Raw genomic sequence first — 111,399 nt, 5'->3', positions numbered from 1 at the left:
TTCGGCCAGGGCTACAAGTATCCGCACAGCTTCGCCGGAGGCTGGGCGCCGCAGCGCTACCTGCCCGACGGCGTGGCGGGCGGCTTCTACACCCCGCGCGACAACGGCGAGGAGCCGCGCCTGACGGCGTGGTGGAAGAGCCTGCCGCGCCCGGACGCGGAGGACGTGGACGACGCGGAGAACGGGGAGGACGGGGGAAACGCACCCGGCACGCCCGCGCCGGACGCACAGGGTACCACCGGTCGGGAAAAATAGGGTGGAACGGACCCCGAAGACCTCGGGCCCCGGAAGGTTCAGGACGGCTCGGAAGGTTTCGCGCCGTACTGCCTGCGCCATTCGTCCAGGAACAACACGGCGGTTTCCACCTCGGTCAGTTCGCCCTGGCGCCGACGCACGGCCCAGACCAGATCGTCGAAGCCCGTGTCGGCCGCAAGGCCCAGGCGGTCCAGCAGGTCGGCCACCTGGGCCCGCAGGGGCTCGGGCAGGCCGTCCAGGGCCCGGGCGCTTTTGCGCGGGGCGGGCCAGCCCGGGCGGCGCTGGGCGATGAAGGCCAACAGCGCGCTCATGCGATGGGCGTAGGTGTGCCCGGCCAGCACCCGCGCCCGGCTCCGGCGGGCGTATTCCAGCCGCTCCTCAGGGTGGGCCAGGAAATGGCCGATGCGCTCCTCCAGCTCCTCCATGGTCTCGAAGGTCGCCAGTTCGTCGGACCAGAACAGGTCGTCCATGAGCCCGCGCCGGTCCACAAGCTGGAAGGCGCCGCAGGCGGCCAGCTCGAAAGTGCGCGGGTTCACGAAATCGCCCCGGGGCACCGGGTCGCCGCCCTGGACGCTGGAATGCAGGTTCAGGTTGACCAGGGTGGCGTTGAATATCTTCACGCACTCCTCGGGGCTCACGCGGCGGCCGCGCATCTGCACCCGCCGGGCCAGGGCGGCGTCGCCGTCCCACTCCGTGCCCCATATCTTGAAGTCGTGGTGCAGCAGGCGCCGGAAGGCCGTGCGCCGGTTGGGGTAGCCCGCGCCCATGAAGCCGACCTCGGCGCCCCAGGTGCGGCGCTCGCCGGGGGTCAGGTCCAGCGGCCGGTGGAACTGCGGGTCCGCCGCCAGGGGCAGGTAGAAGGCATTGGGCTGCCCGGCGGCCGCCAGTTCTCCCAGGAAGGGGTCCTCCTGGATCACGGCGAAGAAGTCGTAGAGCGGCGCGTAAGCCCGCCAGTAGGTGAAGACACGCCAGTCCTCCACGAACCACATGGCCGTAAGCACGCCGTCGCGGCGCAGCCGCCGCAGGGCCTGGGCCCCCAGGGGCGCCTGGGCCAAAGCCAGCACGAGGTCGGGCTCGAAAGTCTCGACCTTGGCCAGGATGGCCTGGGACACCACCCCCAGAAAGGCGTTTTCCAGGTGTGTCAGCCGCTCGGAAGTCACGCGCAGCCCCTTGAGGGCCGTGAACGCGCCGTGAAAATCCGGAGCCTCGAAAGTCTCCACCATGTGGCCCATGCCCGCCAGGGCCCGCCCGCAGAAGCGGGCCACGGGCAGCGAGCCGCCATACAGCGGCGGTACGAGCAGGACCCGCAACGGCCCCTGCGGCGCGCCGGGGGGCGCCGTCCCTTCCATTTCGCTTCTCGAAGTCATGCCTGAACCTTCTCCTGGAAATCCAGGAACTCCATGGTTGTATGCGGCTTGGCGGCGCCCGGGAGCATCCAGTCTCCCTCGGGCAGGAATTCCCGGGCCAGGTCCGGGTCCACGCTGCCGGGCATGGGGCGGCCCAGCACGGCGGCCATGAGCGTGCGGAACTGGCGGCGGCGTTCGGCCTCGGGGTCCTGGCCCAGCACGGGGCGGAAGGTCAGGCCCAGGGCGTCGAAGGCCGAAACGTAGCCCGTGAGCCCCTCGGGAGGCTCGAAGGCCGGGTTGCCCGCCAGATGGCGCAGCAGGTCGCGCCCCGCGAAGGCCCCGGCGCAGCGCGTGCCGATGGGGCACGGCTCGGTCTCCAGGCAGGGGGCGCAGTCCATGTCCGTCTGCCAGACGCGGTGGCCCAGGCCGTAGGGTCCCGTTTCAAAGCACCACGCCGAGGACAGGAAGAAGCCCTGCACCGGCACGCCCAGATGCGCGGCCAAGTGCATGGTGCCCGTGTCGGGGGTCAGCAGGGCGTCCAGCCCGGTCAGGGCGTCCACAAGCCCGCGCCAGTCCGTGGCGCCCACGGCGTTCTCAGTGATGCCGCGCAGGGCGCGCGGCATCAGGGCCAGCAGTTCCCTGGCCGCTCCGCGCTCGGCCCCCGAGCCCAGCAGCACCACCCGCGAGGCCCCCGTGCCCTGAACCACCGCCCCGGCCAGAAGGGCCAGGGTGCGCGGCGGCAGGGAGCGGCGGGCGTTGCGCCCGGCCAGCACCAGCCCGACCCCGCGCCCTCCGCGCCGGGCCACGGGGTTCACCGCGCCGGGGGGCAGCGGTTCGTCGGCCAGTTCGGCCCAATAGTCCACGAGGTTCAGCCCGGCGAAACGGCGTTGGCGCGTCCAGCGCAGGGCCATGCGCGCCCAGAGGCCGGACAGGCGCTGGCCGTTCTCCATGCGGTGCCCGCGCACGATGGCCGGGTCGAACAGGGTCGACAGGGCGAAATTCAGCCCGGAATAATTGAGATTGTAGACCTCATGAAAGGCGGCTTCGCGCAGGGCGGCGAACACGGGCAGGTTCTCCGCCAGGGCCGCCCCGGGGTCGGCCTGCCCCTGGGCATGGGCCGCCAGGGCGTGGACGGTCGCCCCCGGAAAGAGCAGCTCCGCCAGGGCCGCCAGGGAGCGGTCCACCGCCAGGTGCACCTCGGCGCCCGGGCGCGCGGCCAGGGTCGCCACCAGACGCTTGGTCTGTACCAGATCGCCGAAGCGGGCGAGTTGGACGACCAGGTGGCGGCGGCCGGAAACCGGGGGCTGGTCCGAGAGGGATTCCTGCATGGCCTGCGGGGGGGTCGAGGGTTGGCGGACGGACCCCGGAAAGGTAGCCCAAAGCGCCCCGCGAAGCAACGCCGCAAACGACGATTGCCAGGGCGCCCGGGGGCCTTATATCCTTTTGCGTGCGCGCGGGGCTTCTGGTAGGAAAGCGCGATGCGCCACTATCCCGTTTTCCTGGATCCGGCCCGGCTGCGCGCCCTGGTGGTGGGCGCCGGGGCCGTGGGCCTGCGCAAGATCGGCACCCTGCTCGACTGCGGGGCCGCCCACGTGCTGGCCCTGGACACGGCGCCGCCCTCGCCGGAGCTGACGGCCCTGCTGGGCCGCCCGGGCCTGGATTTCGCCCGACGGCCCTTCGCCCCCGACGACCTGGACGACCGCACCCTGGCCTTCGCCTGCACGGGCGACCCCGGGGTCAACGCCCGGGTGGCCGAGGCGGCCCGGAAGCGCGGCGTGGCCGTCAACGTCGCCGACGCCCCGGAGCTGGGCACCTTCATCGTGCCCGCCACGGTGGACAGCGGCGCGCTGACCGTGGCCTTCTCCACCGGGGGAGCCAGCCCGGCCCTGGCCCGGCGCGTGGGCGCCGAGATGCGCGCGCATTTCGGCCCGCAGTACGGGTTGTTTTTGACCCTCATGGAGCGTATGAGGCCCCAGGTGCTGGCCCTGGGCCTGGGCACCCCGGCCAACACCGAACTGTTCCGCGCCCTGGTGGGCTGCGGGCTGCTGGAGGCCTTGGGCCGCGCCGACCGCGAGGCGGCCGGCGCCCTGCTCGCCGGGCTGCTGCCCGGCCCCCTGGTCCCCAAGATCGGAGAACTGCTCGATGGATTATGCTAACCTGCTCGAAATAGCCGTCGTGGCGCTGTATTTCGTCGGGGCCCTGCTCTTCCCCGCCGGAATGCTCGGCCAGCGGCCCGTGCTCAAGCGCGTGGGCTCCCTGTGCGCCGCCGGGGGGCTGGCCCTGCACACCCTGGAAATCGCCCTGCTTTTCGCCGCCGGGGGCCACGCCGCCTTCCTCCAGGGCGGGCTGTACTACAGCCTCATGGCCTGGCTGCTGCTGGTGGTCTATTTCGGCATCTGGTGGCGCAAGCGGCTGGAATTCCTGGCCCTGGCCGCCTCGCCGCTGGCCCTGGTGCTGTACCTTTCGTCCATCACCATCCCGGCGGGCAAGGCCGTGACCATGCCCGAGCACTTCGCCGGGCTGTTCTTCACCCTGCACATCGGCGCGCTGTTGTGCAGCCTGACGCTGCTGGCCATGGCCTTCGCCGCCGGGGCGCTGTTCCTGCACATGGAGCGCAAGATCAAGACCAAGGAGAAGCTGACCGGCTTCCGCAAGGACCTGCCCAGCCTGAACACCCTGGACCTGGCCAATAAATGGGCCGTGATCTGGGGCTTTCCGCTCTATTCCCTGGGCCTGCTGTCGGGCTTCATCTGGGGCCGCTACACCTGGGGCCGCCTCATCACCTGGGACCCCAAGGAAATCACGTCCCTGTGCATCTGGGTGCTCTACGCCTACCTGTTCCACCAGCGCCTGACCCTGGGCTGGCGCGGGCGCAAGGCCGCGACCCTGGGCATGCTCGTCTTCGCCCTGTCCATGCTTTCCCTGGTCATGGTGAACTTCCTGGTGCCTTCGCACCATAACTTCCAATAATCCCCGCGCCATGCAGCAAAAAATCATTCTCGTCGGCCTGAATCACCGCACCGCGGGTGTGGAAATCCGCGAAGCCTACGCCCTGGCCGAATGCGACCCCTGCCGCCTGGGGCTGGTCCAGCCCGAGGGGCCCGTCAGCGAGGCCATGGCCCTGTCCACGTGCAACCGTGTGGAAATCCTGGCCGTGGCCGATGCCTCGGTGCCGCCCGAGGCCGTTTTGTCCTTCTGGGCGGAAACCTGCGGCGGCAGCGTGGGCGTCCTCGGGCCCCACGTCTACGTGCACCAGGGCCTGGACGCCGTGCGCCACCTGTTCACCGTGGCCGCCAGCCTGGATTCCATGGTCATGGGCGAGCCGCAGATCCTGGGCCAGATCAAGGACGCCTACCGCGCCAGCGTGGACCACGGCTCGGCCAAGGTCATCCTGAACCGCCTGCTGCACAAGGCGTTCTCCGTGGCCAAGCGCGTGCGCACCGAAACGGCCATCGCCTCCAGCGCCGTGTCCATCAGCTACGCCGCCGTGGAGTTGGCCAAGAAAATCTTCGGCGACATGGGCGCCAACCGGGCCATGCTCGTGGGCGCGGGCGAAATGGCCGAACTGGCCGCCGCGCACTTGGTCAACGCGGGCATCCGCGAGATCCTGGTGGCCAACCGGACCTTCTCGCGGGCCAAGGAGCTGGCCGAACGCTTCAAGGGCCGCGCCGTGCCCTTCGAGGAGCTGACCTCCCTGCTGCCCGAGGTGGACATCGTCATCTCCTCCACCGGCGCCACCGAGGCCGTGATCCGCGCGCGCGACGTGAAGCCCGTGCTGCGCGCGCGGCGCAACCGGCCCATGTTCTTCATCGACATCGCCGTGCCGCGCGACATCGACCCCGACGTGAACGCCCTGGACAACGTGTACCTCTACGACATCGACGACCTGAAGGAAGTGGTGGAGGAAAACCTCGCCGCCCGCCGCGACGAGGCCGTCAAGGCCGGGGCCATCGTGGAGGAGGAGGTCGGGGCGTTCTCGCGCTGGCTGGAATCCCTGGAACTGCAACCGACCATCGTGGACCTGCTCTCGCGCGGCGAGGCCCTGGCCGAACGCGAACTGGCCAAGACCCTGAAGCGCCTGGGCCCCGACGTGCCCCCCGAAACCGAGGAGGCCCTGCGGACCCTGGTCCACTCCGTGGCGCGCAAGCTCTACCACGAGCCCATCGCCTACCTGAAGCGGCGCACCCAGGAGGAAGGCCGCGCCCAGCGGATCATCAACACCACGCGGCACATGTTCAACCTCGACGACGACAGCGTGCCGCCCGAGGCCCACGCGGGGCGAAGGGGCGCCGTGCTGCCCCTGCGCCCGGCGCGCCGCGTCCACGGCGCCGACACCGACGACGCCGCCAACACCGACGACGAGTCCTGACGAGGCCGCCATGCGCAGCTACCATATCGACGACCTGCAACCCGAGGACGTGGCCCGCCTGGGCCGGGCCCTGGACGCCCGGGGCATGAAGAGCGCCATGGAGGCCATGTACTGGCTGGACCTGCCCGCGGCCCTGCTCTCCGCCGAGCAGCGCGAACACGCCGCCGACTGCGGGCCGCACAGCGTGGGCGTGGAGCTCGGCGAGGACTGGGTCCACGCGGAACTGCTGGTGCGCGCGCGCAACCGCCTGCGCTGCTCGTGCGTCTGCTATGCCGACGCCGCCCAGCGGGCCTGGGTCATGGACGAACTGGACCGCACCCTGCGCGAACTGGACATTCCCGTCTAGCAGGCTGGCCCGAAACGGCGACCCGCCGCGTCGGCGGGGAAATCCAGGGCACGCGGCGCACCCGGCATGGGAAACGGTCTGGATTGTTTCGCGTCTTGCCGCGCACCGGGTTCAAGCCGCTTGCGAACGTTGCTTTTTTCAGCGGCCCCTCGGGGCGTCGGGACGCGGGTGGGCCTCCGGCGCCCACGCCCGCCGCGCCACCGGGCCGCGCCCGCACCGCCGGGCGGGCGAAGGCATGCAGTGCCGGGCACCCGGAGCGGAAGCCCCACACAGCGCGGCGCGCCACCCGCCGGAGCGCCCGAACCGACTCCGGACCCAGGCCACAGGAGGCCCCGTTGCCCGTCCCCCCGCCCCTCGCAAGCACCGCGCAAGGCGCCCCCCGGCTTCAGGACCTGCCCCCCCGGGCGGCCCATTTCTGCCTGGGCGTGGAGCGTTTCGTGCGCGGAGAGCTGGGGCTGGACCTGGGCGGGCGCACGGTGCTGGTCGCCTTTTCCGGCGGGCTGGACTCCACGGCCCTGCTGGCGGCCCTGGCCGTGCTGGCGCCGCGCCTGGGCTGCGCCGTGGCCGCCGCGCACCTGGACCACGGCCTGCGGCCCGCATCCGCCGCCGAGGCCGCAGCCGCCGCGCGCGCCTGCGCCCGGCTGGGCCTGCCCTGCGAGGTCGGCCGCCGCGACGTGGGCGCCCTGGCCGCCGCCCGGGGCCTGGGCCTGGAGGAGGCCGCCCGCGAGACGCGCTACGCCTTCCTGGCCGAGGCCATGGCCCGCCGGGAGGCCACCGTGCTGGCCGTGGGCCATGTGCTGGAAGATCTGGCCGAAGACGTGCTCATGCGCCTTGTGCGCGGCGCGGGCTGGCCGCAGCTCGGCGGCATGCGCGCCTGGGACGCGGAACGCCGCCTGCTGCGGCCCCTGCTGCTGACCCCGCGCGCCCGGGCCCGGGCCCTGGTCGCGGCTCTGGGCCTGCCCTGGACCGAAGACCCCTCCAACGCCGACCCGCACTTTTTGCGCAACCGCGTGCGCCACGGCGTGCTGCCCCAATTGCTGGAAGAGAACCCGAACTTCCTGCGCCAGGTGGCCACCCAATGGCGCCTGGCGCGCCTGGACGCCGAGCAGTTCGCCGCCGAAACGGCCGCCCTGCTGGCCCGGGCCGAGGCCGTGCCCGGGGCGCCCGGCGCACTGCTGCTGCCCGGGGCGCTGCTGGCGCCCCTGGCCCCGGCCCAGCGCCTGCGGCTGTTCAAGGCCGCCCTGGAGGCCCTGGGCCCCGGGCAACCCCTGGCCGAAGGGCTCTTCCGCCTGGAGCGCGCCTGGGCCTCGGGCCGGGGCGGAGGCGTCGTGCAGTTCCCCGGGCCCAAGGCGGCGCGCATCCAGAGCGGGCGGACCGCCCCGACCCCAGGCCCCCGGGGGGTGGTCTTCGCCCGCGAAGCCGCCGCGCGGGCCCCGGCGCGCCCCGGCGCCCCCAAGGCCGACGCCGCGTCCCGGAAATGAAACGCCGCCCGCCCCCGGAACGGAGCACGAGGGCGCGGGACGACACCGCCACCCGGGACAGGCCGGCTCCCGACGGCGCGGGGCTCCTGCGCCGGATCGCCATCGCCCCCGCCCCGTGCGCCAAGCACTCCGCGTCCCTCGCCCGAGGGAGCACGGGCTCCCGCCAGGGGGCGCCTCGGGCCGCTGATCGCCTGCCCTGCCCAAGTCGATTTGTGCTTTTTTTCACTATCAAAACACCGCCACAAAGTCTTGTGCTATCCGAAAACCGAGCCGTTCGGCAGGCCCGAACCCAAGCCGCGGCTCCCGGCGGCGCTCTCCGGAGCGCCCCGGTCCGGGGCCGCTCACTGAAAAATGCCTGCGGTACGGTATTTTTCGGGCGCCCTGCCGGGCCGGTGGCCCCCGGATGCCGTCTCCCCCGGCGCCGGGCGGGCCCTGGCCCGGCTCCGGCCCGGGGCCCGGGCTGCCCCCGCTGGGCCTCCTCCCGGCGCCTTCGGGTCCGCTGAGGCATTGACAGCCGCGCCCGAGGGGTATAGGCATTGTGAAATTTTTTGCAAATCCCTAAGGAGGCAGACGTGAATATCCTGATCTTCGGCCCCAACGGCTCCGGCAAAGGCACCCAGGGCACCCTCGCCAAGGACAAGTACGGCCTGGACCACATCGAGTCCGGCGCCATCTTCCGCAAGCACATCGGCGGCGGCACCGAGCTTGGCATGAAGGCCAAGGAGTACATCAACCGCGGCGAACTGGTGCCCGACGACATCACCATCCCCATGGTGCTGGACGTGCTCCAGAGCTCCAAGAACGGCTGGCTGCTGGACGGCTTCCCGCGTTCCCTGGTGCAGGCCGAAAAGCTGTGGGAAGCCCTGCAGAAGGACGGCGTGGCCCTGAACTACGTCATCGAGATCAAGCTGCCCCGCGAGATCGCCAAGGCGCGCATCATGGGCCGCCGCCTGTGCGAGAACAACCCCAACCACCCCAACAACGTCGGCATCCCGGCCATCTGCCCCGACGGCGACAAGTGCCGCGTGTGCGGCGGCGCCCTCTCCGCCCGCCAGGACGACCAGGACGAGTCCGCCATCGACCAGCGCCACAACATCTACTACGACGACAAGACCGGCACCATGGCCGCCGTGAACTTCTACAAGAACAAGAAGAACGGCGGGTACAAGTTCATCGAGCTGGACGGCGAAAAGGGCATCACCGAGATCAAGGAATACCTCATGAGCCAGTTGGCCTAGCGCCCGGCTCCGCACGCTCCCCGAACACAAACGGCCCCCGGATCGCTCCGGGGGCCGTTTTTCTTGGTGTCGTCCACGAGCCGCCGCTCCGGCGCGAATCCTCGCGCCGCCGTCGTGCAAGCCGCACCGCGCCGGGGTGAAACCATTGCGCCGTGGGCTTTTCATCCGCGCCCGCAAGGGGTAAGGCATGGGCCCATGAGCACCAAGCACCTGCGCATCGGCCAGATCGGCTACCTGAACGTCCTGCCCCTGTTCCACCACCTGAAGCGCATCTTCCCGCCCTCGGACGGGCTGGTGTACATCCCCGGGCACCCTTCGGAGATGAACGCCCTGCTCGCGCGCGGCGAACTGGACTGCGCCCCGGCCTCGTCCTTCGAGTACCTTTCCGGCGCCGGGCGCTACCGCCTGTTGCCCGAGTTGTCCATCAGCGCGCCCCAGGGCCCGGTGAAAAGCGTGCTGCTCGTCAGCCCCGTGGCCCTGGAGGAACTGCCCGCATGGCTGGCGGCCAACGGCCCCAAGGTCGGCCTCACGGGCGCCTCGGCCAGCTCCGTGGCCCTACTCAAGGTGCTCTGGACGCTGTGCTGGAACCTGCCCGAAGCGCGCTGGGCGCCCATGGCCCCGGGCAGCGGCCTTGCCGGGCGCCGCCCGTTCCTGGAAATCGGCAACTTGGCCCTGAAGATCCACGTCGACCGCCCGGCGGGCTGGCACGTCATCGACCTGGCCGAGCACTGGCGGCGCTGGACGGGCCTGCCCTTCGTCTTCGCGGTCTGGATCGTGCGCCGGGGGCTCTCCCCGGCGCAGCAGGCCCTGCTGGGCGAAGTCCACACCGCGCTGCTGCACTGCAAGACCACCTGCGTGCAGGCCATCGCCGAAATCGCGCGCTGGGAGGAATTCAAGCCCTGGATCAGCCCGGCGGGCATCGAGGACTACCTCGCCACCATGGGCTACGACCTCGGCCCCGAGGAGCAGGCCTCCCTGACCCTGTTCGGCACGCACTGCACCACCCTGGGCCTCATCGACGGCATGCCCGCCCTGACCTGGGCGCTGTAGAACAAAACGGCCCCCCGGCGCCGGGGCGGGCCGGGGGCAGGGAAACCGTCCGGGCAGGTCGCGGGCCAGACACAGGATGCCCCAGGCCCCAGGCTCCAGAGGGCCCCGGCCGCCCGGGCGGGCCCGCCCCGGGCCCTACGGCGTGAACTTCCCGGCCATCTCCTCCTGCACGACGACCACGACCTCGTCGCCCGCTTCCAGGCGCACGTCGGCCCGGGGCAGGTAGTCGAAGTTTTCGGCGGCGGCGGGCCTGTGGGCGATGACCAGCATCTGGTAGCGGTTGGTCAGGTTCAGCTCGCGCAGGGTCTTGGCCCGCCACTGGTCGACCACCAGCTTCTGGACCAGGATGCCCTGGCCGTAATGCAGGTATTCGATGAGCCCCGGGCTGGTGATGCGCATGGCCAGTTGCTGCGAGCCGAACAGCTCGGGAAAAAACACCTCGTCGGCGCCGACCTTGCGCAGCACCTTCTCGTGGTCCAGGCTCATGGCCTTGACCCACACCTGACGCGCCTCCAGCTCCTTGAGGTGCATGGTGATGAGGATCGAGGCCTCCATGGCCTCGCCGACGCTGACCACGACGTGGTCGAACTCCTTGAAGCCGAGCTGCTCAAGCACGCCCTTGTCCCGCCCGTCGCCCTGGTAGACCTGGGTCAGGTGGTCCTGCGCGCGGCGCACGTTGTCCTGGCTCACGTCCAGGCCGACCACGTCGTGGCCAAGCTCCATGAGCCGCCGCCCCACGAAGAACCCGAACTTGCCCAGGCCGACGACGCCGATCTCCAGCTTGCGCTTCATGCTCCGCAACTCCTTGGCGGCCCGTCAGCCGATGGGCAGCCGCTTCTCGGGCCAGGTGAACTTCTCTTGGCGGCGCATGTCGTGCAGCACGCCGACGAAAACGATGGGCCCCAACCGGCCCACGAACATGAGCAGCGTGACCACCAGCCGCCCCCAGGGCGTCAGTTCCCCGGTGACCCCGGCGGAAAGGCCCACGGTGCCGAAGGCGCTCACGCACTCGAACAAAAGCTCCAGGAACATGCCGCGCGTCTCGGCGTGGGGGTGCGGGCCCAGTTCGGTGACGCACAGGGCCAGGGTGCCCAGGCCGACGATGGTGATGCCGTAAAGGATGAGCGTCAGGGCGTCGTTGAGCGAGCCCTCGTCCAGGGCGAAGCGCCGGACCACGGCCTGCCTGCGGCCCATGATCCGCGCCAGGGAAAAGCTCAGCAGCGCGCGGAAGGTCGTGGTCTTGACCCCGCCCGCGCAGGAGCCCGGCGACCCGCCGATGAACATCAGCGCGATCATGACCAGCAGCGAAATGTTCGTCAGCGCGCCGATGTCCATGGTGTTGAACCCGGCGGTGCGGCAGGTCACGGACTGGAACAGCGCCGACCACAGGCCCGTGGTCAGGGGCACCCCGTCGTGGCCCAGGGCGAACTCGGCCAGGAACACCACCGCCGCCCCGCCCAGTGCCAGCCACAGGCTGGTGGACAGCACCACCCGCGCATGCCACGAAAGGCGCGCCCCGGGGTCCACCCGCCCGCTGCGCAGCCGCCGCCACACCGCCCGGGGCCAGCCGCCAAGCTCGATGAGCACCGCGAACCCCAGCCCGCCCAGCACGATGAGCCCCATGACCACGAGGTTCACCCCCGCGTGGGCCCGCCACTGCATGAGGCTGTCGGCATGCAGCCCGAAGCCCGCGTTGCAGAAGGCCGACACGGCGTGGAACACCGCCGACCACGGCGAGAAGCCCCCCGGAGCCAGGGCCCAGAGCAGCGCCGCGCCCAGGCCCTCGATGGCCAGCGCCCCGAAGACCACCCGGCGCAAAAAGGCGCCCAGGTGGAAGCCCGGGTCCAAAAGCAGGGTCTGGCGCACGGCCGTGCGGTCGGACAGGGAAATGCGCTTGCGCCACAGCAGGAAGACGAGGCTCGTGTAGGTCATGACGCCCAGCCCGCCGACCTGGAAAAGGCCCAGCAGCACGCCCTGGCCCACGGGGGAGAAGAAGGTGCCCGTGTCCACCACCACAAGCCCGGTGACGCAGGTGGCCGAGGTCGCGGTGAACAGCGCGTCCACCCAGGGCAGGTCCTGCCCCGTGCGGCACACGTCCAGGCGCAGCAGCACCGTGCCCGCCAGGATGATCAGGGCGAAGCCCAGGATGAGCAGCGCGTTGGGGGAAAGCCGATGGTGCGACGCCATGGTCCGAAGCTATATCCTTCCGCCGGGGGGCTGTAAACACGGCGCGCGCCGGGCCGGAGCCGGGCCGGGGCGCCGCCGGGCCGCCCTCACTTGCGCCAGAACTCGGGCACGAAGAGGATGAGCACGGTGTAGATTTCCAGCCGCCCCAGGAGCATGCACAGCACCAGCACCCACTTGGCCGCGCCGGGCAGCCAGGCGTAGTTGTCCGTGGGGCCCACGCCGCCCAGGCCCGGGCCGATGTTGCCGATGCAGGCCGCCACGGCCGAGAAGCTGGTCAGCACGTCCACGCCCATGGCCGCCACCAGCAGCGAGGCCGCCAGGAACAGGGCCAGGAACAGCAGGAAGAACGCCGCCACGGAGTTCAGCACGCCCTGGTCCACCGGGCGGCCGCCGAGCTTGATGCGCGACACGGCCCGGGGGTGGATCAGGCGGTAGAGCTCGTCGTAGGCGTGCTTGAGCAGCAGCATGACGCGCATGCATTTGACGCCGCCGCTGGTGGAGCCCGCCGAGCCGCCCACGAACATGAGCAGCAGCAGCAGGCACTGGGGCAGGGGCCGCCACAACTCATAATCCGCCGTGGCGAAACCCGTGGTCGAAACGATGCTCGACACCTGGAAGGCGCTGTAACGCAGGGCCTGGGCGAAGCTGTCGTAGCTTGTGCCCCAGATGTCCCAGGCGGACCACAGGGTGGCCACGGCGAACACGGCCAGGAAGAAACGCAGCTCCGGGTCGCGCAGGGCCACCAGCGGCCTGCCGCGCAGGGCGTGGTAATGCAGGGTGAAATTGAGCCCCGCCAGGAGCATGAACACGGTGATGACCACATCGATGTACACGCTGTCGTAGGCGGCCACCGAGGCGTTGCGCGTGGAGAAGCCGCCGGTGGCCATGGTCCCGAAGGTGTGGCACAGCGACTCGAACAGGTCCATGCCCCCGGCCCACAGGAGCAGCGCCAGCACCACCGTGAAAAGCAGGTAGACCTTCCACAGCAGCATGGCCGTGTCCTTGATGCGCGGCTTGAGCTTGTCGGGCACGGGGCCGGGCACCTCGGCGCGGTAGAGCTGCATGCCGCCCACGCCCAGGAACGGCAGAATGGCCAGGGAAAGCACGATGATGCCCATGCCGCCGAGCCAGTGCGTCAGGGAGCGCCAGAAGAGCAGGCCCCGGGGCACGACCTCGATGTTGGTCAGCACCGAGGCGCCCGTGGTGGTGAAGCCGCTCATGGACTCGAACAGGCAGTCGGTGAACGAGCCCCCGAAGGTGCCCGCGAACCAGAACGGCAGCGCCCCGGCAAAGGCCGCCGCCACCCAGCCCACGGCCACGATGGCCATGCCCTCGCGGTGGGTCATGGGCGCGGCCCTGGAGTCGCGGAAAAGCACCAGCAGCCCCAGGCCCACGGCCAGGGTCAGGCCCATGGACAGGCCCAGGGGCCCGGTGCCCGTGTCGGCGTCGTAGAGCGACCAGCCCAGGGCCAGGGCCATGGACAGGCCCACGCACAGCAGAATGGCCCCCACCAGGGACAGCGTGTAGCGCCAGCGCATCCTAGAAGAACTCCAGCTTCACCGTCAGGCTCTTCTCCACGCGCGGGATGTTGCGCCGCGTGGAGAGGATCAGGATGCGGTCGTCGGGCATGATGACCGAATCGCCCGTGGGGAACAGCACCTCGTCGCCGCGCTGGATGGACAGGATCAGCGCGCCCCGGGGCAGGTTCAGGTCGCGGATGGCCTTGCCCACGATGTCCGAGTGGGCCAGGGCCACGGCCTCCAGGGCTTCGGCCTCGTCGCCCTTGATGGTCGTGGCCGAGAGCACCTTGCCCTTGCGCATGTATTGCAGGATGGAGTTGACCGCCGCCAGCCGGGGGCTGACGATCTGCTCGATGCCCACGGCGCGCACGAGATTGAAGTAGGCGAATTTGTTGATGCGCGTGACGGCCTTGCCCGCGCCCAGGCGGCGGCAGAGCAGCGCGGTCAGGATGTTGGTCTCCTCGTCGCCGGTGAGCGAGATGGCCATGTCCATGTCCTGGATGTTCTCTTCGGCCAACAGGTCCTGGTCGCGCCCGTCGCCCAGCAGCACGAGGGTCTTGCGCAGCTCCTGGGCTAGCTCCTGGCAGCGGTCGGGGTCGATGTCCACCAGCTTGACGTGCAGGCGGTCTTCAAGGCTGCGGGCCAGGCGCAGGCCGATGTCCCCGCCGCCGATGATCATCACGTTGCGCACCTGGCGCATGGGGCAGCCCAGGCGCTGCATGACCAGCCGGGTGTGCTCCGCGAAGCAGACGAAGTAGACCAGATCGCCGTTTTCGATCACGTCGCCGCCCGAGGGGATGATGAGCTGGTCGTCGCGCACGATGGCGGCGATGATCACGTCGGCGACGCCGAGCACGGAGCGGATGTCCACCATGCCGACGCCCACGGCGGGGCCGCCCGCCACGCGGTAACCCACGAACTTGATGCGCCCCCCGGCGAAATCGCTGATCTCCTCGGCGCCGGGGATGTCGATGAGCCGCTCGATGGTGCGGACCACCTCCACGTCGGGATTGATGGCCTTGGCGATGCCGAGCATTTCCAGGGCCCGGCCCTCCTGGAAGTGCAGGTACTCGTCCTTGCGGATGCGCGCCAGGGTGACGGCGCCCGGGGCCAGGGCGGCGGCGAAGGTGCAGGCCACGATGTTGATCTCGTCGGAGTCGGTGACGGCGAGCATGATGTCCGCATCGCGGATGCCCGCGTCCTCGAGCACGGCCGGGTTCGAGCCCGAGCCCTCGATGGTCTGCACGTCCACGCCCTCGCTGATGCGCTTGAGGGCGCGGGGGCTGTTGTCCACCACCACCACTTCCTTGGCCTCGGAGGCCAGACGCTTGGCGATGTGGAAGCCCACCTCCCCGGCTCCGATGATGATGATCTTCACGCTGTGCCTGCCTGTTGCGGTTGCCCCGCGCGGCGCGCGGGCAGCCCCTGTCTACCGGAAGCGGGAGGGGAAATCCAGTTGCGAGACCCCGCAAGACGCGGGCTCCGGAAACGGCGTTCAGCCGAACAGGGAACCCTGCTGCTGGGCCGGGGCCTTGCGAGCGGCCTTGCCCGGAGGCTGGCGCATCTGCTCCGGAACTGCGGGCAACTCGTCGGCCAACACCAGCGGCCCGGCCAGAATCTCCTCCAAAAGCTTTTCCTGGTGCGGATATTCGGCGACGGTGGCCTCAAGAACCCAGAGCAGGTTGAGCAACTGCGAGGTGAATCCGGCGGTCCAGCGCTGGGGGCGGATGTCGTCCAGCGGGGAGCTTTTTTTCCCGGCGCCCTCGCGCATGCGGTACTTCAACCAGGAGCGCACCACCTGCAAGCCCGAAACCTCGAACCCGAACACCTCCGGCGCCACGGGGGCGAATTCTCCCTGTCCCACGTGCAGGGTCCGGGTGGCTTCGACGTACTCGAACCGCTCCGGATACCCCTCGGACGTGCCGGGCACGGCCCGCAGACAGCGGGCGCTCCCCGGGGGAACGACCCCGGGGCGCTCGGCGGGCGGAACCATGCGCTCGCCATAGCTGTGCAGCCAGATGAGCCGCCGCCCGATGGCCACCGCGCGCCGGAACAGCTCCGGGTCGTGTGTCAGGGGCACGCGCAGTTCCCTTGTGCCCAGCTCGGCATGGAAACGCCGTGTGAACCCGGCGTGCGCCAGCACGCCATAGACGTAGGCGGCAAAATCCTCGGCCAGCACGTTCTGGCCCTGCGCCGCCGCCAGCAACTCCAGAAGCCCGGGCAGCAGGTTCGGTTGCGTTGCCGCCGCGTCGCGATAAAGAGGAAAAATATCTTTGGCACCAAATGATCCCCGAAAATAGTGCAAATCAGGGACAGCAGCACTCACTGTCAAAGCTGGGCCAGCAGATAATGGCTGGGTGAAGAGGGAGGCGAAGAAGAGTTGTTTGTCGCCACAAGAACTCCTCAATTCTGGACGAGGCCGGTCGCATAGGCGCTCATCAAAGAAACACTGCATAACATCAAAAGAACGGAAAGCGCATTTTTTGGTTTCAGGAATGAAATTCTGATCACTTTTTAAATCGTTATAAAACAATGATATAGATCTTGCAGATGTTGATCTAAATGCTTTTTCTTTATTTTCAGAAGAAATAAGATTTTTCCACCGCGCCTCAAGAGTCTCCTTATCCGGCGCAATAGGCCAGGTGCGCTTGAATTGGACACCTGAATGCTGCCAGGGCAACAGATCCGTCAACAGCGGAGACTCGAAGTACGCCCCCGTGCCCTGGGGCCGGAATTTGTCCTGCCAGCCTGTGGGGCATGGCTCCCATTGCCGGGAATCCAGGCTCTGAATCCCCGCCAGGGCGTGCAGCTTCGCTTCCCTGTCGCCCCGAATGCGCGCATAGTGCACGGCCCCTGGGGCGTCCGGAGCCTTGGGGCCGGTGCGTAGAGCGAGGGTAATGGCCACGGGGGTCTGAATGTTGAAGACGTTCTCCTCCTTGCGCGACCCACGCCCCTCGCCGCCCAGGTCCAGAATCCAGATGTCGTGGCACTGGCGGCGCAGTTCTTCGCGCATGCCGCAAAACGCCGGGCCGTCCAGGAACGAGGAGGCCGTGATGAAGGCGACCACGCCGGGGGCGTCCGGAGCGCCCTGTTCGAACACCTTCCACAGCGCCCAGCGCCAGAAATAAACGTACAGATTGTACAGGTTTTTGAGCTGGCCGCCCTGCCCCGCCGCCTTGACCGGCGCGGAAAAGGCCGCCAGCAGGGCCTGCTCCGGATGCAACTGGCCGTTCTCGTCTTCATCGCCCCAGCGAACCCAGCCGCCAGTGGCCTTACGGTTGGCCGCGTCTCCTGCCTCGTGGCGGTCGTAGGGCGGATTGCCGAGGCAAACCAGCACCGGAGTCGATTTCTTTATCTCCAGGGCCCGACGGTGCTGCTCGGAAAGTTCCCTGGTCAACAGTGAAGGAAATTCCTGCACAAGGTCGGGAGACTCCAGGGTATCTGTCAAAAAGACCCTGGGGCCACCGGGGATGGCGCCGGCGCCATGCTCCGCCAAAGCCCGGCTGACGCGCAACTGGGCCACCGCATAGGGGCCGACCAGCGTCTCGAACCCGTGGAGCTGCCGCCCCAGGGCCTCGGCATAGCTGGCGGCGGCCCCCGCCCCTTGGGCCTCGGCAATGCCCGCCAGGGTATGCGAAATGATGCCCAGCAGAAACGTACCCGTACCTGCCGCAGGGTCCAGCGTCATGACATCGGAAGATGCAAAGCCCATCGGTTTGCCCAGCCGCTTCACGAGGAGGTCTTCCGTCAGGCGGACCATGGCCTGGACGATCTGGACCGGGGTATAGTAAACGCCCGCGTCCTTGCGCAGTTGGGGGTCGTACTCGGCCAGAAAATATTCGTAGAAGTACAGCCAGGGGTCCCTGTCCCGGGTTTTCCAGCCCCCGGAGGGGATGCTGGCCGTAATGCGTTGCAGCACGCCCAAAGACAGCGGCTTTTCATCCCGCTCCAGGTTGTCGGTAAATATCTTCAACGCCTTGGACAGCAAGGCGTGCTCCGAAGCCAGGGCCTGCTCGGCCTCGCGCAGGTCCAGGGTATCGCCCCCCCCGGCCCGGGCCAGCAGCAAAGCGAAGGTCACGGTCTGGGCATAGGCGTCGGCGAATTCCTCCTCGCTGGCGCCAGGGAACAGCGTGGAGCGCCACTCGCCCAAAAGCATCTGAAAGGGAGAACTCGCCGTGCCCATGGCCTCCGCCACTTCCTGGCGCAGCAGACGGCACAGGGGCGCCAGCAGCTTCGCAAGCTCCGCCGCGGCGCCGGGCACGACCGGGTTCCAGGTCAGAAATTCCCGCAGCAGCGGCTCGAAGGATGCCGCCGCGTCGGCCCCGACCGCTTCGGCGCTCCCCGCCGCCAGCCCTCCGGGCAGGCGCGCCGCGCCCACGGCCTCGCCGCTTTGGAACAGGCGCCACTGTTCGCCGTCGGTATAAAGCACGTTGGGCAGGCTCTTGAATCGCTCCCACTGATCGCGGTCATGCCCCCGATAGCGGGAGGGCTCCACCCCTTTGCCCGGCTGCTTGAGTTCCACATGTCCGCAAAGCGCCCCATTGCAGTAGACGGCATAATCCGGCCGCCCCACGCCGCGGACACGCACTTCTCCCTTGGGCACGACGGTCATCCCGAACATTGCCCCCACGCTTTTCAGGAAACCCTCCAAAGGCGCACGAAGCTGGTCTTCCGGTTCGCCGGAACCGGGAAGCTGCAACTTGGCTCTCGCCTCCGCAGCAAAGGTCTCCAGAAGTTGACTCAGGCTCTCAGGCATGGCGGCCTCTCGAAAAAAGGAAGGAATACAAAAGGCCTTGTATTTCTACACAGAAATGCCACCACGGGCAAGCCCAACGGGCAACGGAAAAAGCCCGCCTCGCTGACGCGGGGCGGGCTGGAAGGGCGAAAGGGACCGGGAGGCTAGGCGATCTTGTTGACGGCCTGGCTCAGGCGCGAAATCTTCCGCGCGGCGGTGCGCCAATGCACGACCTTCTTGGTCGCCGCTTTGTCCAGGGTCGCGGTGGCGGTCGCCAGGGCGGCCTGGGCCTGCTCCTTGTCCTTGGCCTCCACGGCCAGGCGCACGGCCTTGACCACGTTCTTGATGCGGGTCTTCACGGCGCGGTTGCGGTCGCGGTGCTTCAGGCTCTGACGGTGCCGTTTGATGGCGGACTTGTGATTAGCCAAGATGCATTCCTCCTAGAACTCTCTATCGGACTGAAAGTGTTGCTTGCCTACGGTTGGGAACCGGTCAACTATACCCGGCCCATGGGGATGTCAAGCGTTTTACGCCAAAGCTCCTGCCGGGGCTAGACCTGGAGCGCCGCAAAATCCGCCAGCCGCCCCAGGCGGCCCACCAGGGCGCCCAGCAGATTCAGGCGGTTGGCGCGCAGGGCCGCGTCGTCGCACATGACCATCACCCCGTCGAAGAAGGCGTCCACATCGGGGCGCAGCTCGCGCAGCAGGCCCAGCAGGCTGCTGAAATCGTCGCGGGTCCACAGGGCGTCCCAGGTGGGGGCCATGGCTTCCAGGCGCGCGGCCAGGGCCTTTTCGGCCTTCTCGGTCAACAGGGCCGCGTCGTATTCGCCGCTGATTTCGGCGGCCCCGCCCTGCTTGACGATGATGTTCGCCGCGCGCTTGAAGGTCAGCACGGCCTGGGCGAAGTCGTCCTCGCGCGCGAACTCGCCCAGGGCGTCCACCCGGGCGGCCAGGGCCCACACGTCGTCGAACCCGGCGCCCAGGGCCGCTTCCACCACCAGGGTCTGGTGGCCCCGGGAGGTGAAGTAGGCCTTGAGCCGCCCGGCGAAGAAGTCCAGCAGCCGCGCCTGGGCCTCGGCCTCGGGCAGCTTCCAGGCCACGCCCCCGGCATAGGCCCCCCGGGCCCGGGCCAGCAGGTCGGACAGGGACAGCCGCAACCCGTGGTGCAGGATGATGCGGATGATGCCCAGGGCCGCCCGGCGCAGGGCGTAGGGGTCGTTGGCCCCGGTGGGGATCATGTCCAGCCCGAAGCATCCGGCCAGGGTGTCGGCCTTGTCGGCCATGGACAGCAGCGCGCCGGTCATGCCCTGGGGCACGGGGCTGCCCGGCCCGGCGGGCAGGTACTGCTCGTAGAGCGCATCGGCCACGGCCTCGGGTTCGCCGCGCCTGCGGGCGTAGATGCCGCCCATGATGCCCTGCAACTCGTCGAATTCGTAGACCATCTCCGACACGAGGTCGGCCTTGGACAGCCGCCCGGCCCGGGCGGCCGCGGCGCCGAGCTCCGGGGCCGTGGCGGCGGCCAGGGCCGCGCAGGTGCCCTCCAGGCGACGGGTCTTGTCGCCCATGGAGCCCAGCGGCGCCAGGAAGATGACCTTGTCCAGCCGCGCGAGCCAGGTGTCCGCGTCGGCGCGCAGGTCGGCTTTCCAGAAGAAGCGCGCGTCTTCCAGGCGGGCGCGCAGCACGCGCTCCCAGCCCTTTTTGACCAGGGCCCGATCGCGCGGCTCCAGGTTCAGGGTGCTCACGAAATGCGGCAGCAGGGCGCCCTGGGCGTCCTCCACGCCGAAGCTCTTCTGATGGCTTTCCATGCTGGTCAGGAGCACCTCGCGGGGCACTTCGAGGAAGGAGGGATCGATGTCGCCCAGGATGGGCACCGGCGTTTCCACCAGCCCGACCACCTCGTCCAGCAGGTCTTCCTTCCAGACCACGCGGCCCCCGGCCTCGCGGGCCAGGGCGTCGGCGCCCTCGCGGATCAGCCTGCGGCGCTCCGCCGGGTCGAGCACCACGTGACCCTGCCGGCGGACGACCTCGAAATAGCGCCCGGCGTCGGCGACCTCGAAGGGCCCCGGGCCGTGGACGCGGTGCCCGCGCGTGGTGCGCCCCGAGGCCACCCCGGCCAGGGCGAAGGGCACGACCTCGGCGCCCAGCAGGGCCAGCAGCCACTGGATGGGCCGCCCGAAGCCGAAGTCCCGCGCGCCCCAGCGCATTTTCTTGGGGAACTGCAACCCGGCCACGGCGGCCTCGCACACGGCGGGCAGCAGGTCCAGGGTGGCCTCGCCGCCGGTCATGCGCCGCACGGCCAGGTACTCGCCCTTGTCCGTGGTCTGCACGAAGCAGTCGGCGATGTCCACGCCCTGGGTCTTGGCGAAGCCGAGGGCGGCCTTGGTGGGCGCGCCGTCGGGGCCGAAGGCGATGCGGCTGGGCGGGCCGGTGAGCAGTTCCTCCTCGCGGCGCTGGGCCGAGGCGACCTCGGCCACGTGCAAAACGATGCGCCGGGGCGTGGCGAAGGTCCGCACGCCGGAAAAGTCGATGCGCCGCTCCTCGAAGGCCTTGGCCACGGCCTCGCCCAACTCCTCGTGCAACCGGGGGAAGAAGCGGGCGGGAAGTTCCTCTGTTCCTATTTCCAGAATGAATTCAGGCATGATCGCTTCCTTTGGCTACCGGGCGAGCATCGGGTGGCCCATTTCCTCGCGCTGGGCCGCGTAGAGCCGGGCGATTTTGGAGGCCAGATTGCGCACCCGGCCGATGTAGCCGGTGCGCTCGGTGATGGAGATGGCCCCGCGCGCGTCGAGCAGGTTGAAGGTATGCGAGCACTTCAGGCAGTAGTCGTAGGCGGGCCAGGGCTGCCCGGCCTCGCACAGGGCCAGGCATTCGGCCTCGTAGCGCCCGAACAGCTCCAGGAGCATGGGCGCGTTGGACAACTCGAAGTTGTAGCGCGACTGCTCGACCTCGTTCTGGTGATGCACGTGGCCGTAGGTCACCTCGCCGTTCCAGGACAGGTCGTAGACGCTCTCCTTCTCCTGGAGGTACATGCACAGCCGCTCCAGGCCGTAGGTCAGCTCCACGCTCACCGGGGCGAGGTCGATGCCGCCCACCTGCTGGAAGTAGGTGAACTGGGTGACCTCCATGCCGTTCAGCCAGACTTCCCAGCCCAGGCCCCAGGCGCCCAGGGTCGGCGACTCCCAGTCGTCCTCCACGAAGCGGATGTCGTGGGCGGCGGGGTCGATGCCCAGGGCGGCCAGGCTCTCCAGATACAGATCCTGCACGTTGTCCGGCGAAGGCTTCAGGATGACCTGGAACTGGTAGTACTGTTGCAGACGGTTGGGGTTCTCGCCGTAGCGGCCGTCGGTGGGCCGCCGCGAGGGCTCGACGTAGGCCGTGCGCCACGGCTCGGGGCCGATGACCCGGAAGAAGGTCGCGGGGTTGAAGGTGCCCGCGCCGACCTCGATGTCGTAAGGCTGGTGCAGCACGCAGCCCTTCCCGGACCAGAATCGTTGCAGGGTCAGGATGACATCCTGGAAATGCATGGCAGCTCCTTGATTGGCAAACCCGGGCCAGGGGCGGCCCGGAGGGGAAAAGACCGGCGGCGGCTCGCGGCCCGCGCCCGGCGTCACACGCGGCGGAAGCGGCCGTCCTCCCAGGCCAGGCCCAGGTGGTAGCGCACCAGCGCGTCCACGGCGTCGAAAACCCTGCGCCGCGAGGCGTCGGGGGGCACGGCGTCCGCCCAGCGCCGCACGCTGCGCATGCGCACGGTTTCCAGCAGGTCGACGGTCCAGGCGTCGAGCGTCACGCGGCGGCCGGAGCCGTGGGCGTGCTCGGCGCAGGCCACCACGCCCTGCTCCACCAGAAGCGTCGGCGCAACCGCAGTTCTTAAGTCTTTTCCGCACCGAGGGCAAGCGCCAAACCCCGGGCCGTAGCCCTGCAAAAAGACCACCTTGGCCCGGAACAACAGCGGCAAAAGCGGCGAAAGGTCCGCGCGGTCCTCCATGATCTCCAGGGCCTCGGCCAGCAGCGCGAAGGACTCCTCGCCTCCGTCCGGCCCCTCGAACACCGCCTCGTAGAACTTCACGCAGTTCACGGCGGGGCCCAGGCGCGCGGCGTCGGCCCGCAGCCCCGGACAGCCGCGCACCAACCGGCCTTCCATGAGGTAGAGATACTCGCCGCGCCCCGAGCGGTGGAACTGGAAATCCACGAGGTTCAGGGGGTCCAGGCAGCCCATGAAGCGGCGGCGGCTCTTGCTGCCGCCGAAGGCGAAAGCAGTGAGCACACCGTGGCCCGGGGTGGCCAGACGGACCCAGAGGTCTATTTCGCGGAAGGCGCCGACCTTGAGGATGATGGCGGGTTCGGTGAAATCCATGGCAGCCCCCGCGCCGGGCGGTGCGCGCCGGGGGCCCGGGGTGGCGCGGGGGCGCCGCCCGGAGGGCCCGCTACGGGGCGGTGAAGGTCAGGGAGCGCACCTGGCCGGACTGGGCCTGCAGGGGCACCTTTTCGCCGTTGAAGGTCACGCTCACGCCGCCCGCGTTGCCGAGCTTGAGCTCCATCTCCTTGCGGAAGTGCAGGGTGTGCGTCTCGCCGGGCTGAAGCACGACGTCCACCACCGGGCCCTGGTTGCCGTCGGCGCGGGCGTAGATCCAGCAGGCCTCGCGGGCGGTGACCGTCAGGCGCTGCTCGCCCCGGGGTGAGGAGGCGGCTCCGGCCTGGGCGGCGGGCGCCGGGGCGGACTGGGCCGCGGCCGCAGCGGCGGGAGCGGGCGCCGCAGCCGGGGCGGCGCCCTGAGTGCCTGCAACGCCGGAAGCGGCAGGGGCCGCCGCAACCGCAGCGGCTGCCTGCGGCTCCTGCACGGGGGGCTGCTGCTCCGAGGTCTGTTCCTGAGCCGGGGCCTGCTCCTGAGTCTGCCCGGGGGCCTGCTCCGGCGCCGGGGCCGGTTCCTGAAGCGGCTCCGGGGTCTGTTCGGGGGCGGCCTGCTGCTGGGGCGCCGGGGCGGCCTCCTGGCGCGGAGCCTCGTTGTGCGAGGTCAGCAGGAACACGCCCCCGGCCAGCAGGACGATGGCCAGAATGCCCGCCAGGAAAATCCACAGCTTCGCACGGCCGCGCCCGGGTCCCAGGATTTCCAGGTCCGGCCCGTCCAGGGAGGGCTGGGGCACGCTGACGTTGTCCTCGGCCACATAGTTGGCGGCCACGATGGCCGCGCATTCCTCGGGGTCCAGCCCCAGCAGCCGCGCATAGTTGCGCACGAAGCCCTTGGCGTACACCGGGTGGGGCAGCCCTTCGGGGTCGCCCGCCTCCAGGGCCAGCACGTTGGTTTTGCTGATCTTGGTCCGCTGGACCACCTCGGTGACGGACAGCCCCTTGCGTTCGCGCTCGGCGCGGAAGCGTTCGCCCAGTTCCTTCAGGTTCATCCCTGCTCTCTCCCGTGAATAGGCCGCCTGGGGCCGTTAGAGCTTCTTCTCGATGACGGCGTCGGCGCGCAGCTTCTCCATGTATTCGGAGAACCGGGCCTCGGCCTGGACGGCGAAGAGCTGGTCGCGGATATCCTCCTTGACCTCCTCCAGGGGCCGGGTCTCGCCGGCCTGCATGTCGTCCACGCGCAACAGGGCCGTGAAGCCGCGAAAATCGAAAGGTTTGGTCATGCCGCCGGGGGCCACGCCCTCCAGGGATTCACGCCAGTCCTGGGCCAGATCGTTCCAGGCCATGCGGCCCAGGGAGCCGCCCTGCCCCGCTCCGGGCCCGCGCGAGTAGAGGTCGGCCGCGTCGGCGAAGGTCAGCTCGCCCTTCTCGATACGCTGGCGCAGGGCGTCGGCGTCCTCGTTCAGGGGCAGCAGGATCACCGACAGGGCGACCTCCTTGTCGCGCTGGAAGCTTTCGATGTGCTGCTCGTAGTAGGCCTTGACCTCCTCGTCGCTGACCACGACCTTGCGCCGGACCATGAAGCCCAGCAGGCGGTGCTTGAGGATGTCCTTGCGCACGGTTTCGGCGAACTGCTCGCGGGTCATGCCCTCCAGCAGGAGCTGCTTGTCGAAGTCCTCGGCGGTCATGGCGTTCTGCTTGTAGAAGCGCTCCACCGAGTTCTGAACCTCGGCCTCGGTGGCCGTGAGCCCGAGTTTCTCCACTTCCTGGGTGATGAGCATGTCGTCGATGATCTTCTGCAGAAGATCGCTGCGCATCCTGGCGATGGTGGCCTTCTCCTCCATGGTCAGCTCGCGGCCCCGGAAGCGGTCGAGCAGCGGGCGCATGTGCTGGTTCAGCTCGAAAAGGGTCACGGCCTGACCGTTGACCACGGCAACCACGCGGTCCACCACCTCGGCGCGCAGGGGGCAGGCCGCCAGCAGGACGCCCAGGACGAGAACAAGTCGCAGTATCGGCTTCAAAGCAGCACTCCTTGCATGCAGGTATGGCCCGGGGGCGCGGCCCCCGGCGCCGCGCCGGAAGACGGCGGCGGCGCGCCGAGTGTTACAGGCATCGGCCGGGCTTGGCAACGGGCCGCCCGGGGTCAGTTCGCGGGAACCGGGCCTTCCACGCCGGGAGGCAGCACGGTTTCACGCTCCTCGGGGGGCGTGTCCTCCTCGGGGGGCGTGTCGGCGTCGGGGCCGATCTCCCCGTCGGCGGGGCTGCCCGGCTCCATGGTTTCGGGCTCGGGCTCGGGGGCCGGGGCGGCCTCTTCGCCCTGGGAATCCTCGGGGTCGATTTCCAGCAGCGGCGTGACGACGATGTCCGCCTTGGCCATCTGGCCGTCCAGCCAGGCGTTGAAAGCGTCCACGAGCTTGCTGTCCAGCAACTCGCGCTCGATGAGCGGATAGGCCTGGGAGGCGTCCAGCGTCTGGGCCGGGATGCCCTCGGAGAACAGCAGGGCCTCGAAGCCGCGCCGCGCGGTGAGCACCGGGCTGGCCTGACCGGGCTTCAGGCCGCTCAGGGCGTCGCTCCAGTCCTTGGTCAGCCGGTCGCGGCGCATGACGATCTCGCGGGTGCCGACCTGCTCGAACTCGGCGGCCATGGCTTCCAGGGATCCGCCGCCCTTGTAGTACGCCAGGGCGCTTTCGACCACCTCGCGGCTGGGCCCGCCCACGCGCACGAACCGCACGCGCTCGGGCACGTGGAAGTCCTGGACGTGCTCGTTGTAGTACTGTTCGACCTCGCGGTAGTCGATGCTCACGCCCGGACGCAGCACCTCGGCGAAGAATTTCTCCATCGCCAGTCGCGCGCGCAGCTCGTCGCGCCAGTAGTTGATGTCGATGTACTCCTCGACCAGCACCTCCTCGAAGGCGCCCTCGGGGTAGTCGGCGCGGATGTTCGCCTCGGCGGCGGCGACCTCCTCGTCGCTCACGGCCAGCCCCTTGGCGGCCAGGGCCTGGGAAAGCAGCTCGCGGATGACGAGTTCGGCCAGAGCCTGGCCGTACTCGGCCTTGAGCTTGGCCACCGACGGGTTGGTCGTGGCGATGCCGAGCTGGTCGAAGTCGTGCTTGAACTGGAGCTGGTGCAGGCTGATGGGGCGACCGTTGACCCGCGCCACCACGCCCGTCTCCTCCTGCTTGGGATCGCAGGCCAGGAGGGTCGCGGTCAGGCACAGGGCCAGCAGGGCCGCCAGGGGCGCAAAACGGGGATATTGCATGAGCTGTGGGCCTTAATTGTCCGCAGGGGCTGCGGTTTCGGGTGTTGTAGCCCCGGGGGCCAGCCCGGTCAATGCCTTTCCCATGGCCTCCAGGGCCCGGCGCACGCCGCCGCCCGCGTCCACGCGCAGCTCCAGGCGCCCGCCCTGGGGCAGCAGCCGCGCGCTGTCGGCATGCGCCTGGAGCCAGGCCACCATGGCCTCGGGCGGCACGGCCGTGGCCTGGGCCGCCCAGGAGAGCACGATGCGCCCCGGGGCCACGTCGGCCTTGGCCACCTGCAGGCGCCCCAGGAGGCGCTTGAGGCGCAGCACGGCCAGGAAACGCTCCAGGGCCGCGGGCAGGGCCCCGAAGCGGTCGCGCATCTCCAGGGCCAGATCCTCCAGGGCGCCGCCGTCGCGGGCCGAGGACAGGGCCTTGTAGTAGCGCAGACGCTCGCGGGTGTCGGGCACGTAGGCCTCGGGAATGTGCGCCTCGAAGAGGATGTTCAGTTCGGGACTGGTGTCCTGCACCAGTTGCTCGCCGCGCTGGCGGCGGACCTCCTCCTCCAGCATCTCCAGGAACATGTCCAGGCCGACCTTGGCCATGGTGCCGGACTGGACCTCGCCCAGGATGTTGCCCGCCCCGCGCAGGCGCAGGTCCTCCATGGCCACCTGGAAGCCCGCGCCCAGGTAGTCCATGTCCAGAATGACCTGCAGGCGCTTGCGCGACAGCTCGGGCAGCCCGTCCAGGGACGGGATGACGAAGTAGGCGTAGGCCTGGCGCGAACTGCGGCCCACCCGGCCGCGAAGCTGGTAGAGCTGGCCCAGGCCGAAGTACTGGGCGTTGTCCACCACCAGGGTGTTGGCACGCGGGAAATCCAGGCCGGATTCGATGATGGCCGTGCAGACCAGGATGTCCAGCTCGCCGTGCCAGAACTTGTGAATGGCCGCCTCAAGGTCGCGCTCGGGCATCTGGCCGTGAGCCATGCCGATGCGCGCCCCGGGGGCCAGCTCGCGCACGAACTCCACCACCCGGGGCAGGCTCTGCACGCGGTTGTGGACCCAGAACACCTGCCCCTGGCGGGCCAGCTCGCGCTCCAGGATGCTCTTGAGCGGCCCCTTCTCGCGCTCCAGCAGCGAGGTCATCACGGGCTTGCGGTCCAGGGGCGGGGTTTCCATCACCGACAGCCCCCGCAGGCCGGACAGGGACAGTTGCAGCGTGCGCGGGATGGGCGTGGCCGTCAGGGCCAGCACGTCGATGTCCTTGCGCATCTGCTTCAGGCGCTCCTTGTGCTTCACGCCGAAGCGCTGCTCCTCGTCGAGGATGAGCAGGCCCAGGCGCGGCAGGTCCACATCGCGCGAAAGCAGGCGGTGGGTGCCGATGAGAATGTCCACCTCGCCGCGCGCGGCGGCGGCCAGGATGGTCTTCTGGCGCGCGGGGGGCACGAAGCGGCTGAGCATGGCCACGTGAACCGGGTAGCCTTCCAGGCGGCGCTGGAAATTCAGGAAATGCTGCTCGGCCAGGACGGTGGTCGGGCACAGCAGCGCCACCTGCCGCCCGGCAAGCGCCGCGCGGAAGGCCGCGCGCAGGGCGACCTCGGTCTTGCCGAAGCCCACGTCGCCGCAGACCAGCCGGTCCATGGGCTCGGGGCGGTCCATGTCGGCCATGACATCCTGGATGGCCCGGTCCTGGTCCGGCGTCTCCTCGAAGCCGAAGCTGGCCTCGAACTCGGCGTAGAGGTCGTCGGGCGGGTCGTAGGCGTAGCCCTTGGCGATGCGCCGGTAGGCGTACATCTGCACCAGTTCCCCGGCGATCTTCTCGATGGCCTTGCGGGCCTTGGACTTGGAGCGCGCCCAGGCCGGGCCGCCCAGCTTGTCCAGCACCGGGCTTGCACCCTCGGGACCCTTGTAGCGCTGGACAACGTCCAGCCGGTCCACGGGCAGGTAAAGCTTGTCCTCGCCGGAGTAGACCAGCAGCAGATAGTCGTTGCCCACGCCGCCCAGCTCCAGACGGTGCAGGCCCTCGAAGCGCGCGAGGCCCCAGTCGCGGTGGACCAGCAGATCGCCGGGGCTCAGTTCCTCGTAGGTGCGCAGGCCCTTGAAATCGCGATCCGGCCCTGTGGCGCGCTCGCCGCGCACGGGCTGAAGCACGTCCTCCGAGAGGAAGAGCGCCTGGTTCCAGGAGAGTTCCACCCCGCCGCGCAACGGCGAAACCAGGGCGAACAGGCCCTTGTCGCCGGGGTGCAGGGCCGTGGCGGGCACCACGCCGTCCTGCCCGGCCAGGGCCAGGAATTTTTTGCGCGACTGCTCGGTGCGGAAGCTGAGCACCACCTGCGGGCGCTCGCGGGCCCAGCGCTTCAGGGCCTCCAGCAGGGTGTGCCACGGGCGGTCGCGCTCGGCGGGCTTCCAGAACAGGTCCTCGAAGGCGCGCAGCTCCTTTTCGGGCAGTTCCACGCCGTCCTTCTTCTCGCCGATGGTCAGGTCCTCGAAATGGATCTGCTCGGCGTCCATCCAGGTGCCCCGGGCGCGCTCGGCGCTTTCCAGCACCTGGGCCCGGGGGGCCTTCCAGCCCTGCCGCTCGGCCTCCTCGTCCAGGCGGCCGACCCAGGCCCATTCCAGCTCGTCCACCCGCGTGCGCAGGTTGCCCGCGCCGCACAGCAGGTACACCGCGCCCTGGGGCAGCCAGCGGCCCAGGGCCGTGGCCCGGGGGCCGTAGAACAGCCCGGGGCGGATGTCGCCGCGCAGGCCGTCGAGCCTGCGCAGCAGGTCCTGCTCGGCCGGGGCGGGCAACTCGCCCACCCCGCGCAGCTTGCGCCAGCCCTGGCGGGCGGCCTCGCACAGCGCCGGGGTCAGCACCGCCGGGGCGGCGGGCAGGATCACGGCCTCGGCCAGATCCTCGCGCGAGCGCTGGGTGTCGGGGTCGAAGGTGCGCAGGTCCTCCAGCACGTCGCCGAAAAGCTCCAGGCGCAGGGGCCGGGCGTAACCCGGGGCGAACACGTCGAGGATGTCGCCGCGCATGGCCATCTCGCCGGGGCGCGACACCACGGGCGCCCGCTGGTAGCCCCACAGGGTAAGCTGCTCCAGGATGGATTCGGCCAGGACCTCCTCGCCCTTGGCCAGGCGCAGGTGGTGGGTGTCCAGCACGTCGCGGGCGGGCCAACGGGGCAGCAGATTGTCCACCGTCAACAGCACGCCGCGCGGGCCCTGGCCCGAGGCCAGCCCATAGAGCGCGGCCCAGCGCGCGGCCCAGCGCGACGGGTCCGACGACTGCACGGGATACGGCGGAAAGACGACCCAGGGCGCGTCGGGAAAGGCGCGGCCTCCGCCGGGAGTCAGCAATTCGAGCAGGGCCTTGAGTTGCAGCAGCTCGCGCGCGCCGGGCACGACGACCACGACGCTGCGCCCGCGCGCCAGCAGCCCGGCGGCCACGGCGGCCTGGGTGCCGGGGCCGGATTTGTACACGCGCACGCTGCGCATGGCGCGCGAGGCGGCAGCGGGCTCGGCGAACTGGCGCAGGGCGGGAGGAAAGATCACAGGCAAGCGCTCCTTGGGCGGCACAGCGAAAAGCCGCCGGGTCCGCGCGGAGGCGGAGCGGCGGCTTCGCGGCCGCATCGGCGGCCTTGGTTACGGCACTTTGGCTCCGGAGTCTAGACCTGGGAGAGCACGTCCTTTTCCTCGCCGGAAAGCAGCCGGTCGAGGTCGAGCAGGATGAGCAGCCTGTCTTCGAGCTTGCCCACGCCGCTGATGTATTCGGATTCCAGGCCCGCGACCACCGGCGGCGGCGGCTCCACCGTGTTGGCGGGTATGCGCAGCACCTCGGAGACGGAATCGACCACGAACCCGACGATCATGTTGTTGATCTCGATGACGATGATGCGGGTGTGCTTGTCGTGGTCGCGCGTTTCCAGCCCGAACCGCTTGCGCAGGTCGATGATGGGGATGACGTTGCCGCGCAGGTTGATGACGCCCTCGACGAAGTCCGGTGCCTTGGGCACGCGGGTGATCTCCATGGTGCGGATGATCTCCTGCACCTTGAGGATGTCCACCCCGAACTCCTCCTCGCCGATGCTGAACGTCACGAGCTGGATCAGTTCGGCATCCTGTTTCTTCTTCTGCTCCATGTGTCGCGCTCCTTCCGGGAGAGTGCATCCGGGCGGCGGGGACAGGGCGTGCTCCCGCTCAATGCCGATAGTTACAACCAACGGCGGAGCGATGCAAGATTTTTCCGGAACGGCGCACCCGCGCTCAGGTACTGGTTGCGCTTCCCCGTTCCCTCCTGTAGGCTCCGGGAATCCAGCCGCGCGCCACACCCATGGCCGGGAAGGATCAGGAGGTCAGCACCGCATGGCGAATTTCATCCCCCAGGCCCAGCACTTTCCCCTCGAAGAGCAGATCAAGACCCTCGGCGACGACGAACTGCTGGATTTCTGGGAGGAGACCCAATTCCTGGAAAAAATGCTCGGCGAGGAGTTCGACTCCGGCGAGGCGCCGACCCAGGAATATGAGCGCATCATCCTGATGGAACTGCAATTCCGCTCCTGCAAACGCGGCCTGGGCGTCTAGGCCCGCCGCGTGCCGCCGGGCGCCCCGCCGCCCAGCCTCCCAAAACATCCAAAGGCCCCGGCCCCAAAAGGCCGGGGCCTTTCTGTTGCCCCCGGGGGCGCGGTGGTGTATCTGCTGCGAGTGGCGAAAAGCCGCGCCCCGCACGGGCGGGCGCGGCGCGCGCCTCCACCTCGAACCCTCGGGCGGCATCCGCGCATGGGCATCGCATCGGACATCATTCTCGTGGTCGTGGCCGCGCTGTTCGGCGGGCTGGTGGCCCAGCGGCTGCGCCAGCCGCTGGTGCTGGGCTACATTCTGGCAGGCATACTGGTCAGCCCCCATGCCGGGCTGGTAACGCTCTCCAGCGTCCACGACATCGAGCTGCTGGCCGAAATCGGCGTGGCGCTGCTGCTCTTCGCCCTGGGCCTGGAGTTCTCCTTCGAGGACCTGAAGCCCGTGCGACGCATCGCCCTCATCGGCACGCCGCTCCAGATCCTGCTGGTCACGGCCATGGGCTACGGCATCGGCCGGGGCCTGGGCTGGGAGTGGCTGCCCTCGGTCTGGCTGGGGGCCATGCTCTCCCTGTCCAGCACCATGGTCATCCTCAAGACTCTGGAGAGCCAGGGCTGGATGGGCACCCTCTCCAGCCGGGTCATGATCGGCATCCTCGTGGTGCAGGACCTGGCCCTGGTGCCGCTGCTCATCGTCCTGCCCCAGCTCGGCTCCCCGGAGGGCGGGCTCACGGCCCTGGCCTGGGCGGGGCTCAAGTCGGCCCTGTTCCTGGGGCTCATGGTCGTGGCGGGCACGCGGGTCTTCCCCTGGCTGCTGGGCCGGGTGGCCCGGGCGGGCTCGCGCGAGCTGTTCCTGCTGACCATCTGCGCCATCGGCCTGGGCGTGGGCTACGGCACCTATCTCTTCGGCCTGTCCTTCGCCTTCGGAGCCTTCGTGGCGGGCATGGTGCTCAGCGAATCCGACTTCGGCTATCAGGCCCTGGCGGACATCCTGCCCCTGCGCGACGTGTTCGGCCTGCTGTTCTTCGCCTCGGTGGGCATGCTGCTCGACCCGGCCTTCCTGGTGGAGAACCTGGGCATCGTACTGCTGCTTACCGGGCTGATATTCCTGGGCAAGGGCACCATCATGGCCGGGATGACCAAAATCTTCGGCTACGGCAACGTCATCCCCCTGGCCGTGGGCCTGGGCCTGTTCCAGGTCGGCGAGCTGTCCTTCCTCCTGGCCCGGGCGGGCCTCGACGCCAGGGCCATCAGCCAGGACCAGTATTCCCTGGTGCTGACCACCACGGTGGTCAGCATGATCCTGACCCCGTTCACCTCGCGGCTGACCGCCCCGCTCTACGCGCTGGTCCGCCGCTTCAGCGGGCGCGCGCCGCTGCAGACCATCAACCTGCCCGAGTCGGCACTCGGCGGGCACATCATCATCGTCGGCCACGGGCGCATCGGCGGGCTGGTGGCCGGGCTGCTGGCCCGCCAGGGCATCCCCCACGCGGTCATCGAATCCGGCCACCGGGCCATGGTCATGGCCAAGGAGGCCGGGGTGCCGGTGATTTACGGCGACGCGGCCCAGGATATCGTCATGGAGGCGGCCAACCCCGAGGGGGCCAAGCTCGTGCTGGTCACCCCGCCGGACTTTTCCACGGCCCGGGCCGTGGTGGCCCGGCTCATGGAGCGGCATCCGGACCTGCCGGTCATCGTGCGCGCGGCGGGCCGCGAGCAGCAGGTGGCCCTGCTGGAGATGGGCGTATACGCGGTCATCCAGCCCGAAATGGAAGCCGGGGTGGAGTTCGCCCGCCAGAGCCTGCTGCACCTGGGCACGCCGCCCACGGACGTGCAGCAGATCACCGACGAACTGCACCGCGAAATGTACGCCGCGCTCTACGAGGAGGCGCCGGGCTACGCCGCCACCGCGCGCCTGGGCGCCGCGCGCGACCTGCTGTGCGTGCACTGGGTGCGCGTGGCCCCCGGCAGCCCGGCGGCGGGCCGGGCCATCAAGGACCTGGCCGTGCGCACGCGCACCGGGGCCTCCATCGTCGGCGTGCTGCGCCCCGGGGGCTTCACGGCCAACATCGGCCCCGACGACGCCCTGCACCCCGGCGACGTTGCCGCCGTCATCGGCACCCGCGAACAGACCTGCGCCTTCCGCGCCCTGGCGACCCTCCCCCCGGAAGATCACACGACCTGACCCTGTCGCCTGGCGGGATGCGCGCACGGCCTCGGACGGGAGACCGCTCAGCCGCCCTCGCCGCGCACCTCGATGCCCAGGGGCCGTAATATCCTGGACAGCAGACCCTGCACCTTGGATATGGCCACCCCGTAATTGGTGATGGGCACGCCCCGGCGGCGGCATTCCCGTATCCGGCGCAACATTTCGGTCCTGCCGAGCATGCAGCCTCCGCAGTGCACCGCCAGGCGGTACCCCTCCAAGTCCTCGGGGAAATCGTGCCCGGCATAGAACTCAAAACGCAGTTCCCGCCCCGTGTATTGGGCGAACCAACGGGGAATTTTCACCCGCCCGATGTCGTCGGCCACAGGATGGTGGGAGCAGGCCTCGGCCACCAGCACCCGATCCCCATCCTGAAGACTGTCGATGACGGCGGCCCCGGCGGCCAGTTCCGTCAGGTCGCCCTTGTAGCGGGCGAACAACGTCGAAAAGGTGGTCAACGGCACGGCCTCGGGCACGTCTCCGGCCACTTTGAGCACCACTTGCGAATCCGTAACCACCAAGGCGGGCGGGCGGTTCAGACCTCCCAGGGCCGCCTCCAACTCCCGCTCCTTGACCACCAGGCCCATGGCGTCGCTGTCCAGGATATCGCGCAGCACCTGGACCTGGGGCAGGATGAGCCGTCCCTTGGGTGCGGCCAGGTCGATGGGCACCACGCAGACAACAACATCGCCCTCGCCCACGCAATCGCCCACCAGGGGCGGTTCCTGCCGGTATTCCTCCGGGGCCAGAGCCACCAGGGTCTGCTTCAGCTCCTGCACACCCTGGCCCGTGCTGGCCGAAACCGGCAGGAAAGGCACGCCCCGCTCCCGACAGAAGGCCGCGTCCTCTTCCCGGGGCTGCGGGCCGCCGCCGGGCGGGCAGAGGTCGGCCTTGTTGGCCGCCACGGCCACGGGCAGCCCCAGGCTGAGCAGTTCCTCTAGCAGCTTCCGCCCGTCGCGGCCCAATCCGGCCTCGCCGCAAACCAGCACGCACAGGTCCGAACGCAGCAGCACCTTGCGCGTGGCCTTGACGCGCAAGGCACCGAGGGCGCCTTCGTCGTCCAGCCCGGCGGTGTCGTAGAAGGTCACCGGCCCCAGGGGCAAAAGCTCATAGTGCTTGGCCACGGGGTCGGTGGTGGTTCCGGGCGTTTCGGAAACGATGGCTATGTCCTGGCCGGTGAGCGCGTTAATCAGCGACGACTTGCCCGCATTCCTCGCCCCCGCAATGGCCACGACCAGCCGAACCCCGCGTGGTGCCTGCTGCATTGATGCTCCTTGGGGCGAACCCCGGGTCTGCGGAGGGAACGAAACCCTCCTGGTGGATGGCGGCCTTGACCCTGGACACGACCTGGCGCGCCCCGGCCTCGACCACATTCTTGCCGGGATAGATCTCGTAGCCCCGCCGAACGTCCTCCGGCGTCAGGGACGGCATGATCACGTTGCATCCGGCGCGCACGTCGGGGCCGGAGACCGCACCGGGCAGACTGTTCAGGGCGCTGGTGGCCGGGATGTTGCTGCGCGGGCTGAGAATGCGCAGCAAGGCGGTGACGCGCAGGGTCGCTTCCAGGCTCCCGCAGGATTCTTCGCCCAACGGGGTCTGGGGGTGAGGCACGAAAGGCCCCGCCGCCAGCATGTCCAGATCCAGTTCGGCCAGGCGCAGTATGTCGCGGGCCAGAATGTCCCCGGTCATGCCCGGCAGGCCCACGATGATGCCCGAACCGACCTCGTAGCCCAGGCTGCGCAGGGCCTCCAGCCGCTCCAGACGATCCTCGATGCGCTCGCCCGGGCGCAGGCGGGCGTAGAGTGCCGGGTCGGTGGTTTCCAGCTTGATAAGATAGCGGTCCGCCCCGCTGTCGCGCAGCCGGGTCAGGTCTTCCAGGGGCCGGTCCCCCAGGGAGAGCGTCACCGCCAGGGACGAGCGTTCCTTGATGGCGCGGACCATGTCGCAGATGGTCCGGGCATCGTAGGAATAATCGTCGCCGGATTGCAGGACCACGGTGCCCAGGCCCAGGTCCGAAGCCAACAGGGCGGCCTGGACGATGCGTTCCGGAGCGAGCCGGTAGCGCACGGCACGGGTGTTGGGCGCGCGCAGGCCGCAATAGAGGCAGCGCTTGCAGCAGTGGCTCGAAAATTCCACGATGCCGCGCAGAAAGACCTGGCGGCCGAAAACGGCGCGCTTTACGACCTCGGCTTCGGCGAACAGGGCCTGGTCGTTGTGGCCGCGCAGGTGTTCCAGAACCGTCTGGATGTTCATGGGTTCCCCGTTCCTTCGGCTTCCGGCTCCGAAGCCGTGCCGTCCAGGCCCCGGGCGGCGGCGCGCAGTTCATCGTATTCGCCGGGAACGAAGCCGAGCTTGCGCATGCGCCGGGGCGAAAGCAGTTCGGCGATGGTCCCTGCGTCGGCCAGCCCCATGGCCTGGACCGTCTGGGCCACGCCCGCACCCGAGGCTTCGGCCCGCCGGAGCACGGACTCGACAACCCCGTAGCCCAGTGCAGGCACCAGCACCGTGGCCAGGGTCGTGCTGCGGTCCACAAGCTCCCGGCAGCGCCAGGGTCTGGCCTCCAGGCCACGCAGGCATTTTTCGTCGAACACCCGGACCGCGTTGCGCAAAAGCCGCACGGATTCCAGGAACTCATGAGCCAGCAGCGGCATGAGGTGATTCAGGTCGAGTTGCCCCAGACCCGCGCAGAGAGTCACGGTCTGCCCCGAGGCCATGACCTTGAGGGCCACCTGAGCCACGGCTTCGGGCAGCACGGGGTTGATTTTCCCGGCCATGATGCTGGATCCGGCCTGCAAGGCAGGCAGAACGATCTCGCCCAGCCCGCAGTCCGGGCCACTGGACAGCAGCCTGAAATCGTTTGCGATCTTGAGCAAGTTGGCTGCCAGGGCCGCGAGCATGCCCATGGCCTCCACAAAGCAATCCATGTTCTGCGTGGCGTCCACGAGGTTCTCGGCGCGGGACACGGGCAGACCCGTGATCCGCTTGAGATGCTCCACCACGCGCAGGATGTAGTCCCGAGGCGCGCCCAGGCCGGTGCCCACGGCGGTTCCGCCCAGGTTAACCTGCTTGATCCGCTCGCGGCACTTGAATATCCGCCAGCGGTCGCGGGCCACGGCCTCGGCGTAGGCTCCGAACTCCATGCCCAGGGTCATGGGCACGGCGTCGCGCAGTTGGGTCCGCCCCACCTTGAGCACATCGGCAAACGCCCGCTCCTTTTCCTGCATGCTTTCCTGAAGCCGGGTCAAGACCGCCTCCAACTCGCGCAGCAGCCCCAGCCCGGCAACCTTGAGCGCCGTGGGGAACACGTCGTTGGTGGACTGGTACATGTTGACGTGGGCCAGGGGATGGACCGGCGAGTAGCTTCCCAGGGGCGCGCCGAGCAATTCGTTGGCCCGGTTGGCCAGCACCTCGTTGACGTTCATGTTGGTGGAGGTGCCCGCCCCGCCCTGAAGCGGGTCCACCACCACATGCTCATGCAGGGCGCCTTCCTCCATCTCCCGGCAGGCGGTCAGCAGCGCCCCGGCCAGGGGCTCGGGCAGGTCGCCCCGCACGGCGTTCGTCTCGGCGCAGGCACGCTTGACCTGGGCCAGGGCCACAATGAACTCCCCGGGCCAGCGCAACCCGGACAGGGGGAAGTTCTCCCGGGCGCGCAGGGTGTGCACGCCCCAGTAAACGCCCTGGGGGATATCACGCTCCCCCAGGGCGTCGGATTCAACGCGTATCGACATGGTGCTCCAACGAGGCCAGCAGACGCCGCAGACCGTTTTGCTCCGCGTTGCCGGGCAGGCGGCGCCCCCCCACGCCCACAAGCAGGGTCATGCCCCGGCCCAGGGGATAGGCCAGGGCTAGCCCGCCGCAGCCCGCCGTTCCGGCGCTGTCCGGCCCGGGGCAGACGCAACGGGTATCCCGTCCGTCGCTGACCCAGATGCCGCCGGTATCATGGCTCCGGGCATACTCGGCGATCCGGTCCAGGGCACCGGCGTTCAAATGCAGGGTCATACCGGCCTCCTCACGGGGTCAGTAGTACAGATCCCGTTCACCCTGATGGATGCGCTCCAGCCGCCGCAGCAGGGAATCCTTGCGCGCGGGGTCGGGGAAGGACTCTAGCTCCCGGGCGATCATGGCCTCGCCTGCCTCGCGGGTGGCCGGCGAGGCGTAGTCCTCCAGGTATTCCTTGAAGGTCAACAGCCCGTTGGGCAGACAGAACTGCTGGATGAAGCCCTTCTTGGCCAATTCCATGAAATGCTCGCCCGTGCGCCCCAGGCGGTAGCAGGCCGTGCACCAGGAGGGCACGAAGCCGTGCTCCGTGACCACGGAACGGATGACCTCGTCCAGAGAGCGGCTGTCGCCGACGCAGAACTGCTGCACCTCCGGCCGGTCATAGTTGGGGTCCTGGTAGGCGCCGGGGTAGGTCCGCGATCCGGCGGACATCTGTGACACACCGACCTCGATGAGCTGGGTGCGCAGGTCGGCCTTCTCGCGGGTGGTCAGAATGAGCCCGGTGTACGGCACGGCGATGCGCAGCACGGCCACGATCTTTTTGAAGAGATGATCCTGGACGAGGAACGGCGGGTTATAGGCCATTTCGGAGTTCAAGGCGGGCTCCATGCGCGGGAAAGAGATGGTGTGCGGGCCCACGCCATAGTCCTTCTCAAGCTGGGCGGCATGGTGCAGCAGGCCAAGGACCTCGAAGATCGGGTCGAAAAGCCCGAACAGCGCTCCCAGGGCCACATCGTCCACCCCGCCCTCCTGGGCCCGGTGCAGCGCGTTCAGGCGCCACTCAAAGTTCCGCTTGATGCCGCCCAGGTGGACCTTGCGGTAGGTCTCCTTGTGGTAGGTTTCCTGGAAGCATTGGTAGGTGCCGATGCCCACCTCGTGCAGCAGCCGGTAGCCTTCCACGTCCAGAGGCGCGCAGTTGATGTTCACGCGGCGGATTTCTCCGCTCTTCTCGGAGGTCACATCGTAGACCGTGCGCACGGTGTCGGCGATCCATTCCGCACCCAGTTTGGGATGTTCGCCGTAGACGAGCAGCAGGCGCTTGTGGCCCAGGTCCTCCAACACCTCCACCTCGCGGCGCAGTTCCGCCGGGGTCAGGGTGCGCCGCTCCAGGTCCTTGTTGTCGGCGTTGAAGCCGCAGTAGGCGCAGCGGTTCTTGCATTCGTTGGTGATGTAGAGCGGGGCGAAAAGCACGATGCGGTTGCCGTAGATGCCCTGCTTGATGGCCCGGGCGGCAGCGAGGATTTCCTCGTCGAGCCCGGGGTCGGCGTTCTTGAGCAGCGCGGCGGCTTCAAAGGGCGTGATGCCTTTGCGCTCCAGGCCCTTGGCCAGAATCTCGCGCACCAGGGCCGGGGCCGGATTCTCGGCGCGCTCCATGGCGGCCCAGATGGCCGCCTCGTCGATGAAATTCCGCGATTCCGTGACGCTGTCCAGGGTGCTCATGCCGATTTCCTCCAGATTACAGGGTGTGGGAATGGACGGTGACGTTCTCCAGGGCGTCCAGGCGGCGGACCATGTCGGCCACGGCCTCGCCGTCGCCGTCCACCACCAGGGCGACGACGCTGACGCCCCGCTGGTGGAACGGCAAGCCCACCCGCCCGACGATGATGTCGGGGTGACACGCCAAAACCTCGTTCACCCGCAGGGCGGCCTGGGACAGGTTGGTGATGAACAGGGCGACGACCCCGAGCTGTGCGGCCATGGCATTCTCCTCCTATGGTCCAGAGAAGACGGCCAGACGCCAGGGCACGGGGCCCCGTAAGGAAGGGATGAACGAAGAGGGAGAAAACGATGGAGCCCGCGGTGAGGGCGAGTTCTGTCGTTCTCGCCCTGAGGTTCAGGATTGGATCCCCCTTCCCGCAGGCTGCTTCTCTCGAAAAAATGGTTTCGAGAGGAAGCTACCCCAGAGAGTAGCACGTGTCAAATTTTTATAACACAATTCAATTACAAAAATTAAAATTCAATACTGTTCAAAGCCCTTTTCATTGAAACAAGTGCTCAGCGTCGAAAATTACGAACACCCGGCAGGACGGGTTTCCGCCGTAACGGCCCCGCCGCAGCCTGTTCCGCGTACTCCAGGTCGCGCGGCGCGGCCCGTTCCGTACCGGAAACGCCCCCATGCTCACACTCGACCCACGACGAAAGCCCCCTGCGATGCGCATCGCAGGGGGCTTTCGCCACGGTCGTGTTCCGGCTCCCGGATTGCGGTCGCCCGGTCCTACACCGGGTCGGGGCGCCCGATGCTGAAGTAGGCGAAGCCGCCGTCGGCCAGTTCGCGCGGGTTGTAGAGGTTGCGGCCGTCGAAGAGCACCGGCGCGCGCAGGGCGGCCTTGATGCGCTCGAAATCCGGCGTGCGGAACTGGTTCCACTCCGTGACCACGGCCAGGGCGTCGGCACCCCGCAGGGCGTCGTACTGGGCCTCGACCACCTCGGCCAGGGCGTTGCCCTCCAGCTCGCGCCGGGCGTTGGGGCCCGCCACGGGGTCGAAGGCGCGGACCTTCATGCCCAGGTTGGTCAGATACTCCACGGTTTTCAGCGACGACGCCTCGCGGATGTCGTCGGTGTTGGCCTTGAAGGCCAGGCCCCACAGGGCCAGCGTCCGCCCGGCAACGCCGCCCTGGTCCGCGAAGTAGCGCTCCACGCGCTTGGCCACGGCCAGCTTCTGGCGGTCGTTCACCTCGTCCACCGCCGTGAGCAGTTGCGGCTCGACCCCGGCCTCGCGGGCGGTGTTGATCAGCGCCTTCACGTCCTTGGGGAAGCAGGAACCGCCGTAGCCCACGCCGGGGTAGATGAAGTGGTAGCCGATGCGCTGGTCGGAGCCGATGCCCTGGCGGACCATGCGCACGTCGGCGCCCACGCGCTCGCAGATGCCCGCGATCTCGTTGATGAAGGAAATCTTGGTCGCCAGCATGCAGTTGGCGGCGTACTTGGTCATCTCCGCGCTGCGCACGTTCATGACGATGAGCTTGTCGCGGGTGCGGGCGAAGGGGGCGTAGAGCGCGCGCATGACCTCGGCGGCGGCCTCGTTGTCCGTGCCCAGCACCACGCGGTCGGGCTTCATGAAGTCCGCCACGGCGTCGCCTTCCTTGAGAAACTCGGGGTTGGAGACGACATCGAAGGCGATGGCCGCCCCGCGCGCCTCCAGTTCGGCGGCGACGAGGGCGCGGACCTGATCGGCGGTGCCCACGGGCACGGTGGATTTGTCCACCACCACGAGGGGGGCGGTCATGGTCCGGCCGATCTGGCGGGCCACCTGATGCACGAAGCTCAGGTCGCACGAGCCGTCGGGGCGGCTGGGCGTGCCCACGGTAATGAAGACCACCCGGGCCCCGTCCAGGCCCTCGGCCAACTCGGTGGTGAAGGTCAGGCGGCCCTCGCGGGTGCCCCGGGTCACGAGATCCTCCAGGCCGGGTTCGTAGATATGCACCCGTCCGGCGCGCAGCTTCTCCACCACGGCGGGGTTCACGTCCACGCAACGCACGTCGTTGCCCATTTCGGCGAGGCAGGCGGCGCTGACCAGGCCCACGTATCCGGTGCCCACGATGCAGATATTCATCCGGTCGTCCTCGGGTTGTATGCGGTTTCGGGCCGGGGGGCCCGCGACGGCGCAAAGGTAGTCGCGCCCCGGGGCTTAGTCAACTCCCGCCCCGCGCCGCCACGCAAGCGTCATCGTCCGCTGCCGTTCCGGGGCCGGACCGCCTCCGCGCGCCAAGCGGTCTTTGTGGCCGTTTGCCCTTGACTTTCCCTGTGGGTTCAGCAGAATCCGCACAAGGGCGACCCCTCGGGCCGCCGCGAGCGCACCGATAATCAATCAAGACCACCCAAGCCTTTTGAGGACACGACCATGCCTTCCCTCGCCGTCAACGTGGACCACATCGCCACCCTGCGTCAGGCCCGCCGGGGCACAGAGCCCGATCCCGTCACCGCAGCCCTCATGGCCGAACTGGCCGGGGCGCGCTGCATCATCTGCCACCTGCGCGAGGACCGCCGCCACATCCAGGACCGCGACCTCGACCTGCTGCGCGCCACGGTGCAGACCCGCCTGAACCTGGAAATGGCCGCCACGGACGAGATGCTGGGCATCTGCCTGCGCACCCGGCCGGACATCATCTGCCTCGTGCCCGAAAAGCGCCAGGAACTGACCACCGAGGGCGGGCTGGACGTGGCCGGGCGCACGGCCTTCATCCGCGACTACCTGCGCCCCGTGCTCGACGCGGGCATCGAAACCAGCCTGTTCGTGGACGCCGACCCCCGCCAGGTCGAAGCCGCCGCCCAGACCGGCACCGGATACATCGAACTGCACACCGGACACTACGCCGACGCCGCCACTCCCGCCGCCGCCAAGGCCGAACTGGAACGGATCCTGGCCGCCGTCCGTCAGGCCCGCGAGCTGGGCATGCAGGTCAACCTCGGCCACGGCCTGAACTACGTGAACATCATGCCCTTTGCCCAGGTGCCGGGCATCCATGAATATTCCATAGGACACAGCATCATCTCCCGCGCGGCCTTCGTGGGCATCTCCCAGGCCGTGCGCGAAATGAACGACATCATCCGCACCTTCGTCGAGTAGGGGAGCCCATGATCGTCGGCCTCGGCCTGGACGTGGTGGAACTGGAGCGCGTGGAAGCGACCCTGAAACGCTTCGGGGAGCGCTTCACCCGCCGCATCCTGACCCCGGCGGAGCAGGAGGCCATGCCCGGGGGCCGTGCCGTGCCCTACCTCGCCGCGCGCTTCGCCGCCAAGGAGGCCGCCTCCAAGGCCCTGGGCACGGGCATCGCCTCCGGCGTGGGCTTTCACGACATGGAAATCCTGCGCCTGCCCTCGGGCCAGCCCGAGTTGCGCCTGTCCGGCGGGGCGGCCCTGCGCCTGCGCGCCCTGGGCGGCGCGCGGGCCCACGTCAGCCTGACCCACGGCCGCGACACGGCCGCCGCCGTGGTCGTCCTGGAGAGCCTGTGACCTGCCGCATCCCCCACGCCCTGCCCCTGCCCACGCCCGCCGAAATGGCCGCCTGGGACCACGCGGCCATCCACGAATTCGGCCTGCGCCAGGAGGTGCTCATGGAGGCCGCCGGGCGCGCCGCCGCCGACGTGGCGCTGGACATCCTGGGCACGGCTCCGGGGCTGCGGGCCCTGGTGCTGGCCGGAGGCGGCAACAACGGCGGCGACGCCTTCGTGGCCGCACGGCATCTGGCCGACGCCGGAGCCCAGGTATTGGTGCTGCACACCGTGCCCGCCCGACGCTACCGGGGCGCGGCGGCGGTCAATCTGCGCCTGGCCCGGCGCATGGGCCTGCCCGTGGCCTGCCTGGGCGCGCGCGACCCCGAGGCCGTGGCCCGCGCCCACTGGACGGGCGCCGCGCCGGACCTTGTGGTCGACGGCCTGCTGGGCACGGGCTTTTCCGGCCCCCTGCGCCCCGCCGCCCGGGGCTGGACCGGCGCCGTGAACCGCCTGGGCCGCGAAGCCTTCGTCCTGGCGCTGGACATTCCCTCGGGCCTGGACGGCGCCACGGGCCACCCGGACCCCGAAGCCGTGCGCGCCGACGCCACGGTCTGCTTCCAGGCCGCCAAGCTGGGCACGGCCCTGCCCGAGGCCGGGCCCTGGACGGGCGAATTGTACGTGGAACCCATCGGCATTCCAGGCTTTCTCATCCGCCGCGCTCCGGCGCGCACCGCCCTGCTCACGGCAGGCACGGCCCTGCTGGCGCCGCAGCCCGACCCGCTGATGCACAAGGGCCGCGCCGGGCACGTGCTGGTGGTCGGCGGGTCGCGCGGGCTTACGGGGGCGCCGCTGCTGGCGGCCCTGGGCGCCCTGCGCGGCGGGGCCGGGCTGGCCACGGTGGCCTGCCCCGGGGCTCTGGCCGCCGAAATCCGCTCGGGCCGGCCCGACGTGATGACCCTGCCCCTGGGCGAAGGCCGCGACTGGAGCGCGGCCCTGGCCGCCGAACTGGCCCCGGCCCTGGGGCGCTTCGCCGCCGTGGCCCTGGGCCCGGGCCTGGGCCGCGAGCCCGGCGCCGGGGAATTCCTGCGCGCCCTGCTGGCGCTGCCCGACCTGCCGCCGCTGCTGGCCGACGCCGACGCCCTGTTCTGGCTGGCGCAAGCGCCCGGGCTGGCCGCGCGCGCCGCCGTGCTCACCCCGCACCCCGGCGAGGCCGCGCGCCTTACAGGGGCGGACAGCGCCGCCGTTCAGGCCGACCGCCCCGGCACGGCCCGGGCCCTGGCCGCGCGCCTGGGCGCCGTGGTGGCCCTCAAGGGCGCGGGCACGGTGGTCGCCGCGCCGGACGGCGCCGCGTGGCTGGCACCCTTCGCCGTGCCCGCCCTGGCCGTGGCCGGGTCGGGCGATGTGCTCTCGGGGCTGACCGCCGCGCTGCTGGCCCGGGGGCTGGCGCCCGCCGAGGCCGCCTGCCTGGGCGTGTACTGGCACGGGCTGGCGGGCGAGGCCGTGCAGGCCCGGGCCCCCCTGCGCGGGGCCCTGGCGTCGGAAATCGCCGCCGCCCTGCCCCGGGCCCTGCTTTCGGCTTTCGAGGATTTTCCGCAACCCGCTCCAACGACACTCACCCCGGAGGACGACACCGATGCTTAAAGCCAAGGATATCATGACCCCCAACCCCATGACCCTGGCCCCCGGCGACGACATCAGCGCCGCCGCGCGCACCCTGCTCGACGCCCGCGTCAACGGCCTGCCGGTGCTCGACGCCTCCGGCGCCCTGGTGGGCGTGCTCTGCCAGAGCGATCTGGTCGCCCAGCAGAAAACCCTGCGCCTGCCGTCCATCTTCACCCTGCTGGACGGGCTGATCCCCCTGTCGTCCACGCGCGACGTGGAGCGCGAGATGGAACGCATCGCCGCGCTGACCGTGGAGCAGGCCATGACGCCCCACCCCGTGACCGTGGAGCCCGAAACGCCCATTTCCGAGGTGGCGAGCCTGATGGTGGACCGCAAGTTCCACACCATCCCCGTGGTGGATCAGGACAAGCTCGTGGGCGTCATCGGCAAGGAGGACATCCTGCGCACCCTGCTGGACGGCCGGGGCTAAGGCGTGGACGACGGGCGCAGCCTGACCCTGACCCTGCCCGACGAGGCGGCCACCCTGGCCCTGGGCCGGGCCCTGGCCCGGGCCCTGGAGCTGACGGACCCGGCCCAGGCCGTGCTGCTCCTCGGGGGCCTGGGCGCGGGCAAGACGACCCTGGTCCGCGCGCTGGTGCCCGCCCTGCCCGGCGGCGAGGACGCCCGCGTGTCCAGCCCGAGCTTCAACATCATGAACCTCTACCCCACGGACCCGGAAACAGCCCACTTCGACCTCTACCGCCTGGAAGGCCTGGGGCCCGACGAAACCCTGCTGGAATACCTGCACGACCCCGGGCTGCTGGTGGTGGTCGAATGGGCGCAGTATCTGGACCGCGCCCACTGGCCCGCCGGGCATCTGCTGCTGGAATGGCCCGAAGGCGCCCCGGTGCGCACGGTGGTCTTGACGGCAGCGGGAAAGAAGGCCAAGGAAACCCTTCGCGCGCTGGAAATCGATTACGGCGCGCCAGCCCGTTAACCAGTCCCAGGAGTGACGCTACATGGGCATCATCGTTCAGAAATTCGGGGGCACCTCCGTGGCCAACCTGGAATGCATGCGCCAGGTGCTGGCCAAGGTCCGCTCCGCCCACTGCGACGGGGCCAACAAGGTCGTGGTGGTGCTCTCGGCCATGGCCGGGGAGACCAACCGGCTCCTCGCCATGGCCCGCCAGTGGTCGCCGCGCCCCGACGCGGCGGAGATGGATTCGCTGGTGTCCACCGGCGAACAGGTCTCCGTGGCCCTGTTCGCCATGCTGCTCAAGGACGCCGGGCTCAAGGCCCGCTCCCTGCTCGGCTTCCAGGCCGAGGTGGAGACGGATTCGCGCTACGGCAAGGCCCGCATCCTGGGCATCAACAGCGACAAGCTGCGCGCCATGCTCGAAACCCACGACGTGCTGGTCATGGCCGGATTCCAGGGCGTGGACTGTCACGGACGCATCACCACCCTGGGCCGCGGCGGCTCGGACACCTCGGCCGTGGCCATGGCCGTGGCCATCTCCGCCGACGTGTGCGAGATATACACCGACGTGGATGGGGTTTACACGACCGACCCCAACCTGTGCTCCACCGCGCGCAAGATTCCGAAGATCAGCTACGACGAGATGCTGGAAATGGCCAGCATGGGCGCCAAGGTGCTCCAGATCCGCTCCGTCGAATTCGCCAAGAAATACAACATGACCGTCCACGTCCGCTCCACCTTCTCGGACTGCAACGGCACTTTCGTAACCCAGGAGGATGAAAGCATGGAAGCCGTTCTGGTTTCGGGCATCGCATACGACAAGGACCAGGCCCGCGTCACCGTCCTGGACGTGCAGGACCGCCCGGGCGTGGCCTCCTCGCTGTTCTCGCCCCTGGCCGACGCGGGCATCGTGGTCGACATGATCATCCAGAACACCTCGCGCGACGGCAAGACCACGGACATGACCTTCACCGTGCCCCGGGCCGACCTGGACGAGACCCTGCAGATCATCGAGGCCATCAAGCACCGCCTGGGCGCCACCGACGTGCTCACCGACGAGCGCGTGGCCAAGGTCTCGGTCATCGGCGTGGGCATGCGCTCGCACTCCGGCGTGGCCTCGCGCATGTTCGCCGCCCTGCACGACGAGGGCATCAACATCCTGATGATCTCCACCTCCGAAATCAAGGTCACCTGCCTCATCGAGGAGAAGTACACCGAACTGGCCGTGCGCACGCTGCACGACAAATTCGAGCTGGACAAGACCAGGAACGTTTGCTGATGACCAAAAAAATCGCCATCTACGACACCACGCTGCGCGACGGCACCCAGGCCGAGGAAATCAACCTTTCCACGGCGGACAAGGTGCGCATCGCCCAGCGGCTGGCGGAGTTGGGGGTGGACTACATCGAGGGCGGCTGGCCCGGCTCCAACCAGACGGACCGGGCCTTCTTCGGCGAGATCGCGGGCTACGACCTCGGCCGCGCGCGCGTGGCGGCCTTCGGCAGCACCCACGCCCCGGGCAAGACCGCCGAAACCGACCCCAACCTGCGGGCGCTGGTGGAAGCGGGCTGCCCGGTGGCGACCATTTTCGGCAAAGCCTGGGACCTGCACGTGCGCGAGGCCCTGCGCGTGCCCCTGGCGCGCAACCTGGAGCTGGTGAGCGATTCCGTGGCCTTCCTGCGCCGGCATTTCCAGGAGGTCTTCTTCGACGCCGAGCACTTCTTCGACGGCTTCAAGGCCAATGCGGACTACGCCCTGGAAGTGCTGCGCCGGGCCCACGAGGCCGGGGCCGCGGCCGTCGTCCTGTGCGACACCAACGGCGGCTGCCTGCCCTCGGAAATCCGGCGCATCGTGCGCGCCGCGCGCAAGGCCCTGCCCGGCGCCACGCTCGGCATCCACACCCACAACGACTCCGAAAGCGCCGTGGCCAACACCGTCGAGGCCGTGGAATGCGGCGCGACCCACGTGCAGGGCACCATCAACGGCTACGGCGAGCGCTGCGGCAACGCCAACCTGTGCTCCATCATTCCCAACCTGGAGCTGAAGCACGGCGGGCGCTACCGTTGCCTGCCCGCAGGCGCCCTGCCCGGGCTGACCGAGGCCAGCAGCTTCGTGGCCGAGGTCTGCAACCTGCGGCCCTTCATGCGCCAGCCCTTCGTGGGCCACTCGGCCTTCGCCCACAAGGGCGGCATCCACGTCTCCGCCGTGCTGCGCAACCCCGAGACCTACGAGCACATCCGCCCCGAGGCCGTGGGCAACCGCCAGCGCGTGCTGCTCTCCGACCTCGCCGGGCGCAGCAACATCCTGTTCATGGCCCGGCGCTTCGGCTTCGAGCTGGACAAGAACGACTCGGCGGTCATGGAACTGCTGGCCGAGGTCAAGGAGCGCGAGAGCCGGGGCTACGAGTATTCCTCGGCCGAGGCGTCCTTCGAGCTGATGTTCTTCCGGGCCATGGGCCTGTCCAAGCAGTACTTCCGCCTGCTGCACTTCAACGTGGTGGACATGCTGCGCGAAGGCCAGGACGAGCCCTACAGCGAAGCCACGGTGCGCATCAAGGTCGGCGGGCAGGTCGAGCACACGGCGGCCACCGGCCACGGCCAGGTCAACGCGCTGGACAACGCCATCCGCAAGGCCCTGGACCGCTTCTACCCCGCCGTGCGCGACATGCGCCTGTCGGACTTCAAGGTCCGCGTGCTCTCGGGCGCCCTGCGCGACACGGGCGGTACGGCCTCCTACGTGCGCGTGCTCATCGAGTCGCAGGACAAGACGCACACCTGGACCACCGTCGGCGTCTCCTACGACGTGATCCACGCCAGTTGGGAGGCCCTGGTGGACTCCATCACCTACAAACTGTTCAAGGACGACTCCGCGCGCTGGCCCGCCCGCGAGGAGTAGCCCCGGCGGAGGAACCCCGTGGCCGCGACCGGGCCCATGCTGCGACGATGGCTCCTGGCCGCCGGGGTTGCCTGCACGCTGGCCCTGGCGGGGTTGGTGCTGTCCTACTTCCTGTGGACCCGGCTGGACTCGGCCCCGGTCATGCCCTGCGCCCAGGACGACGAGCGCCGCATCCAGGCCGAGAACGCCATGCACTGCGCCGCCGGGCTGCTGGGCGACGCGGCCCAGGAGCTGGACCTGACCCCGGCGCACCTCTTCCAGTTCCCCTTCCGCTACATGTGCGTCGCCCGCCACGGCGAGGACGCCGCCGACCTGCGCGCCCGCCTGGGCGTGGACTGGGGCTGCGCCCCGGCCTGGGAGCGCGAGGTGCTGGCCAACGACGCCTTCCTGACCCTGCTGGCCGTGACCGACGAAGGCGAGGTGGTGCCCGTGCGCCTGAACCGCACGAGCTTCGACGTGGCCGGGGAGATTCCCGAACGCGTCGCGCCCGGGGTGCTCCTGGTGCTGCGCAAGCGCCCGGGCAGCGATCAGGTGCTGCTGCGCGTGCCCTGACGGCGCGCGGCGCCGGAGCACACGGCCCCGGGCAGCGGGCCGCGCAGCCTTCGCGGCCTTTCAAGAAACGCACGCCCGCGGGTCCGAAGACGCGCGGGCCGTGCCTTCCGGCGCCCCGGCCCGACGCGGAAGGACCGCCCCCCCCGTCGCCCGCAACCGCCCCGCCACCCGGCACGGAAAACTCGACAACCCGGGTACGCATATTGCATGATGTGCGCACACCCGGCACCCGGCAGCCGGAACTCCGACGCCGGGCCCGACGCGAACCTTCATGGCCCCGCCGCCCGGCGGCCGGGCCGCACCCGAGGCACGGCAACCCGGCATGACCCTGCGCTTCCCGTTGCGACTCCCGCTCCGCCCCTTCCCGGCCGCCGCCCTGCGCGCCCGCTTCGGCACGCATGGCGCCACGGCCCTGGCCGCCGCGGCGTTGCTGCGCCGCCAGGGGCCCCGGGCCTGGGCCCTGGCGCGGGCCGAACTGACCCGGGGCGCCCGGGCCGGGCTGCGCACGCTGCTCCCGCCGGACCGCTGGCACTTCCCCCTGGCGCTGTTCTTCTACCTCTTTCTGGTCTTCGCCCTGGAAGTGGTCTTCCTCAAAATCTTCCTGCCCGGAGAGGGCCCGGCCCGGTTCGCGGCGGCCCCGGCCCGGGCAGACGCAGCTCCGGCCGCGAGCCAGGACCCCGACCAGGCCGAGGAGTTCCGCACCCTGGCCGACCTCTACCTGCCCGCCATGCACGCGCGCTCGCCCCTGCCGGGGCAGTTCCTGGTGCTGGAGGCCGCCCCGGCCCTGGCCCAGCTCATGGCCCCGGAAAACGCCGGGCCGCTGCTCCTGGGCGGCGAGGAGGACCTGCTGCTCCTGGCCGACGCCGACCGCCACCCGCTGCTGCGCGTGCCCACCCTGGCGGGGCCCGCCCCGACGCATCCCGCTTCGGGCCCGGCGGCGTTCGACTCGGTGCGCATGGCCGTGGCCTGCTCGGAGGTCCGCATGCCCGTGGACCCCGCCGCCTTCCACCCGCAGGACAAGGAAGCCTTCCTGGCGGCGGCCAGCGACCCCCGGCGCCTGGCGGCGGTCTTCGCCCGCGTGAGCCCGGGGCTGGCCGACGCCCCCGCCCTGCTGGCCGAACTGCCCGCCTCGGCCATCGCCCCGCCCGTGACCCGCCTGGACCGCCTGCGCATGGCCGAGGCCCGGCGGCGCAGCCTGGGCGCGCTCTCGGCCCATTTCGAGTCCGGCCTGCGCGGGGTGTTCGCCGTGGGCTACGACGCCTCCGGGGGCACGTCCTACGGCAAATACCAGCTTTCCTCGCGCAAGGGCGCCATCAGAAACTTCATAAAATATCTGGACAAGCGGGCGCCGACGTGGGCACAACGGCTGCGGATGGCCGGATCGGCGGATACCGGCGGGACACAGGGCCCGATGCCTAGGGAGTGGGTGCGCATCGCGGGTGAACATCCCCGGCTCTTCGAGAAGCTCCAGGATGACTTCATCCACAGCCACTACTACTCGCCGACCCTCCAGGCCGTCCGGGAACAGACCGGTCTCGACATCGAGACCCAGAACATGGTGATCCGCGAGGTGCTCTGGAGCACCGCCGTGCATCACGGCCCCACCGGAGGGGCGAACATCTTCATCACGGCCAGCATGCGTGCCAGACAGGCCAATGGAGACTTCGGCAAGGCCCTGCTCACGGAGGTCTACCGCGAGCGGGAACGCCGCCTGGCGAAAGTCCCCCTCTCCCAGCGCAACGCCCTGCGGTCGCGCCTGGAGCGGGAGATGAGCATGGCTCTGGCCCGGTTGGAACGGGCCGCCTTCAGCCAGACGCACACCCTGTCTGCGCGGGGCGGGTTCATGTAGCACAACCCTGGCGGGGGTGCCATGGCCTCACTCAAGGATCTCCCCGTTCTCGTGGTGGACGACAACCAGGCCGCCCGCGAGGCCATCGTCGCCGTTCTCGCCAAGCTCGGCTTCCAGAACGTCACCGCCGTGGGCGACCTGCCCGCAGCCGCCCATGCCCTGGCCACGGGCAAGGCGGGCCTCGTGCTCTGCGAGGCCCTGGTGGGCGGCAAGTACGGCATCCAGTTGCTGAAAAAAGTCCGCGAAACGCCGCAACTGGCCCGGGTGCCGTTCCTGGTCACCTCCACGCATAAGGAACCGGCCATCATCCAGGCCCATATGAAGGCCGGGGCTTCGGAATTCCTGGTCAAACCCTTCGACTCGGCCACCCTGCTGGCCCGGCTCAAAAAGGCCCTGGCCCAGCGCCCGGCGCCCAAGGCCAGCGCCCAGTGCACCGAAACGCGGCTGCTGGAGATGGGCCACAAGGCCCTGGAAGGCTACGACGCCAAGGGCGCCCTCGCCTACTTCACCAAGGCCGCGCGCGCCAACCCCTCCTGCCCCGAGGCCTACGTCGGTCTGGCCATGGCCTGCAAGCACAAGAAGGACATGGCCCAGTACATGGTCTTCATGAATACGGCGGCCAAAGTCATGGTCGAACAGGGCGACATGGCCGGGGCCGAGGGCATCTACCAGGAGTTGCGGCTCTACGACGCCCAGGCGCCCAACCCCTTCGCCGAGGCCGCCGCAGCCCTGGGCTCCAAGGGCGACCACGCCACGGCCAGGGCCCTGCTGGAGCGCGCCGTGGCCGTGGAGCCCGACAACTCCGCGCACTACCTGGCCCTGGGCGACACCCTGCTGCGCCTGGGCGACCGCGAGGGCGCCCGGCACCAGGTCACCGCGGCCCTGAAGCTCAAAGACGACTTTCCCGAGGCCCGCAAGCTCTTCAAGGCCCTGACCGGCCAGCGCTGGACCGAGAGCGAAAGCAGCCAGGCCCACGCCCGGCGCCAGGAGGAGGAAGAGGAAAAGCGCTCCACCGTGCGCTTCTGGGTGCCGGACCTGCTGGTGGCCATCAAGGGCCACGACGAGCACTTCACCCTTTCGGAAATGAGCCTGCGCTCCCTGGCCTTCAGCCCCATGGGGCACACCTTCGCCGTGGAGGAGGAACTGCGCCTGGACATCCTGAAGCTGACCGAGGACGGCACGCGGCCCGAGGTCAAACGCCTCAAGGGCGTGGTGGCGCGCATGGCCGAGGACGCCGTGGGCGTGCGCCTCATGGACCCGACCCCCGAGCAGGAGCAGGAGATCAAGGCCATCCTCACCGCCGCCCAGGAGCGTCAGAAGGAGCAATTCCGCGAGGAAAAGAAGGAAGTGATCAACTTCGACATCGACATGCTGTTCATGTAGCCCGCCGGTTCACGCCGCACGCGCGGGCGGGGCCGCCCGCCCCGGCGGGTCCGCCGCCCGACAGCGCCGCGCCCCGGCGCTCAGGGCGCCCCTGCGGCGCCTTGCGCAAGCTCCGGCCCGCAGGCGAAGAACTCCGGCACCAGCCGCTCCACCCGGGCCCGGGTGTCGCGGTGAGTGGTCAGCAGGTGGCGGCTGGTGACCCGCTCGGCAATGGGCAGAAGCTCCAGGCGCCGCACCGGGGAGGACACCCCGGCCACGATGGTCATGGAGCTGGACAGGGGCACCGTGGCGTCGTGCGGGCAATGCACGGCCAGAAGCGGCGCCGTGACCGCCCCCAGCCGGGCCCGCACCCGGCGCATCCCGTCCATCAGCCCCGCGAGCGCCCCCAGGCCGATGACGCCCTCGTAGCCCTGCCACGGAGCGATGCGCCGCGACTCGGCCCCGCCCGGCGCCGTGGGCCACAGGGGCCGCACCCGACGCAGCAGGGGCAAAAACGGCAACCGCCAGTCGCTCATCTCCAGCGGATAGAACCGGTAGAGGAACACCGGCGCGGCCAGGGCCGCGATGGCCGCCGGGCGGCGCACGACGCCCAGGTGCAGGGCCAGCAGCCCGCCCATGGACAGCCCGCAGACGAAAACCCGCTCCGCCAGCCCGGCCAGCCGGTCGTACTCACGCTCCACGGCCCCGGCCCAGTGGTCGAAGCCGGTGCGGTTCCAGTCCTCGGGGCTGGTGCCGTGGCCGGGCAGAAGCGGCGTGCCGACGATGCAACCCGCGCGCTCCAGGGCCCCGGCCAGCCCGAGCATCTCGAAGGGCGTGCTGCCGAAACCGTGGATACACAGGGCCGCGCCGCCCGCCAGGGGTCTGTCCATACCGTCGTCCATCGCTCCCGCTCCGTTTCCGTTGCGCCCCGGGTTCCCGCACGCATGACGCGACGCACCTTGCCGCCGCACCCGAGTTCCTTTACAAGGTTCGGGTTCGCTTCGCAAACCCTGCTCCCGGAGGCTTCCCCGTGCCCGCGCCCATTGCCGCCCCCACGCCTTGCGACATCCTGCTGCTGGCCAGCACCTGCCTGACCCAGGACGATTCCCGGACCATCATCGAGGACGCCGCCGTGGCCGTGGGCGGCGGGGCCGTGCTGGCCGTGGGCCCGCGCGCGCGCGTCGCCCCGGCCTGGGCGCCGGGGCGGACCATCGACCTGGGCGAGGCCCTGCTCATGCCCGGGCTGGTGAACGCCCACACCCACGCCTCCATGACCCTCATGCGCGGGCTGGCCGACGACCTGCCGCTCATGCAGTGGCTGACGCAACATATCTTCCCCGTGGAGCAGAAGCTGACCCCGGAGCTGGTGCACCTGGGCGCCCTGCTGGGCTGCGCCGAGATGCTGCGCACCGGCACCACGGGCTTTTGCGACATGTACCTCATGGAGGAGGCCGTGGCCCGCGCGGCGGATCAGGCCGGGCTGCGCGCCCGGGTGGGCGAGGCGCTCTTCGCCTTCCCCTCCCCGGCCTACAGGGACCTGGACCAGGCCGTGGACGTGATCCGCGCCCTGCACGACGCCTACGCCGACCACCCGCGCATCGGCTGCATCGTCATGCCCCACTCGGTGTACACCACCACCCCGGAACTGCTGCAACGGGCCCGGGCCCTGGCCGAGGAGCTGGACCTGCCCCTGAACGTGCATCTGGCCGAATCCGCCAGCGAGACGGCCCAGTGCCTGGAGCAGCACGGGCGGCGCCCCGTGGCGCACCTGCACGCCCTGGGGCTGCTCGGCCCGCGCACCCTGGCCGCCCACTGCGTGGACCTGACCGACGCCGAAATCGCGCTGTTGGCCGACACGGGCACCCGCGTGGCCCACAACCCCGAAAGCAACATGAAGCTGGCCAGCGGCTCCTGCCCGGCCCAGCGCCTGCTGGACGCCGGAATCACCGTGGGCCTGGGCACCGACGGGCCGTGCAGCAACAACAACCTGGACATGTTCGGCGAGATGGCCTCGGCCGCCCTGCTGCAAAAGCTGCTGCGCCTGGACCCCACGGCGCTCCCGGCCCGGACCGTGCTGGACATGGCCACCCGCCTGGGCGCCGCCTGCCTGGACTGGCCCGACGTGGGCGCCATCGCCCCGGGCATGCGCGCCGACCTGACGGCCCTGGACCTGACCCAACCCGGGCTCCAGCCGCTGTACAACCCCGTGTCCCACGCGGTGTACGCCGCCAGCGGCTCCCAGGTGCGCCTGACCATGGTCGAGGGCCGCGTGCTCTACCACGACGGCGCCTGGCCCGAACTGGACTACCCGGCCCTGCTGGCCGAGGTGCGCGGCGCCGCGCGCTGGGTGCGCCGCCAGTTCGCCGGGGCCTGAGCCGGCGCCGGGCGCCCGGGCCGCAGAAAAAAGCGCCCCAAGGCTTGACATCCGCAGCGGTATCTATAAATACTGCGTCGCTTCTACTCGAACCCAAGCAGACGGCGGCCCCGCCGGGGCGCCATCGGCACGCAAGGAGACATGCCACCATGGCCAAGCAACAGACCAGCACCATTCTGGATTCCGCCGTCCTGAAAGACGGCATCCTCAGCCTCAACGGCGTCGCCATGCAGCAGATCATCGACAAGTGCGAGGGCTGCGACCGCGTGGTGACCCACGAGACCGGCGGCAAATACTGCGCCAGCTACGCCCAGCCCGCCGCCAAGTGGGGCCGCAAGGCGTGCAACTTCGCCACCCACGTCCGCGCCGAGGTCGACACCACCGGCAAGGTCAAGGTCAACCCGCTCAAGGCCTCCAAGCGCGCCGCCCGCGGTCGCTAGGCCCGGCGTCCTTTACGGATTCAGGGGCGGGCCCGGGCCCGCCCTTTTGTTTTCCTCCGCGCGGGGCGCCCCGGCCTCCCGCGCGCCACGGTCCGCCCGCGCGGCTCCGGCCGCCGGTCGTCGCGGACAGTGCGCACACCGCAGCCACGGAGCCGCCCCATGCCCAACGCCGTCCTGGAACGCATCGATTCCCTGGGCCCCGAGGTCGTCGCCCTGCAACGCGCCCTGGTGGCCATCCCCGCCCTGGGCCCGGACAACGACGGCCAGGGCGAAACCGCCAAGGCCGATTTCCTGGAGCGCCACCTGCGCGCCCTGGGCCTGACGGACATCCTGCGCCTGGACGCGCCCGACGCGCGCGTGCCCGGCGGCCTGCGGCCCAACATCCTGGCGCGCATCCCCGGGCGCGACACCGCGCGCACCCTGTGGATCATCTCGCACATCGACATCGTGCCCCCGGGCAACCCCGAGCTGTGGGAGAGCGACCCCTACGAGCTGAAGGTGGACGGCGACATCCTCGTCGGGCGCGGGGTGGAGGACAACCACGGCGGCATCGTGCCCTCCCTGGTGCTGGCCAAGGCCCTGCTGGACGCGGGCGCGACCCCGCCCATGAACCTCGGCCTGCTCCTGGTGGCCGACGAGGAAACCGGCAGCGCCTACGGCCTGGGCCACGTGGTCGCCGAGCACGCCGAGCAGTTCGGGCCGGACGACCTTTTCCTGGTGCCCGACTTCGGCGTGCCCGACTCCTCGCTCATGGAAGTGGCCGAAAAAAGCATGCTTTGGCTCAAGGTCGAGGTTTTCGGCCGCCAGTGCCACGCCAGCACCCCCGAGCAGGGCGTGAACACCCTGGTGGCCGCCGCCGATTTCATCCTGCGCACCCGGCGGCTGCATGAGGAATTCCCCGCCACGGACCCGCTCTTCTCCCCGGCGCACTCGACCTTCTCGCCCACGCGCAAGGACGCCAACGTGCCCAACGTGAACACCATCCCCGGGCACGACGTGTTCTACGTGGACTGCCGCGTGCTGCCCGGCTACGCCGTGGCCGACGTGCTGGACGCCTTCGGGCGCATCGCGGCGGAAATCGAGGCCGAGCACGGCGTGCGCATCGTCCGCACGCCCATCCAGTCCGAACAGGCCGCCCCGGCCACCCCGGTGGACAGCGAGATCGTGCGCCGCCTGAGCGCGGCCATCCAGGCCGTCTACGGCGTGACCCCCGCCCCGGCGGGCATCGGCGGCGGCACCGTGGCGGCCATCCTGCGCCGCGCCGGGCGCGACGCCGTGGTCTGGTCCACCTGCGAGCACTTCGCCCACCAGCCCAACGAGCGCTCGCGCATCTCCACCCAGTTGGGCGACGCCAAGGTCATGGCCCGCGTTCTGTTCGCCTAGCCCCGGCTCCGCCGGAGCCCGCCGCGCCATGCCCGCCGCCCGCACCGCCCTGCCGCCCAAGCCGCCCCTGCCGTCCGTGCCGGACTGCGTGGTGGTCGGCGCCGGGCATGCGGGCTGCGAGGCGGCCATGGCCCTGGCCCGCCTGGGCCACCCGACCCTGCTGCTGACCATCAACGTGGACCGCATCGGCCACCTGTCGTGCAACCCGGCCATCGGCGGGCTGGCCAAGGGCCACATGGTCCGCGAGATCGACGCCCTGGGCGGGCGCATGGGCATCTGGGCCGACCGCGCGGGCATCCAGTTCCGCACGCTGAACACCAGCAAGGGCCCCGCCGTGCGCGCCACGCGCGCCCAGATCGACCGCGCCGCCTATCTCGCCGCCGTACAGGCCGACGTGTTCGCCCAGGACAACCTCTGGGTCTTGCAGGACATGGCCGAGGAGATTCTGGTGGAAAACGGGCGCTGCGCCGGGGTGCGCACGGTCCTCGGCCAGCGGCTGGCGGCCCGGGCCGTGCTGCTGACCACAGGCACCTTCCTGCGCGGGCTGATCCACGTGGGCGAACGCAACTTCAGCGGCGGGCGCCTGGGCGACCCGGCCTCCCAGGGCCTGTCGGACAGCCTGCGCGCCCTGGGCCTGGCCCTGGGCCGCCTGAAAACAGGCACCACCCCGCGCCTGCTGGCCCGCAGCATCGACACCGCCGCCATGGAGGCCCAGCCCGGGGACGACCCGCCCAAGCCCTTCAGCTTCCACGCACCCTTTTCGCCCCTGCCCCAGGTGCCCTGCCACATCACCTGGACCACCCCGGCCACCCACGAGGCCATCCGCGCGGGCTTCGACCGCTCGCCGCTGTTCACCGGGGTCATCCAGGGCGTGGGCGCGCGCTACTGCCCGTCCATCGAGGACAAGGTGGCCCGCTTTCCCGACAAGCCCCGGCACCAGATCTTCGTGGAACCCGAAGGGCTGGACAGCCCCGAGGTCTACCCCAACGGCATTCCGACCAGCCTGCCCCTGGACGTGCAAAAGGCCATGCTGGCGACCATCCCGGGGCTGGAGCGGGCCCAGATCGTGCGCCCGGGCTACGCCATCGAGTACGATTTCTGCTTTCCCACCCAACTCGACCCGACCTTGCAGACCAAGGCCCTGCCCGGGCTCTACCTCGCCGGGCAGATCAACGGCACCTCGGGCTACGAGGAGGCCGCCGCCCAGGGCCTGTGGGCCGCGCTCAACGCCCACTGCGCCCTGGCCGGGGAGCCGCCCTTCCTGCCCGGGCGCGACGCGGCCTACATGGCCGTGCTGGTGGACGATCTGGTCACCCTGGGCACCGAGGAGCCTTACCGCATGTTCACCTCGCGCGCGGAGCACCGCCTGCTGCTGCGCGAGGACAACGCCGACGCCCGGCTGACCCCGGCGGGCCGGGCCCTGGGGCTGGTGGACGACGCCCACTGGGCCGCCCACCGGGCCAAGATGGACGCCGTGGACGCGCTGGTGGCCGCCCTGGAAACCGTGCGTATCCGCCCCGACGCGCCCACGCGCGACCTGCTGGCGGCCATGGGCGCGGCCGTTCCGCCCCGGGCCGCGACCCTGGCCGAACTGCTGCGCCAGCCCGCCCTGACCATCGAGGCCCTGGCGCCCTTCCTGCCCGCCGTCGAAACCGCCCGGCCCGACGCCCTGCGCGAGGCCGAAACGGTGGTCAAATACGCGGGCTACCTGCGCCGCCAGCAGGAGCTGGCCGCGCGCTCGGCGGGCCTGGAATCCACAGCCCTGCCGCCGGACCTGGACTACGCCGCCGTGGCCGGGCTGACCCGCGAGGCCGTGGAAAAGCTCTCGCGCATCCGGCCCCTGACCCTGGGCCAGGCCGGGCGCATTTCGGGCATCACCCCCGCCGCCGTCACCTGCCTGGAAATCCACCTGCGCAAGCTGGCCCGCTAGCACCCCGGGCCTCCCGGCACCTGCCCGCACCCCGGCTCCCCCGGCGCCGCCCCTCCCGCGTTTCAAACGGCCCTGCGGCCTTCCCATGCCTGCTGAATCCGGGTACAGCATTGGGCATGATCACGGCAGTGGTGCGCCGCACGGGCGCTTTCGGCATCGAGCGGGGCCGCTCCCTGTTCCAGATGGCCGTCATCGGAGGCCAGGTTCTGCGCGCCCTGGCGCGGCTGCGCTTCGTCAACCGCGCCTGCCTCGCGGCCCTGGTGCGCCAGGTGGACGCCGTGGCCGTGCGCTCCCTGCCCGCCGTGTGCGCCACGGCCCTGGTCCTGGGTTCGGTGACGGTACACACCCTGCTGGAGGTGCTCACCGGCCTGGGCGCCTACGACCGCATCGGCGACTACCTCGTCGACGCTATGCTGCACCGCATCGCGCCTCTGGGCGTGGCCCTCATCCTGCTGCTGCGCCCGGGGATCATGGTCATGGCCGAAGTCGGCGGCATGAAGGTGCGCGGCGAACTGGACAGTCTGGCGGCCATGGGCATCCCCCTGCGCGACTACGTGTTTCTGCCCCGGCTGGCGGCCTTTGCCGTGGCCGGGCCGTGCCTGACCCTGGCCTTCGCCCTGGTGGGGCTGGTGGGCGGGTTCCTGGTGCTGGGCTATCTGCAGGACATCACCTGGGCCGCCTACCTGGGCCAGTTGGCCGAGGCCCTGGAGGCCCGCGATCTGGCCTACCTGACCCTCAAGCCGCTGCTCATGGCCGTCTGCGTCGGGCTGGTGGCCCTGCAACGCGGGCTGATGGTCCGCGCGACCCTGGGCGAACTGCCCGCCCTGCTCATCCGGGGCATGCTCTACGCCGTGGGCTTCATCGTGGCCTGGGAGGTCTTCTTCTCCCTGGCGGGCTGGTAGGGCACGGCCGTGGACGCAAGCGCCTGGCTGGCCGCCGAAGGCCACCTGCTCATCGCCGCCGCCACCCGGGGCCAGGTGCAGCAGCTTACGGATCTGGCCCGTCAGTCCGGCGGGCACATCGCCACCCTGGGCCCCGGAACGCCGCTGCTGGCCGAGCTGGACGTGGCCGAAAACATCGCCCTGCCGGCCATGTACCGTCACAACCGCTCCCTGGCCGGGCTGCTGGCCGAGCTGGACGGCGCCCTGCGCGCCCTGGGGCTTGCGGCCCGGCTGGGCGCGCGCCCGGTCAACCTCTCGCGGCGCGAGCTGGTCTGCGCGCACCTGCTGCGCGCCGTGGCCGCGGGCTGCGGCATCCTGCTCATGCCCCGGCCCCGGCCCGCCGACGCCCGCACGGCCCTGGACGCTCTGAACGCCCTGGCCGCCCCCGCCGCGGGAGGATTCGCCCCCCGGCTGTGGGTGGCCTGCCTGGAGCGCGAAACCGGAGATTTCCAGGGCCTGGGCCTGCACGCGGCGCCCCCGGTGCGGCCCCGGGCGCCCCAACCCCAACCCCAAAGGCAGCCATGATCTCGCGCCACGCCAAGGCGGAATTCCGGGTCGGCCTGTTCCTGCTGGCCTGCGTGGCCCTCTTCGTGGGCTCGCTGATCTCCCTGGGCATCCAGAAGGATCTCTTCGCCGAGCGCGTGCGCATCTACATCGTGAGCACCACCGGCGAAAACGTGGAACCCGGCATCCCCCTGCGGCTGTCGGGCTTCCGGGTCGGCCAGGTGGCCGACGTGGAACTGACGCACGGGGGCGAGGTCGTCATCGCCGTGGACCTGCTGAAACGCTACCGCGACTGGCTGCGCGCCGACTCGCAGATCATCCTCGTCCAGGGCGGATTCATCGGCAAGACCTACCTCCAACTCGTGCCCGGCTCGCAGGACGCGCCCCTGCTGGAGGCCGAAACGCGCATCCCCCTGAACCACATCGGCGGGCTGGACGAAATCCTGGCCGAGGCGCGCCCGGTCATCGAGGACCTCAAGGCCATCGTGGCCAACGTCAAGGAAATCACGGCCGTGGTGGCCGACGATTCCGGCCCGGTGCGCCGCGTGCTGGACAACGCGGTGGCCATGAGCGACGACCTGCGCTCCGAGCGCGGGCTGGTGGGCTACGTGACCCGCAACCCCGAGCCCGTGCGCAGGCTCGACTCGCTGCTGGCGCACACCGATCAGGCCATGGAGCGCATCGCCGCCCTGGTGGACAGCGCCGACGCGCGCGTTCAGGACCTGGAGCCCCTGCAACGCGAGGCCGTGCAACTGGCGGGCGAAGTGCGCGCCTTCGTGGCCGAGCTGCGCCAGTTCCGCGAGGACCTGCGCCCCGCCGTGGACAACGCCGTGACCATCACCCGGGACATCAAGGCCGCCACCGGCGACCTGGACCGCCTGCGCGCGCGCACCGAGCACACCCTGCGCCTGGGCACGGAGCTGCTGGAGCGCCTGGGCGGCACATGGCCCCTGTCCTCCGGCCCGCAGCCCCGGCCGCCGGACGAACATCCCCTGCCGTAGCCGGGCCCGCAAGGACACACGAGGACACCATGCGCCCTTCCGCGACACCGCCTTTCGCCGCCCTGGCGGCCCTGGCCCTGCTGGCCCTGGCCGCCTGCGCCCCGCGCGCGGACACCACGCCCTACCCCGCCGACCGGACCCTGGCGCGCGGCCCGGAGTTGCGCCGCGACTTCGTGGACTCCTTCTTGCAAGGCCGCTGGTGCGAGGCCGAGGCGCTCTATGCCGAGGCCATCGACACCGCCGTGCGCCGCGACGACTTCTGCGCGGCGGCGCACACGGCGCGGCTGGCGGCGCGGCTGCACGCCTACGCGGGCCAGGACGCCCCGGAACTGGAACGGACCGCCCGGGCCCTGCGCGGCGCGGCCCTGGACTGCCCGGGCGACGAGGACACGCCCGCCCGGGACCGCCGCTACGAGGCCCTGGTACGCGCCGGAGATTTCGGTGCCCTGGCCCGGGCCCTGGACGCCGAGCCCGATGCCCTGTACGTATCCGTCTATGCGCGCAAGGGCGCCCGCGCGGCCCTGGCGGCGGGCCAAAAGGCCGACGCCCGGGCCCTGGCCGAGGCCGCCCGGGCGACGGATGCCCGACAGGGCTGGGTGACGCTGCTGGCCGCCGACTGGGGCCTGCGGCTGGAACTGGAGGACGACCCCGCAACCAGGCAGACCATCCGTGAACGTATCCGACTTCTTGAACAGCGCATTGCGCCCTGCCCTTGAGCCCCGGGCCGTCAGCCTGGACCGCGCCTTCCTGGACACCGTCCAGGACCGCTTCAGCGGCACCGGGCTCTCGCCCGAACTGCTGCGGCTCATGCTGCTGACCCTGGCCACGGCGGCGGCGGCGGGGGCGCTGGTGTACCTGCTGAACCTGCTGGTCACCTCCCGACGCAGGCGCGCGGCCCTGCCCACGGGCACGGTGCTCGAGCCCGCCGCCATCCGCCGCCTGCTGGACATGGCCATGAGCCAGCGCGCGCGGGTGGACATCTCCTTCTCGCGCACGCCGAACAAGGACCAGGGCGTGTCCAGCTCCATCGAACAACTGCGCGACGAACACCTGGTGCTGGACGTGAGCGCGCGCATCGACGCCTCCTCGCGCTGGATCGGCCGCACGGTGCACTGTTACGCGCGCATCCGCCCGCCCCGGGAGCGCGGGCAGGGCAACTCCTACTTTTTCACCGCCGAGATCGCCGGGCTGGCCAAACAGGCCGACGGCTCCCTGCGCCTGACCCTGACCCTGCCCACGGCCATGCGCCTGCAACAAAAGCGCGTGCACCTGCGTCTGGATCCGCCCATGGAGTACATGCTCGGGCTGGCCCTGTGGCCCGAGCCCGGGGAAACCGGGGGCCGCTCGGCCGCGAAACCCAGGACCTGGGGCCGCCCGGCCCTGCTCTTCCACCCCGGCAAGCGCGATCTGGTGCGCGTGGTCAACGTGTCGGCGGGGGGCATGCGCCTGGACGTGAGCCGCAAGGCCCTGCGCGATACGGGGCTTGAATTCGAGCCCGGAGAGCGCTACATCCTGCTCGCCGAAATCTACGACCCCGACCGCAAGGCCAAGCAGCGCCTGTGGTGCATGGCCCGGGTGCAGAACCGCTTCGAGGACTTCGAAACCCGCAACCTCGAAGTGGGCGTATGCTTCGTGGCCCAGGGCCTGTCCGCCGGGCAGGGCAGGGACACCCTGGCCTGGCGCAACGTCGGCGAGGACGGCGTCGCCTCCCTGGGCGACTGGGTGGTCAAGCGCCACCTGGAGCGCTACCGCAAGGGCAGCGCGCAGGACTAGGCCCGCGCCCGCCGGGCCGCAATTCCCCCCACTCTTGGATTGAAAATCATCCGGCAACCCCGTATAGACAGAAAAACGGAATTCATTCTGGAGGTTCGAGTTGGACGACGATTCTGGCAGTTTGTTCTCCGCCCTGATGGGCAAGCTGTTCCGCAAGGATGACGACTCGGAGGTCGAACGGTTCATCCTCGAAGCGCAACGGGACGGCGAGCTGCGGGGCGAGGAATCGGCAATGCTGCTCAACGTCCTGCGCCTGTCGCGCAGGCAGGTTACGGAAATCATGATCCCGCGCACGGACATCGTCTGCGCTCCGGTGGACAGTTCCATCGAGGAAATGTCCCTGCTCATCGCGGAAAGCGGCCACAGCCGCATCCCCGTCTATCTGAAGAACCGCGACAACATCGTGGGCATCGTCCACGCCAAGGACGTGCTGCGGACCCTGACCCGGCCCGACGACGGCCCGGCCCCGGCCCTGGCCGAGATCATGCGCACCCCGCTGTTCATCCCCGAGACGAAAAACGTCTACGACATGCTCCAGGTCTTCCGCTCCAACAAAATCCACCTGGCCATCGCCCTGGACGAATACGGCGGCACCTCGGGCCTGGTGACCTTCGAGGACGTGCTGGAGGAGATCGTCGGCGAGATCGAGGACGAATACGACGCCCCGCGCCCCGAGGACATCCAGCCCCTGGAGGACGGCAGCATCCTGGTTTCGGGCCGCACGACCCTGGAGGAGCTCGACGACCGCCTGGGCCTGGCCCTGACCTCCACCCAGGTGGAAACCGTCAGCGGCTTCTTGTGCGAGCTGGCCGGGCGCGTGCCCGAGCCCCAGGAATCCTTCACCATCGACGGCCACACCCTCACGGTCAAGGACGCGGATGCCAAACAGATTCATTGGATTGTGCTCCGCCGTGCCGACGGCGCGGCGGCAAACGGCCACTGATTTCGCCCTCCCGCTGCTCCTGGCCCTGGTGGGCACGTGGTTCGGGTTCCCCAACCCCGTGGCGCACATCCCGCCCCTGGCGCTGCTGCTGCCGGGGGCCTGCGCCTTTGCGGCCTTGCGTGCGCCCTCGGCGGCCATGGCCCTGCGCCGGAGCTGGCTCGTGGGCGCGGCGGCTTACGCCGCCGGGCTGTACTGGATCGCCCTGCCCGTGCGCATCTACGGCGACCTGCCCTGGGCGCTGGCCGCGCCCTGCCCGGTGCTGGTCGGGCTCGCCCTCGGCGGCTACACCGGCCTCTTCGGCCTGGGCGTGCGCGCCGTGGGCGCGCGGCTGCACTGGGCCCTGGCGGCGCTGTGGGCCGGGGGGCTGTGGGCGCTGCTGGAGGCGGCCCGGGGCGTGCTGTTCACGGGCTTTCCCTGGCTGGTGCTGGCCTCGGCCTTTTCGCCCTGGCCGGCGGCCATCCAGGGCGCGGCCTGGCTGGGCGCGGCGGGGCTGTCGGGCGTCCTTGCGGGCGCGGCGGCCCTGGTTGCCACGGGCCCCGGCCCGCGGGCCCGCGCCGCGGGGCTGGCCGTCCTGGCGCTGCTCCCGGCCTGGGGCGCCTTCGTCCTGAACCAGCCCGTTCCGGCCACGGGCACGGCCGACGTGGTCATCGCCCAGGGCAACGTGGACCAAAGCCTCAAATGGGACGAGCTCTACCGTCTGGAAACCGTGCGCCGCTACGCGGCCATCACCGAAAACGGCCTGCGCGACGCACCGGCGGATCTGGTGGTCTGGCCCGAAACGGCCCTGCCGTTCTACATGCAGGAGCCCAGCACCTACAGCGTGGCCGTGCGCCAGGCCGTGCGCGCGGTGAAGACGCCCCTGCTCACCGGCACCCCGGCCTATACCTTCCAGGCCGCCAGCCAGACTTTCCTGATGCACAACCGCGCGGTGCTGCTGGACGCGGACGGCGCCACCCTGGGCAGCTACGACAAGGAGCACCTCGTGCCCTTCGGCGAATACGTGCCCTTCGGGCGGTACCTGCCGTTCCTCAAGAAGCTGGCCCACGGCGCGGGCGACTTCGTGCCCGGCCGCTCCACCGAGCCCCTGGACAGCGGCCCCCTGCGCCTGGGGGTGCTCGTCTGCTACGAGACCATCTTCCCCGAGCTGGCCCAGGCCCGGGTGGCCGCCGGGGCGAACCTGCTGGTGAACATCTCCAACGACGCCTGGTTCGGCCGGACCTCGGCCCCGCTCCAGCATCTGGCCATGAGCGTGCTGCGCGCCGTGGAGCAGCGCCGGACGGTGGTCCGCTGCACGAACACCGGCATCTCGGCTTTCATCGACCCGCGCGGGCGGCTGCTCGGGGCCGGGGGCCAGTTCATCGCCGCGGCCTACCGCGGGCAGGACCTGCCCCTGGTGGCCGGGACGACCTTCTTCCACCGCCACCGCATGGGCCTGGGCGCGGCCCTGGCCCTGGCCCTGGGCCTGTGCGCGGCCCTGGCCCTGCTCGAAAAACGCCACGACCCCGCGCGGCTTGCGCCGGGCGACGCTTCGAGCTAACATCACGGGTTCGACACACCGCACCGAACCAGAGGGATCAGCCCCATATGCTCCAATACGCCGACCTCAAGACCCAGAGCCAGACCCTGAAGCAGCAGTTCGCCAGCCTTTGGGGGCGTCTTTGACCGCGACCGCAGGGTCGCCCGCCTGGCGGAAATCGAAGCCATCCTGGCCAGCCCCGGCGCCTGGGACGACCCCGAGGGCTTGAAGCCCCTGCTCCAGGAAAAAAGCCGCATCGCCGACCTCGTGGACCTGTGGGACCGGCTGCACAAGGCCAAGACCGACCTGGACGAATGGCTGGCCATGGCCGCCGAGGACCAGGGCCCCGAAATGCTCGAAGCCCTGGACGAACAGGTCCGCCTGCTGGAGGAACGCCTGGGCGACACGGAGCTGCGCACCCTGCTCTCCGGCCAGGAGGACGCGGGCAGCGCCATCCTGGAAATCCACCCCGGCGCGGGCGGCACCGAGGCGCAGGACTGGGCCGAAATGCTCGTGCGCATGTACCAGCGCTGGGCCGAGCGTCACGACCTGAGCGTCAAGGTGCTGGACCTGCTGCCCGGCGAGGAGGCCGGGGTCAAAAGCGCCTCGCTGCTCGTCGAGGGGCCTTATGCCTACGGCCACCTCAAGGCCGAAAAGGGCATCCACCGCCTGATCCGCATCTCGCCCTTCGACTCCTCCGGGCGCAGGCACACCTCCTTCGCCTCGGTGGACGTGTACCCCGACGCGGGCAAGGACATCGAGATCGAGATCGACGAGGAGGACGTGCGGGTGGACGTGTTCCGCGCCAGCGGCCCCGGCGGCCAGAAGGTCAACAAGACCAGCTCCGCCGTGCGCCTGACCCACGAGCCCACGGGCATCGTGGTCTCCTGCCAGAACGAAAAGTCCCAGTTCCGCAACAAGGAGACGGCCTACAAGATTCTCAAGGCCCGGCTCTACGAACTGGAACTGCGCAAGCTCGCCGACGCCAAGGCCGCCGACTACGCCACCAAGGACGCCATCAACTTCGGCAGCCAGATCAGGACCTACACCCTGCAACCCTACCGCTTGGTGAAGGATCACCGCTCGGCCACGGAAATGACCAACGTGGACGCCGTGCTCGACGGCGACCTGGACACCTTGATCCGCAACCAGTTGTTGAGCGAACATGCCCGAAAAACCAGCGACTGATCCCGCCGCGCGCATCAACGAGCGCGAGCTGTTGGCCGAGCTGGAAGCCCTGCGCACCCTGCTCTCCGGGCAGGGCTGCTCCGGCGACGGCGACCGGGCCGACGTGCTCGGCCTGCTGCGCCTGTGCCCGGGGCTGACCCTGGACCACTGGCCCGACCTGGCCGCGCGCCACGGCCTGCACCACTGGATGGCCGTGCCCCTGGCCCGGGCCGAGTTCCCCTTCCTGGTGCGCTTCCAGCAGGTGCTGTCCGACCTGGCCTTCCAGACCGAGCACGACCCGCTGACCAGCCTGCACAACCGCCGGGCCTTCGACCGCATCCTGGCCCGCGAGCTCGAGCGCGCGCGGCGCTCGGGGGCGGCCCTGTCCCTGGCGCTGTTCGACCTGGACGACTTCAAGGCCGTCAACGACACCCACGGCCACCCCTGCGGCGACGGGGTGCTGACGGCCCTGGCCGGAACGCTGCTGGGCCAGACGCGCAGCTACGACGTGGCGGCGCGCCTGGGCGGCGAGGAGTTCGCCCTCATCATGCCCGAAACCGGGCTGGCCAAGGCCAGGGCCATCGCCGAACGCATCCTGGCCGCCCTGCGCGAAACGGCCATGGCCTGCCCGGGCGCGGCGCCCTTCCGGGTGACCTGCTCGGTCGGGCTGGCCTGCCGCAAGGGCCCGGGCGAAACCGGCGCCCGGGAGCTTTACGCCCTGGCCGACAAGGCCCTCTACGAGGCCAAGGCCCTGGGCAAGGACCGCGTGGAAACCGCGCCCCTGGCCGACCTGCGGCCCCCCCGGCGCGAAAGCCTCGTGGCCTCCAACGAAAAGAAATTTCTCTTCACAGGGAGTTGAGCGCCAATGCCTGAATCCAGCATCCCCAACAAGGCCGCGAGCTTCGCCGTGGTCAGCGGCAAGGGCGGCGTGGGCAAGACCAACCTGGCCCTGAACCTGGGCTACGCCCTGCACCGGGGCGGGCACCGCGTGCTGCTCATGGACTGCGACCTCGGCCTGGCGAACCTCGACGTGCTCCTGGGCCTGACCCCGGACAGGAACCTCCAGGACCTGCTGGCCCCGGGCACGGATCCCGCCGAGGTCGTGGTACCCATCGAGCCGGGCGGGTTCGACTTCCTGCCCTCGGCCTCGGGCGTGCCGGAACTCATCGACCTGGACGAGGACGTGCAGGCCATGCTTTTTGAACGCCTGAACACGCTCATCGGCGGCTACGACTTCCTGCTGCTCGACCTGGGCGCGGGCATCAGCCGCACGGTGCTGCGCTTCGCGGCCATGACCCGCGAGCGGCTGGTGGTCATCACCCCCGAGCCGACCTCGCTGACCGACGGCTACGCCATGATTAAGGTCATGCTCACCAGCCACGGCGTGCGCGACTTCCAGGTGGTGGTCAACATGGCCGCCAGCGCCGAGGAGGGGCGGCGCAGCTTCGAGCGCCTGCACGCGGCCTGCGCCCGCTTCCTGGAGTTGGACATCAAATACGCCGGGTGCGTGCGCTCGGACCCCGCCGTGCCCCGGGCCGTGGTGCGCCAGACGCCGCTGCTCAAGCTGGCCCCCGGCAGCGACGCGGGCCGCGACATCCTGCAGATCGCCGTACGCATGAAGCGCATGCGCGATGCGCAACTGGCGGAAATCGGCGCGTGCAACGGCCTGGAAATCTGTCCCGGAACAGACGCACAATAGCGCTTGCAAAAAGCTCCGCAATTAGGCAATGTTGTACCAGATAGCCCTGTGCGGCGGCCTCTGGGGGGCCGTTGGTTGCGCAGGCAGGCAACTCCGGAGGAACATCCGTGAACAAAAGCGAACTCATCAAGACCCTGGCCGAGAAGAACGACATCCACGTTGACGAGGCGGCGCTGGTGGTCAACACCTTCTTCGACTCCATCAAGGATTCGCTCATCAAGGAAGAACGCGTGGAAATCCGCGGCTTCGGCAGCTTCAAGCTCAAGGACTACGGCGGCTACACGGGCCGCAACCCCAAGACCGGCGAGGTCGTCCAGGTCAGCCCCAAGAAGCTGCCCTTCTTCCGCCCGGGCAAGGAACTCAAGGAGTACGTGAACAAGTAGACCATGCGCGTCCTTCTCCGACTGCTCCTCCCGCTGCTGTTCGCGCTCGCCCTCTGCGCCGCCCCCGCTCTCGCCCAGGACGCACCCGGCCAGGACACTCCCGCCCGGGATGTCCTGACGCTGGTCTTCTCCGCCAACTCCGAGGGGGAGTTCGCCCCCTGCCCCACCTGAGGCAGCAAGACCCTCGGCGGCCTGGTCAGGCGCGCCACAGCCTTGCGCGACCTCAGGCAGGGGCCTGACGGCGCGACCGTCCTCTCTTTGACCGGGCCCTACGAGTTCCTGCCGCCCGAAGGGCCGACGCAGCGGCACACCCCGGCCCTGGCCCGGGCCCTGGCCGCCGCCCACGGCGCCCTGGCGCCGGACCTGCTGGCCCTGACCGGCCCCGAGGCCGCCTGGCTCACGGCCGGAGGTGCCACGGCCCCGGCCCACCAGCGCCTGGGCCCCGGGGTGCGCGGCGTCGTCCTGCCCACGCCGGGCGGCGCGGTGGGCGTGCTGCTGCTGCCGCCCCTGCCGCGCGCCGCCGAGGCCGCACCGGACGACATGGCCCGCGAAGCCGTGGCCCAGGCCCGGGCCCTGGCCGCGCGCACGCGGCTGGTGGTCGCCCTGAGCCCCTGGGGCGAGTTGGCCGAGGACGGCTTCCTGCGCACGGCCGGGCCGGTGGTGGACATCCTGCTGGGCGGCGGCCCCGGGCCGGGGGTGGCCGGGCGCTTCAGCGACGACGGCAAGACCTTCCTGGCCCGCAGCTACGGCCGGGGCAAGGCCCTGCACGTCATCCGCATCGCCGCATGGCCCGAGCGGACCGCCGCGTGGAAATGGGTCAAGGACGAAAACCTGCGCCTGGACTTCCTCAGCCTGACCGACGCCATCCCCGCCGACCCGGCCATGGACGCCCTGCTGGGCGGCTTCGACCTGCCCCGGTAGCCGCGCGGGAGCAGGCACGGGCAAGGCCGGTCGGCGTGCCGATACCGACCGCGTGCAGGACCGCGCGGGCGCGGGGCAGGGCCGGACCACGCCGGGCATCGGCAAACGCCCCCGCCCGGGTCGAAGGCACCGGCTCCGGGCACGCCGGGACGGCAAGGTTTTTCACGGCCCCGCCCGCTCCCGGCCCGCTGCCCCCTTGCCATCGGCCACGAAAGCGGCCATGATTCCGCCGTTCTGCACGGAACACCGCAACCGGAAATCCGACGACCCATGAACACATCCACGCACCCCACCGTTCCCTTTTTCAAGATGCACGGCAGCGGCAACGACTTCGTGCTGCTGGACAACCGCTCCCTGGGCCTGCCCCGCGAAGCCATGGCCCAATGGGCCCGGCGCATCTGCCGCACGGCCTTCGGCGTGGGCGCCGACGGGCTGATCCTGCTGAACCGGGCCCCCGCCGGAGCCCCGGCCGACTACGTCTGGGACTTCTACAACGCCGACGGCTCGCGCGCCGCCATGTGCGGCAACGGCTCACGCTGCGCCGCGCGGCTGGCCTACGAGCTCGGCATGGCCGGGCGCGAGCACGTGCTGGGCACGGATGCCGGGCCCATCCGCGCGCGGGTCAACCCCCAGGCGGGCACCGTGCGCGTGCAGCTCACCCCGCCCCACGGCCTGACCCTGGACACCGCCCTGGACGTGGACGGTCGGCAGTGCACCGTGCATTTCGTGGACACGGGCGTGCCCCATGCCGTGCTCTTCCCCGAGGGGCTGGCGGCGCTGGACGTGCGCGCCCTGGGCCGCGCCCTGCGCACCCACCCGCACTTCGCCCCCGCCGGAACCAACGTCAACTTCGCCCGAGTGGACGCGCCGGACGCCATGACCCTGCGCACCTACGAGCGCGGGGTGGAAAACGAAACCTACGCCTGCGGCACGGGCGCCGCCGCCACGGTGCTGGTGGCCAACGCCCTGGGCCTTGTGGGCGAGGAGGTACGCGTGACGACCTCGGGCGGCGAAGTTTTGCAAATCGGCCTCGAAAACGGTACGGTCTTCCTCGAAGGACCTGCCGTTACCACCTATCGAGGTGAAATGTTTCTGGATTCCCTGGGGCTGACCCTGCCCTAGGGCCCATGCACGGGACACGAAGAGGAGGGACCCATGCATTTCTCGGGTGCGTTCACCGCACTGGTCACGCCGTTCAGGAACGGCGAACTGGATGAGGAAGCCTACCGCGCGTTCATCGAATGGCAGATCGAACAGGGTATCGACGGCGTGGTGCCCTGCGGCACCACCGGCGAGTCCGCCACCCTGTCTCACGCCGAGCACGGCAAGGTCATCCGCGTCTGCGTGGAACAGGTCGCCGGGCGCGTGCCCGTGCTCGCCGGAGCGGGCTCCAACAACACCCGCGAGGCCGTGGAGCTGACCCGCTACGCCAAGGACGCCGGAGCCGACGGCGCCCTGCTCATCACGCCCTATTACAACAAACCCACTCCCGCCGGGCTGGTGGAGCACTTCAAGGCCATCGCCCGCGAGGTGTCCCTGCCCTTCGTGGTCTACAACGTGCCCGGCCGCACGGCCCTGAACCTCGCCCCCGAGACCCTGGCGCGCATCCGCAAGGCGGTGCCCGAGGTGGTCGGCGTCAAGGAGGCTACCGGCGACCTGAAGCAGGTTTCGGACATCATCGAGATCATGGGCCCGGACTTCAACGTGCTCTCCGGCGACGACTTCACGGTGCTGCCGCTGCTCGCCCTGGGCGGCACGGGCGTCATCTCCGTGGTGTCCAACATCGTGCCCGGGCCCATGGCCGCCCTGTGCGCCGCCTACAGGGAACGCGACCTGGAAAAGGCCAAGGCCCTGCACTTCCAGATGATGCCCCTGACGCGGGCCATGTTCTTCGAAACCAACCCCATCCCGGTCAAGACCAGCCTGGCGCTCATGGGCCGCATCGCCCTGGAGCTGCGCCTGCCGCTGGTGGAGATGGTCCCTGAAACGCGCGCCCGCATGGAGGGCGTGCTCAAGGCCTCGGGGCTCATCTAGCCGCCCCCGGGCCGGACCGGAAGCCGCGAACGCAAAGCCCCCGCGCCGCAAGGCCGGGGGCTTTTTCATGGTTTGGCGCCGGGGGCGGACGCAGCCCCGGGCGGCGGAGGGCGTCAGCCCCGGGGGAAGCCCTTGCAGCCCGTGAGCAGGGCGTGCTTGCGCAGCCCGGGGTAGGAGCGGCAGATGGCGGGCTTCACGTCGTGAATGGTACAGACGAAGGCCGTGTCGCCGGGCACGCGGCGCAGGAAGGGACAGCGCTCGGCGTACAGCGGCGTGCCCGGGCGGCGCCAGATGCGGTAGACCGGGCCCTCGGGGCCCTGCTCCCGGCCGACCCAGGCCAGGATGTCCTCCCGGCCCAGGCGGCGCCACAGGGCCACGTCCTCGGCGTCGCATTCGGCGTGGTAGTCCAGGTCCAGGCAGCAGCGGCCGCAGCGGGTGCAGGCGAAGCCGTCCATGCCCGTTTCCAGGCGGATGCGCGGAGCCTCGCCGGGGGCGGCGGGCAGGGCTTCGGCCCGCTGGCCGAAGACCAGGGCGCACAGCCGGGCCAGGGCCTCGGGCCCGGGATGACTCCGGGTCAGGGCCCGGCACAGCCAGCGCGCGGCAATCTCCCAGGGCACAAAGCGCCCTCGGGCCGCCCCGGCCCCGGGCGCCAGCTCCAGCCCCGGAACGCCGCCTTGCTCGGCGGGGCGGGCCGCAAGGCCGCACAGGGCTCCGGCCAGGGAACAGAATTCGTCGAGCTGCGGGCCGTACATGCGCAGGTCGCAGCGGATGGCGGCAAGGGCCTCGGCGGTGGTCAAAAGCACCGCCGGGGGCGCCGGTCGCCCGGGCATGGCATCCTCCGTGTCTGTCTTGCAGGTTGCAGCCGATCACAAAGCACTCGCGGCCGGGCGTTGCGCCCGGCCGCCGTGTGCCTCCCCGGCTGAAAAATGGCATGGCCCTAGCCGTCAGCATTGTTGTTTCCGGCCAGAAAGGCAAGCAGTTCGCGGGAAAAAACCCGATTCCCGGCCTCCGGCCTGCCGCCCTTGAGAACGCCCGGGCGAGACGCCGCCGAAAGCGGTCCCGGCAGCGAGGGCATCCGAACCCGCCCCGCGCCCGGGGAGCGGCAGATGGAAACTCAATTCTCCATTGTCACCTATGCCGGACCCGCCTCGCGCCCGGAGAGCGGCAACCATCCGGCAGCCCCGGTCCGGACCGGATCGCCCGCTTCCGCTGGGGCCAAGGACGACGCGCCCCCGGACCAGTGCGCCCACGCGCCCGGATGCGCCCGGATGCGCCCGGATGCCGTGCTCGACGCAAGGCCGCCGCGTCCGGCAGGCGGATGCGGCGGCCCTGTGGCGGGCGCTGCGCCCGGCTCGGGGATGGCCGTCAGACCACGATGTCCACCGGGACGGCCGCCGTCCCGGACTCAGGGGTCGAGGCCGCACCAGCCCCTTCGGCCGCCGCGATCGGCGTGGCGGGGACGGCGACAGCTTCTCCGGCGGCCGAGCCCGACTCGGACACCGCCTGCTCGGCCTTCTCCTCGATGCTCTTCCGCGCCTCGTCCAGATTGTCCTCGTTGGCTTCCAGGGATTCCCTGAGCTTGGTCGCCTGGCGCATGGTCTGGCTGCTGTGGGCCTGGGCCGTGATCTTCACGGTTTCGGGCATCGCGTTGGCGATGACCTCCTTCACGCGGGTGATCGTCATCTGCCGCTCAAGGGACAGGCTCAGTTGCAGTGAGGAAATGTACTCCGAGGGCTCGCTCCGCTCGGAAACGAAATTTCCCGCCAGCATGTTGGCCTGGGCCGTTTCACCGGATGTCCCGGAAGGCAGTTCGACGGCGGACGTGGCGGCATCTCCCGACAGGCCCTCTTCGCCCTTGCGCAGCTTCTCCAGTACGCCCTGCAAGTCTCCCCCCGCCGCCAGTTGAGCACCGATGCCGCCGACCATAGCCGTCCTCCCGTTGCATGCTTGCATCCTTCGTATCGGTTCACCGGACAAAATTCTTTAGGTTGCAAGGCATGTTCCGTTTTCCGCATATGCGTAGAGCGCGTTCCGCGCTTGCCGGCCTCTCGCACGGCGCGGAAGGCGCCGGGTGGAAGGCGACAAAAAAGGCCCGGCGCGGTCGTTCCGCGCCGGGCCCCGGAAGCCCGAAAGGGGGACGTACCTGCCGATTTACGCGAAGGCCTTGGCCTGGAAGTCCGGCACGACCTGCTTCTTGCGGCTCATGCAGCCGGGCAGCCAGAAGGAGCGCTCGCCGGCCTCGACGCCGAAGGCCTTCTTGAAGACGGCCTTGTCGTCGGAAACGAAGAGCATCTCGCTGCCTTCCTTCATGATGTCGGTGAGCATCAGGATGATGGTGTGGTGGCCCTTCTCCTGCTTCAGCTTGGCGATTTCCGCGTACAGCCCGTCAACGTAGGGCTTGAGGATGTCGCCGTCCACGACCTCGAGCTGGCCGATGCCGACGCCGTGGCCGCCCATGTCGAAGTCCTTGTAGTCGCGGAAGACCAGGTCGCGCATGGGGGTGCCGTCCACGGCGCTCTTGACCTTGAACATCTCCATGCCCAGGGCCATCATGTCGGACACGCCCGCGATCTTGGCCAGCGCCTCGCAGGCGGCCTTGTCGGCGGGGGTGCAGGTGACGGACTTGAACATGACGGTGTCGGACAGGATGGCGCAGAGCATGGCCCCGGCGATGCCCTTGGGAATCTCCACACCGTAGAAGTCGTACATGTTCTTCAGCACGGTGCAGGTGCAGCCCACAGGCCAGACCCACATCTCCAGGGGATTGGGGGTGGTCACGTCGCCCAGCTTGTGGTGGTCGACCACGGCCAGGATCTCGGCCTTGTCCAGATCGGCGGGGAGCTGGGTTTTCTCGGTGGTGTCCACCAGGGCCAGTTTCTGCCCGGCAGCGTCCTTCACGATCTCGGGGGCGGCCAGACCGAACTTCTTGAGCACGAAGTCGGACTCGGGGGTGACGGCGCCCTGGGCAACGGCCTTGGCGGGCTTGCCGGTCTTGCTGGCCAGGTCGGCGTAGGCGATGGCAGCGACGATGGAATCGGTATCCGGATTCATGTGACCCATAACGAGCATAGTCATCGAGAGAACCTCCTCTAATTATTTGACGCAGTTGGCTGGACAGGGTCCATTGCGCGCATTGAGTTTGTGCCAAATAGCACAAAGGCGGGACGCTGCCAAGCGAAAAAAAAGGGATGCCGCCAGTAAAAACAGGGCCGCAGCCACCCTAGCCCAGAAATTCAAAGACGGCAACGGGCAAGGCCTCGCGGGGGAAAATGTCGCAAAAGCGCCATACTCCGGGCTCCTGCGGGCGGGCGGGAGCCCGAAAAGGCTGGCGCGGCGCGCATGTGCAAGAAAGAACACAGTGCCGCCCGCCTTGCGGGCCCCGGGCAGGCCCCGGCGCCCCCCCCGGGCGGCCCCCGGAAACCGGGAAAGGCGCTCCCCACTGCCCGGCCTCCCGAACCCGGACCAGGGCGCGCGGAGGTGCTTCAGCCGCCTCCGCGCACTCCGGCTCCGCGCGGGTGAAACCGCGGGCGGCCGTGCCTCCCGACGCCCCGTTTCCGCCCGCCCCGCCCGCCCCGCCCGCTCGGGCGGTCGGACGCGGCGCGGCCTGCCCGCGCGCAGGCGACGGCCCGGGGACAGGAACCATGGCGCGGCGCGCCAGGATCGCAGAGCGGAGGGAGGACGGAGCGGCGGGAACGCCGCAGGCCGGATCAGCCCAGGAACCCGGCCACGGCCACGGCCAGGGCGCAGACGGCGAGCACGGCGTAGGCGCGCGGCACGCGCAGGGACATGAGCCCGCCCAGGCTGGCCCCCAGCCAAAGCTGACCCCAGGAGAACAGCCCCGGCGCGGGCTGCATCAGCCCCCGGCCGAGCAGCACGGCGGCCAGGGCCATGGCGCAGCCCAGAGCCGCGAGGAAGAACAGGAAATGCGCCACCGCCGAGTGTGCCAGGGCCCGGCGCACCAGCAGCCCGGGGTCGTACTCGCCCTGGCGACCGGGGGCCAGCCAGGCCTGAAGGGTGTCGAAGGCCGCGTTCTGCCGCGCGCGGTGCATGCGCTCCAGCCCGGAGGCCATCCAGGACAGCGGCAGCCCGATGAGGATGGGAAACACCGCCCCCGAGGCGCCGGACAGGCCGAAGGCGGACATGAGCGCCAGGGCCGCGAGGTTGCCCGCGGCGGGGTTGGGGGGGATGAAGGTTCCGGCGGGGATGAGGTCGAGCCAGAGCAGCTCGAAAACCAGGGCCACGGACACGGCCTGGGTCATGTCGCCCGTGAGCAGGCCCCACAGCAGTCCCTGAACCAGCGGGCGTTCAAGGATGCCCAGGTTCAGCGAGACGCGCAGCGAGGAAAAGACGGCAAAAAAAAACTCGCCAGCAGCGTCCAGCCCATGAGGCCGCCCAGGGTTGCCGACGCGCCTACCACGACCGCCCCACCTGCACAGGCTCGTTGGGCACGCAGCGGAAGTCCAGGACCACGCCGTGGGCCGCGAAATAGCTCAGGCAGACCTTGTCCTGCCCGCCCAGGGCCACGTGCGCGCAAATCTGCTCCTTGCCCGGGCCGTAGTGCATGTTGCCCAGGTTCAGGCTGCTGAAGGCCATGCCGTGCTCGTGGGCGCGGCGGGCGTCCTGGCACGAGGCGAAGAGCACCAGCACATCGGGCTCGGCCTCGTCCTGGAAGGCCGAGGACAGGAAGTCGTGCAGCCCTTCCACGGCGACGAAGACCTTCTCCACGTGGCTGGGGATGGCCAGCCCCATGATCTCCTGGCGCAGCGGGTCCGCGCTGACCTCGTCGTTGGCGACCACGATCATCCGCGAGCGGGTGAAGGGCAGCCAAGTTTCGATGATCTGCCCATGGATCAGGCGATTGTCCACGCGCACCCAGAACACGGTCAGTTCCCCGCCACCTTCTGGCGCAGCACCTCGCCGGCGACCACGATGCCCTGGATGCCCGCGGCCTTGGCCTCGTCGGCCAGACGCGAGAGCGGCAGCGCGCGCATGCCGAGCACCTTGAGCAGCATGGGCAGGTTCACGCCGGTGATGACTTCCAGCTTGCCCGTGCCCAGCAGGGACAGGCTCAGGTTGGTCGGCGTGCCGCCGAACATGTCCGTCAGCAGCATGACCCCGGCCCCGGTGTCCACACCGGCAACGGCCTGACGCAGGGCGTCCATGGTCTTGTCCATCTCCGTCGCGGTGTCCACGCTCACGGCCACGCAGGCACGCTGGGCGCCGAGGATCATCTCTGCGGCGGCAATCAGGCGGGTGCCGTAGTCGGTGTGGGTCACGACGACGACGCCAACGTCGCCGCCCTTGGGCTTCTTGTCCTTGTTCATCGGCTCGCTTGTGCTTGCGGTGCGGGCCCGGCTGCCCTGCGCCGTCATTTCAGGTCGATATGCCGGTGCTCGAGAAAAACTGCATAATCCGAGTTGCGCAAGGAGTCAAAGACTGCTTCGGCCACGGCCACGGAGCGGTGCCGCCCGCCGGTGCAGCCGAAGGCGATGGTCAGCCGGTAGCGGCCCTCGTGGGCGTACAGCGGCAGCACGAAGTTCAGGTAGTCGAGCTGGCGGCGCAGGAACTCGGCCCCCGGCTCGCGCCCGAGGACGAAGCGCGACACGGCCTCGTCCTTGCCGGACAGGGGCCGCAGGGCCTCGTCGAAATGCGGGTTGGGCAGAAAGCGCAGGTCGAAGACCAGGTCCACGTCGGTGGGCATGCCGTGCTTGAAGCCGAAGGACAGGATGTACAGCCGCAGGCCCCAGCGCTTGTCGCGCAGGAAATTCCATTTTTCCTGGAGGGTGCGCCGCAGGTCGTGGATGGAATAGCCCGAGGTGTCCACCACCAGTTCGGCCTGGTCGCGCACGGGGGCGAGCATTTCCCGCTCGCGGTCCATGGCCGCCTCCAGGGACAGGGTGCCCTCCAGCGGATGGGGGCGGCGCGTGGCGGCGTAGCGCCGCAGGAGCACCGCCCGCGAGGACTCCATGAACACGATGCGCGGGCGGATGCCCAGAGTGGCGCATTGCGAAAGGGTTTCGCGCCACTGGACCAGGAAGTCGGACTGGCGCACGTCCATGCCCAGGGTCAGGCCCCGGTGGTGCAGCTCGGTCTGGCTGTCGAACAGGCGCACCACGTCGGGGATGAGCCCGGGAGGCATGCCGTCCACGGCCAGAAAGCCCAGGTCCTCGAACACCTTGAGCGCCGTGGATTTGCCCGCGCCGGACAGCCCCGTGAGGATGACCACCGGGATGTGGCCGCCCGCATCCGGGGCCATGTCCGGCCGGATGCCGCCCGGCGGGGTCTGGGCCTCCTGGGTCATGGCGCCTCCGTCAGCAGGCCCGCAGCAGCCGCAGCAGGCCGTCCGCTCCCGGCGCAGCCAGGAAGGACCGCCGGAAGGCGTCGTCCTTCAGCAGGCGGGAAATGCCCGCCAGCACGCGCAGGTGCTGGCCGACGACCTGCTCGGGCGCCAGGACCAGGAAGAAGATGGTGCAGGGCTTGTGGTCCAGGGCGTCGAACTCGACGCCCTGCTCGCTGCGCCCCACAACGAGGACGATCCTCTCAATGCAGTCCATCTTGCCGTGAGGGATGGCCACGCCGTCCCCGATGCCCGTGGTGCCGAGCTTTTCGCGTTCCTTGAGCACCTTGAGGGCCGTGGCGGCGTCCAGGCCGGGGACATGGTCCCCGGCCGCGGCCACCAGTTCGGCCAGGACGGCGTTCTTGGTCCTGGCCGCGAGGGACGGCAGAATCAGCCCCTCTTCCAGCAGTTCACCAATGATCATGCGTTACATCCCCGGGTCGATGAGGCCGAAGTCTCCGTTCTTGCGGAGGTAGATGACGTTGATACGCTCGGTCTGCGCGTTCTGGAAAACCAGGAACTCGTAGCCCAGGCTCTCCAACTGCATGGCCGCCTCCTCGACGGACATGGGCTTGGGCTCGTAGGCGTCGGCCTCGGTAATGGTCGGCACGCGCTCGCCGCCGCCCTCGGCCTCGGCGAAGGACAGCACGTCCATGCGCACGGTGCCGCGCTGGCGGCGCTTGTCCTTGGCCTTCTCGCGGATCTTGCGCACCTGGGCGTCCATCTTGTCCAGCACCAGGTCGATGGTGCTGTACATGTCCTCGGACTCCTCGAAAGCCGAGAGGTTGTTGTCGTCCCAGGTGAGCACGACGTCCGCCTTCTGGCGGAACTTCTCCACGGACAGGTTGATTTGCAGGTCGGCGTTGTCGGTGCCGGCGTACTTGATCAACTTCTCGAACCGCGCGGTGGCGTACTTCTTGAGATGATCGGAGGGCTCGAAGTTCTTGAAGTTGAAATTGATCTGCATGGATCTCCTCCTGTCTTGGGTGACACGACGACACTGGTCTGGCGGGTTTTCGCCGATTCCAGTGTAGAAGGAAACCGGATCGAAATAAAGGGCTACCCGGCGCGCGATCAAAAAACCTGCTTGCGCTTGGAGGAAGAGCGGATGCCCAGGGCCGTGCGGTACTTGGCCACCGTGCGCCGGGCAATGTTGACCTTCAGGGTGTCCTTCAGGTGGTCGGCGATCTTCTCGTCGGACAGCGGATGGCGGGCATCCTCGCCGCCGATGAGCTGCTTGATGAGCGCCTTGACGGACTCCGAGCCCACCTGGGAGCCGTCGTCCATCTCCAGGGCGCTGTTGAAGAAAAACTTCAACTCGAACACGCCGTGGGGCGTGGCCACGTACTTGTTGGTGGTGATGCGGCTGATGGTCGATTCATGCATCTCGATGTCGTCGGCGATATCCTTGAGAATCAACGGCTTGAGCGCTGTGACCCCCTGGCGGAAAAAGCCGTTCTGGAAGCGCACGATGCTCTCGACCACCTTGTAGAGCGTGCGCTGGCGCTGGAACAGGCTCTTCATCAGCCAGACCGCCGAGCGCATCTTCTCCTGGACGTACTCCTTGTCCTTGGAATTCTTGGCCAACAGGCCGTCCATGTAGAAGGAGTTCAGTTGCAGGCGCGGCAGGCCCTCCTCGTTGAGCACGATGACGAAATCGCCGTCGTACTCGTAAACGTACACGTCGGGGCTGACGTACTGCGGCTCCCCGCCGCCGTAGCTGGCGCCGGGCATGGGGTCCAGGGTCTGGAGCAGGTCCAGGTATTCCTTGAGCTGTTCCAGGGTCAGGCGGAACTTGCGGGCCACGGGCTTGAAGCGGCCCTTCTCCAGGTCCTCCAGATGCTCGCTGACCAGCTCCTTCAAAATGGGGTCGTCGTACCCGAAGACCTCGATCTGCACCAGCAGGCATTCGCGCGGGTCGCGCGCGGCCACGCCCACGGGGTCCAGGCGCTGGATGCGCCGGATCACGTCCTCCACCTGGGCCGTGGCGGCCCCGGCCATGGCGGCGACCTCCTCGCAGGAGGCCTGGAGATAGCCGTGGGAGTCCAGGTTGCCGATGACGACCTCGCTGATGGCCACTTCGGCGGGGCTGAAATCCGAAAGGCAGATCTGCCATTCCAGATGGCTTTCCAGGGAGGGCTTGACCGACAGGCGCGCGTCGTAGGCCATGCCCTCCTCGGGCGTTTCGCTCTCGCGCATCAAAGCCTGGCGCGAGGAACTGGAGAATTCGCCCAGGTAGTTCTCCCAGTCCGCGTTGCGGGCCAGGTCGCGCTCCACGGCCTCGTCGCCCTGGGCGGGGCGCTCGCGCTCGGGCTCGGCGGCGGTCTCGAAGGCGTCCTTGCCGTCGCGGCCGGAAGTATCCTCGAAGGCCTCTTCGCCCTTCTCCTCGAGCAGGGGGTTTTCGAGCAACTCCTGCTGGACCACGTCCAGCAGCTCGAAACGGGAGAGCTGGAGCAGCTTGATGGCCTGCTGCAACTGGGGGGTCATCACCAGTTGCTGCGAAAGCTTCATTTGCTGTCTGAGTTCAAGTCCCATCGTTGCCCGTCGTGTTCAGGTGCTGCGGTGCCGTGTCGATCAGGGGTCCGCCCGTCGCGGCCCGGCCCGCGCGGCAAAAGTCCTCGCCCGGCAGGGCCCGTTCTGCGCGGCTCGGGCAGACCATGCCACAGAGCCCCAGGCCTTGCAACTCAAATGGCAAGGATTTTGTATGCGCGAGGAAGCGCAAGAAGCGCGCCAGATTAGAGACTGAAAGCCTCGCCGAGGTAGACTTGGCGCGCCTGGGGATTCTCGCAAATCTCCAGCGGCGTGCCCGAAAGGATGACCCGGCCCTCGTAGACCAGATAGGCCCGGTCGCAGATGCGCAGGGTCTCGCGGACGTTGTGGTCGGAAATGAGCACGCCGATGCCGCGCTCCTTGAGCCCGCGCACGATGCCCTGGATATCGTCCACCGCGATGGGGTCGATGCCCGCGAAGGGCTCGTCGAGCAGCATGAACTTGGGGTCCAGGATCAGGGCCCGGGCGATTTCCAGGCGGCGGCGCTCGCCGCCGGACAAGTGCATGGCCTTCTGCCCCGCCAGCTTGGCGATGCCCAGTTCGTCCAGCAGGGCGGAGGCCTTGGCGGCCTGCTCGCGGTGCGAAAGCTTCGTGTTTTCCAGGATGATTTCCAGGTTCTCGCGCACGGTCAGCTTGCGGAACACGGAGCTTTCCTGCGGCAGGTAGGACAGGCCCAGGCGCGCGCGCTCGTGCAGGGGCAGCCCCGCAAGTTGGGCGCCGTCCAGGGTCACTTCGCCGCCGTTGGGCTTGATGAGCCCCACGAGCATGTAGAAGGTCGTCGTCTTGCCCGCGCCGTTGGGCCCGAGCAGCCCGACCACCTCGCCCTGGGCCACGTCCAGGGCGATGTCGTGCACGACCTCGCGCTGGCCGTAGCGCTTGCACAGGCCGTCGGCCGCCAGCAGCGCCATTACTCTTCCTCCGGCGGGGTCATGAAGATGGCCTCCACCTGCCGCTGCGGCCCGCCCTCGACCTCGCTGCGGTTGTCCTTCAGATACAGGCGGATGATGCGTCCGGTGATCTGGTTGTCGCCGTCGGTGATTTTCGGCTCGCCCTCCATGACCAGCAGCCCGGTCTGCACGTGGTAGGTGGCCGTGGCGCAGGTGCCCAGGCGGCCTTCGCGCTCCAGGTGCACGTCGCCCTCGGCCACGATGCGCTCCACCTCGCCGGGCCCGGCGGGCTGGCCCGGCTCGGCGGCCTTCCTGGCCGCGCCCTCGGCCAGGTGCACCGTCAGCTTGCGCGAGCGGATGGTCATGTCCGGCCGCTGCACGAAGACCTGGCCCTCGAAAATGACCACCCGCCCGGCCTGCTCGTAGCGGACCTTCTCGGAGGTTATCTTCGTGGGCACCTGCTCGCCTTTGGCCTTCTCGGCGGCCGGGGCGGCGCCGGGCCCCAGGGCCAGCGCCAGCAGACACAGGGCGCACAGGGCGCGCGTGAGTCGCTTCACGGGGGTCACTCCTTTCCGTTGGCCTTCGTGGCGGCCTTGGCCGCAGGCTTCTTTGCGGACTTTTTCGTGGATTTCTTCACGGATTTCTTCGCGGGCTTGGCTGCGGCCTTCTTGGCGGGCGCGGCCGCGGAGGCGGCCCCCGCAGCAGGCACGGTCATGTTGAAAAACACGCTTTGCACCCCGCCGTCGGCGTCCACGTCGTTGGTGTCCAGGTGCAGCACCACCCGGGGCGCGTCCAGGGTCATGTCCGGCCGCTCCAGGCGCACGTCCCCGGTGAGCACGATGCGCCGTTCGGCGCTGGAATAGTCCAGCCGCGCGGCGCGGGCCCGGTTGGGGCCGGAAACGATGTCCACGTCGGGCCACAGGCTGGCGTTGCCGGACTCCTGGTCCACCTCGCCGCTGGTGGCGTTGACGGCGATCTCGCCGCCATCGTCCTTGAGGTAGTAGAGGATGCGCGGATTGTCCACCGCGACGATGCCCGTGTCCTGGGCGTAGTGCGCGGCGTCGGCCTTCATGCGCCACTCCGTGCGCCCCTCGGCCCCGCGCGACAGCTCCACCCCGTGCAGCGACACGTCCACGTCCACGTCGTCCAGCAGTGCCGCCGCCCGGGTCAGCATCTGGTGGCGCTGATAGAGCGACCAGCCGCCCACCGCCGCCAGCCCCGCCAGGGCCAGGAGCACCCAGGGCAGCCAGCGCCTCACCGCGACCGCCACAGGGCCCACTGGGCGTCCAGGTCGCCCCGGGCATCCAGGATGAAAGAGATGGCCTCGCGCACGGCGCCATGCCCGCCCGGACGCGTGCTGACCCAGGCCGCCATGTCCAGAATCTCCGGCTGGGCGTTGGCCACGGCCAGCGGCAGGCCCACCAGCCCCATGGGCCCGGCGTCCACCCAGTCGTCGCCCAGGTAGGCCACCTGGGCCCACTCCAGCCCGCGCGCCCGGCACATGCCTTCCAGCAGCGGCGCCTTGGCCAGATGCCCGGCGTGGTATTCCTCCACGCCCAGCTCGCGCACACGCGCGGCCACGGCCTTGGAGTCCAGCCCGGTGATCACGGCGATCTCCAGCCCGGCGGCCTGCGCGACCTTGATGCCCAGGCCGTCCTGCACGTTGAAGCGCTTGGAAACGTTGCCTTCGGCGTCGTAGTACAGCCCGCCGTCGGTGAGCACGCCGTCCACGTCGAGCACCAACAGCCGCACCCGGGCGGCGCGCTCTCTAGCGGACGCGGCGGGCACGGGTCGCCTCCCAAAGGTCCAAAAGGTCGCGCAGCAAGGGTTCGAGCCGTTCCAACGGCCAGGAGTTGGGCCCGTCGCACAGGGCCCGGTCCGGGTCGGGGTGCGTTTCCAGGAACACGCCGTCGGCCCCGGCGGCCACGGCGGCCCGGGCCAGGGTCGGCACGAACTGGCGCTGCCCGCCGGAGCTGGCGCCCTGCCCGCCCGGCAGTTGCACCGAATGCGTGGCGTCGAAAACCACGGGGCAGCCGTGGTCCTGCATGGCGGGGACGGAGCGCATGTCCACCACGAGATTGTTGTAGCCGAAGCTGGCCCCTCGCTCGGTGAGCCAGATCATGGCGTTGCCCGTGCTGCGAATCTTGCCCACGGCGTTGGCCATGTCCCACGGAGCGACGAACTGGCCCTTCTTGACGTTGACCACCCGGCCCGTGCGCCCGGCGGCCACGAGCAGGTCCGTCTGGCGGCACAAAAAGGCCGGAATCTGGAGCACGTCGGCCACTTCGGCCACGGGCGCGGCCTGCTCGGGCAGGTGGATGTCCGTCAGCACGGGCAGGCCGGTTTCGGCCTTGATTTCGGCCAGCAGGGCCAGGCCCCGCTCCATGCCCGGGCCCCGGAAGCTTTCCACCGAGGTCCGGTTGGCCTTGTCGAAAGAGCTTTTGAAGATGACCGGCAGGCCCAGAGCCTCGCCGACCTCGGCCAGACGCCAGCCGACGGTCAGGGCCACCTCGCGGCTTTCCAGGGCGCAGGGTCCGGCGATGACGAAGGGCCCGGCCTGGGCCAGGCCGTGCAGTTCCTGGGCGGTGGGGGCCATGGCTCAGCCCTTCTTGCCCTTGGCGGCGCCGAGCCTGCGCTGCCGCGCCGCGCCGATGAACTCGCGGAACAGCGGGTGGGGCCGCATGGGGTTGGACTTGAACTCGGGGTGGAACTGGCAGCCCAGGAACCACGGATGACCCGGCAGCTCCACGATTTCCACCAGTTCGCCGTCGGGCGACAGGCCCGAGAAAACCAGCCCCTTGTCCTTGAACTGCTCGAAATAGGCCTTGTTGAATTCGTAGCGGTGGCGGTGGCGCTCGTCGATGGCGTCCTTGGCGTAGGCCTCGTGGGCCCGGGTGCCGGGCACGAGGCGGCAGGGGTAGGCGCCCAGGCGCATGGTGCCGCCCTTGTTGCACAGCGCGTCGCGCACCTCCATGCGCCCCTTCTGGAAGTCGTACCACTCCTTCATCAGGTAGATCACCGGATGCGGCGTTTCCTGGTCGAACTCCTCGGAGTTGGCGCCCTCCAGCCCGGCCACGTTGCGCGCGAACTCGATCACCGCGCACTGCATGCCCAGGCAGATGCCGAAGAAGGGCACGCCGTTGCGCCGGGCGTATTCGATGGCCTTGATCTTGCCCTCCACCCCGCGCGAGCCGAAGCCGCCGGGCACGAGCACGCCGTCGCAGTCCTTGAGCAGCCCGGCCACGGACTTGGAGTCGATCTCCTCGGAGTTGATGTAGCGCAGGTTGACCTTGACGTTGTTGGCCACGCCGCCGTGGACGAGCGCCTCGTGCAGGCTCTTGTAGGCCTCCTTGAGGTCCACGTACTTGCCGCAGATGCCGATGGTCACCTCGCCCTGGGGGTGGTCCAGGCGCTGGACCAGGGCGTGCCACGCCGCGAGGTCCGGGTTCTTGGCGGGCAGCTTGAGCATGATGGCGACCTTCTGGTCCAGGCCCTCGTCGTAGAGCTTGAGCGGCACCTTGTAGATGTTGTCCACATCCACGGAGCAGAACACGGCGTCCTTGTCCACGTTGCAGAACAGGGCGATCTTGGCCTTGAGCGACTCGTCCAGGTCGCATTCCGAGCGGCAGAGCACGATGTCGGGCTGGATGCCGATGGAGCGCAGCTCCTTGACGCTGTGCTGGGTGGGCTTGGTCTTCAGTTCCCCGGCGGCCTTGATGTAGGGCACCAGGGTCAGGTGGATGTAGAGGACGTTCTCCTTGCCCAGGTCGCCGCGCAACTGGCGGATGGCCTCCAGGAAGGGCAGGCCCTCGATGTCGCCCACCGTGCCGCCGATCTCCACCAGGGCCACGTCGAGGTTGTCGCTGGCCAGGGAGAGCACGGCGCGCTTGATCTCGTCGGTGATGTGCGGGATGACCTGCACCGTGCCGCCCAGATAGTCGCCCCGGCGCTCCTTGGTGATGACGCTGTGGTAGATGGAGCCGGAGGTGTAGTTGTTGCGCTGGCTCATGGGCACGTCGAGGTAGCGCTCGTAGTGGCCCATGTCGAGGTCGGTCTCGGCGCCGTCGTCGGTGACGTAGACCTCGCCGTGCTGGAAGGGGTTCATCGTCCCGGGGTCCACGTTGATGTAGGGGTCGAGCTTCTGCGCGGTGCAGGTGAGCCCGCGGGCCTTGAGCAGCGCGCCGATGGAAGCCGCGGCCAGCCCCTTGCCCAGTGAGGAAAGAACGCCGCCGGTGACGAAAATGAACTTGGTCTTCATGGTCTGGACCTGCCCTCTTTGCTTGTTGTCCTCGATGCGCGCGGCCACCCGCCGCCCGACCGTTTTTCCTGCATGGCCGCCGCCTGCGCGCCATTCAAGTGCGAACCCGCCGGAGCCGGAGGGCTCTGGCGGGTTGCGGCGGTGGCAAAACCTCTGTATCTTACTAATTTGTCATGAAAAGTCGGGAGTTTGAGGGCCCGGGTCATCGCGGTTGCAGGTTGACGGTTTGCGGATGTCTCATTATGGTCCCTCGTGTTTCAGGTACGCTAGTCAACGGGCATCTGCCTGTCAAGAAAACATTGGAGGAGACCATGGCCCAGGTGAAGACGCTGGTCATCACCGGATACGGAACCAACTGCGAGGTGGAATCGGCCCACGCCGCCCGCCAGGCCGGGGCGGACGCCGCCGACATCACCTATTTCTCCGACCTGGTCGCCGGACGGGTGCGCCTTGCGGACTACAATTTCCTGATCTTCCCCGGCGGATTCCTGGACGGCGACGACCTCGGCGCGGCCCAGGCCGCCGCCCTGCGCTGGCGCTTCGCCCGCACCCGGAGCGGCGAGCCCCTGGTGGAGCAACTGCGCGCCTTCTTCGACGCCGGGGGGCTGGTGCTCGGCATCTGCAACGGCTTCCAGCTCCTGGTCAAGCTCGGGCTGCTGCCGGCCATCGGCGGGCGCTACTTCGAGCGCCAGGTGTCCCTGACGCTCAACGACTCCGCCAAATTCGAGGACCGCTGGGTTCGCCTGAAGGCCAACCCCGCCTGCCCCTGCGTCTTCACCCGCGGCATCGACACCCTGGACCTGCCCGTGCGCCACGGCGAGGGCAAGCTCGTGCCCATGGACGACGCCGTGCTCAGGGAACTGGTGGACGCCAACCTCGTGGCCCTGCAATACGCCGACCCCGCCACCGGGCAGGTGACCACCGACTACCCGGCCAACCCCAACGGCTCGCCCCTGGGCATCGCGGGCATCACCGACCCAACGGGCCGCGTGCTCGGCCTCATGCCCCACCCCGAGGCTTACAACCACGTCACCAACCACCCGGGCTGGACGCGCGGCGAGGCCACCCGCCTGGGCACCGTGCTCATCGAAAACGCCGTGGCCCACCTGAAGGCCCAGTAGCTCCGCCCCGGGCCGGGCGGGCGCCCCTCGCCGGGCGCCCGCCCGACCGGCGGGCCAAGCTCCATGCTCACCCCCGACCTGCCCCCCCTGCCCCCGGGCCTCGACTCCTGGGACGCCCCCATGCGCGAAGCCCTGGCCGAAGCCCGCCGCGCCGCCGAGGCGGGCGAAGTGCCCGTGGGCGCCGTGCTCCTGGGGCCCGACGGCACCCTCCTCGCCCGCGCGGCCAATGCGCCCATCGCCAGCGGCGACCCCACGGCCCATGCCGAAATCCTGGCCATGCGCCAGGGCGCCCGGCTGCTCGGCAACTACCGCCTCACGGGCTGCACCCTGGTGGTCACCCTGGAGCCCTGCCTGATGTGCCTGGGGGCCATGGTCCACGCGCGCATCGCCGCCCTGGTCTACGGCGCGTCCGATCCCAAATCCGGCGTCGTGGCCTCGCGCTTCGACGCAGCCAGCCTCGATTTCGTCAACCACCGCTTTCCGGCCCTGGGCGGCGTGCTGGCCCAGGAATGCGGCGACGTGCTGCGCCGGTTCTTCCGCGCCCGGCGCTAGCCGGAAGGCGGGGCGGACGACGCGGCGGCGCCTGGCGCGGCGGCATGGCGCCGCCAGACGCCGGGATGCGGCGGGAGGCCCTGCGGGAAAAGAAAGACGGGGCGCCCGCGGCGGGCGGGGCTTCCGGCGGCCCGGGCGCCGCCCGGAGCCCGGCGGGCCGCAGGCCGGGGCCATGGCGTCCCTTGTGCCAGCCTTCGTTCCACAATGCGTCCAGGTGCCGTCTGCCCCTGGCGGACCGAAGGCTCCCCGCCCTCCTGCTTTTTGCGGAGGGAATGGCGTTGCGCCTTCAAGCAGACGGGAGAGGGACAAGACGATGGGATGCGGGACGCGGCGGCGGGCGAAACGTGAACGATCGGGCCCGGACGGGAACCAAGGGGGGAAGGTGCCGGGGGGCGCCCCCCGCGCGGCCTTGATGGACGCCGGGCGGCTCCTCGGGGCGGCGTGAAAACGCCTAGTCCTGCGGCGTCGGACCCTCGCACAGAGTGCGGATGAGTTGCCCGGTCCAGGCGCCGCCCCGGCCCGTGGGCACCCCGGCGGCGTTCAGCCGCTGCGCCGCGCGGGCGCAGGCCGCGTCGTCCGGCGCGCCGAAGGCCGCGATGGCCCGCACCTCGTCCAGCACCTGCCCGCAATGCAGCTCCAGGTCCGTCACCGGGCCGTTGCCCGGCGACAGGATGCCCAACCCGGCCAGGACCTGCGACAGGTTCGCGCCGTTCAATTCCTCCAACTGCGCCGCCACGACCCCGAACAGCACCGACCCGCGCCCCCCGGCCCGCTCCAGCAGCGCCAGGGCCCGGCGGTAGTGCCGTGCCGCCATGCGCGCCAGGCCGAGTTCGGTGTAGATGCGCGCGATGTGCCGCGCCCCGTGGACCTGCCCCTCGGCGCCGTGCAGCCCGTAGAGGTGCGCCACGGCGCGCTGGAAGAAATGGTCCGCCGCCATGAAGCGCCCCTGGCGCGCCGCCCTCACGCCGCGCTCGTAGAACTCCCGCGTCCGGTCCGTAGGTTCCGCCATGAATGGTCCTCCATGCTCCTACTATGCGCACTCCCCGCGCCCGTGGCAACGCCTTTTTGCGGGCAAAACGCGCCAGCGCGCGGGGGCCTGACGCCAGGCCGGATGCGGGCCGGGGCCGCGCCGGACTCAGGGCCGGAGGTGCAGCCGAAGAGGAAACCGGGAGCGCCTTGCCATGGGAGACGCCGGACACATGCCGGGGCGCGAAATCGTGCATACGGTCAGGCGCAACACCATGCGCACGACCGGAGAGAGGAACGAAGGTGCAACCGGTGCGAAGTCGAGGCACAGCCGATGCAAACCAAAGGCATGGCCAGCCTAAGCCGGAAACTCGACCGGGCATGCCGCCAACGCAAGGCCGGAAGAGTGCCCGGAGCGCAGCCGGGCGCGGGTGCGGCGCCTTGGCTGGCGCAATGCCCGGGCACGATGCCGGGCGCGCGGCAAGGCGCAACGCGGCCCGCGTCGAATCAAGCGCGAGGCTCCCAGCGCCTCCCCCCACAAAGGGCTTGCATCCCGCCCCGTTTTTCCCTACATAAACCCCTCGCCAAACCGCGCGCCCTGGTCTACGATTCGCCAATGCGTATCCACGAACCACAGCGCACCGGTTCGACGATCCGCCGGGCAGCCTCACGGCTCCCCACCCCAAGCGGAGAGGTAGCGAAGCCCGGTCGTAACGCGCTCGACTCGAAATCGAGTTACGGGTTCATAGCCCGTACGTGGGTTCGAATCCCACCCTCTCCGCCACAGACTCAATAGCCCAGTGAAATACCTGGGCTTTTTCTTTGGCTCAACACCCCCTGGCATGGACTGGTACAAAGGTCTGGCCCAAAGCACTCGCTGAGGGAGCCATGGCATACCGTCCACCTACCAACGTCCAGAGACGGGCCGGGGTCTACTATTTCCGGTTCGTCATTCCTGCCCCCTTCCGCCCCCTGTTCGGGAAATCCGAAGTCCACTTGTCCTTGGGTACGGCCTACTTGCGTGAGGCCCGACCAAAGGCTATACGCTTGGCTTCGATATTTCACGGCATGATTGAATACATGGGGGATGGTATGGCCGACAAGCTCACACCGGAAGTGGAAAACATGATGCTTCCCTGACATTCTCGTAGCGAGTCAGGACCGCTACTGCTGGCATCTTTTTCTTTTGGAGTGTATCTATCGGGCTTGGCTCCATTACTAACTATTGCTATGAACTATCAGCAAACAAGGCCAACCATGAAGTGGAAAAAGAAAAACCTCCGTGCTCTAGCAAATATCATCATCGGGGACGTTGAACACTTCAAATACCGTTCCAGCAGCTTTATTACCGAATTCTTCGAGGACTGTGACCTTGATTATGTCCACGACGGGACGACACGCTGGGCTTGGGTCGCAGACCGCTTAGAAGAAGTCCTAGCGCTCCCTCACGCCAGCCCCACCGTACCTCCCGATGCTTTCATCAAAATCATTCGCTCCGTTTTGGACAAGAGCGAAGCACAAGAGGGAGACCCTGACAGGAGCCAAGCCCTTGCCGCGCTGAATATAGTGCTCGCCCGTGAAGGATGGGAGGCGTTCTACGATGACCACGGGAGGGGACAACTGCGCCATATCGCCACCGACACAATCGCGGAGGTGGCAAATCCACACCGCCCAATGACACCAGCGGAGCTAGAACGTCGCGAGCAACTTGCCGCCTACCTCAACAAGTGCTCTGAAGACGAGCTAATTGAAGAAGTCCTCCTGCCACTATTCAGGCAACTCGGTTTCCACCGCATCACGGCAGCAGGACACAAGGACAAGGCCTTGGAGTACGGCAAAGACGTATGGATGAAGTATACGCTGCCCACCCAGCATGTCCTCTACTTCGGCATCCAGGTGAAGAAAGGCAAACTGGATGCAGCGGGTGTCGGCAAAGGCGGCTCCAAAAATGTCGCCGAGATTTATAACCAGGCTCTCATGATGCTTGGGCACGACATTTTTGACCCGGAATTGAATCGGCACGTGCTGGTGGATCACGCATTTATCGTTGCTGGAGGAGAGATTACAAAGCAGGCAAAGAACTGGCTGGGGAACAAACTGGACGCGATCAAACGCTCACAAATCCTGTTCATGGACAGAGACGACATCCTCAATCTGTTCACAGTAACCAACTTGCCGCTGCCCGACGGGGCGTTACCGCCTCCCCCTACCGATGGCCCTGCGTTTCCCGATGTACCATTTTGAGGTAGGCCCTTGCCAACTGCCCCACCAGACTGCTACACCAGAGCCTCAATCAGGAAGAAGAAAGCTCAATAATTACGGGGTTGAATGTGGCACAGCTTGAATCCCACCCTCTCCGCCACAGAACTCAAAAGGGTTTCAGCATGTTCGCTGAAACCCTTTTTCTTTTTCCCTGCCATCATGATTCTTCTGCTCTCGCCCAACGGGAACAATCACGGATACACGATGATAACTGTTCCTCAATAAAAATATCGCCATACCAAAAGATTTATACATGTTCAAGCTACAAACAGAATAAAGCTACGCCGAAAGTGACAGCGTTAATTATAATATTACTATCTTTGACAACTACCCCGATGAATGCTCTGGCAAGAGAAATAAGTGCATGCAATAGCCTTCTATTAAATAAAGAGTATGCCGAAGCCGAAACCTGCTTCCGGCAGGCCGCGACGATCACGGGGCAACTCAACGAATCCCTGATCGGAGTTGCCATAGCCCTATACGAATTGAATAATTACAGAGGAGCACTTAATACACTCAATTCTGTTGATGAAAATTCATATAAAGATCCAAAGTTGCCATTCTGGAAAGCAAAGTCGCACAGAATGTTGCGAAATTATGATACAGCAATACACTATTTCGCGGAATGCATTTCCGACGGGAATGAGGAAATATCAATCGAGGCCTACAGGCTCAGAGGCCTGACAACCATGAACAAAATCCTGCTCACACAATACCCGCGCACAAATAAAAAAGGGCTGCCTTTCCCGTTCAGCATCGATGAAATCGGCGACAAATCAAAAATTGAAAAAATTAGGCAAAACCTTAAAGAAGCAGAAAAAGACTTCTTCATTTATGGTGAATTGAAGAAAAGCAATAGCAACGTTTGTTTTGAAATCGCTCTAGCAAATTATCTCCTCGGCGAAAAAGAATCTTCTCTCCACAATTTCGAAACATGCATTGAGAGTAAAATTAACATTCAGGCATCACATTATATGATTGGTATAATATACCAAGACAATGCCAAACATACAGAAGCAATAAGACTTTTTACAGAATCAATACAAATGAACAAAAATCACGCCCGGTCCCTTTACCATAGAGCAATATCTTATATAGAATTAGGCGAAAAAGAGTCGGCGCTCGCCGATCTCGAAGCAGCGATAAAGATTGATAACAACGAATCTTATCAAAAAATGCTTTGGGAATTAAGATCCAAAAATCAAAACAACATGCCATAAAAAGCCCGACATTCGTTGCCGGACTCTTCTCCTTTGCCCCCTGCGCCCCATGCGCTACGGGCTCAGTTCGGGGCTGAGGTTTCGGGCGTGGCGGGGTGTTCTGCCGCGTGGCGGGCGGCGGCGATGGCTTCGCGCAGGGCGGCCAGTTCCTCGGGGCGGGCGTCCTCCCAGCGGCGCCGGGCGGCGGCGTCCTGCGCCAGGTGGGTCTCGATGGTGCCGCTGGTGAGCAGCACGCCGAAGCCCTCCGGCAGGCCGGTGCCCGGCGTGCCGAACACCCTGTCCTGAACGAACATGCCCACGTCGCTGCGGAAGTGCGAGGCCTCGTAGTACCAGCGCATCCGCGTGGTCGTGTCTCCGGCAAGGGGCACGGGCTCCCCCACCAGGGGGCCGTAGCCCGTGAAGTCCCACAGGGCGAAAGGCGGCCGCCCCAGGCGGGCGGCCACGGCCTCGTTGTGGGCCACCAGAGCCCGCTTCCAGGCCTCCACCTCGCCCCACAGTCCCATTTCCCTGTACATCTGCGTCATCCAGGCGTGGGCCGGCGGCAGGAAAAGAATCATCCGCACGCCGTGACGGTGGGCCGCCTCCAGCATGGCGTCGTACTGGGCCCACAACTCCGCCTGGGAAACCGTGCCCTCCCCGGCCGGAGGCCGCAGCAGGCGCGCGGCGGCCTTGCGGATGGCCCCCAGGAACAGCCCGCGCTGCCCCCGGGCCTCGGCCTTGCGCTCATTGGTGCCCAGCCCGCAGCCGCTCTCTGGGTCATAGGTCGGCTCCTGGCCCTGCCTGGCGAGCGTGTCCACGCTCAGGCCGAGCAGGGTCGAGGAAAGGGCCAGGGCCACCGTGTCCCAGGGTTCGGCCTCGGGCTCCAGGATGGCGTCGTCGTAGCCCGGCTCGTGGTGCGTCGCGTCGTGGAACATGAAAAAGTCGAGCCCCACCAGGGCTTCCTTCAGGGCACCCTGCCCCATGGCATGGTCAAGATACCGTTTCGTCTCATAGAACGTCGCGCCGCTCAGCCCCAGGTTGTACCAGCGCGTCCCGGCATGGTGCGGGTGGCCGGGCCGAAAGCCCAACTCGACGCGCGAGCTGCCGGCGACAACGTGCTCAGGGTCCACCCTGCGGACCACAAAGGCCTTGGCCCAGCGCACATAGAGGGAAAACCGGGGCTTGTCGGCGTTGAGATGCCCGATCCGCGGCGTGCCGAAGGAAAACAGGGGATCCTCGAACACGTTGACCGCGGCCAGCAGCAGGAAAAGGCCAAGGATGCTCAAGGCAACGAGTCTATTGAACCGCTTCCACATCGCCGGGTCCTAGAAATTGAAATACAGGAATTCGCTGACGGTCGTCTGCATGGCGGCCAACCCCATGACCGCGCAGGCGGAGGCCAGGGCCGCATACCGCACGGTGGGGCGGAAGCCCTCCGCCAGTTCGTGGCTCTCCTTCCAGACGAGCAGCGGCAGCGCCCCCAGCGCGGCGACCCAGAACGCCCCGCCCGCAACGAGGGGTACGCCGGAGTCGTGCACGAAGGGCAGAAAATCCAGCGCCGGATACAGCGAGCGATACACCGCTACGCCGTTTACCCCGATCATGCCGCGCAAGACGCGTAGCGCGTCCGCCCAGGTCTGGGCCCGGAAGAACACCCAGGCGACGTTGACGAAGCCGAACGTCGCCGCCCAGGCCGCCCAGCGCGGCAGCCTGCCGCCCGCGAGCTTCCAGAGCCGATGCGCCACCAGGGCCGCGCCGTGCAGGAACCCCCAGAAAACGAAGGTCCACCCCGCGCCGTGCCAGAGTCCGCCGATCAGGAACGTCAGCATCAGGTTGCAGGCGGTGCGCAGCCCCCCGCCCCGGCTCCCGCCCAGGGGGAAGTAGATGTAGTCGCGCAGAAAGCGCGACAGCGTCATGTGCCAGCGCCGCCAGAAGTCCTGGATGTCCAGCGCGCGATACGGACTGTTGAAGTTCCGGGGCAGGCGGATGTTGAACAGCAGGGCCGAACCCATGGCCATGTCCACATAGCCGCTGAAATCGAAATACAGTTGCATGGTGTAGCTGAGCGACGTGCCCCAGGCGCGGAAAAAGGACAGCGCCTCGCCCCCGTCGAACCCCGCCGTGCTCCACACCCCGAAGGTGTCCGCAATCAGAACCTTCTTGAACAGCCCGATGCTGAACAGCAGCACGCCCCGGGCGATGTTGCGCTGGCTCATGATCCTGCTGCGCGGCCTGGCGTACTGCGGCATCATTTCGGAATGGTGCACGATGGGCCCGGCAATGAGCTGCGGAAAGAACGTCACGAACAAGGCGTAGTTCAGGAAATCGTATTCGCGGGTCAGCCCCCGGTGGCTGTCCACAAGATAGGCGATCTGCTGGAAGGTGAAAAAGCTGAGTGCCAGAGGCAGGACGATATGCTGCAACGGCAGGGAAAGCCCCAGCGCCGCATTCACATTGCCGATAAAAAAGTCCGTATACTTGTAATAACAGAGCAACAACACGTTGGCGGCGATGCCTGCCGCCAGCAGAGGCCTCCCGCGCAGGCCGAGCGCCGCGCGCCGCCCCGAAAGGCGGACGCCCAGGGCGTAGTTGACCACCAGCGAGGCCAGAATGAGCGGGACATAGGCCGGATTCCACCAGCCGTAGAAGAACACGGAGGCCGCGACGAGCCACCCCAGGGCCGCGCGCGCCATGCCGTAGCCGTTCAGCAGGTAATATCCGCCAAACGTCAGGGGCAGGAAGAGCAGGATGTAGATGTAGGAGTTGAAGAGCATCGCGCGCCCGGGTGCACAGCACAGACAAGGGACAGCGGCCCGGGAGCGGGCGGGCAGGCCATATCCGACGAAGAAACCGCAGGAGTATGGTGAAAACCCCCGCCGCCCGCAAGGAATAATCCGCGCGCCCGGGCCTGCGCCCTATTGCGCCCCCGCCTCGACCTTGAAATCGCTCAGGCCCTGCCGGAACTGCTCGCCCATGCCCCGCATGAGCCCGTCCAGGGCCTGCTCCACCACGCTGCCGAGGGCGTCGGCGCGGCAGTAGCCGAGAGTTGCGTCCTCGATGGCGTCGAACTGCGTTGCACCGTAGGAATGCATCCGGGCGCCGACATGATAGGCGACGGGGTAGCCGCTGGGGTCGGCCACGGTCCAGACGGTGAGCGTAATGCCCGCCCGCCGCTTCAGTTCCAGGGCGCCCGGGTCGGTGCCGAATTGCTCGAACGCCTCATACTTGCTCATGCTTTCCTGACGCAGGGTCGGAAAATACGCCATGGCGAGGGAGCGGACGGCGGACGCGTATTTTTCCCTGTTGCCCGCCAGGGCGGTGCCCCGCTCCTGGAACAGAATCTCCACGGAACTCAGCGTGTCGGCCACGCACATCATGACCTTGTCGCCGACATCGGGGAACTCCGGGCAATTGCCCTGCCACTCCCTGGCCGGAGCGGCGCAGGCAAACGCGCACAGGAACATCGCGCACAAGAGAGCTTTCATACGCGTCTCCACGGAAAAAGGCTGCATCAATGCCCGTATTCCTTGACACTTCCGGCCCAAAATAACAAGGGCCGGGCCAGTCGCGCTGGCCCGGCCCCTTCCGGTCCGGTTCGGCATCCGCCGCAAGGCGGGCCTGGATTTTGCGGGCCTCAGCCCTGCTTGAGCTTCTGCACCAGTTCCTGAAGGTCCGTGGCCTGGGCGGCGAGCTCCACGATGGCCTGGGCGGACTGGGCCATGACCTCGCTGGTTTCCGAGGAGATGCGGTTGATGTCCTCCACGCTGTGGTTGATCTCCTCGCTGGCGGCGGACTGCTCTTCCGCGGCGGTGGCGATGGAGCGGACCTGATCCGCCGCCTGCTCCACCAGCCCCACGATCTCGCGCAGCACCTCGCCGGAGTTGTTGGCCAGCTTGGTGGCCTCGACAACGGCCTGCACCGCGTGCTCCATGCCCTGGATGTTGCTGCGCGTGCCGCCCTGGATGGCCTTGATGGCGTCGCCGACTTCCTTGGTGGCGTTCATGGTCTTCTCGGCCAGCTTGCGCACCTCGTCGGCCACGACGGCGAAGCCCCGGCCCGCGTCGCCCGCGCGGGCGGCCTCGATGGCGGCGTTCAGCGCCAGCAGGTTGGTCTGGTCGGCGATGTCCTCGATGACGGTCATGATCCGCCCGATCTGCTCGGCCTGCTGGCCCAGGCGGCCCAGGTTGCCCGTCATGTCCTGGGCCTGGGTCTGGACCTTGTTGATGGCCTCCACGGCCTGGCCGACGACCTGCGACCCGGTCTGGGCCTTGACGCGCGCCTTGTCCGAGCCTTCGGCGGCCTGGGAGGCGTTGCGCGCGACCTCCAGCACCGTGGCGTTCATCTCCTCCATGGCGGTGGCGGTTTCGCTGGTGCGGTTCTTCTGCTCCTCGGCGCCCCGGCTCGCTTCCTCCACCTGGGCGGCAAGCTCCTCGGAGGCCGTGGTCAGCCGTTCGACGACGCCCTCGATGCTGCGGGCGGCCTGAAGCATGCCGTCGCGCTTGGCCGTCTCGGCCTGGGCACGGGCCTCTTCGGCCTCGCGGGTGGCGACCTGCGCGCGCTCGGTCTCCTGGCGGGCCAGGTCCGTCTGGCGCTCGGCCTCCTGCATCTTCTCGATGAGCGCCTGACCATGGTCTGGATGCTCTTGTTCAGGCGGCCGATCTCGTCCTTCTGGTCGATGCCCGAGCTGGCGCCCAGATCGCCCCCGGCCACGGCCTCGGCGTAGCGCATGAGCCGCCCCACGGGCACGGTGATCAGGCGGCTGAGGAGCAGCGCGCACAGGAAGCCCAACGCCAGGAAAATCGCCGTGGCGATGGCGATGGTCCAGCGCAGGGAATAGACCATCTCGTACACGTCGTCCTTCATGGCGCCCACGGCGATGGACCAGCCCGTGCCCTCGACGGGCGCGTAACCGAAGAAGCGGTCGGCCCCCATGAAAGGATACTCGTCGAAGCCCGATTCGCCGCGCGCCATGCGCTCGACCATGGCCCCCAGCCGCGCGAGCTCGGGATTGGAGCGGGCCTCCTCGATGAAGTTGCGCTGCTTGAGCACGAAGTCGCGGTTGCCGTGGGCGATGACCGCCCCATTCTCGTCAACCATGTACGAATAACCCTTTTCGCCATACTTGATGTTGTCGGTGATCTCGCTGAGCACGGTCGCGTCCATGATGGCGATAGCCGCGCCCAGCACCCGGCCCTGGTGGTCGCGGATGGGGGTTGCCGAAACCATGATCGGCTGGTTGGTCGTGCGGCTGATGAGCACGTTGGACATCATCGTCCGCCCGCTCATGGCCTGAAGAAAGTAGTCCCTGTCGCCCACGGCGCTTTCGGAGCCGTCGTTGAACCGGGCCTTGCCGTCCGGCGTGGCCACGCCGAGCCGCTGATAGCCCAGGCGCCTGGTCTCCTCCTCCAGCGCGGGAAGCTGCGTCTCCCAGTTCATGGAACGGATCACGTTGCGGTCCGCCACGCTTTCGATGGCCAGCAGGTGATAGTCCATGCGGCTTCGCACCAGCCTGGCGCCATCGGCCGCCATCCGGGGAATGTTCTCCCTGACCTGACTCAAAGCGGCGGAAGACGCCCGCTCGTAAGCAATGTATCCCAACCCGCCGCAAACGATCATCAGGAGGATGACAAATCCTCCGACCATCTTCACGCCGACCGAAAGATTCTTCATGCCCGGTGACTCCTCGTTCTCTTGTGCATTGCGATACTCATTTCCGAACCACCACAGTCTTTCTCCACCCTGCCAGCGCAGGAGGTCCGGCAGAACCGTCCCGGCGGCAGCAAAGGCCGCCCGCCTGCGGGTGCGTGCGGCGACGGGCAATCGGTCCGGCCAGGGACAACCGGACAACCACGCACGCCCAACCCATGGGGGGAGGCTAAGCTCAATTGTACTATGCGGGGCAGGATGCCGCGTCAAGAAAAAGCAGGAGGCACAACGTAATTTCCTTTCGCCGCCGGGGGCGCCCCTCACAGCGCGAAATGCAAAAAACACCGCCTCCCAGCGCCTGCAACGCCATGTTCCGCAAGGAAACTCCGCAGTTCCTCGCCGCTTTGTTTATTCCGACGCATTCCCGACGCACAAGGAACACTCACCGCTGGAAACGCGCCCCGGGCGGCGACGTACATGATGCCAGTTATGTCCAGTTGTGTCTCATTCCTGGTTGAATAGATGCAAATACGCACCGTACCCCTCGCGCTCCATATCCTCATACTGGACAAAGCGCAAGGCGGCCGAGTTGATGCAGTAGCGCAGGCCCGTCGGTGCGGGGCCATCGTCGAAGACGTGCCCGAGGTGGCTGCCCGCTTCCCGGCTGCGCACTTCGGTCCGTGCGGGCCACAGGCTGCGGTCCTCGTGGCTGGTCACTGCGTCGGGGGCGATGGGCCGGGTGAAGCTCGGCCAGCCCGTGCCGGAGTCGAACTTGTCCGTGGAGGCGAACAGCGGAACCCCGGAAACCACGTCCACGTAGAGGCCCCGGCGGTGCTCGTTCCAGTAGGGGTTGGCAAAGGGCGCCTCGGTGCCGCCCTCCTGGGTCACATGGTATTGCAGCGGGCTCAGGGCCTCGCGCAGCCGTTGCTGGTCGGTCCGTCGACAGTCCGCGCCGGGCGCGGCGCCGTCCTTGATCGTATGCATGGTGTCCTCCCGGGTGGCCGGAGCCGCCCCGTGCCGCCCGGCCAGAGCGGGCGACGGGGCACAGGCCGCCGCCGGCAGGGCCAGGGCGATGATGGTCTTCATGTTTTCCTTCCGGAGCGCCTGTGCGCCCATGGCAGAAAATCAGCACGAAAGGACGGCGCGTCAAATACGGAAAGCAACGGACACGGCGGCAGGAGGCCGCGGGAGGGACCGGGCGGGGACAGGGCGAATCCGGGCAGGAAAAACGGCACCGCGCGGGCGGGGCCGACGCGGGGCAGGCGACGCCGGGCCGGGGCGCTGGCGAAGGGAAACGCGGGGCCTAGAGCCCGCAGCGCAGCAGGGCGGCTCCCGCGTTCAGGAAGGGCAGGTGCGGCCGGGTGGAAAGGGCCGTGCCCGCCAGGGGCACCCGAACCTCGGGCGGCCCGGCGCCCCAGCGCAGGGCCAGGGCCTCGGGGCCGAAGTCCAGGGTCATGGGCACGGGCTCGCGGTCGGTGTCGCCGCACAGGCTCTCGCGGCTGCGCGGGGCGTACACGGCGTGCGACCCGCCCGCCAGGCGCACGTGCAGTTCGGTGCGCACGGTGGTCACACGCTCCACGGCCCCGCCCGGCCCGAACACCAGGGAATTCACGTCGCCGCTGACGCCCACGGCGTCGGGGTCGTAAGCCAGCACCGGCCCCGCCGGGGTCGGCACTTCCACGGGCGCATCAGGCTCCAGGCTGCGCAGGGCCCCGCCCGGCCCGAAGGCCAGGCCGATGCGCGCCATGACCGGCCCAACGGGAGTGGGCACTTCCAGGGCCTCTCCGGGCCACAGAGTCAGCCCGGCCAGGCGTCCGCCAGCCCCGAAGCGCGCGCAGATGAGCCGCGCCGCCACCGGGCCGAGAGGCGTGCCCAGGGTCGCGGGTCCGGCCAGCCCGGCCTCGTCGTCCTGGGTCCAGTAGCCCGAGAGCTTGCCGTTCAGCGGGAAGGCCCGGGCCAGGGCTCCGCCGGGGTGGAAGGTCAGCATCTCGACCTCCAGCGGCCCCGCCGGAGTGCGCACCGGGGTGCGCTCCTCCAAAGACAGGCAGCGCACCCCGCCATCGGGGTGGAAGGTCAGCGAGGCCACCGTGCGCCGCCGCACGTCGTCGGTGGAATACTGCGGCACCAGCGGGCCCAGGGCCGTGTGCAGCACGACCGGCCCGGCGGGGACGCACGAGCGCACCCCGCCGTCGGGAAAGCGCTCCACGGGCCCCGCCGCGGGAATGGCGCCGTATCTGGTTGCGACGTGCTGCTGCATGATGCCTCCGGACAGGAGGCAGAGCAAAGACGGTGCCATGCCTGTAACAGACTGGAAACAAGCAAAAAAATGAAACAGGCGGGAAGAAAGGCTACAAAAACGTATGTTTCCCCGACCCAAAAGGTAGCCTTGTGGACAAAGGCGACACTTTCGCAGGCGCCGCCGAACGGCGCCGGGGAAGGGCCTCCGGCGAAGGCCGACGCCCCGGCGCCGGACAGGTGCGCCTAGCGCGACGCGATGCGCCGCACGGTGCCGTCGCCCCGGCAGGCCACCAGCAGCCCGCCGTCGCGGTCGCAGACCAGGGCCACGGGCTCCGCCAACCCGTGGGCCAGCACCCGGCGCCCGCCCTCGGGCTCCAGGCGCACGACCTCCCCGGCCGCGGGATCCACCACCACCACGCGCCCCCGGCCGTCCAACGCCACGGCGGACACGGCGGCGGGCACACCCTGGGCGGCGTCCAGCCACAGGCGCTGGCCATCGGCCATGACACAGGCCACGCGCCCGCTCCGCCCATCGACCACGTAGAGCAGCCCGTGGCCGTCCAGGGCCAGGGCCCGGGGCTGGCCGAAGCCTTCGAGCACGTCCCGGCTGGCCGGGCCTACCGGCCCCACGCCCTCGGGGCCCCGGCAGCCGCCCAGGGCCAGCAGCGCAAGCAGCGCAGGCAAGGCCAGCAGCAGTAAGGCGAAGCTCATGCCCCGGCGCACGGCGTCACCCCCCGTTCTCGGAACACCTCGCGGACCACGGCCATGGCGTTGAGCGCCGCCGGGAAGCCCGCATACACGGCCATCTGGATGACCACTTCCACGATCTCCACAGGCCGCACGCCCACGTTGAGCGCGCCGTGGACGTGCACCGCAAGCTGCGGCGCGGCGGTGCCCATGGCCGCCAGGGCGGCCACCGTGGCGATCTCGCGCTCGCGCAGGCCCAGGCCCGGGCGCGAATACACGTCCCCGAAGGGGAACTCGATCACGTAGCGCGCCAGATCCGGCGCAATGTCCGCAAGGGATTCCAGAACCTTGCGCCCGGCGTCCCCGTCGATCTCCCCCAGCCGTTCCAGCCCTCTTGCGTAGCGTTCGTCGTCCATGCGCGCCTCCTCGGCTCAGTCTTGACGCGACCCTACGCCCGGGCTATCGAGACATCCAATATATTTAAAGTTGCGTATCAAGACATGGAGCGAATCAATATGGAGCTGCGCCAGTTGCGCCATTTCGTGGCTGTGGCCGAGGAACTGCATTTCGGCAAGGCCGCCCAGCGGCTGAACATTTCCCAGCCGCCCCTGTCCCAGTCCATCCGCAGGCTCGAAGAGGAGCTGGGGGCGCAACTGCTGACGCGCACCAGCCGCAGCGTGGCCCTGACGCCCGAAGGCGGACTGCTGCTGGCCGAGGCCCGGGCCATCCTCTCCCGGGCGGACCACGCCGCGCGCGCCGTGGGGCTCATGGCCCGGGGGGCCGGGGGCGTGCTGCGCATCGGGCTGGTGGGCCCGGCCCTGGAAGGCGGGCGCCTGCCCTGCCTCATCCGCGCCTTCCGCCAGGACAATCCGCAGGTGCGCATCCAGCTCGAACAACTCAATTCCATGGAACAACTGGACATGCTGCGTGAAGGCAGCCTGGACGTGGGCATGGTCCGCCTGTTCCAGAAGCACGCCAAGGGCCTGATGGTCCGCCACTACGCCAGCGAGCCCTACGTCATGGCCCTGCCCGAGGGCCACAGCCTGGCCGAAAGGCCCGTGGTCCGCCTGGGCGACCTGGAAGGCGAGGCGCTGCTCATCTTCCACCGCCGGAGCAACCCCCCGCTTTACGACGCCATCGTAGCCGCCTTCAGCGAGGCGGGCGTCTGCCCGGACCTGATCCACGTCTCGCTGGTCAAGCACACCATGACGGCCCTGGTGGCCGCCGGGCTGGGCGTGACCCTGCTGCCCCAGGGCATGGCCAGCGTGCCCCGGCCCGGGGTGCAGATCCGCCCGGTGGAGGGCCGCCTGCCCCCGGTGGAGTTCTCCGTGGCCTGGGCTCCGGAACGCGAAACCCCGCTGGTGCGCCGCTTCGTGGAGGCCCTGCTGGCCAGCGCCCCGGTGCCCGGCAGCATCCCGGCGCTGTAAAACGCCGAAGACCCCGGGTCGCCCCGGAGCCTTCGGAACATGGCGGCGCCGCGCACGGGCCGCGGCGGATGCCTTGCGGGGCCTCGCCCCCGCGCCACGCGGACCGGGCCTAGGCCCAACCCTGGAACACCTGCCCGAACTCGGCCTCGATGGGCGTCGTGCGGTCGCGCAGGTCCGTGAACAGGGGCTGGTAACGCACCTCGGCCTGCAACACGTCGCGCGCGTAGCGCCGCAGCCCCGTCGAGATGTCGCTGGAACTGGACGCGGACTGGGACGCCGCCATCCACACGGTCAGCAGGTCCATGCTTTCGGCCATGGAAAAGCTCCGGCTCAGGGCGCGGGCTGGGCCGCCGGAGGCAGGGCCCCGGCCAGGGCCTTGATGAGGGTCAGGTTGGCCTCGACCTTGGCCTGCAATTCACCCGTGCGGGCCGTCTGCTCTTCCACCAGCACCGTCAGCGCACGCACCTGGGCTTCCAGGGTCTGGATGCGCTGCTCCTGGGCCTCGATCTTTTTGCGGGCGAAGGAATCCGTCTCCGCCAGGGCCGGAGCGGCCGACAGCGCGGCCAGGGTCAGGGTCAGAGCCAGGGCGGCAAAACGCGCGGACATGCGCATGGGGCACCTCCAGGTGGGCCGGGCGGGCTTGCTCCCGCGCCGGGAATGATTAGCTCTTCACCCAGAACACACGAGAACAAGGAGCACGTCAAGTGTCCGCCGACGAAACCCTGCATGTCACCTGCCCCGCCTGCGCGGGGGTCAACCGCGTGCTGGCAGCCCGCCTGGGCAAGGAGCCGGTGTGCGGCCGCTGCCGGGCGCCGCTGCTGCCCGGTCGGCCCCTGGAACTGGACGGCCCCGGCCTGGAGCGCTTTCTGGCGCGCAACGACCTGCCCGTGGTGGTGGATTTCTGGTCCCCGAGCTGCGGGCCGTGCCGGATGATGGCCCCGCAGTTCGAGCAGGCCGCCCGGACCCTGGCCCCGGGGGTGCGTCTGGCCAAGTGCGACATAAGTGCGGCCCAGGACGCGGCCACGCGCCACGCCATCCGCAGCGTGCCGACCATGGTGCTCTTCCGCGCCGGGCGCGAGGCCGCGCGCATCAGCGGCGCCCTGCCCGCAGGGGACATCGTCGCCTGGGTCCGCAGCGTGCTGTAGCCCCCGTCGCCGGGGGCCCGCAGGGCGAAACGCCCGGAGGCGGAGGGGTCAGATGCGCGAATCGAGAATGGCGCCCTCGACGATCTCGGGCACCTTGGCCGCCCCCGGGGTGGGGTGCGGGTCGCCCAGGTCGGGCCGGGCCACGTCGGCCAGACGCTCGCCCGACAACAGCGCCTTGAAGCCGATGGCCGTGCGGTCGAACAGGCCCAGAGCCTCCTGGGTGCCCACGGTCCAGCGCATGAGGGCCCGCGACGCCTCGCGGCCCACGGTAAAGGGATGCTCGAATGCCGACATGCCTTGCCCGCCTTTGCGGGCCACGATACTCCGAAAAGGGCCTCGCGGGCAAGCGCCCGGGGCCCGGGCGATTTTCCGGGACGCACCACGGGCGTTGACCGGAGGACCCGGCGCGGGTATAGAATGGGCAAGCGCTCCCGTTCTCCAACAGCCTCGCCCACAGGACCACTTTCATGCAGACCGAACGCAGACGCAGCCCGCGCATGACCGTTGAAGGCATCGGCTTCGTGACCCTGAGCCTCAGGAACAGCTTTGAGCTCATGGGCACCCTGGAAGGCTTAAGCCGCAACGGCATTCTCCTGTCCATGCTGCCCACGTGCCCCGAGGCCGAACCGGCCCCCGGCGACGCCGTGACCCTGGCCGAAATGCCCAAGGGCCTGGAGGACCTCCTCGACGGCCACCCGGGCCATGTGGTCTGGACCGACGGCGCACACTGCGGCATCAGCCTGGATCCGCCCCTGGAAATCAGCGACGCCGCCCTGAAACGGGCCCTGCGCGACAACCACCTGCTGCCCTGGTCGCAGTGGCCCAGCTAGGCGCCCCGCAGGCCGCCCCGCCCGTGCCCGCCATGTCCGCCCCCCGGCGCCGCGACTACCGCGCGGCCATCCCTCCGGCCCAGGTGCTGGGGCTGGCCCTGTGGTCCGCCGACACCCTCGGCCCCGGCGACATCGCCGACCCCGCCGCCCTGGGCGCCCCGCAGCTCGACCGTGACGCCTCGCGGGCCTACAGCCTGCACCTGGCCAACCTCTCGGCCGGGGGCATGAACCTGCGCATCGCCAGCCGCCGCATCGACGCCGCCCGGGCCTCGGCCTTTGCCGGGCGCCGCTTCCTGGCCCGCCTGATCCTGGCCGACGACGAGGAGGCCCTGGCCCTGCTGCTGCTGGCCGAGGTCCGCCGGGCCCAGGCCGCCCAGGGCGGGGTGGAGCTGGCCCTGGAGTTCATCGCCCGGGGGCGCTTCGTCAGGGCTTCCCGCAGCCTGCACCTCTTCCCCCTGCGCGGGCGCGGGGTGGACCGGCTGGCGGCCCTGGTCAACCGCGCGCACGCCGAGGCCCAGGCCGCGCGGGCCGTGCCCGCCGGGGCCGCCGCCTGGTACGAAACCCTGGCCTGACCCCGCGCCCCCCGGCGCGCCGGGCCGCAACGCAACGCGGGCCGCGCCCCCGGCACAGGGGGCGCGGCCCGCGTCGTTCCGCGCTCCTCCGGCCCGTCCGTCCGGGCGCAGGCCGGGGCGGCGGACCCTAGAGAATCTGGCTCAGGAACAGCTTCGTCCGCTCGTGGGTCGGGTTCTGGAAGAAATGATCCGGGGTGCCCTGCTCGACCACGGCACCCTGGTCCATGAACACCACGCGGTCGGCGACCTCGCGGGCAAAGCCCATCTCGTGGGTCACCACCACCATGGTCATGCCCGCCCGGGCCAGGTCCTTCATCACGTCGAGCACCTCGCCGACCATTTCCGGGTCCAGCGCGCTGGTGGGCTCGTCGAAGAGCATGACCTTGGGGTCCATGCACAGGGCGCGGGCGATGGCCACGCGCTGCTTCTGCCCGCCCGAAAGCTGGTCGGGGTACACGGCCTCCTTGTCGGCGATGCCGACCTTGGCCAGCAGCCCCCGGGCCTTGGCCTCGGCCTCCTCGCGCCCGCGCTTGCGCACGACCATCTGGGCCATGGTCAGGTTGTCCAGCACCGACTTGTGCGGAAACAGGTTGAACTGCTGGAAGACCATCCCGGCCTCGGCGCGGATGGCGTTGATGTCGCTGTCGGGGTGCAGCACGTCCATGCCGTCGACGGTGATCTCGCCCGCGTCGGCGTATTCCAGACGGTTCAGGCAGCGCAGGAAGGTCGATTTGCCCGACCCCGAGGGCCCGATGACGACCACCGTCTCCCCCGGCGCGACGGACAGGGACACGTTGTTCAGGGCGTGGATCTTCTCCGGCACGTAGAAATACTTGTGCACGTTCCTCGCGGTGATCATCCTACATCGCCCTCCTCTCCAGCCGCTGCACGAACAACGACAGGGTGAACGTCATGACGAGATAGAGCACCGCGCAGACGATCCACATCTCATAGGTTTGCAGCGAGGCCGTGACCACCTCGCGGGTGACCTTGGTCAGCTCGCGGATGGCGATGACGCCGAGCAGCGAGGAGTCCTTGATCAGGCTGATGAACTGCCCGGCCAGGGCGGGCAGGATGCGCTTGATGGCCTGGGGCATGACCACCTTGCGCATGGCCTGGGCGTAATTCATGCCCAGGGAGCGAGCGGCCTCCATCTGGCCCAGGTCCACGCTCTGGATGCCCGCGCGCACGATCTCGGCGGTGTAGGCGCCGGTGAAGATGGCCAGCCCCAGCGCGCCGTACCAGAACGTCGGCACCTTGGGCAGGGCCGCGTTGGTCAGGATCTGGTTCACCAGCGTACCGATGACGTAGTACCAGATCATGAGCTGCACCAGCAGCGGCGAGCCGCGTACAAGCTCGATGTAGGTGATGGCCGTCCACTTCAGGGCCGGGTTGTCGGAAATGCGCGCAAGGCCGGTGAGCATGCCGATGACCATACCGATGACGATGGCGATGGCGCTGATTTTCAGGGTCAGCCACAGGCCGGAGAGGAACAGCCCGGTCTTCCATTGCGTGCGTGCGCCCAGGGTGTCGCCGGGGTAGACGAAGTCGCCCTGGCTCACGCGCACGTCGTCGGCGGGAACAAGGTAGTCCTCGGTGGCCTCGCCGTCCCATTCGCGCACGGTGACTCGCGCGTCCCTGCCCTGGGGCGCGACGGACACGACCTCGCCCTCGATCTCGGTGGTGACGCGAATCACATCCTCATAGAAAAAATATTGCGGCACGCGGTACCAGCGCCAGGTGTAGTCCACGTACTGGGTGGCGGCGTAGATGCCCAGGATGCACAGGGCCACCCCCGCCAGGAAGACCCCGCTCCAGAATTTGCGGTAGAGCGGGCTGCGCGGCTTGTCCAGACCGGAATAAAGCGTCATGTCGGTTGCTGCTCCCGTTTGGGGTGCCCCGCCGGGCCGCCGGGGCGGGCCGGGCCGGGGCCACGGAACCGCCCCCGCGCGCCGGGGCGCGGCGCGCGGGGGCACGGGCAGATCATGCCCGGGGCAAGGCTACTGCACGTTCTGGAACCAGCTCGTGCTCTTGATCCACTTGTCGTAGATGCGGTCGTAGCGGCCGTCGGCCTTGATCTGGGCCATGAAATTGTTCAGGAAGTTCAGGAAATCGGGATCGCCCTTCTTCAGGCCGATAGCCAGAGGCTCGTAGGTGAAGGGCTTGTCGAGCAGCACGACGTTCGGGCTGTTCTGCTGGGCCATGAAGACCACGCAGAAGGGCAGGTCGTAAACGAAGGCGTCGGACTGGCCGTTGACCGCGTCCAGGGCGCCGTCGGCCTCCTTGTCGAAGGACTTGTACTTGGCCTTGGGGATCATGCGCTTGACGGCCATCTCGCCGGTGGTGCCGATGCGCGAAGCCACGGTGTACTTGGGGTCGTTCAGGTCCTTGTAGGACTTGATCTCGCCTTCGAGCTTCTTGTTCAGGATAATGGCCTGGCCCACGACGATGTAGGGCTCGGCGAAGTTGATCTGGAGGTTGCGCTCCTGGGTCAGGGTCATGCCCGAGAGGATGATGTCGAACTTGTCGGCCAGCAGCGCGGGGATGATGCCGTCGTAGTCGGTGTTGACGATGGTCATCTTGACGCCCATGGCCTTGGCCAGCTCTTTGGCCAGGTCCACGTCGAAGCCGATGATCTCGCCCTTCTTGTCGACCATCTCGAAGGGCTGGTAGCCCGCGTCCAGGCCCACCAGCAGCTCGCCGCGCTTGAGGATGGTCTCCAGGGTGGATTTCTGGGCCAGGTCGAAATCTGCGCAGAACGCCTGGGACGCCAGCACCGCGATGAAGAACGCGGCCAGCATCAGTTTCTTGAAGCACTGCATGGAATACGACTCCTTGACGATAGGGGTTATCCGTTCCCGGGCCGGAGCCGTTCCGGCCGGGGGTCGCACGTGGCTAGTACTTGCCCTCGGTAAGCACTTCCTTGATGATCATGGTCTTCTTGCACACCGGGCACACGGGCATCTTCTCCTCGGGCAGGGAGATGATCTTGGAAATCTGATGCACCGGGCAATGCACTTCCACCAGTTCGCGCTTGTAGCGGTCCTTGAGGGTCTTCATGGCCTCTCCTCGGGGCGCGGGGCGCCAGGTCAAGGTCCGTTATGAATCCGCAACGGCCGGGGCTCAGGGCCGGTCGGCAAAGCGCAGGGACAGGCAGGTCAGTCCGCCGTCCATCTTGCGCGTCTCGCTCATGTCCAGTTCCACCACGGGCAGGCCCAGGCCGTCCAGCAGGCGGCGCACGCCGGGGAAGCCCGCCGGGGTCAGCAGGGTGCCGTTCACGTACAGGGTATTGGCCGCGTAGTCCTCGCCCTCGGGGGTGACCAGCACCTCGTAGCCCGCCAGAACGGGCAGGCCCGCGAAGTCGGGGGTCGCCAGCAGGGTTCGCCCGCCCAGGTGGTTCACACCGGACTTGAAATGCAGCCCCTGGCCCACGGGCACAGTGGCGGTGGCGTAGCCGTGGGCGGCCACGATCTCGGCGAACTGCCGCGCGCCCTCGGCGTTGGTGCGCTCGGACAGGCCGACGAAGAACTGCCGGTCCACCAGCAGCACGTCGCCGCCGTCCAGGGTGCCGGGGGCCTCGATGCGTGCCAGGCGCTTGTAGCGCCCCAGGGCCGGGGCCACGGTGCGCTCCTCGCCCTTGCGGGCCGGGGCGCCGGGGTTGGTGATCACGGCCACCTCGGGCACCACCACGGCGGTGTCCTCCACAAAGTGGGCGTCGGGGAAATCGTTTTCCGGCGGCAGGGTGATGACCGTCAGCCCCGCGCCGCGCAGGGCGTCCACGTAGGCGTCGTGCTGGCGCAGCATCAGGGCGTAGTCGGGGTTGCCCAGGTGGGTGGAAGTGGTCAGCCCGGCGGCGAAATTCTCGCAGGGCAGGCGAACGATGGCGTGGGTGAACATGCGCGGCTCCAGTTGTCGATCCGGTGACAAAGGCAGGGTTGTATCCGCGCCGAAGACCGCTGTAAACCCCTCCGCCCCGCGAAGCCCTCAGCGCCCCTCGGCCCGGCGCCCCAGCGCCCGGGCCACCAGCTTGTGGAAGGCCAGGGCCGTTTTCGGGTCGGCCTCCTCCAGGCGGGCCAGGGCCTCGCGCGGCAGCCAGCCGACCACCGTGCGGCCCTCGGCCACCGCCGTGCCCGGGGCCACATAGGCCCGCAGGGCGGCCATGGGCGCGGCCAGGGTGCCCGGCCCCAGCGAGCGGATGCGCTGCGGCGCGCTCTGGGCATAGGTCGCCATGACGGCCAGGGTGCCGTGCAGGACCATGTACGCCCCGCGCGGGTCCTCGCCCTGGCGGAACAACTCCTCGCCGGAGGCCAGCTCGCGGCGCTCCAGGGCCGGCCCCAGGCTCTCGGCCAGGGCCTCGAAGCGCTCCATGTCCTCCAGATGCCGGGCCACGTCGTCCACGGCGAGGTCGAAAAGCGCGTCGCGCCGGGCGGGGCCCTCGGCGCCCAGGGCGGCGTGTTCCTCGGCCAGCAGCCGGTCTTCCGCCCATTCCAGGGCCGCGTCCAGGCCCGGGAACGGACGCACGTGGGCCATGGCCTCGGGGGTGGCGTTGGAGTCCAGGAGAGTGAAGAGCCCCCGGGGCGGCGCGGCCAGCAGCAGCATGGCCCCGGCGGCCTGGGCCCGCTGGGCCGTGCGCTGGATGGTGTTCACCGCCGAAATGTCATAGCCGTCCAGCCCGGCCATGTCCACGATCAGGAACCGAGGGGGACGCCCCTCGCGCAGCAGGGCGCCGATGCGCTCGCCCAGCAGGTTGGCCGAGCCGAAGAACAGGAACCCCCGCAGGCCGAAAGCGCGCAGGTCGCCGCCGCGCGCGCGCAGCAGGGCCCGGTCGGTCACCGGGCGGTGGCGGACGCTGGCGATCTCGGCCCCGCCGCGCTCCCAGGCCACAACAGGCACCCGGCTCATGCGCACCACGAACAACAGCACCGCCAGCCCCAGGCCCAGGCCCACCCCGGTCAGGAATCCGGAATGGACGATGGCCAGGGCGATGATGACCACGATGGCGTAATCCAGGCGCGTCAGGCGCTTCCAGCCGTCCACGAGCCAGTCGCTGACGAACAGCAGGCCCAGCAGCAGTACCAGCCCGCCCAAAAGCGGCCGGGGGAACAGGGCCAGCACCGTGCCGCCCGCCATGAGCACCCCGGCGCAGACCACGGCGGCCCCCAGGGGAATAAGCCGCGAGGCCACCCCCGTGCGCGGCCCCAAGAGGGACAGGGACAGGGCCGGATAGCCCGGGAACCCGCCGCCCAGGGCCATGAGCACCCCGCCGCCGCCGGTGGTGAACAGCTCGCGCTCGATGTCCAGGTCGCGCCGCGCGCCAAGCTCGATGCCGCCGACGTTGAGCAGCAGGCCGACCAGGGCCAGCAGGGCCGCGGTCAGCGCGTCGGGCACATGGGCCAGGACCACGTCCCAGCGCACCAGGGCCAGGTCCTCGCAGCCGACCACGGGCCACAGCCCTCCGGCGGGCAGGTCGCCCAGCAGCCAGCCGCCCGCCCGCGCGGCCTCCAGACTCGTGCCCGTGACCAGCAGCACGCCGTGGAACACCAGCAGCCCCAGGCCAAGAGCCCCGGGCAAAAGCAGAAAATGCGGCCGCAGGCGCAGGGCGGCGAACACCAGCACGGCAAACGCCGCCCCTGGCAGCCAGAACCGGGCCACCGGCCAGGAAAAATACGCGCCCAGGGCCCCGAAGTTCGCCCCGACGCCGGTCATCACGCCCAGGCCGCCCAAGCCGAGCAGGATGCCGCTGCCCGCCAGGAAGCCGCCCACCACGGGATAGGGCAGAAAACGCACGAGGTTGGCCAGCCGGAAGCGCCCGACAACGAAGAACAGCGCGGCCATGCACAGGCAGGCCATGCCCATGATGGCCACCACGGTGGCGAAGCGGACCCCGGGCGCGGCGGCCGCCAGGGCCACGGCCACGGAGGCGGCGGCTCCGGCCAGCACGGCGGCGGGTGCGTCCTGCGGCTGGCAGACCAGCCCGGGGAAGGAACTGAACACCGCGCAGGCCAGGGACATGACCACCGTGCCGAACAGGGTCAGCCCCGCGCCGCGCGCCGCCAGAGACGCCAGCGGCCCGGAAAAGACCATACTGGCCAGGGAGATTTCGATAACCACCAGCAGAACGCCGATGACCAGCCCGTAACTCAGGGCCGGGACCGCCCGGGGGGACTGCAGGTCGGCAAGGATGTCGCGCAGGCTGTTCATGGGACCCCCTCGGTGCGGGATGCGCGGGCGCGTGGCGCGGCGGAGGCAAAAGGCGGGGCCGCACCACGGGGGGCACTGTGCCCGTTTTGCGGGCCGTTGGCAACGGAAAGGCCGTGGCGGACCAGCGGCGCGGGGCGAGGCTGCGCATTTTCCTGTGGCCTTGCGGGGGGTGGTGGTGCTACGCCTTGCCTGTAGCGCAACACCGAAGCACCGTGCCCGGCCCGCGCACCGCCCGCCAACATCAACAAGGCAAGCCCCATGACCGCACGTTCCCGCATCGCCCTGGGCGCCCTGCTCCTCGCGGGCGCCCTGCTCCTGGCCGGATGGATCTACGCCAACCAGCGCCTGACCGCCGTGGTGGACCAGCGCATGAAAGACGCCAGGGCCGAGGGCCTGGACCTGCAGTATGCAAGCCGCACGGTCAACGTGCTCGCCTCGCGGGTGGTCCGCTTCGAGGGCCTGACCCTGGTCTCGCCCCGGGGCGAGGTCACGGTGGACAGCGCGGCCCTGCGCACCCTGCCCGGCCACCGGCTGGCCTTCCCCGACGCCGCCCACGTGGAGTTGCGCGGGCTGCACTCGCCCCTGCCAGAAAACGCCCCGGCGGAAACGAAACAGATGCTGGCCGCCATGGGCCTGGAGGAACTGCTGGCCGACTGCGACCTGCGCTACGTCCACGACCCCGCCGCCCGGACCCTGGACATTCCGGAGATGACCGTCAGCGCCGAAGGGCTCTACCGCCTGACCTTCGACGGCGCTTTCCAGAACGTGGACCCCGCTCTGGAAGACGGCCAGGGCCCGCGCTTCCAGGCCGCCATGCGCGCCCTGACCACCACCGGCATGGGCCTGGAGCTGGAGGATCAGGGGCTTGTGGACAAACTTTTCACGGCCTACGCCACCATGAACGGCAACCCGGCCAACGCGCCCCTGCTGCGCCGCATCGTGACCGGCTTCGCCAAAAATCTGGCCGGAGAGCTTTTCCCGGCGGCGGACCAGGATCTGCTGGAACGCATCCACACCTTCCTGGACGACCCCAAACTCGCGGCCCTGCGCATCCACTGCCCCACCCCCCAACCCCTGGCCGCCATCGGCGAAAAGCCCATCGACTCGCCGGACGTGACCTTCCAGGCCAAACTGGAAACCTCCCAAACCCTGGGCAGCACCGACTTCTTCGACGCCGGTGTACTGTTGCAGCGGGGGGAGTGAGAAATAGGATCAGGTGAATACAAATTTCTTAATATTACCAATAAAAAAATGGCCAAAGAGAGGCATACTCTATGCATTTTGAATTCTCTAGCATCTTAACACCAACAAATAATATATTCTTCTTCTTGATCGCAGGCTGTCTTGCTTTTGGACTTTCAAAAGGAAAAAGTCCAAGGGGTCAATTTATATCATCATTACCTGGAATTGCCATATCTTTAGGCATTCTTGGAACATTCTACGGAATATTTATGGGCCTTATAGGCTTCGATGAATCGCATATATCAGAAAGCATTCCAAAACTGTTGGAAGGAATGAAAACTGCTTTTGCGACATCACTTGCAGGAATGTCAACGTCTATAATACTAAATGCATATTTCTCGCACTCCGACGACAAGAATCTTAATGCCTCAAGCGACCCTATCAATAGCCTAAGGCGCATAGAAAATGCCATTGTTTCATGCTTTAAATCTGACGAGGAGTATTCGTTGGTTTCGCAGGTTAAACTTATTCGGCAAGAACTGATAGATAGCAGGAGAGAAACACAAAAAGCTTTCAAAGAATTTGCAGAAGAATTTTCCAAAATGGCATCAGCGTCTCTTGTTGAAGAACTAAAAAAAGTTGTAAATGATTTTAACGCAATGCTAAATGAACTTGTAAGCGAATCATTCAAAGAGCTTTCATCAGCACTTAGAAGCCTCAATGAATGGCAAAAGCAGTACAAATCTTCAATAGAAGAAAATCAAAAAAATCTACAAGATACGCATATAAAGATAGAACGACTCATGATGACGTTTGATGCTGTAGCCAATCGTCTTACACAACTGGATGAATCTTTTGAAAGTATAGACAAAAGCCTTGTTGCAATTTCTATATCAGGAACGGAGCTAGACACGCATACCAAATCGATTGCAAGCCAAAATGCTTTACTTGAAGCATCTATAAAGGCCATTCAAAACATGGGACAGGAAGCTTCAAAGGTCGTCCCTGAAATTTCTGAAAAAATGAATAGAATCACAGAAGAAATTCAAAATCTCCAGATGAATACAAACAGCTTCGTCAAGGAAACAACAGAGGAGCTTTCCGAAGGCTTTAAACAATTATCTGAAGAAGTACAAAACCATACCCAGGCCATTGAAAAAAGTCTTGAAGCAGAGTTAACGAAATCTCTTAACTCGCTCGCAGGTGCGCTCTCAGCGCTCTCTGGGAAATTCGCTTCGGACTATATTCCCCTAACAGAAAAGCTCAGACAAGTGTTATTGATTGCGGAGGCTCGCGA

At 68.9% G+C, this 111,399-nt stretch carries 109 protein-coding genes and 1 tRNA gene (3 of these 110 running past the window's edge); 51 read left to right on the top strand and 59 right to left on the bottom strand.

Translation table 11 applies throughout. From position 1 onward, the window contains the following. Positions 1-255, top strand: partial view of a replication-associated recombination protein A gene (locus ACZ5KV_RS15640; RefSeq protein WP_464240215.1) — the 3' portion only. It extends 1,122 nt beyond the left edge of the window; only the last 255 of its 1,377 coding nucleotides appear in the window; its start codon lies beyond the left edge, outside the window; its stop codon occupies positions 253-255. Between the two features lie 38 nt (positions 256-293). Here the strand turns inward: ACZ5KV_RS15640 and ACZ5KV_RS15635 are convergent, their stop codons facing one another. Both ACZ5KV_RS15635 and ACZ5KV_RS15630 read right to left on the bottom strand, forming a co-directional pair. Then, a complete protein-coding gene (locus tag ACZ5KV_RS15635; RefSeq protein ID WP_464240214.1) occupies positions 294-1,622 on the bottom strand; it encodes a CgeB family protein in 1,329 nt (442 codons plus the stop codon). Next, positions 1,619-2,929 (bottom strand): glycosyltransferase family 9 protein, encoded by a 1,311-nt coding sequence (locus ACZ5KV_RS15630; RefSeq protein WP_464240213.1) that lies wholly within the window; start codon positions 2,927-2,929, stop codon positions 1,619-1,621. Before ACZ5KV_RS15630 ends, ACZ5KV_RS15635 begins: the two co-directional genes overlap by 4 nt. Positions 2,930-3,079: 150 nt before the next feature. On the opposite strand from ACZ5KV_RS15630, the gene ACZ5KV_RS15625 reads away from it, so the two are divergent. From ACZ5KV_RS15625 to ACZ5KV_RS15595, 7 genes are all read left to right on the top strand, one after another. Next, positions 3,080-3,757 carry a precorrin-2 dehydrogenase/sirohydrochlorin ferrochelatase family protein gene (locus ACZ5KV_RS15625; RefSeq protein WP_464240212.1) on the top strand — a complete coding sequence of 226 codons (678 nt, stop codon included), beginning with the start codon at positions 3,080-3,082 and terminating at the stop codon, positions 3,755-3,757. Next, the gene (locus tag ACZ5KV_RS15620) at positions 3,744-4,571 is read left to right on the top strand and encodes a cytochrome C assembly family protein (RefSeq protein WP_464240211.1); all 828 of its coding nucleotides are present in this window, start codon (positions 3,744-3,746) and stop codon (positions 4,569-4,571) included. Before ACZ5KV_RS15625 ends, ACZ5KV_RS15620 begins: the two co-directional genes overlap by 14 nt. A 10-nt stretch (positions 4,572-4,581) precedes the next feature. Continuing rightward, positions 4,582-5,970, top strand: a complete 1,389-nt coding sequence (hemA, locus tag ACZ5KV_RS15615; RefSeq protein WP_464240210.1) for a glutamyl-tRNA reductase — start codon at positions 4,582-4,584, stop codon at positions 5,968-5,970. Between the two features lie 10 nt (positions 5,971-5,980). Beyond that, complete coding sequence (locus ACZ5KV_RS15610; RefSeq protein ID WP_464240209.1) at positions 5,981-6,316, top strand: hypothetical protein; 336 nt, start codon at positions 5,981-5,983, stop codon at positions 6,314-6,316. A 335-nt stretch (positions 6,317-6,651) separates the two neighbouring features. Then, on the top strand, positions 6,652-7,797 hold the full coding sequence (gene tilS / locus ACZ5KV_RS15605) for a tRNA lysidine(34) synthetase TilS (RefSeq protein WP_464240208.1): 1,146 nt from the start codon (positions 6,652-6,654) through the stop codon (positions 7,795-7,797). A gap of 572 nt (positions 7,798-8,369) precedes the next feature. After that, positions 8,370-9,035: an adenylate kinase gene (locus tag ACZ5KV_RS15600; RefSeq protein WP_464240207.1), complete on the top strand. Its 666-nt coding sequence runs from the start codon at positions 8,370-8,372 to the stop codon at positions 9,033-9,035. A 195-nt stretch (positions 9,036-9,230) separates the two neighbouring features. Next, positions 9,231-10,085 (top strand): menaquinone biosynthesis protein, encoded by an 855-nt coding sequence (locus ACZ5KV_RS15595; protein ID WP_464240206.1) that lies wholly within the window; start codon positions 9,231-9,233, stop codon positions 10,083-10,085. A 135-nt stretch (positions 10,086-10,220) separates the two neighbouring features. Here the strand turns inward: ACZ5KV_RS15595 and ACZ5KV_RS15590 are convergent, their stop codons facing one another. From ACZ5KV_RS15590 to ACZ5KV_RS15525, 14 genes are all read right to left on the bottom strand, one after another. Next, entirely contained in the window at positions 10,221-10,877 is a 657-nt protein-coding gene (locus ACZ5KV_RS15590; RefSeq protein WP_464240205.1) for a potassium channel family protein, read from the bottom strand. Between the two features lie 24 nt (positions 10,878-10,901). After that, entirely contained in the window at positions 10,902-12,272 is a 1,371-nt protein-coding gene (locus ACZ5KV_RS15585; protein ID WP_464240204.1) for a TrkH family potassium uptake protein, read from the bottom strand. An 86-nt stretch (positions 12,273-12,358) separates the two neighbouring features. Beyond that, on the bottom strand, positions 12,359-13,810 hold the full coding sequence (locus ACZ5KV_RS15580) for a TrkH family potassium uptake protein (RefSeq protein ID WP_464240203.1): 1,452 nt from the start codon (positions 13,808-13,810) through the stop codon (positions 12,359-12,361). Position 13,811: 1 nt separating this feature from the next. Next, positions 13,812-15,170 carry a Trk system potassium transporter TrkA gene (gene trkA, locus ACZ5KV_RS15575; RefSeq protein ID WP_464240202.1) on the bottom strand — a complete coding sequence of 453 codons (1,359 nt, stop codon included), beginning with the start codon at positions 15,168-15,170 and terminating at the stop codon, positions 13,812-13,814. A gap of 117 nt (positions 15,171-15,287) precedes the next feature. Further along, on the bottom strand, positions 15,288-18,548 hold the full coding sequence (locus ACZ5KV_RS15570; protein ID WP_464240201.1) for a type ISP restriction/modification enzyme: 3,261 nt from the start codon (positions 18,546-18,548) through the stop codon (positions 15,288-15,290). 143 nt (positions 18,549-18,691) lie between these two features. Continuing rightward, a complete protein-coding gene (rpsT, locus tag ACZ5KV_RS15565; protein ID WP_464240200.1) occupies positions 18,692-18,955 on the bottom strand; it encodes a 30S ribosomal protein S20 in 264 nt (87 codons plus the stop codon). A gap of 122 nt (positions 18,956-19,077) precedes the next feature. Further along, positions 19,078-21,165, bottom strand: coding sequence for a glycine--tRNA ligase subunit beta (gene glyS, locus ACZ5KV_RS15560; protein WP_464240199.1), 2,088 nt, complete (start codon positions 21,163-21,165; stop codon positions 19,078-19,080). Between the two features lie 15 nt (positions 21,166-21,180). Continuing rightward, the gene (glyQ, locus tag ACZ5KV_RS15555; protein ID WP_464240198.1) at positions 21,181-22,050 is read right to left on the bottom strand and encodes a glycine--tRNA ligase subunit alpha; all 870 of its coding nucleotides are present in this window, start codon (positions 22,048-22,050) and stop codon (positions 21,181-21,183) included. An 83-nt stretch (positions 22,051-22,133) separates the two neighbouring features. After that, complete coding sequence (gene recO / locus ACZ5KV_RS15550; protein ID WP_464240197.1) at positions 22,134-22,880, bottom strand: DNA repair protein RecO; 747 nt, start codon at positions 22,878-22,880, stop codon at positions 22,134-22,136. A 70-nt stretch (positions 22,881-22,950) separates the two neighbouring features. Next, a complete protein-coding gene (locus ACZ5KV_RS15545) occupies positions 22,951-23,922 on the bottom strand; it encodes a helix-turn-helix domain-containing protein (protein ID WP_464240196.1) in 972 nt (323 codons plus the stop codon). 36 nt (positions 23,923-23,958) lie between these two features. Next, complete coding sequence (locus ACZ5KV_RS15540) at positions 23,959-24,891, bottom strand: peptidyl-prolyl cis-trans isomerase (protein WP_464240195.1); 933 nt, start codon at positions 24,889-24,891, stop codon at positions 23,959-23,961. Between the two features lie 122 nt (positions 24,892-25,013). Then, positions 25,014-26,129 carry a peptidylprolyl isomerase gene (locus ACZ5KV_RS15535; protein ID WP_464240194.1) on the bottom strand — a complete coding sequence of 372 codons (1,116 nt, stop codon included), beginning with the start codon at positions 26,127-26,129 and terminating at the stop codon, positions 25,014-25,016. Positions 26,130-26,141: 12 nt separating this feature from the next. Then, positions 26,142-29,639: a transcription-repair coupling factor gene (gene mfd / locus ACZ5KV_RS15530; RefSeq protein WP_464240193.1), complete on the bottom strand. Its 3,498-nt coding sequence runs from the start codon at positions 29,637-29,639 to the stop codon at positions 26,142-26,144. A 113-nt stretch (positions 29,640-29,752) separates the two neighbouring features. Next, positions 29,753-30,226 (bottom strand): chemotaxis protein CheW, encoded by a 474-nt coding sequence (locus ACZ5KV_RS15525; protein ID WP_464240192.1) that lies wholly within the window; start codon positions 30,224-30,226, stop codon positions 29,753-29,755. Between the two features lie 223 nt (positions 30,227-30,449). On the opposite strand from ACZ5KV_RS15525, the gene ACZ5KV_RS15520 reads away from it, so the two are divergent. Together ACZ5KV_RS15520 and ACZ5KV_RS15515 are read left to right on the top strand one after the other, a co-directional pair. Beyond that, positions 30,450-30,668 (top strand): hypothetical protein, encoded by a 219-nt coding sequence (locus tag ACZ5KV_RS15520; RefSeq protein WP_464240191.1) that lies wholly within the window; start codon positions 30,450-30,452, stop codon positions 30,666-30,668. A 195-nt stretch (positions 30,669-30,863) separates the two neighbouring features. Then, complete coding sequence (locus ACZ5KV_RS15515; RefSeq protein WP_464240190.1) at positions 30,864-32,843, top strand: monovalent cation:proton antiporter family protein; 1,980 nt, start codon at positions 30,864-30,866, stop codon at positions 32,841-32,843. A gap of 47 nt (positions 32,844-32,890) precedes the next feature. On the opposite strand, the gene hydF is transcribed toward ACZ5KV_RS15515, so the two are convergent. The 7 genes from hydF to ACZ5KV_RS15480 all read right to left on the bottom strand — a co-directional run bounded on the left by hydF (position 32,891) and on the right by ACZ5KV_RS15480 (position 40,416). Continuing rightward, complete coding sequence (gene hydF, locus ACZ5KV_RS15510; RefSeq protein WP_464240189.1) at positions 32,891-34,129, bottom strand: [FeFe] hydrogenase H-cluster maturation GTPase HydF; 1,239 nt, start codon at positions 34,127-34,129, stop codon at positions 32,891-32,893. Further along, positions 34,050-35,117 (bottom strand): [FeFe] hydrogenase H-cluster radical SAM maturase HydE, encoded by a 1,068-nt coding sequence (gene hydE / locus ACZ5KV_RS15505; RefSeq protein WP_464240188.1) that lies wholly within the window; start codon positions 35,115-35,117, stop codon positions 34,050-34,052. Before hydE ends, hydF begins: the two co-directional genes overlap by 80 nt. After that, positions 35,114-36,592 (bottom strand): aspartate ammonia-lyase, encoded by a 1,479-nt coding sequence (locus ACZ5KV_RS15500; protein ID WP_464240187.1) that lies wholly within the window; start codon positions 36,590-36,592, stop codon positions 35,114-35,116. The genes hydE and ACZ5KV_RS15500 overlap by 4 nt, the downstream gene beginning before the upstream one ends. Further along, entirely contained in the window at positions 36,576-36,863 is a 288-nt protein-coding gene (locus tag ACZ5KV_RS15495; protein ID WP_464240186.1) for a hypothetical protein, read from the bottom strand. The genes ACZ5KV_RS15500 and ACZ5KV_RS15495 overlap by 17 nt, the downstream gene beginning before the upstream one ends. A gap of 18 nt (positions 36,864-36,881) precedes the next feature. Continuing rightward, entirely contained in the window at positions 36,882-38,303 is a 1,422-nt protein-coding gene (hydG, locus tag ACZ5KV_RS15490) for a [FeFe] hydrogenase H-cluster radical SAM maturase HydG (protein ID WP_464240185.1), read from the bottom strand. 16 nt (positions 38,304-38,319) lie between these two features. After that, a complete protein-coding gene (locus ACZ5KV_RS15485) occupies positions 38,320-38,562 on the bottom strand; it encodes a TM1266 family iron-only hydrogenase system putative regulator (protein ID WP_464240184.1) in 243 nt (80 codons plus the stop codon). A 516-nt stretch (positions 38,563-39,078) separates the two neighbouring features. Beyond that, positions 39,079-40,416 carry a UDP-glucose dehydrogenase family protein gene (locus ACZ5KV_RS15480; RefSeq protein WP_464240183.1) on the bottom strand — a complete coding sequence of 446 codons (1,338 nt, stop codon included), beginning with the start codon at positions 40,414-40,416 and terminating at the stop codon, positions 39,079-39,081. Positions 40,417-40,704: 288 nt separating this feature from the next. Between ACZ5KV_RS15480 and ACZ5KV_RS15475 the strand changes: the two genes are divergently transcribed. From ACZ5KV_RS15475 to ACZ5KV_RS15430, 10 genes are all read left to right on the top strand, one after another. Continuing rightward, a complete protein-coding gene (locus ACZ5KV_RS15475) occupies positions 40,705-41,430 on the top strand; it encodes a pyridoxine 5'-phosphate synthase (RefSeq protein WP_464240182.1) in 726 nt (241 codons plus the stop codon). A gap of 8 nt (positions 41,431-41,438) precedes the next feature. Beyond that, positions 41,439-41,816, top strand: a complete 378-nt coding sequence (locus tag ACZ5KV_RS15470) for a holo-[acyl-carrier-protein] synthase (protein WP_464240181.1) — start codon at positions 41,439-41,441, stop codon at positions 41,814-41,816. Next, positions 41,813-43,438, top strand: a complete 1,626-nt coding sequence (locus tag ACZ5KV_RS15465; RefSeq protein ID WP_464240180.1) for an NAD(P)H-hydrate dehydratase — start codon at positions 41,813-41,815, stop codon at positions 43,436-43,438. The genes ACZ5KV_RS15470 and ACZ5KV_RS15465 overlap by 4 nt, the downstream gene beginning before the upstream one ends. Further along, positions 43,431-43,889, top strand: a complete 459-nt coding sequence (locus tag ACZ5KV_RS15460) for a CBS domain-containing protein (RefSeq protein WP_464240179.1) — start codon at positions 43,431-43,433, stop codon at positions 43,887-43,889. The genes ACZ5KV_RS15465 and ACZ5KV_RS15460 overlap by 8 nt, the downstream gene beginning before the upstream one ends. Positions 43,890-43,892: 3 nt before the next feature. Next, a complete protein-coding gene (tsaE, locus tag ACZ5KV_RS15455; RefSeq protein ID WP_464240178.1) occupies positions 43,893-44,396 on the top strand; it encodes a tRNA (adenosine(37)-N6)-threonylcarbamoyltransferase complex ATPase subunit type 1 TsaE in 504 nt (167 codons plus the stop codon). A 22-nt stretch (positions 44,397-44,418) separates the two neighbouring features. Further along, a complete protein-coding gene (locus tag ACZ5KV_RS15450; RefSeq protein WP_464240177.1) occupies positions 44,419-45,654 on the top strand; it encodes an aspartate kinase in 1,236 nt (411 codons plus the stop codon). After that, entirely contained in the window at positions 45,654-47,270 is a 1,617-nt protein-coding gene (gene cimA, locus ACZ5KV_RS15445) for a citramalate synthase (protein ID WP_464240176.1), read from the top strand. The genes ACZ5KV_RS15450 and cimA overlap by 1 nt, the downstream gene beginning before the upstream one ends. 36 nt (positions 47,271-47,306) lie before the next feature. Then, positions 47,307-47,822 carry a hypothetical protein gene (locus tag ACZ5KV_RS15440; RefSeq protein WP_464240175.1) on the top strand — a complete coding sequence of 172 codons (516 nt, stop codon included), beginning with the start codon at positions 47,307-47,309 and terminating at the stop codon, positions 47,820-47,822. 322 nt (positions 47,823-48,144) lie between these two features. Then, positions 48,145-49,671, top strand: coding sequence for a VgrG-related protein (locus ACZ5KV_RS15435; RefSeq protein WP_464240174.1), 1,527 nt, complete (start codon positions 48,145-48,147; stop codon positions 49,669-49,671). A gap of 21 nt (positions 49,672-49,692) precedes the next feature. Continuing rightward, positions 49,693-51,054 (top strand): response regulator, encoded by a 1,362-nt coding sequence (locus ACZ5KV_RS15430; RefSeq protein ID WP_464240173.1) that lies wholly within the window; start codon positions 49,693-49,695, stop codon positions 51,052-51,054. An 80-nt stretch (positions 51,055-51,134) separates the two neighbouring features. Here ACZ5KV_RS15430 and ACZ5KV_RS15425 read toward each other — a convergent pair whose 3' ends face one another. Then, positions 51,135-51,923 (bottom strand): alpha/beta hydrolase, encoded by a 789-nt coding sequence (locus tag ACZ5KV_RS15425; protein ID WP_464240172.1) that lies wholly within the window; start codon positions 51,921-51,923, stop codon positions 51,135-51,137. Positions 51,924-52,063: 140 nt separating this feature from the next. Here ACZ5KV_RS15425 and ACZ5KV_RS15420 point away from each other — a divergent pair, with 140 nt between their 5' ends. From ACZ5KV_RS15420 to dapA, 18 genes are all read left to right on the top strand, one after another. Beyond that, a complete protein-coding gene (locus tag ACZ5KV_RS15420; RefSeq protein WP_464240171.1) occupies positions 52,064-53,407 on the top strand; it encodes an amidohydrolase in 1,344 nt (447 codons plus the stop codon). A gap of 149 nt (positions 53,408-53,556) precedes the next feature. Beyond that, a complete protein-coding gene (locus tag ACZ5KV_RS15415) occupies positions 53,557-53,847 on the top strand; it encodes a PxxKW family cysteine-rich protein (protein WP_464240170.1) in 291 nt (96 codons plus the stop codon). A gap of 159 nt (positions 53,848-54,006) precedes the next feature. After that, positions 54,007-55,230 (top strand): M20 family metallo-hydrolase, encoded by a 1,224-nt coding sequence (locus ACZ5KV_RS15410; RefSeq protein WP_464240169.1) that lies wholly within the window; start codon positions 54,007-54,009, stop codon positions 55,228-55,230. Positions 55,231-55,258: 28 nt separating this feature from the next. Beyond that, positions 55,259-57,160: a tRNA uridine-5-carboxymethylaminomethyl(34) synthesis enzyme MnmG gene (gene mnmG, locus ACZ5KV_RS15405; protein ID WP_464240168.1), complete on the top strand. Its 1,902-nt coding sequence runs from the start codon at positions 55,259-55,261 to the stop codon at positions 57,158-57,160. Positions 57,161-57,276: 116 nt separating this feature from the next. Beyond that, positions 57,277-58,062 carry an MlaE family ABC transporter permease gene (locus ACZ5KV_RS15400; RefSeq protein WP_464240167.1) on the top strand — a complete coding sequence of 262 codons (786 nt, stop codon included), beginning with the start codon at positions 57,277-57,279 and terminating at the stop codon, positions 58,060-58,062. Between the two features lie 9 nt (positions 58,063-58,071). Beyond that, positions 58,072-58,626, top strand: coding sequence for a hypothetical protein (locus ACZ5KV_RS15395; protein WP_464240166.1), 555 nt, complete (start codon positions 58,072-58,074; stop codon positions 58,624-58,626). Then, complete coding sequence (locus ACZ5KV_RS15390; RefSeq protein ID WP_464240165.1) at positions 58,623-59,606, top strand: MlaD family protein; 984 nt, start codon at positions 58,623-58,625, stop codon at positions 59,604-59,606. The genes ACZ5KV_RS15395 and ACZ5KV_RS15390 overlap by 4 nt, the downstream gene beginning before the upstream one ends. 29 nt (positions 59,607-59,635) lie before the next feature. Beyond that, entirely contained in the window at positions 59,636-60,322 is a 687-nt protein-coding gene (locus tag ACZ5KV_RS15385) for a hypothetical protein (protein WP_464240164.1), read from the top strand. Further along, positions 60,306-61,379, top strand: coding sequence for a PilZ domain-containing protein (locus tag ACZ5KV_RS15380; protein WP_464240163.1), 1,074 nt, complete (start codon positions 60,306-60,308; stop codon positions 61,377-61,379). The genes ACZ5KV_RS15385 and ACZ5KV_RS15380 overlap by 17 nt, the downstream gene beginning before the upstream one ends. Positions 61,380-61,479: 100 nt before the next feature. Next, positions 61,480-62,322: a hemolysin family protein gene (locus ACZ5KV_RS15375; protein ID WP_464240162.1), complete on the top strand. Its 843-nt coding sequence runs from the start codon at positions 61,480-61,482 to the stop codon at positions 62,320-62,322. After that, positions 62,291-63,859 carry an apolipoprotein N-acyltransferase gene (gene lnt, locus ACZ5KV_RS15370; RefSeq protein WP_464240161.1) on the top strand — a complete coding sequence of 523 codons (1,569 nt, stop codon included), beginning with the start codon at positions 62,291-62,293 and terminating at the stop codon, positions 63,857-63,859. The genes ACZ5KV_RS15375 and lnt overlap by 32 nt, the downstream gene beginning before the upstream one ends. 47 nt (positions 63,860-63,906) lie before the next feature. After that, positions 63,907-65,026, top strand: a protein-coding gene (gene prfB / locus ACZ5KV_RS15365; protein WP_464240160.1) for a peptide chain release factor 2 whose coding sequence is annotated in 2 segments (ribosomal slippage) — positions 63,907-63,981 and positions 63,983-65,026 — 1,119 coding nt in all. Because the reading frame shifts where the segments join, the coding sequence is not laid out codon by codon here. Further along, complete coding sequence (locus tag ACZ5KV_RS15360; protein WP_464240159.1) at positions 65,004-65,864, top strand: GGDEF domain-containing protein; 861 nt, start codon at positions 65,004-65,006, stop codon at positions 65,862-65,864. Before prfB ends, ACZ5KV_RS15360 begins: the two co-directional genes overlap by 23 nt. A gap of 6 nt (positions 65,865-65,870) precedes the next feature. Beyond that, positions 65,871-66,704, top strand: a complete 834-nt coding sequence (locus ACZ5KV_RS15355) for a MinD/ParA family protein (RefSeq protein WP_464240158.1) — start codon at positions 65,871-65,873, stop codon at positions 66,702-66,704. A gap of 107 nt (positions 66,705-66,811) precedes the next feature. Beyond that, positions 66,812-67,087 carry an HU family DNA-binding protein gene (locus tag ACZ5KV_RS15350; protein WP_291495675.1) on the top strand — a complete coding sequence of 92 codons (276 nt, stop codon included), beginning with the start codon at positions 66,812-66,814 and terminating at the stop codon, positions 67,085-67,087. A gap of 3 nt (positions 67,088-67,090) precedes the next feature. Continuing rightward, on the top strand, positions 67,091-68,008 hold the full coding sequence (locus ACZ5KV_RS15345; protein WP_464240157.1) for a UshA-like (seleno)protein family 2: 918 nt from the start codon (positions 67,091-67,093) through the stop codon (positions 68,006-68,008). Positions 68,009-68,278: 270 nt separating this feature from the next. Further along, entirely contained in the window at positions 68,279-69,130 is an 852-nt protein-coding gene (dapF, locus tag ACZ5KV_RS15340; protein ID WP_464240156.1) for a diaminopimelate epimerase, read from the top strand. Between the two features lie 33 nt (positions 69,131-69,163). Continuing rightward, complete coding sequence (gene dapA, locus ACZ5KV_RS15335) at positions 69,164-70,042, top strand: 4-hydroxy-tetrahydrodipicolinate synthase (RefSeq protein WP_464240155.1); 879 nt, start codon at positions 69,164-69,166, stop codon at positions 70,040-70,042. A gap of 113 nt (positions 70,043-70,155) precedes the next feature. Here dapA and ACZ5KV_RS15330 read toward each other — a convergent pair whose 3' ends face one another. The 16 genes from ACZ5KV_RS15330 to ACZ5KV_RS15255 form a co-directional block, all read right to left on the bottom strand. Then, positions 70,156-70,872, bottom strand: a complete 717-nt coding sequence (locus tag ACZ5KV_RS15330) for a YkgJ family cysteine cluster protein (RefSeq protein WP_464240154.1) — start codon at positions 70,870-70,872, stop codon at positions 70,156-70,158. Between the two features lie 535 nt (positions 70,873-71,407). Beyond that, a complete protein-coding gene (locus tag ACZ5KV_RS15325) occupies positions 71,408-71,968 on the bottom strand; it encodes a hypothetical protein (RefSeq protein ID WP_464240153.1) in 561 nt (186 codons plus the stop codon). Between the two features lie 225 nt (positions 71,969-72,193). Continuing rightward, on the bottom strand, positions 72,194-73,117 hold the full coding sequence (locus ACZ5KV_RS15320; RefSeq protein WP_464240152.1) for a manganese-dependent inorganic pyrophosphatase: 924 nt from the start codon (positions 73,115-73,117) through the stop codon (positions 72,194-72,196). Positions 73,118-73,749: 632 nt separating this feature from the next. Continuing rightward, entirely contained in the window at positions 73,750-74,340 is a 591-nt protein-coding gene (locus ACZ5KV_RS15315) for a PTS sugar transporter subunit IIC (protein ID WP_464241851.1), read from the bottom strand. A 112-nt stretch (positions 74,341-74,452) separates the two neighbouring features. Next, positions 74,453-74,923: a PTS sugar transporter subunit IIB gene (locus tag ACZ5KV_RS15310; protein WP_464240151.1), complete on the bottom strand. Its 471-nt coding sequence runs from the start codon at positions 74,921-74,923 to the stop codon at positions 74,453-74,455. A 2-nt stretch (positions 74,924-74,925) separates the two neighbouring features. After that, the gene (locus ACZ5KV_RS15305; RefSeq protein WP_464240150.1) at positions 74,926-75,366 is read right to left on the bottom strand and encodes a PTS sugar transporter subunit IIA; all 441 of its coding nucleotides are present in this window, start codon (positions 75,364-75,366) and stop codon (positions 74,926-74,928) included. A gap of 44 nt (positions 75,367-75,410) precedes the next feature. Next, entirely contained in the window at positions 75,411-76,343 is a 933-nt protein-coding gene (rapZ, locus tag ACZ5KV_RS15300; RefSeq protein WP_464240149.1) for an RNase adapter RapZ, read from the bottom strand. Between the two features lie 10 nt (positions 76,344-76,353). Next, the gene (locus ACZ5KV_RS15295) at positions 76,354-76,803 is read right to left on the bottom strand and encodes a PTS sugar transporter subunit IIA (protein ID WP_464240148.1); all 450 of its coding nucleotides are present in this window, start codon (positions 76,801-76,803) and stop codon (positions 76,354-76,356) included. 3 nt (positions 76,804-76,806) lie between these two features. Further along, on the bottom strand, positions 76,807-77,346 hold the full coding sequence (hpf, locus tag ACZ5KV_RS15290) for a ribosome hibernation-promoting factor, HPF/YfiA family (protein WP_464240147.1): 540 nt from the start codon (positions 77,344-77,346) through the stop codon (positions 76,807-76,809). A gap of 107 nt (positions 77,347-77,453) precedes the next feature. Continuing rightward, positions 77,454-78,914, bottom strand: a complete 1,461-nt coding sequence (rpoN, locus tag ACZ5KV_RS15285; protein ID WP_464240146.1) for an RNA polymerase factor sigma-54 — start codon at positions 78,912-78,914, stop codon at positions 77,454-77,456. A 200-nt stretch (positions 78,915-79,114) separates the two neighbouring features. Continuing rightward, on the bottom strand, positions 79,115-79,837 hold the full coding sequence (lptB, locus tag ACZ5KV_RS15280; RefSeq protein ID WP_464240145.1) for an LPS export ABC transporter ATP-binding protein: 723 nt from the start codon (positions 79,835-79,837) through the stop codon (positions 79,115-79,117). Continuing rightward, a complete protein-coding gene (locus ACZ5KV_RS15275) occupies positions 79,837-80,373 on the bottom strand; it encodes an LptA/OstA family protein (protein WP_464240144.1) in 537 nt (178 codons plus the stop codon). Before ACZ5KV_RS15275 ends, lptB begins: the two co-directional genes overlap by 1 nt. 5 nt (positions 80,374-80,378) lie before the next feature. Further along, on the bottom strand, positions 80,379-81,074 hold the full coding sequence (lptC, locus tag ACZ5KV_RS15270) for an LPS export ABC transporter periplasmic protein LptC (protein ID WP_464240143.1): 696 nt from the start codon (positions 81,072-81,074) through the stop codon (positions 80,379-80,381). Continuing rightward, the gene (locus ACZ5KV_RS15265; RefSeq protein WP_464240142.1) at positions 81,071-81,604 is read right to left on the bottom strand and encodes a KdsC family phosphatase; all 534 of its coding nucleotides are present in this window, start codon (positions 81,602-81,604) and stop codon (positions 81,071-81,073) included. Before ACZ5KV_RS15265 ends, lptC begins: the two co-directional genes overlap by 4 nt. Beyond that, positions 81,585-82,412, bottom strand: coding sequence for a 3-deoxy-8-phosphooctulonate synthase (gene kdsA / locus ACZ5KV_RS15260; protein WP_464240141.1), 828 nt, complete (start codon positions 82,410-82,412; stop codon positions 81,585-81,587). The genes ACZ5KV_RS15265 and kdsA overlap by 20 nt, the downstream gene beginning before the upstream one ends. Positions 82,413-82,415: 3 nt before the next feature. Beyond that, entirely contained in the window at positions 82,416-84,074 is a 1,659-nt protein-coding gene (locus ACZ5KV_RS15255) for a CTP synthase (protein ID WP_464240140.1), read from the bottom strand. A gap of 311 nt (positions 84,075-84,385) precedes the next feature. Here ACZ5KV_RS15255 and ACZ5KV_RS15250 point away from each other — a divergent pair, with 311 nt between their 5' ends. Continuing rightward, positions 84,386-85,195, top strand: coding sequence for a phosphoribosylformylglycinamidine synthase subunit PurQ (locus ACZ5KV_RS15250; protein ID WP_464240139.1), 810 nt, complete (start codon positions 84,386-84,388; stop codon positions 85,193-85,195). Positions 85,196-85,258: 63 nt separating this feature from the next. Beyond that, complete coding sequence (gene tadA, locus ACZ5KV_RS15245) at positions 85,259-85,747, top strand: tRNA adenosine(34) deaminase TadA (RefSeq protein WP_464240138.1); 489 nt, start codon at positions 85,259-85,261, stop codon at positions 85,745-85,747. A 451-nt stretch (positions 85,748-86,198) separates the two neighbouring features. Here tadA and ACZ5KV_RS15240 read toward each other — a convergent pair whose 3' ends face one another. Continuing rightward, on the bottom strand, positions 86,199-86,756 hold the full coding sequence (locus ACZ5KV_RS15240) for a hypothetical protein (protein WP_464240137.1): 558 nt from the start codon (positions 86,754-86,756) through the stop codon (positions 86,199-86,201). A gap of 645 nt (positions 86,757-87,401) precedes the next feature. Between ACZ5KV_RS15240 and ACZ5KV_RS15235 the strand changes: the two genes are divergently transcribed. From ACZ5KV_RS15235 to ACZ5KV_RS15220, 4 genes are all read left to right on the top strand, one after another. Continuing rightward, a tRNA-Ser gene (locus ACZ5KV_RS15235) sits at positions 87,402-87,497 on the top strand. 104 nt (positions 87,498-87,601) lie between these two features. Then, positions 87,602-87,853, top strand: a complete 252-nt coding sequence (locus tag ACZ5KV_RS15230) for a DUF6538 domain-containing protein (RefSeq protein ID WP_464240136.1) — start codon at positions 87,602-87,604, stop codon at positions 87,851-87,853. Positions 87,854-87,970: 117 nt separating this feature from the next. Continuing rightward, the gene (locus ACZ5KV_RS15225) at positions 87,971-88,957 is read left to right on the top strand and encodes a hypothetical protein (RefSeq protein ID WP_464240135.1); all 987 of its coding nucleotides are present in this window, start codon (positions 87,971-87,973) and stop codon (positions 88,955-88,957) included. Positions 88,958-89,097: 140 nt separating this feature from the next. Next, positions 89,098-90,195: a tetratricopeptide repeat protein gene (locus tag ACZ5KV_RS15220; protein WP_464240134.1), complete on the top strand. Its 1,098-nt coding sequence runs from the start codon at positions 89,098-89,100 to the stop codon at positions 90,193-90,195. A gap of 62 nt (positions 90,196-90,257) precedes the next feature. Here ACZ5KV_RS15220 and ACZ5KV_RS15215 read toward each other — a convergent pair whose 3' ends face one another. The 9 genes from ACZ5KV_RS15215 to ACZ5KV_RS15175 all read right to left on the bottom strand — a co-directional run bounded on the left by ACZ5KV_RS15215 (position 90,258) and on the right by ACZ5KV_RS15175 (position 99,161). Next, complete coding sequence (locus tag ACZ5KV_RS15215; protein WP_464240133.1) at positions 90,258-91,460, bottom strand: hypothetical protein; 1,203 nt, start codon at positions 91,458-91,460, stop codon at positions 90,258-90,260. Positions 91,461-91,499: 39 nt separating this feature from the next. Continuing rightward, positions 91,500-92,948 (bottom strand): MBOAT family O-acyltransferase, encoded by a 1,449-nt coding sequence (locus ACZ5KV_RS15210; protein WP_464240132.1) that lies wholly within the window; start codon positions 92,946-92,948, stop codon positions 91,500-91,502. A gap of 141 nt (positions 92,949-93,089) precedes the next feature. Next, positions 93,090-93,659: a hypothetical protein gene (locus ACZ5KV_RS15205; RefSeq protein ID WP_464240131.1), complete on the bottom strand. Its 570-nt coding sequence runs from the start codon at positions 93,657-93,659 to the stop codon at positions 93,090-93,092. 149 nt (positions 93,660-93,808) lie between these two features. Continuing rightward, the gene (locus ACZ5KV_RS15200; protein ID WP_464241850.1) at positions 93,809-94,516 is read right to left on the bottom strand and encodes a methyl-accepting chemotaxis protein; all 708 of its coding nucleotides are present in this window, start codon (positions 94,514-94,516) and stop codon (positions 93,809-93,811) included. Between the two features lie 101 nt (positions 94,517-94,617). Continuing rightward, entirely contained in the window at positions 94,618-95,844 is a 1,227-nt protein-coding gene (locus ACZ5KV_RS15195) for a cache domain-containing protein (RefSeq protein ID WP_464240130.1), read from the bottom strand. Positions 95,845-96,324: 480 nt separating this feature from the next. After that, positions 96,325-96,906: a peptide-methionine (R)-S-oxide reductase MsrB gene (gene msrB / locus ACZ5KV_RS15190; RefSeq protein WP_464240129.1), complete on the bottom strand. Its 582-nt coding sequence runs from the start codon at positions 96,904-96,906 to the stop codon at positions 96,325-96,327. Positions 96,907-97,123: 217 nt separating this feature from the next. Continuing rightward, complete coding sequence (locus ACZ5KV_RS15185; protein ID WP_464240128.1) at positions 97,124-98,077, bottom strand: hypothetical protein; 954 nt, start codon at positions 98,075-98,077, stop codon at positions 97,124-97,126. 224 nt (positions 98,078-98,301) lie between these two features. Continuing rightward, on the bottom strand, positions 98,302-98,769 hold the full coding sequence (locus tag ACZ5KV_RS15180) for an NHL repeat-containing protein (RefSeq protein WP_464240127.1): 468 nt from the start codon (positions 98,767-98,769) through the stop codon (positions 98,302-98,304). Then, complete coding sequence (locus tag ACZ5KV_RS15175; RefSeq protein WP_464240126.1) at positions 98,766-99,161, bottom strand: carboxymuconolactone decarboxylase family protein; 396 nt, start codon at positions 99,159-99,161, stop codon at positions 98,766-98,768. The genes ACZ5KV_RS15180 and ACZ5KV_RS15175 overlap by 4 nt, the downstream gene beginning before the upstream one ends. Before the next feature lie 84 nt (positions 99,162-99,245). Between ACZ5KV_RS15175 and ACZ5KV_RS15170 the strand changes: the two genes are divergently transcribed. Then, positions 99,246-100,172: a LysR substrate-binding domain-containing protein gene (locus tag ACZ5KV_RS15170; protein ID WP_464240125.1), complete on the top strand. Its 927-nt coding sequence runs from the start codon at positions 99,246-99,248 to the stop codon at positions 100,170-100,172. Positions 100,173-100,281: 109 nt separating this feature from the next. Here ACZ5KV_RS15170 and ACZ5KV_RS15165 read toward each other — a convergent pair whose 3' ends face one another. Both ACZ5KV_RS15165 and ACZ5KV_RS15160 read right to left on the bottom strand, forming a co-directional pair. Further along, positions 100,282-100,488 (bottom strand): hypothetical protein, encoded by a 207-nt coding sequence (locus tag ACZ5KV_RS15165; protein WP_464240124.1) that lies wholly within the window; start codon positions 100,486-100,488, stop codon positions 100,282-100,284. Positions 100,489-100,502: 14 nt separating this feature from the next. Further along, entirely contained in the window at positions 100,503-100,784 is a 282-nt protein-coding gene (locus ACZ5KV_RS15160; protein ID WP_464240123.1) for a hypothetical protein, read from the bottom strand. 92 nt (positions 100,785-100,876) lie between these two features. Between ACZ5KV_RS15160 and ACZ5KV_RS15155 the strand changes: the two genes are divergently transcribed. Next, positions 100,877-101,317, top strand: coding sequence for a thioredoxin family protein (locus tag ACZ5KV_RS15155; RefSeq protein WP_464240122.1), 441 nt, complete (start codon positions 100,877-100,879; stop codon positions 101,315-101,317). A 48-nt stretch (positions 101,318-101,365) separates the two neighbouring features. Here the strand turns inward: ACZ5KV_RS15155 and ACZ5KV_RS15150 are convergent, their stop codons facing one another. Next, complete coding sequence (locus ACZ5KV_RS15150; protein ID WP_464240121.1) at positions 101,366-101,611, bottom strand: hypothetical protein; 246 nt, start codon at positions 101,609-101,611, stop codon at positions 101,366-101,368. 173 nt (positions 101,612-101,784) lie between these two features. Here ACZ5KV_RS15150 and ACZ5KV_RS15145 point away from each other — a divergent pair, with 173 nt between their 5' ends. Both ACZ5KV_RS15145 and ACZ5KV_RS15140 read left to right on the top strand, forming a co-directional pair. After that, on the top strand, positions 101,785-102,147 hold the full coding sequence (locus tag ACZ5KV_RS15145; RefSeq protein ID WP_464240120.1) for a PilZ domain-containing protein: 363 nt from the start codon (positions 101,785-101,787) through the stop codon (positions 102,145-102,147). Between the two features lie 32 nt (positions 102,148-102,179). Beyond that, positions 102,180-102,719 (top strand): hypothetical protein, encoded by a 540-nt coding sequence (locus ACZ5KV_RS15140; RefSeq protein ID WP_464240119.1) that lies wholly within the window; start codon positions 102,180-102,182, stop codon positions 102,717-102,719. 127 nt (positions 102,720-102,846) lie between these two features. On the opposite strand, the gene ACZ5KV_RS15135 is transcribed toward ACZ5KV_RS15140, so the two are convergent. From ACZ5KV_RS15135 to ACZ5KV_RS15110, 6 genes are all read right to left on the bottom strand, one after another. Continuing rightward, the gene (locus ACZ5KV_RS15135; protein WP_464240118.1) at positions 102,847-103,578 is read right to left on the bottom strand and encodes an amino acid ABC transporter ATP-binding protein; all 732 of its coding nucleotides are present in this window, start codon (positions 103,576-103,578) and stop codon (positions 102,847-102,849) included. A 1-nt stretch (position 103,579) separates the two neighbouring features. Continuing rightward, positions 103,580-104,590, bottom strand: coding sequence for an amino acid ABC transporter permease (locus tag ACZ5KV_RS15130; protein ID WP_464240117.1), 1,011 nt, complete (start codon positions 104,588-104,590; stop codon positions 103,580-103,582). A gap of 129 nt (positions 104,591-104,719) precedes the next feature. Continuing rightward, complete coding sequence (locus ACZ5KV_RS15125; protein ID WP_464240116.1) at positions 104,720-105,541, bottom strand: transporter substrate-binding domain-containing protein; 822 nt, start codon at positions 105,539-105,541, stop codon at positions 104,720-104,722. A gap of 73 nt (positions 105,542-105,614) precedes the next feature. After that, positions 105,615-105,779, bottom strand: a complete 165-nt coding sequence (locus ACZ5KV_RS15120; RefSeq protein WP_464240115.1) for a hypothetical protein — start codon at positions 105,777-105,779, stop codon at positions 105,615-105,617. A gap of 63 nt (positions 105,780-105,842) precedes the next feature. Further along, positions 105,843-106,616, bottom strand: a complete 774-nt coding sequence (locus tag ACZ5KV_RS15115) for a dimethylarginine dimethylaminohydrolase family protein (protein ID WP_464240114.1) — start codon at positions 106,614-106,616, stop codon at positions 105,843-105,845. An 87-nt stretch (positions 106,617-106,703) separates the two neighbouring features. Then, on the bottom strand, positions 106,704-108,920 hold the full coding sequence (locus tag ACZ5KV_RS15110) for a SulP family inorganic anion transporter (protein WP_464240113.1): 2,217 nt from the start codon (positions 108,918-108,920) through the stop codon (positions 106,704-106,706). Between the two features lie 258 nt (positions 108,921-109,178). Here ACZ5KV_RS15110 and ACZ5KV_RS15105 point away from each other — a divergent pair, with 258 nt between their 5' ends. Next, positions 109,179-110,123: a hypothetical protein gene (locus ACZ5KV_RS15105; RefSeq protein WP_464240112.1), complete on the top strand. Its 945-nt coding sequence runs from the start codon at positions 109,179-109,181 to the stop codon at positions 110,121-110,123. 71 nt (positions 110,124-110,194) lie between these two features. Next, positions 110,195-111,399, top strand: partial view of a hypothetical protein gene (locus ACZ5KV_RS15100; RefSeq protein ID WP_464240111.1) — the 5' portion only. The gene runs 16 nt beyond the window's last position; only the first 1,205 of its 1,221 coding nucleotides appear in the window; its start codon is at positions 110,195-110,197; its stop codon lies off the right edge, out of view. Continuing rightward, position 111,399, top strand: a 1-nt sliver of a protein-coding gene (locus ACZ5KV_RS15095) for an OmpA family protein (protein ID WP_464240110.1). Its footprint extends 713 nt past the window's final position; only 1 of the gene's 714 nt is visible here; only part of the start codon is in view: it crosses the right edge, with 1 base visible at position 111,399; its stop codon lies off the right edge, out of view. Before ACZ5KV_RS15100 ends, ACZ5KV_RS15095 begins: the two co-directional genes overlap by 17 nt.

The sequence above is a fragment of the Desulfocurvus thunnarius genome (assembly GCF_055390965.1).
The sequence above is the reverse complement of the archived record's forward strand: the minus strand, read 5'-3'. Positions and strand labels throughout refer to the sequence as shown.

Excerpts from the sequence above, each read along its gene's own strand:
- ACZ5KV_RS15635 (WP_464240214.1), bottom strand. The coding sequence starts at position 1,622 with ATGACTTCGAGAAGCGAAATGGAAGGGACGGCGCCCCCCGGCGCGCCG.
- ACZ5KV_RS15630 (WP_464240213.1), bottom strand. The coding sequence starts at position 2,929 with ATGCAGGAATCCCTCTCGGACCAGCCCCCGGTTTCCGGCCGCCGCCAC.
- ACZ5KV_RS15625 (WP_464240212.1), top strand. The coding sequence starts at position 3,080 with ATGCGCCACTATCCCGTTTTCCTGGATCCGGCCCGGCTGCGCGCCCTG.
- ACZ5KV_RS15620 (WP_464240211.1), top strand. The coding sequence starts at position 3,744 with ATGGATTATGCTAACCTGCTCGAAATAGCCGTCGTGGCGCTGTATTTC.
- hemA (WP_464240210.1), top strand. The coding sequence starts at position 4,582 with ATGCAGCAAAAAATCATTCTCGTCGGCCTGAATCACCGCACCGCGGGT.
- ACZ5KV_RS15610 (WP_464240209.1), top strand. The coding sequence starts at position 5,981 with ATGCGCAGCTACCATATCGACGACCTGCAACCCGAGGACGTGGCCCGC.
- ACZ5KV_RS15595 (WP_464240206.1), top strand. The coding sequence starts at position 9,231 with ATGAGCACCAAGCACCTGCGCATCGGCCAGATCGGCTACCTGAACGTC.
- ACZ5KV_RS15590 (WP_464240205.1), bottom strand. The coding sequence starts at position 10,877 with ATGAAGCGCAAGCTGGAGATCGGCGTCGTCGGCCTGGGCAAGTTCGGG.
- ACZ5KV_RS15585 (WP_464240204.1), bottom strand. The coding sequence starts at position 12,272 with ATGGCGTCGCACCATCGGCTTTCCCCCAACGCGCTGCTCATCCTGGGC.
- ACZ5KV_RS15580 (WP_464240203.1), bottom strand. The coding sequence starts at position 13,810 with ATGCGCTGGCGCTACACGCTGTCCCTGGTGGGGGCCATTCTGCTGTGC.
- ACZ5KV_RS15570 (WP_464240201.1), bottom strand. The coding sequence starts at position 18,548 with ATGCCTGAGAGCCTGAGTCAACTTCTGGAGACCTTTGCTGCGGAGGCG.
- glyS (WP_464240199.1), bottom strand. The coding sequence starts at position 21,165 with ATGCCTGAATTCATTCTGGAAATAGGAACAGAGGAACTTCCCGCCCGC.
- glyQ (WP_464240198.1), bottom strand. The coding sequence starts at position 22,050 with ATGCATTTCCAGGATGTCATCCTGACCCTGCAACGATTCTGGTCCGGG.
- recO (WP_464240197.1), bottom strand. The coding sequence starts at position 22,880 with ATGGATTTCACCGAACCCGCCATCATCCTCAAGGTCGGCGCCTTCCGC.
- ACZ5KV_RS15545 (WP_464240196.1), bottom strand. The coding sequence starts at position 23,922 with ATGAACCTGAAGGAACTGGGCGAACGCTTCCGCGCCGAGCGCGAACGC.
- ACZ5KV_RS15535 (WP_464240194.1), bottom strand. The coding sequence starts at position 26,129 with ATGCAATATCCCCGTTTTGCGCCCCTGGCGGCCCTGCTGGCCCTGTGC.
- ACZ5KV_RS15525 (WP_464240192.1), bottom strand. The coding sequence starts at position 30,226 with ATGGAGCAGAAGAAGAAACAGGATGCCGAACTGATCCAGCTCGTGACG.
- ACZ5KV_RS15520 (WP_464240191.1), top strand. The coding sequence starts at position 30,450 with ATGGCGAATTTCATCCCCCAGGCCCAGCACTTTCCCCTCGAAGAGCAG.
- ACZ5KV_RS15515 (WP_464240190.1), top strand. The coding sequence starts at position 30,864 with ATGGGCATCGCATCGGACATCATTCTCGTGGTCGTGGCCGCGCTGTTC.
- hydF (WP_464240189.1), bottom strand. The coding sequence starts at position 34,129 with ATGCAGCAGGCACCACGCGGGGTTCGGCTGGTCGTGGCCATTGCGGGG.
- hydE (WP_464240188.1), bottom strand. The coding sequence starts at position 35,117 with ATGAACATCCAGACGGTTCTGGAACACCTGCGCGGCCACAACGACCAG.
- ACZ5KV_RS15500 (WP_464240187.1), bottom strand. The coding sequence starts at position 36,592 with ATGTCGATACGCGTTGAATCCGACGCCCTGGGGGAGCGTGATATCCCC.
- ACZ5KV_RS15495 (WP_464240186.1), bottom strand. The coding sequence starts at position 36,863 with ATGACCCTGCATTTGAACGCCGGTGCCCTGGACCGGATCGCCGAGTAT.
- hydG (WP_464240185.1), bottom strand. The coding sequence starts at position 38,303 with ATGAGCACCCTGGACAGCGTCACGGAATCGCGGAATTTCATCGACGAG.
- ACZ5KV_RS15485 (WP_464240184.1), bottom strand. The coding sequence starts at position 38,562 with ATGGCCGCACAGCTCGGGGTCGTCGCCCTGTTCATCACCAACCTGTCC.
- ACZ5KV_RS15480 (WP_464240183.1), bottom strand. The coding sequence starts at position 40,416 with ATGAATATCTGCATCGTGGGCACCGGATACGTGGGCCTGGTCAGCGCC.
- ACZ5KV_RS15475 (WP_464240182.1), top strand. The coding sequence starts at position 40,705 with ATGCCTTCCCTCGCCGTCAACGTGGACCACATCGCCACCCTGCGTCAG.
- ACZ5KV_RS15470 (WP_464240181.1), top strand. The coding sequence starts at position 41,439 with ATGATCGTCGGCCTCGGCCTGGACGTGGTGGAACTGGAGCGCGTGGAA.
- ACZ5KV_RS15460 (WP_464240179.1), top strand. The coding sequence starts at position 43,431 with ATGCTTAAAGCCAAGGATATCATGACCCCCAACCCCATGACCCTGGCC.
- ACZ5KV_RS15450 (WP_464240177.1), top strand. The coding sequence starts at position 44,419 with ATGGGCATCATCGTTCAGAAATTCGGGGGCACCTCCGTGGCCAACCTG.
- cimA (WP_464240176.1), top strand. The coding sequence starts at position 45,654 with ATGACCAAAAAAATCGCCATCTACGACACCACGCTGCGCGACGGCACC.
- ACZ5KV_RS15440 (WP_464240175.1), top strand. The coding sequence starts at position 47,307 with ATGCTGCGACGATGGCTCCTGGCCGCCGGGGTTGCCTGCACGCTGGCC.
- ACZ5KV_RS15435 (WP_464240174.1), top strand. The coding sequence starts at position 48,145 with ATGACCCTGCGCTTCCCGTTGCGACTCCCGCTCCGCCCCTTCCCGGCC.
- ACZ5KV_RS15430 (WP_464240173.1), top strand. The coding sequence starts at position 49,693 with ATGGCCTCACTCAAGGATCTCCCCGTTCTCGTGGTGGACGACAACCAG.
- ACZ5KV_RS15425 (WP_464240172.1), bottom strand. The coding sequence starts at position 51,923 with ATGGACAGACCCCTGGCGGGCGGCGCGGCCCTGTGTATCCACGGTTTC.
- ACZ5KV_RS15415 (WP_464240170.1), top strand. The coding sequence starts at position 53,557 with ATGGCCAAGCAACAGACCAGCACCATTCTGGATTCCGCCGTCCTGAAA.
- ACZ5KV_RS15410 (WP_464240169.1), top strand. The coding sequence starts at position 54,007 with ATGCCCAACGCCGTCCTGGAACGCATCGATTCCCTGGGCCCCGAGGTC.
- mnmG (WP_464240168.1), top strand. The coding sequence starts at position 55,259 with ATGCCCGCCGCCCGCACCGCCCTGCCGCCCAAGCCGCCCCTGCCGTCC.
- ACZ5KV_RS15400 (WP_464240167.1), top strand. The coding sequence starts at position 57,277 with ATGATCACGGCAGTGGTGCGCCGCACGGGCGCTTTCGGCATCGAGCGG.
- ACZ5KV_RS15390 (WP_464240165.1), top strand. The coding sequence starts at position 58,623 with ATGATCTCGCGCCACGCCAAGGCGGAATTCCGGGTCGGCCTGTTCCTG.
- ACZ5KV_RS15385 (WP_464240164.1), top strand. The coding sequence starts at position 59,636 with ATGCGCCCTTCCGCGACACCGCCTTTCGCCGCCCTGGCGGCCCTGGCC.
- ACZ5KV_RS15360 (WP_464240159.1), top strand. The coding sequence starts at position 65,004 with ATGCCCGAAAAACCAGCGACTGATCCCGCCGCGCGCATCAACGAGCGC.
- ACZ5KV_RS15355 (WP_464240158.1), top strand. The coding sequence starts at position 65,871 with ATGCCTGAATCCAGCATCCCCAACAAGGCCGCGAGCTTCGCCGTGGTC.
- dapF (WP_464240156.1), top strand. The coding sequence starts at position 68,279 with ATGAACACATCCACGCACCCCACCGTTCCCTTTTTCAAGATGCACGGC.
- dapA (WP_464240155.1), top strand. The coding sequence starts at position 69,164 with ATGCATTTCTCGGGTGCGTTCACCGCACTGGTCACGCCGTTCAGGAAC.
- ACZ5KV_RS15330 (WP_464240154.1), bottom strand. The coding sequence starts at position 70,872 with ATGCCCGGGCGACCGGCGCCCCCGGCGGTGCTTTTGACCACCGCCGAG.
- ACZ5KV_RS15325 (WP_464240153.1), bottom strand. The coding sequence starts at position 71,968 with ATGGTCGGCGGCATCGGTGCTCAACTGGCGGCGGGGGGAGACTTGCAG.
- ACZ5KV_RS15320 (WP_464240152.1), bottom strand. The coding sequence starts at position 73,117 with ATGACTATGCTCGTTATGGGTCACATGAATCCGGATACCGATTCCATC.
- ACZ5KV_RS15305 (WP_464240150.1), bottom strand. The coding sequence starts at position 75,366 with ATGAACAAGGACAAGAAGCCCAAGGGCGGCGACGTTGGCGTCGTCGTC.
- rapZ (WP_464240149.1), bottom strand. The coding sequence starts at position 76,343 with ATGACCCAGGAGGCCCAGACCCCGCCGGGCGGCATCCGGCCGGACATG.
- ACZ5KV_RS15295 (WP_464240148.1), bottom strand. The coding sequence starts at position 76,803 with ATGATCATTGGTGAACTGCTGGAAGAGGGGCTGATTCTGCCGTCCCTC.
- hpf (WP_464240147.1), bottom strand. The coding sequence starts at position 77,346 with ATGCAGATCAATTTCAACTTCAAGAACTTCGAGCCCTCCGATCATCTC.
- rpoN (WP_464240146.1), bottom strand. The coding sequence starts at position 78,914 with ATGGGACTTGAACTCAGACAGCAAATGAAGCTTTCGCAGCAACTGGTG.
- lptB (WP_464240145.1), bottom strand. The coding sequence starts at position 79,837 with ATGGCGCTGCTGGCGGCCGACGGCCTGTGCAAGCGCTACGGCCAGCGC.
- kdsA (WP_464240141.1), bottom strand. The coding sequence starts at position 82,412 with ATGGCCCCCACCGCCCAGGAACTGCACGGCCTGGCCCAGGCCGGGCCC.
- ACZ5KV_RS15255 (WP_464240140.1), bottom strand. The coding sequence starts at position 84,074 with ATGAAGACCAAGTTCATTTTCGTCACCGGCGGCGTTCTTTCCTCACTG.
- ACZ5KV_RS15250 (WP_464240139.1), top strand. The coding sequence starts at position 84,386 with ATGGCCCAGGTGAAGACGCTGGTCATCACCGGATACGGAACCAACTGC.
- tadA (WP_464240138.1), top strand. The coding sequence starts at position 85,259 with ATGCTCACCCCCGACCTGCCCCCCCTGCCCCCGGGCCTCGACTCCTGG.
- ACZ5KV_RS15240 (WP_464240137.1), bottom strand. The coding sequence starts at position 86,756 with ATGGCGGAACCTACGGACCGGACGCGGGAGTTCTACGAGCGCGGCGTG.
- ACZ5KV_RS15230 (WP_464240136.1), top strand. The coding sequence starts at position 87,602 with ATGGCATACCGTCCACCTACCAACGTCCAGAGACGGGCCGGGGTCTAC.
- ACZ5KV_RS15225 (WP_464240135.1), top strand. The coding sequence starts at position 87,971 with ATGAAGTGGAAAAAGAAAAACCTCCGTGCTCTAGCAAATATCATCATC.
- ACZ5KV_RS15220 (WP_464240134.1), top strand. The coding sequence starts at position 89,098 with ATGTTCGCTGAAACCCTTTTTCTTTTTCCCTGCCATCATGATTCTTCT.
- ACZ5KV_RS15210 (WP_464240132.1), bottom strand. The coding sequence starts at position 92,948 with ATGCTCTTCAACTCCTACATCTACATCCTGCTCTTCCTGCCCCTGACG.
- ACZ5KV_RS15205 (WP_464240131.1), bottom strand. The coding sequence starts at position 93,659 with ATGAAAGCTCTCTTGTGCGCGATGTTCCTGTGCGCGTTTGCCTGCGCC.
- ACZ5KV_RS15200 (WP_464241850.1), bottom strand. The coding sequence starts at position 94,516 with ATGAACGCCACGGTGCTGGAGGTCGCGCGCAACGCCTCCCAGGCCGCC.
- ACZ5KV_RS15195 (WP_464240130.1), bottom strand. The coding sequence starts at position 95,844 with ATGAAGAATCTTTCGGTCGGCGTGAAGATGGTCGGAGGATTTGTCATC.
- msrB (WP_464240129.1), bottom strand. The coding sequence starts at position 96,906 with ATGAAGACCATCATCGCCCTGGCCCTGCCGGCGGCGGCCTGTGCCCCG.
- ACZ5KV_RS15185 (WP_464240128.1), bottom strand. The coding sequence starts at position 98,077 with ATGCAGCAGCACGTCGCAACCAGATACGGCGCCATTCCCGCGGCGGGG.
- ACZ5KV_RS15180 (WP_464240127.1), bottom strand. The coding sequence starts at position 98,769 with ATGAGCTTCGCCTTACTGCTGCTGGCCTTGCCTGCGCTGCTTGCGCTG.
- ACZ5KV_RS15175 (WP_464240126.1), bottom strand. The coding sequence starts at position 99,161 with ATGGACGACGAACGCTACGCAAGAGGGCTGGAACGGCTGGGGGAGATC.
- ACZ5KV_RS15170 (WP_464240125.1), top strand. The coding sequence starts at position 99,246 with ATGGAGCGAATCAATATGGAGCTGCGCCAGTTGCGCCATTTCGTGGCT.
- ACZ5KV_RS15165 (WP_464240124.1), bottom strand. The coding sequence starts at position 100,488 with ATGGCCGAAAGCATGGACCTGCTGACCGTGTGGATGGCGGCGTCCCAG.
- ACZ5KV_RS15160 (WP_464240123.1), bottom strand. The coding sequence starts at position 100,784 with ATGCGCATGTCCGCGCGTTTTGCCGCCCTGGCTCTGACCCTGACCCTG.
- ACZ5KV_RS15150 (WP_464240121.1), bottom strand. The coding sequence starts at position 101,611 with ATGTCGGCATTCGAGCATCCCTTTACCGTGGGCCGCGAGGCGTCGCGG.
- ACZ5KV_RS15145 (WP_464240120.1), top strand. The coding sequence starts at position 101,785 with ATGCAGACCGAACGCAGACGCAGCCCGCGCATGACCGTTGAAGGCATC.
- ACZ5KV_RS15140 (WP_464240119.1), top strand. The coding sequence starts at position 102,180 with ATGTCCGCCCCCCGGCGCCGCGACTACCGCGCGGCCATCCCTCCGGCC.
- ACZ5KV_RS15135 (WP_464240118.1), bottom strand. The coding sequence starts at position 103,578 with ATGATCACCGCGAGGAACGTGCACAAGTATTTCTACGTGCCGGAGAAG.
- ACZ5KV_RS15130 (WP_464240117.1), bottom strand. The coding sequence starts at position 104,590 with ATGACGCTTTATTCCGGTCTGGACAAGCCGCGCAGCCCGCTCTACCGC.
- ACZ5KV_RS15125 (WP_464240116.1), bottom strand. The coding sequence starts at position 105,541 with ATGCAGTGCTTCAAGAAACTGATGCTGGCCGCGTTCTTCATCGCGGTG.
- ACZ5KV_RS15120 (WP_464240115.1), bottom strand. The coding sequence starts at position 105,779 with ATGAAGACCCTCAAGGACCGCTACAAGCGCGAACTGGTGGAAGTGCAT.
- ACZ5KV_RS15115 (WP_464240114.1), bottom strand. The coding sequence starts at position 106,616 with ATGTTCACCCACGCCATCGTTCGCCTGCCCTGCGAGAATTTCGCCGCC.
- ACZ5KV_RS15110 (WP_464240113.1), bottom strand. The coding sequence starts at position 108,920 with ATGAACAGCCTGCGCGACATCCTTGCCGACCTGCAGTCCCCCCGGGCG.
- ACZ5KV_RS15105 (WP_464240112.1), top strand. The coding sequence starts at position 109,179 with ATGACCGCACGTTCCCGCATCGCCCTGGGCGCCCTGCTCCTCGCGGGC.